The organism is Rhizobium sp. WSM409 (assembly GCF_057653825.1).
Genome location: NZ_CM172794.1, coordinates 736,119 through 845,480, shown reverse-complemented (window position 1 = coordinate 845,480; position 109,362 = coordinate 736,119). Strand labels below are relative to the sequence as shown.

The following is a 109,362-nucleotide window of genomic DNA, read 5'->3' as shown; positions in this document are numbered from 1 at the left end:
GCGCCGGTAACGAGAATGGTCATGGTCTTTCTCCGTGTTGGGTTGCTTGACACGTCGAATATGTGTGGTTCACTGGTAGTCCGATAGACAGAAATTTTAGACGCAGCGTCTCGCTGGTGGAACACTCATGGATCTTCTTGCGCTTGCCGATTTCAATCTCGTTGCCCGCCATGGTGGCTTCGGCAAAGCGGCAAGGGCCACCGGCCGGCCGAAGGCAACCCTGTCGCGGCGTGTCGCCGAGCTGGAAAGCGGACTTGATCTACGGCTGTTTGAACGGGGTGCGCGGAACCTGAAGCTCACCGAAGAAGGACGGGCGCTGTTCGAGCGGACGGGGGCACTGCTTGCCGAGCTGGACGAGACGGCGTCAGCGATTGCCTCCGGCGGCCAGAAACCCAAGGGTAGATTGCGGATCAGCGCGCCTTTGCATTTTTCCCAGACCGCCATGGGGAGGATCGCCGCGGGCTTTACCCTTAAATATCCGGAGGTGAGGCTCGAGGTGACGAGTGAGGACCGGCCTGTCGATATGATCGAGGAAGGCTACGATCTGGTCATCCGCGTCAATCCGGATCCCGACGAAAGCCTGGTCGGACGGGTGTTTCTGCGCGACCGGCTGGTGGTGGTGGCGAGCCCCGATCTTCCCCGCCCGACCGGCGGACGTGCCGCTCCCGGCGTCGCGCGCGGCGCAGGCGAAGCGCAAACATGGCAGGTGAAGACACCAGGCGGCCGGTCGACGATCAGGATCGAACCTGTGCTCACCTTGGCGACGCTCATCATGGTCCGCGATGCGGTGCGCGCCGGCGTCGGTGCAGGACGTCTTCCGATTTCGCTGGTGAGCCATGACCTGGCGGACGGCACACTGGTCAATTGGGGGGATATAGACGGCCCCGAAATCGCTCTCTGGACGCTCTATCCATCACGGCGGCTGCTCAGCGCGCGCGTGTCGGCGTTCCTGGACTTTCTCAAACAGGCCTTCCCCAATGGGACGGCTGACGAACTGGCCGCCTATATTGGCAGGTGATGACTGAACCCGCTTTCGGGCGTAGAGAGTCTGGCCCATAACCGACGAGATCGACATCCGAAGGAGAGCAGTGTGTTTCGTTATCTCTTTGGCGCAATATTAGCGTCCGTGCCGCTCGCTGCCGCCAATGCACAACCGCCAAATTTTTGCAGAACCAGTTTCAAGCCTAACGAACCGTTCGAGTCGCGTTTCGTAGGAATTGACTACGCGCTGACCATGCATGTGCTTGCGGAGAGATATTGTGAGGCGGAGCCGAAGCCGATGGGCCCGCGATTTTTACAATACGTCGAGAAACAAGGTTGTGGTCCTGGAACAGAGATCTATTCCGATGTCGAGGCGGCGATTGCAAAGCTTGAGGGGGCGAGCCTGAAGCTTCTCGCTCAGAATGGAGACCCCGGTCTGGCGATCTCCGAACCGCAGGTGCAGGAGTGGGCGTTGGCCACGACGAAAGAGCTTGGAGGATGCGACGCATTGAAAGCTGCGCATGATGCCGAGCTTCAGCAGTAGGTGGCAAATAAGAGAACTTATTCCTGCAAAGATCCCAATTCATGTCAAAGGCCAGCGGCGTTGGTATCTATGGCAACGGTGCGCCATGAGCGGGCGTTGCAGCTGCCGTAAAAGCCACTAGTCTCTGTGCAGAGGGATGGGCAAAGGGAGTGCCGGTTTTGGATGAAGAAGTTTCAGATCGCATCGTTGAACAACGGTGGCGAAATCGGATCATCGACGCCATCGAAGTTCTCGCTCAGGGAAACGAAGGTCTCATTGAAGTGAATTACAATGAGTTCTTCGAAGGTTTTTACGACTATTGGCGTGACGGGCAATTGGTTGTGAGGCCAAATAGCGCGATCACGACCGATGAAGAGCGGACCGTCGATGCGCTGGGGCGGATGCTGGAGGATATCAGCATGGAAACCCGGCACTTCCAAAGCGAGGCAGAATACATTCAGTCGGGGTGCGCTGAACGGATCAAGCCGGTGGCGCAGGAGGCTCTGAAGTTGTTTCTGTCGCGCGGTCGATTTCGTGAGGATTGCGAAGAACTATCTCCAACTCTGGACACATACCAAACGTAGACCGAAACGTCCGGCGTGGCGCAAATCGGCCAGCGCATAAGGAACAGGCGCATTGGTCAGCACCGCAGTAGAGTTGGGCAGCAGCGGATCAACGAGCGCTCCTAGCTATGATCTCAATCACGCTTTCTCTGTACCCGTCCGTCCGGTAGATTCCCTGCACCCGGCAGCCACGCATGACTTCATAGCCTTCGCCATTATCCGGATCCGATCGCTTGAGAGCAACAATTACGTCGTTCAGCCCCGTCCACTGGTCCGCAAGCCCGCTTCGTGTCCAACTGAATGACAATGGGCCTTGTTGAACGCTCCCCTTCAGGGCCTCCAGTACTTCGAGGGTCACCCTCGCCTCACCAGGCTTTAAAACTTCGTAGTCCCGGAAAGTCCCCCGGACAATGACGTCAGCGTCGAACAAATCCGACAAAAATCCTCGAGGTGCTGCGCATGCGTGGGCGCTCGCCGCAGCGGTGAGAACGAATATCAGCGCGTAGATTGTCCGAAGCAATAAATTCATCCCAAACCATTCGGGCTAGCTGGTCAGTGACACTAGCATGATAAAGCTGAGCGAAATTCAGTCGCGCGCACCTTTTCTCAAACAGGCCTTCCCCGATGGTACGGCTGACGAATTAGCCGCCTATATCGGCAGGTGATGACCGCGCTTTGCCGGCCTCATGGATGAGCCCTGCGTTGCATGATTCATGGAGCGCGCAGCGGCTCATATGAGATGATGGAAGGCGGTCGCGTGCTTTCGCGGGAACCCGCCGTCGACGAAAAGCTTTCCTGCATAATTCCTCGAATCAAAGTCGATTTTAGGATAAAATTAACCAGCGCATTTAAAGGGCCGAAACGTCCTTGCGCGCCTTATGCGTCGCGCAGCGCTTACGAAGGAAAGATGAGCCAATGAAAAGGTTAGCAATCGTAATCCTGTCGCTGGTGACGGCGCTGACGAGCGCCCCGCCGGCCATGGCGTTTCCCACCGTTGCCGTGCCGAAGATCGAAGTCGCAGAGGCGCAGCTGGTCCAGTACAGACATCACCGCGGCGGCTACCGAGGCGGCTATCGAGGCTACCGCGGGGGTGGATACCACAACGACAATTGGGCTTGGGGACTCGGCGGGCTCGCGACCGGCGCAATCATCGGCGGAATGCTGGCGCAGCCGTATTATGGCCGAAGCTATTACGGTCAGGGCTACTACGATCAAGGCTACTACGACCGGGGCTATTACGGATCGCCCTATTACGGTCCGCCGCGCTACTACGGCTCGACCATTTACCGTCCGCGCTACTACCGCCAGGTCTATAGTGGCGGCAACGGACATACGAGCTGGTGTTATGCGCGCTACCGGTCTTACAGGGCTTACGACAACACGTTCCAGCCCTATTACGGTCGGCGACGGGCGTGCGTCTCGCCCTACTAGGATCAGGACCTATTAATTTGGTTTGAGATGTGATTCTGGCTTCCAACAGGAGGTCAGTGATGGGTGATTTGTTTCCGCTGAGCAAGCGCCAGATGGCGCGGATATCGCCGTTCTTCCCGCTGTCGCGCGGGGTTCCACGGGTCGAGTGGGATCGTCTACGTGATCCGCAATGACCTGCAGTGGAAGGACGCGCCGGCAGGTTATGGGCCGCACAAAACGCTCTACAATCGCTTCATCCGCTGGAGCCGGCTCGGCGTCTTCGACTGGATCTTCGCCGGGCTCACCGGCGGACGGCCCAGGCCTGAGCGCATCATGATCGACGCGACTCATCTGAAAGCCCACCGGACGGCTGCGAGCCTGCTTAAAAAGGGGATGTTCCCAATTGGGCGCGTTGTGCTGATCGCGGAGACAATAATCTCCGCGTCCAGCCCCATTGTTCGCAAGCCGGCGTCTCAGCCGGCAGTGAACTTCTGGACGGCTGTAACGTCGAAATAGTCCCGCCACTCGACAATCTTGCCACCTTCGATCTCGAAAATGCCCATGATCATCACGCGTCCGATTTCGCTGCCGTCGGCACGCTCGAACCGGTCGAGCCTTTCGGTGAGAACGCGAGATCCGTCGGCGGCAATCGCGAGCATGTCGATATGGACCGTCGAGATGCCCATCGACGTCTCCAGTCCGTCGATCATGGCGATAGCCTCTTCGACGCCGTTCGTGACTGAAACGCCTTCGTTGACCCAGCGCGTGTTGGGTGTGAACCAGCGACGGACGGCTGGCCTTCCGCCGTCTTCAACGAACGTGGCGCAAAAAGCCGAAACAGTTTCGATTGGGTTGGGCATGGCAGTTCCTCATAGGTGATTTAGAAGCCTCATGGCCTCGGTGTTGAGCCTGAAGATAGGCTTTGAACCGCGACGTCACGATGCCAGATCTTCCGCTATCATTGCCTGATTTTCCGGAAAGTTTGATAATTCTGGGCAATCGAATTAAGATGCCATGATGAGCGAACTCGACAAAATCCGCGCCATGGCGATGCGCCACGCTGGCCGTCAGAGTCCTCAACTGCCGAGACTGTTCGCTTACACCCTCGACCATACAACCGAGATCGACCCGCTGATCTACGATCCTGCGGCGTCCCTGGTGATCCAGGGAACTCAGCGCATGTTTATCGGCGACAAGATGTTTGAGTACGGTCCTGGCCAAAGCATGATTGTCGCGGCTGAGATCGCTGCATTGGGTCAGATCTGTGAGGCGTCAGAGGATCAACCGTTTCTCGCAATCGGTCTATTTTTGGACCCCGCCCTGCTGTCGGATCTCGTACTTGAAATGGCAGCGATACCAGAGTTGCCGATTCAATCGGGATACGGGGTAAGCACCGCGAGCGCGTCGCTTCTGGGCGCTTGGGGAAGACTACTGGAGCTACTCGATCGCCCAACCGAAATACCCGTCATGGCTCAGTCCCTGGAACACGAGCTCATGTTTCGGCTGCTGATGGGACCGCACGGCGGCCTGCTCCGTCAGATTGCCGGATCTGACTCGCGCCTGATGCACATCCGAAAGGCCATGGCTTGGATCCGCGACCATTACACCGAGCGCCTCAATTTCAAGGCGGTCGCTGCGCTCGCGGGTATGAGCGTATCCGTGTTTTACGATCGCTTTAAAGCCGTTGCCGCCGTCAGCCCGCTTCAGTATCAGAAATATATCCGGCTCCACGAGGCCCGCCGTCGCATGATCGCGAACCAGGTGAGTGCAGCCGAGGTGGGGTTTGCGGTCGGCTATGAAAGCGCCTCGCAGTTCAGCCGTGAGTACAAGCGTCTCTTCGGAGCGCCGCCGGGTCAAGACACCGAGAGAGCGAAAGCGGGCTTGGGGGGAATCAATCGGCCAAGATCGCTTGTTGCTCGGCCAGATGTTGCTTGAAGCGGCGACCGTAGTTCCGCCCCACGGCCGCGACGACGCTCTCTCGTAATGCCAAAGCCTCACGCCATATGGATACGCGTGGGAGCCCCTGAAATATCATCTGCGTCACGGTCGGGTTGATGAGGTCGAAATACCGGAACAGAGGCGCGAACACCGCATCGACCATGCTGAACGTCGATCCAGAGAAGTAGGGCCCCCGGTCACGCACATCTTCGAGCCTCTCTAGCCGGTTTCGGAACGCTGCCCGCTTGGCGTCTGCGGTCGCACGATCCTTGGCGTTAAGGAATTGCCAGGCTTCGGCGAGGGTCGCCGTGCCATATTCGATCCACGCGCGCTGTTGAGCGCGCGACAGCGCGTCCTCAGAGTAGAGCCTTGCGCCGCCCTGCGTCTCTTCGAGATATTCGCAGATCACCATGCTTTCGAACAGAGTTGCGTCCCTGTCATCCGCCCGCTCCACCTTCAGCAAGGGCACCTTGCCTGTCGGAGAAAGCGCCAGGAACCAGTCCGGTTTGTCAGCGAGATCGACGTCGATCCTGTCGAACGACACGCCCTTCTCCAAAAGGACGATCGCCGCACGCTGAACGAACGGGCATAGCGGATGGCTGATGAGCGTGAGCTTGCTGGTTGTCATGATGGCCTCTCGATAACCGACAATCTGGGGAGCACTTGCCTGGTCTAAAGCAATTGTCCTCCCGAGATGTCGAACGTGGTGCCATTGGCCCAAGCCATGTCGTTGGACAGGATCGCGGCGACGGCGCCGCCCACATCGTCCGGCAGGCCGACGCGGCCCAGCGCGATGCCCTGCGCCACGTATGCGTTCACGCCCTCATTGTCGCGCACTGCGCCGCCACCAAAATCGGTTGCGATGGCGCCCGGCGCGATGGCGTTGACGCGAATCCTGCGTTCACCCAACTCCACAGCCAGATAACGTGAAAGCACCTCGACCGCCGCCTTCATGGCTGCGTAGAGGCTGTACCCCGGCAAGGTGAAGCGCACGAAGCCGGACGAGACGTTCAGTATGCGCCCGCCGTCCGCGATCAGCGGCAGAAGCTTCTGGGTCAGGAAAATCGGCCCCTGGAGATGGGTAGAAACCAGGGAAGCAAACTGCTCCTCGGTCGCATCGACAAAATTCGAGAACAGGCCGTTGCCGGCGTTATTGACGAGATAGTCGAAACGATCTCGGTGGAAGTCCGACCTGAGCGTCTCGGTGACGGCGCCAACGAATGCCGGGAAGCTCGCCGTGTCGGTTACATCAAGCGCCAGCATCGACGCCTTGCCGCCCAGCGCTTCTATTTCCTGACGCAAGGCGTTGGCCTCGGTCATGCCATTACGGTAGGTGCCGATGATATGGACCCCCCGCTTGGCCAGGTGAAGCGCCATGTTGCGGCCAAGGCCGCGGCTTGCGCCGGTGATAAGTGCGATAGGGTGGGTCATGGCTGCCTTTCTCGGATGTCGCGCCCTCAGGCGCTTTTGTTGGATCCAAGATAGGCAAACGCCGGGTTGGGAACACGCCCGATCGGCTCAACCTCTTGCCTGATTGTCTCAAAACCTTTGCTTTTTCGCGGGGCCGTGGCACACTGGAGAAATGACAGACGATCTCGCGCCGCATCTGGACATTGTGTTGCGTCATGCCGCGACGGGCTCGACGGACACACTGATCCCCCGCCTCGACATGTTCGTAGGACAAGACACCATGGGCAAGGTGCCTTGCCTTTATCGCTCGATGATCTGCTTCATTCTGCAAGGGTCTAAGCGCGTTGCAATCGGCGACACCCTTCTGAGTTACGACAGCGCGCAGTATTTCATCAGTGCTCTCGACCTACCGCTGACTGGGCAAATTCTGGATGCCGGCAAGGGTCGCCCCTATGTCGCGGTCTCACTCGTCCTGGAGCCGGGGCTGTTGGCAGAGCTGGCTGCGACCATGCCCTCCGTACGAGAGAGCGATCAGAAAGGCATGGGCGTCGCGGTCAATCCAATGTTCGCTCCGCTTCGCGATACATTGCTCCGGTTGCTGTCGTTGCTCGATAACCCGGCGGATATTCCCATTCTCAGCCCGATGATCGAGCGCGAGCTACTCTACCGGTTGCTGCAGGGCCCACAGGGGCGATTGCTGCGTCAGATCGCACGGCCTGAAGGTGCCTTGGCCCGCGTCCGGCGCGCCATCGCGTGGATCAGGGACCACCCCGACGCGCAGCTTCGCATCGAGGCCCTTTGCGATGCCAGCGGGATGAGCCGCGCAAGCTTGCATCGCCATTTCCTGGCGATCACTGGCTTCAGTCCTCTTCAGTATCAAAAGCAGCTGAGATTGCAGGAAGCCCGCCAACTGTTGCTAGCGGGCGGCCATAGCGCGTCGGATGCGGCGTTCGCGGTCGGATACGAGAGCGCCTCGCAATTCAGCCGCGAGTATCTTCGGCAATTTGGCGCGCCGCCGGCGCGGCATGTCCAGGAGATGCGTCAAGCGATTGAACACCCGACGGTGGCGTAGACGTCTGCGGCGGGCCAATCTCCAAGACGCCGAGCTGCCAGCCCGCATTGCGGCTTGGCGCAGGCACACCATCGCCACAGCTAGAGCATGTCGCGCAAAAGTGTGCAGCGGTTTTGCGCGACATGCGCAAAACCAAAGACCTGAAGCGCGGGCCAAGCGAATCTGAAAGATCGCGACGCGCTTTAGCGGAAACCGCCGCTGGCGGCCAATCGTTCGCCGCTCAGCCAGCGGGCATCGTCGGAAGCGAGGAAGACGGCGACACCGGCGATATCGTCCGGCTGGCCGATGCGGCCGAGCGGCGTCTGGGCGACGATGGTCTGTTCAAAATCCGAGCCGATAACGCCGGCCGTGTGCGTGCCCTCGGTTTCGACCATCCCTGGCAGGATGGCGTTGACGCGGATCTTGCGCGGGCCGAGTTCCTTGGCAAGCACGCTGTTGATGCCCTCGACGGCTCCCTTCGTGCCGGTATAGACGGCGGAGTCTGGCGGCGCCAGGCTGGTGACCACCGAGGAGATGTTGATGATGCTGCCGCCCTCGCCGAGATGCTTGACCGCTGCCTGGGTGGTCAGGAGAACACCGAGAACATTCACGTCGAAGATGCGGCGATATTGCTCCTCGGTCACCTCACCGATCGGCGCGAATTCATACACGCCTGAGTTGTTGACCAGCACGTCGAGCTTGCCGAACTCCTTGACCGCAGCATCGACCAGCCCCTGTGCCTCACCGGCCTTCGAAACATCGCCCTGCACCGCGATGGCTTTGCCACCGGCCGCGCTGATCGCCTCAACCACGGCGTCCGCTCCCGCCTTGCTCGAAGCGTAGTTGACCACCACTTTTGCACCTTCAGCTGCGAACGCCTTGGCAATCGCAGCGCCAATGCCTTTGGAGGCGCCCGTTACGACAGCGACCTTTCCTGTGAGCTTAGCCATTTCTCGTTCCTTCAGATCTGGATAGCCGCCGGGATTGGCAGGCTTGTTCCATAGTTCAGAAATTCGGAACTGTTGATCTCGATGTCAAGGGACGCTATATAAAATTCATGAGACCGCTCTTTCACCCAGCCCTGGAGGACATCAAGCCCGAGGCGATCCTCTATGCGCTGTCCGATCCGGAGCGCGTTGCCATTTATGCAAAGCTTGCCGGCGCCGGCGGTGGCGGGACGTGCTCTGCGCTTGCCGATCTCGGCGACCGTGTCATTCCAAAGTCGTCGCTGTCCAACCATTTCAAGGTGCTGCGCGAGTCCGGGCTGATCATGAGCGAGCGCCAGGGTGTGGAGATGCGCAATCAAACGCGCTGCACCGAGTTGGACGAACGTTTCCCAGGCCTGATCAGGGCCATCCTGACGGCTTACGGCCAGCTTCCCGGGCAGCCGAAGGCGGACTGATAGCCACTAGAGCATAATCCCCAATTGTGAATGACGGCGCAGGTCGAAGCTGATTCAAGATCCACTTTGGAGAGGTGGATGATGGCACGAGTCTTGACCGATGATCTTCGATTGCGGGTGTTGAAACATGGGCTTCAGTGGTAGCGATGGCGAAGCTGGACTCAACAAGACTTCAATTTTAGCGGGGAATGCATTGCGATATACGATCATTATTCTGAGCGTTGTAACGGCTCTAGCGTCGTGTGCTACTTCACCCTATGACACCCCAGAGATACGCCGCGTCGGGTCAGCCGGGAGTGCATTGGGCAAGTGCTTGGAGCGGACCACAAAATCGTATCTTGTTTCAAACAAAGATCCGCAAAAAGTCGCTTCAATGCTTGATAACTCATGCATGGCGGAACGAAAGGCAATGTCGGATGCTAAGCTCGCGGCTGGTCTGCCGGTGGATTATTTCGACTACGGAAAAGGTCGACACGAAGTTTCATTATGGTGGGTGCACTTTTTACAGTAGACCCAGAATAAGCGCTCCCCACCGGCCTCGAAGGCGAAGCGCGCGTGCCGACACCGGTTGAATGCAAGGAGCACCGCTGCGGCGGTTGCGCTTGTTCGGTTTACGGGCTCAGACTTTCCGCAAAGAGGCCCAGGCTGGTGCCTCGGCCGGTGACGACAGCAGGCTTACCCGGCAACAGGCTCATCCTGACATCGTCTCGGACACGGCAATTGTGTCGAAGAGAAAGGGTAGGCCTTCGAGCTCAACTGGTGTTGGGCATTTGGAGTCGCCCCATCGATCGGGGTGTGCCACGGTAAAAGGGAGCTCGACCTGATGGCCCGCGACCATGGCGAGCGTCATCGGCAAGGCAACAGCGAAAAGGTTCTTTCCCAATAAGTAAGCAAAGATGGGGGCTGAAAACATGGCAATAGCCGCCTTCCCATCGCCGACCGGAGTAACGTCCATGGCTTTCCAGGCGACCCATGACAGAAACGCCGCCGGGAGCAGACCGGCCGCAATCGAAAGATTATTCGTTTTGGATGTCCATTCGATGGACGGCAGGAAGTTAAAGCCAGCCATCCTCACGAAAACGGCAAGCATTCCCGGCAACAGCCACACCAGCAGCAAAATGATGACTAGTTTCCTGTTGAGACGCTTCACCCTAGTTCTTGATCACATTGATGTTGACGGTGACGTCCTTGATGGTCCCCTCCCCGTAGGACACCCTCACCTTGTACATGTCACCTCCAGAATAGCCGCTGTTGGAAGTATAGTATTCCGACACGCCGAGAGATTTCTTGGAATTGCATTTAATGCGGATGCCATCCTTGTAATTTGAATAAATATTCTCTTTGACGAATTCAACCGAGCCATGCGCCGGGGCTTCTACCAATTTTATATTGGCGATTGTTGCAGCCGTGCAATCTTCATTCAAATTGTAGGACTGGCCCATCTTTGTCCGCTCTCCACTCAGAGCCCGACTGTGATCCGCTGAAATAGCAACACCGTTTTGCGTAGTGATACATCCCGACAGAGCTAAAATGATGGAAAGCACAGAAATCGAAATAGAGTTTTCTTTCAAAAATCGCGAGGCCAGCATTTTGTTTTTCATCTCTTGGTTTTATTAATAGCGCCATTCAGCTTATCCAATCAGCAGCCTATTGCAATCGCACGTGCCTGCGGCCGCTTCTTGGTCTTTTCACCGCGGAAGCAGCCTGCCAGCAAAGCCCGATGGTACAGCGCCCATGCTCGACTTCAATCCGCTCTATTCGACCCCGCAGGTTGCGGCCATCGAACAGTTCATCGATCGGCATTATCCGCTTGCCGGGCCGGTTTCCTGCCGGTTGCTTCAACGCGGCCTGAATGATGTGTATCTTGCCGTCGCAAGCAACGGCGAGCGGTATGTATTCCGGCTTTCTCATCGCCGCGCCCGTGGCCCGGCCGACGTCAGGACCGAAACGGCGTTCTTGGCGCACCTTGCGCAATCGGACGTCCCCGTCGCTGCAGCCATCCCGACACGCGAGGGCAGCTTGTTCGTTGAGGGACAGGCGCCGGAGGGCGTGCGCCAGGCCGTGCTCTTCCGGGCGATCGAGGGCCGCAAGCCGGATACGACGGATGCCGGCGATGCGCGGGCCAACGGCAAGACCCTTGCTTTGATGCACGACGCTGCCGAGACATTCCAGCCGGACGGAGCGCTCTATCGGCTCGACCTCGAACACCTGCTGCATCGGCCCCTCGCCCGCATATGCGATAGCGGCGTCGTGGAAGACGCCGACGTCCGCGGCGATCTTGAAGCCATCGTTGCGCGGACCGCAAAGGCGATCGAGGCCGTCGGCGATTTGACGTGGACTTATTGCCATGGTGACTGTCACGGCTTCAATGCGCGGATCAACGACGCCGGCGAAGCCGTCTTTTTCGACTTCGATGACGGCGGTCCGGGATACCTGGCCTACGACCTGTCGGTATTCTTGTGGGCGCAAACATCCTTCGGCCGGAGCTCAACCGAAATGTGGGACGCCTTCGTCGATGGCTATCGGGCCATCCGGCCGATCACGCCTGCCGACTTCGAAGCCGCCCATCGGTTTGTGATCGTCCGCCACATCTGGCTGATGGGAGAATATGCAAGCCGGGCCCAGGAATGGGGAAGCGAGACGGTCGGCTGGATTGCCCGGGAAGCGAATTTCCTCAGGCGGTGGGAGACCGAGCGATGTGTCGAGCGTCTGTTTTGAACTCCGCGCCGGCCAGCATCGCGGAGGAAGAAGCACACGGATAAATCTCAGAGCTGCCACTCATCCGAAGTCAAAGAGTGGCAATAGGGGACGCCGCTGTGCAGACTTCTTGAAATGGGTTTCAGCGGCCATCTGCTTCTTGCGAAGTGAGAGAGACTCTAACAATTCTGGCAACACTCTTTTGGGATGTTTCTGCTTGAATCTGACGAAACCATAAATTGTAGCTATGGGTGTGGATTTGAAAGCAATTCATTCGAGGCTCTCGCGATGAGCGGCAAATCGTTTGGGCAACGCCAAGCTAGTCCGGTGCTCGGCTGGTGGTCTGTTCGCGAAGCAGAGGAACGTCTCGTTCGCAGCGATGGAGCATTCGTCCGCTTTCTCGGTTTCGTCAGTCGGGATGATGAACGCGGCAGAGAGAGTTCTAACGACAGGCGCTGGATGCGGTTCGAAGCGTCAGGTGCCAATCGTTCAATAGAACTGTTCGTGCAGCAGCGTGATGTTTTTAACCCTTCCGGTTCCCGCCTCTTAATCTGGCGTTTTGATTACGCCTTTTCCTTGCAGCAATTCGGCATTGGCGCATTGGACTATGAAGAATGGATCGAGATTGATCGATTGATTTGCGATGCCTTGGTGTGCTGGCCAAAATGGGAGGCCACGGGTCTCCGGCCCGCCTTGATCGCAGTCAACGGTGGTTGGCACAAAGGACAATGGCGCAAGGAATGCTACCGAACTTTTAGCATGGCCTATCTCGATGCTTTGGGCCGCAACGCTGTTCTACGACCGCCGGTCTTTTCGGAAGAGCCGACCCGCCAGTGGTGTTTTCTCCCGCCAGCTCGGCAGGCGACGGTTGATGAGGAGATAACGACGCGCGAAAGGTTCGCTGCGGCAAAGCCAGAAGAGGTTGAAAATCTGGTTTTCGGTCTCCTGCCGCATCGCCCGCATCTACAGTCCGGTGATCGCGTTTTCGTTCCTCTGTCGCAGATCCGCGGACGGACAGTTTGGCTTTACATGGATGACGACATCATCACCGACCGAATTTCTGTCTATGCTCAAGAAGACGGTTGGACGTTCCGGATCGACAACGAAGTGCTTGTCGGAACTATCGATCGAAGAAGTGGAACAGCATTGAAATTCGAACGTCCTTGGGAAGGCGTAAAAGGCAGTCTGAAGAGGGAATTCGGAAACTTTCCACTGGTCTTTCTGGACCGATTCCGCGACCTCTGCGACAACGCCGTCTGGCAATGGAAGGAAGCTCGATTTTACCTTTGTGATCGCAGTTCCATAAAGGACCCCGCCAAAGAAATCTGCATTCAACCTCCGAAGCGGGTTCGGGCTGACAAGATGGTTTCCGCTGCCGGGACTGCTGTCAGAGTCGATCTCGTTACCGCAGAAGAAGCGCAGAAAGGGAGGAGCTACTTTCGTGATGAGATATCGTATATTTTCAACGACGATCCGCCTTTTCTAAACCGGTCGATTTGGGAGCAATTCGAATATCAGACCGAGGCGTCTTCTCTGACGGATCGAACCACCGGCCAGAAAATTGAGTTGCGCGAGATCGTTTCAGGAAGCGGAAAAGTTACCGACGAGTGCCAGGGTGTTTTTTGCTATCGCGATGGCGATGGCGAATATCTTCTTGTGGTCACGAGGGAAAGCCGGAAAACAAGCTCTGCAGCTGGCCAGTGGGTGCTGGATCACGAGGCCTCGCGATCCAAAAACCGACAATCTAGTCGTCAGTCGATACCGGACGTCCGCTGGCATGAGATAGCGAATTTTTCGAGGGACGCTTTGCTCGCATGGCCGGAGACGGAGATTTTCGGTGCGTCCCCGTCAACGCTCTTAGAAACTGGAGGTTGCTTTCAGGGACGATGGGAGCCCCAATTGCGCCGGCGGCAATACGCCCACTTGAGAACTGTGCAGAGCGACCCGTCCGCCGGCAGAGATCGTGTCGAGGCTATCGCGCTTCAGCCATGGCATGCAATCGACCCTGACGTGGATACCGAATCTAGCAGTAGCAGGGTTCAGGCTGCACTTAGGAAACTGTCGGCCCGACGCGCCGAGACCGCGAAGATCAATCAAACCAGACGGGCTGGTTGGGTAAGGGCTGATGGAAGAGCAATCTTCTATCTTCAGGATTGGCAGACCTTGCGTGCGCCGCCAGACGGTGATCCCTATCAGGCCCCGATTTTCGAATATCTTGACGACGATATAACGCTACGGCTCTATCCCAAGCGATTTGATGAGTACGAAATGGAATCTCTCGCGCTGATGGAGGTGAATCCAGCGTCAGTCTTCTATGGTGAGGTCGAACCCCTTCCGGCGTTTTCACCTATTTGGCACTCACAACCACGATGGCGGCCAACCCGGGAAATATGGTGCCGCCTTGTCACTGCCATGGAGGCGCAGATCGAACGAACTTCTGAACAGGTGCGAATCAAAGGGCTCTACACAGCTCACGGTTACGACAGCGCCGCAGCAAGAACTGTCTGGCTTGAGCGATCCTAAAGCGCGTCGCGATCTTTCAGAGCGCGCTTCGGCGGCGGAATTTTCCGACAGTCGAATGACCGGTTTGGGCTGGTCTAAAAGTCAAATGGTTCCGCTTGATGAAGGGGTATCTTAGGAGCAGGCCGTCAGCTCTGCACCTGTAACCGCAGCCAGTCCTGAAGCTTTTCGACCGCTTCGGACTTCCGATATCGCGGCTTCACCAGATAGAAGTGCGACCGTGCTCTGAGGGCGCCGTCGAAGACTTGTCTCAGCCTGCCCGCCTCGATGTCGGTCGAGACGAAAGCGCGGGTTGCCACAGCGATGCCCTGTCCGGCGATTGCAGCTTCGATTGCGTGCGATGTCTGTGAGAAGCTGATGCCCCGAAACAGCGTGGGATCGCCGCCGCCGAGGAAGCGATCGATATATTCGGGCCAGGAATTATGGGCATCGTGAAGCAGCGTGTAGTTCGAGAGTTCTTCCGCGTTGTTGGGCTCGGCTCCCACGGCGACGAGGCTTGGATTGCAGATGGCGATGATCTCCTGCTCGAACAGCAGCTCGGCGGCGAGGCCGGGACCGAAGGGAGGGCTGCCATATCGGACGGCGAGATCGACGCCGTCGACCTGGAAGCTGGAAATGCGGTCCGTCGCCAGGATGTGGAGATCGAGATCGGGATGTCTCGCGGTGAAGTCCGGAAGACGCGGGATCAACCATCTCGAGGCGAAGGTCGGCGTCGTGCTGACCACCAGTTTGACCGGCTGAGGCTTCAGGTTCGCCGTTGCATTTGAAAGCAGTTCGAAGGCGCGCCTGACGTCGGCGACGTAGCTTCGCCCCTCGCCCGTCAGCGCCAATGACTTCGGCAGGCGTTCGAACAATGTCACCCCGAGCTCTGCCTCAAGCCCTCGCACGTGCTGGGCAACCGCCCCTTGGGTGACGCCGAGCTCTTCGGCCGCGAGCCGGAAGTTCAGATGACGGGCTGCCACGTCGAAGGCCTTGAGGCCGTTGAGAGAGGGAAGATTGCCGATGGACATGGACATTCGATAGTTTTTCTACTGGGACATTTCAGGAAAACTGGTTCGTTCCCGCTTGTGACCCATGGTATTCCAGGGATCAACGCCCGGCAATGGGTGCAAACCGAGTAGGGGTAACGGCGATGGCAGTAGAAAAGGTAGCGATCATTACGGCTGGTGGCAGCGGCATGGGTGCGGAAGCCGCGAGGCGGCTGGCGGCCGATGGCTTCAAGGTCGCCATCCTGTCCTCGTCAGGCAAGGGCGAGGCGCTTGCCAACGAACTGGGCGGCATCGGCGTCACCGGCTCGAACCAGTCCAACGACGACCTGAAGCGCCTGGTCGACGCATGCATGGAAAAGTGGGGTCGGATCGACGCTCTCGTCAACAGCGCAGGTCACGGTCCGCGTGCGCCGATCACCGAGGTCACCGATGAACAGTGGCATACCGGCCTCGACGTCTATCTGATGAACGTCATCCGTTCGGTTCGGCTGGTCACGCCGATCATGCAGGCGCAGACGTCGGGCGCAATCGTCAATATCTCCACCGCCTGGGTGGCTGAACCGTCGGCGATGTTCCCGACCTCGGCCGTCTTCCGCGCCGGGCTCGCCGCCTACACCAAGATTTACGCCGATACCTATGCGGGCGACGGCATCCGCATCAACAACGTGTTGCCGGGCTGGATCGACAGCCTGCCGCCGACGGAGGAGCGCCGCGACAGCGTGCCGATGAAGCGCTACGGCACGAGCGCCGAAGTGGCCGCAACGATTTCCTTCCTGGTTTCCGAAGGGGCGGGTTATATCACCGGCCAGAGCCTCAAGATCGACGGCGGCCTTACCCGGTCCGTCTGACAGGATCGCTTTCAACGCCAAGGAGAACAGCGATGTGCTTCAACTGGAACGTCAAGGCCGGCGAGATGAAGAAGGCTGAGGCGGAGGCGACACGGTGAACCTCGCCGAGGTCGATGCATCGGCCTGGGCCGAGTTGGAAGCTGCTGCCGCCGATCCGCAGTCGGCCTTCCGCTATCTGAACCTTTGTTCGGTCGACGCCGGCGGCCGGCCGCAGGCCCGCATGGTGGTGGTGCGGCGCGTGGATGTGGCGCGACGCGTCCTGGAAATCCATACGGATGTCAGAAGCCCGAAATGGCAGGAAATATCTGCCAATCCTTTGGTCACCCTCCTCGGCTTTGGCCCGCAGCCGAAAGTGCAGCTTCGCCTGCAGGGATCGGCCGAACTCCATGGACCGGCCAGCGAAAGCGCGACTGAAGCCTGGAGCCTGCTCCCGCGATCGACGCGCAGCACCTATATGGGCGGGCCGCCGGGCGACGACATCGGCGAGCCGCCGGCAAGCGAGGATAGGGCCGCAGACGCTGATGGACGAGCCTTCTTCGGGGTACTGCTCTTCCGGGCCGAGACGCTGGATTGGTTCCAGCTGCGCCACGCCGACAACCGACGCGCAGTCCTTGCCTACGACAAACTGGGCGCGCTGACCTCCTCCCGCTGGGTCAATCCCTGAACACCGGACGACGTCGAAGCCGCCCATCACTTTGTGATCGTCCGCCACATCTGGCTGATGGGCGAATACGCACGTCGGACGAAAGAGGCTAAGCCTTGCCCAGATGCTTCGGCCAGAATTGCTGATGGACTTCGGCGGCTTCGTCTTCGAGCTTCGGGTCGGGGCCGACCACCGTGACGATGCGTGCGCCGGTTTGCAGCACCGCCCGGCTCGGCACGTTCAATCCGATCCCGGCGATCTCGCCAAGCCGCGTTTCGGAGCAGGCAAACACCATGCGCCCAATGCCCGACCAGTAAATCGCCCCGGCGCACATCGCGCAGGGTTCCGTGCTGGTGTAGAGCGTGCAGCCGGCGAGAAAAGCAGTGTCGTAGTGCTGCGCTGCCAGTTTGACCAGGTTCATCTCGGCGTGGTTGGTCATATCGTGGCCGGTGAAGACGCTGTTTTCGGCGCGCAGGATGACTTCGCCGTCCTTCACCAGCACCGAGCCAAACGGTTCGTCGCCGTTTTCCACCGCGGATTTCGAGAGCGCAATCGCCTCGCGTAAAAACGGCTCGTGGTTTTCCATCAGGATTTCCCCCAAACGCTAGAGCATGTCGCGCAAAAGTGTGCAGCGGTTTGGCGACAACGACATGCGTAAACAAAGACCAAAAGCGCGACAAGCGAATCTGAAAGATCACGACGCGGTTTAGAGCGGGACGATCTTGTCAACGGCGGGTCCATCGCCGCCCCAGTCCAGATAATTGAAGTCGATTCCATTAAGGTGCGCGAAACCCGACTTATGAGGCGAAGCATCCGTGTAGTTTACATTGGGATATCTCGCCGCCTCGTTTGTCTGCGCGTTCGCCAGGCAGAAACTCAGCGCGAGAGCAAGGGACGCGAGCTTCATGACGTTACAGCGCTGCATCGCTTTTCGCCCTCAGTTGATCGGCTGCGGTTCCGGGAATTTCCATTCGCGGCTCAGAATTTCTGGGCGTGGGCGGTACATCCGTATGGCAGCGTTCCAACCCTTCATGATGGGAATGCAGTTAGGAATTTTGCCATCGCAGCCGCCGAATTGAACGGCGATTGATCCATCGGCCTCCTTCTTGGCAGTGATGTTGTTGAGAGAATAGGCGTTCTGGGGGTTTTTTACGAAGTAGCCCTCCTCATTGTAGACGCTGATCGACCAGAAGCCCTCAACGGGTACGTCTTTGACGTTGAGCTTGTAGACGGTGGTTCCGTCGTTCTTCGCTGGTGTTACCATAGCGTAGGTTGCATCCTTGTCCGGATTGCCGCCCCAGCCCGAAGCGGTGCCGATCAGATGCATGATCGGGTCGACCTCACCTTTGACCCCGAATCCGTTGTTAAAATCTGAGATGGTGGTGTTGAGCACGAGAAGTGCGTCTCGCACTTTCTTCTGGCTGGCGGGATCCCAGTTCGGCACCTCGAATTTGCCGACGTCCTTCTGACTCGCCTTGAGCCCGTCTTGAAGTGCGTGGACTTCTTCGAGGTCTTTCGGGTCCTCGGGATCGACCAGCGTGCGCACCGCTGCCACGACGTAGCGCGTACCGATGCTCCCCTTGGTGAGGGTATGCGTGCCCGCACCGTAGAAAACTGCAGGCACGTAGTGGTCCTCATCGATGATCATCATGGACATGAACCGCTTTCCGGCGTCCGGCATGGTGATTGTGACCGGTCCCGCATCGAGATCGAACACCCCGTGCGAATAGAGCGTGTCGCGGTTCATCCGGATAACGTCTTGCTTGTCGACGTTTGCCGGTTCGCGGCGATGAGTGAACTTCCCCAAAGCGCCACCCTTGGCCATGCCGCCAAAGTACATGTCGGTCTCGGCGCGAGGGAAATTGGTCACCGTCACTGGCACAGGGCTGGTGTCGGACTGTTGAGCAAACACAGTCGTTGCCGTGGACATCAGCGCAACGGCTAAAAATAGCGTGATATGAACTTTCATGGCTCTACTCCCACTATTTAAGATAGCGACAGCGTACAACTTTAACGTATTCGGTCAATGTGGCCGAGCGATGTGTTGACCACCTGCTTTGAATTCAGCTGTGCTCAGCGGCCGGGTGAAGCACAGAGGCAGATTTCAGAACCGCCAGAAGCGCACGTGTCACCACCGCCCGCCAGCGGCATTTTGGTCGAAAGAGGTTATGCCTTGCCCAGATGCTTCGGCCAGAATTGCTGATGGACTTCGGCGGCTTCGTCTTCGAGCTTCGGGTCCGGGCCGACCACCGTGACGATGCGTGCGCCGGTTTGCAGCACCGCCCGGCTCGGCACGTTCAATCCGATCCCGGCGATCTCGCCAAGCCGCGTTTCGGAGCAGGCAAACACCATGCGCCCGATGCCCGACCAGTAAATCGCCCCGGAGCACATCGCGCAGGGTTCCGTGCTGGTGTAGAGCGTGCAGCCGGCGAGAAAAGCAGTGTCGTAATGCTGCGCTGCCAATTTGACCAGGTTCATCTCAGCGTGGTTGGTCATATCGTGGCGGGTGAAGACGCTGTTTTCGGCGCGCAGGATGACTTCGCCGTCCTTCACCAGCACCGAGCCAAACGGTTCGTCGCCGTTTTCCACCGCGGATTTCGAGAGCGCAATCGCCTCGCGCAAAAACGGCTCGTGGTTTTCCATCAGGATTTCCCCTAGACACCAAAGCGCGTCGCGATCTTTCAGATTCGCTCCTCGCGCTTTAGGTCCTTGTTTTTACGCATGTCGTTCTCGCAAAACCGCTGCACAGTTTTGCGCGACATGCTTTAGGTCGGGATGATCTTGCCTTGAATCGAAGGGCTTTCCAAGGGCTGCAGATCGGATTCAAGATGCTGGCTGGGAAGGAGCCCCATGAGAGCGATATACAGAGGAGGAACTGTGACGAAGACAATATTCCGATACAGTCCCGAGGGTGAGCATCATGGCAAACTTACCGCCGTCGCCCGCAGCGATGAACTGCCTTAGGAGTACCGCAACGTGTCATCATCTGACAGGGACAACGACGAAAATCTCTTTGCCTCTCTCGCTGGCGGACAAGCCGTCATAGACTGGTTCGGCTTCTGCCCGCGATTCCATGATGCATCCCTGGAGCGCCTGGAAATTGTAAATGGCAATGTCTTCCTGGCCATCCGGGCGTTCAGGATGACGGACAAACTTGATGCGCAACGCCGATTCATTTGCGACCGCCATGCCCTTGTCACACTACGGATGAGCGCAGTATCCGGCATGAGGCTGCATAGAAGTGCCGTCTCAATCATCTTCGATCTTAGAATCCGCCGACTTACTGCCGACGAGGCAGCATCAGATTGGGAAACCTGTGACGCGCCTGTTAAAGGCGACATCGAGGTTACATTTGATACGTCGATTGGGCTCTATGGTTCGATATACTCGAAGGACTTGGCGTTTGAACTCCAGCCAATGCCTATATAGAGCCCCACCGAAATGTTGGCGTGTCTTCCATTGATCGAGCGCACACAAGGTGTGAGCGGAAATCGGGCGACTTCAGACGGTCCACTGTTTGCGGCATTCGACTTCAAGTAATGGATAATTCTGGCAAGGTGGGAGCGGAACACCGGTACCCTTAGCAGATCAGAAACGCTCCACAAGCAGACCTGCCGCCAAGGCCTGAAAAGCCTAGACCGCCTTCAGCCCGCGCCGGGCAGCTAGTAAAGTGTCTTTCGGTAGGCTTGTTCCAGGTCTTCGTCCATCTTCCGCATTTCATCCCCGTCCTTCGGCGCCCCTGTCGTCTCGTCCAGAATGATCTTTATCAGCGAGGGCATCTCGGTGCGGTCCTGGAAATGTTCCGGGCTCCACAGGTGGGACCGTCTGAACGCCTTGGCGCAATGCATGAAAACTTCGCTGACGTTGACGATGATCGCGAGTTTCGGGAGACGATCGGCAACGCTCATGCTCGTCAACAGGTGAGGATCATTGGTCAGACTTGCCCGGCCGTTGACGCGCAATGTGTCGTCGAAACCGGGGACAAGAAACAAGAGCCCGACATTCGGATTGGCGATGATGTTGCTTAGGGTATCAAGACGATTGTTGCCGGGTCGATCCGGGATCGCCAGGGTGCGCTCGTCAAGAACCTTGACGAACCCCGGAGGGTCACCGCGAGGACTGACGTCGGCCTTTCCCTCCGAACTCTGCGTGCCGATGCAGAAGAATGGCGAGCGCCTGATGAATTCCTGCGCGTGCTCGCCAAGGAAATTCTGACACTTCACGATTGCCAGAGCGTGGGTCGGCTCGAACAGCGCCCGAAGCGACTGTTCATCCGCAATGGCAAAATCTGGATTGAGTTGCAAACCCGTCATAATCCCCTCCCGAAATCCCATTCATTCCATGGCCGAACGTAGGCCCGGAACCCTGGCCTCGCAACGCTCGTCTCCGCCCGTCAGGCCCGTGAATGATGTACGTACATCAAAAGCTATACATCGGTTGATATCCGAGATCAATCAGGGATCGAACCATGCGCGGCAGGCGTGATCGGGCTGGAGACCGAGCTGCGGTCCGAGACGAAGACGCCGGCGATAAATCGTGACAAGAAGCCGAAGCTGAGGCTGGTCCATTTCGGTGCCAGTCGCCGACCCATCCGATCCGCCGTGAAGCAGAGTTGCCACGCGCTTCTGACTGACGATTGCTGTCTCTGATTCCGGATCGCGATCCGCCCCTCCAAGCTTTGCGGTGGCGCCGATCGAGCGAGTGTACGGTTGACCGAAACTTCTGAAGCAGATCCGCGTTAATCAGCACCTGTGAAGGAGGTGTACCTTGCTGACGCTGTATTTTCATATCACGCACATGGATGGCTCAGTATTGGAAACCGAGGGCCAGGAGTACCCGGATCTTTATGTCGCAACTGCAGAAGCTATGGAGAGCCTTCAAGAACTGGTCGCAACGGCTCTTTTGTCCAGAAGGCAAAGAATTCCGCTCGGCATCGCAATCTGCAGCGAGGAGGGAACGATCCTCCGCGAGGTTTCCCTCCTTGCTGCAGATCACGATGCGGCCACCCCCGAGATGGCCCAAAGCCACCAAGCGAGTGTTTCCACTTTACAAGGTATATGCGTCAGCTCGGGAACCAATGCGGTCGGCGAGAGTAACGGGCCGGGCCGGCCGGGGGCAAGTTTGACACCGCGACCCTTCGACGCCCTCGTGCGGCCCACTCCTTCGGTCGAAAATTAACTTCCCCGCCACTCCCGATGGGGCTTTCTTTTTGGAGGTTGATTGGACGCATGTTAGAACACCCGAAGAAAAGGGGCGGTCGCGGTGGCAAGTTCATCCGGAACGCCCACTGCGGCCACCATATCTTCCCTTCCTTCCGCGCGAGGGCAGTTGCATTGGACGAAAGTTCATTTCGGGTCGCCCGAAGTTGGAATAGTGCCTGGCTGAATCGCCAATCATCAGAACGAAGAGAATTATTGCTGGCCGAATGAGGGATCTGGAATGCTTTTCTCTTCAGACACGGATCGGAGGGACGTTCGTCATTTCAACGGGCCGCTGGTTTCGGTGGTCATCCCGGCCTTCAATGCTTCCCGTTATATCGAACGCACGCTTCGATCCGCCGGGCGCCAGACCTACCGGAACCTGGAGATCATCGTCGTCAATGACGGCTCTACCGATGATACGGCAAGGGTGGTCGAGCAAGTGGCGCTGGCAGATTCGCGGATCCGCCTGCTGTCCACGCCAAACCGCGGCGTTGCCGCAGCAAGGAACACCGGCATCCGGGAAGCAGCAGGTCGGTTTGTGGCATTTCTTGACGCGGACGATCTCTGGCATCACACGAAAATCGAAAAGCAGGTGAATGCGCTCAATCGCTTAACCCCACAGTGGGCTGCGGTTTATGTGCTGCATTACATCATCAATAGTGACGACGAGATCCTTCGCTCCTGCCGGCCCGATGTCGCCAGAGGATATATCTTCGCCCGGCATCTGACTTTCAAATATGTCGGCAACGGAAGCGCGCTTCTTGTCCGTCGGGATGTCGCGCTCGAGATTGGCGGATTTGACAGCTCATATGCAGCTGCAGGAATTGGCGGCTGCGAAGATCTCGACTTCGAACTCAAGCTGGCCGCGCGCTATCAAATCGAAGTCATCCCCGAACGGCTGGTTGGATACCGGCAGTATCCCGGCAACATGTCGTCCAATCACCTGCCAATGGGCCGAGGCGCACTGGAAGTTATCAGGCGTTCGCTGGCGGCAAACCCTCAACTCCCCCAATACGCAACGCGGAGCGCAATCAACGCCACCCAGAAATACGCATTTTGGGAGTTCCGCCAAGCCAGGAACACGTATCTGTCACTTGTGACGATCTGGTCGATCTTAAAAAGCGAACCATCTTTCGTGGTTCGGCTTGCACTCGAGAAGTGCCTGCGCCTGAGACAACATTGTCTTCGCCTCGTGACCGCAACGGCGAACGGTCGAGATCCACCGCGAGTGAACAGGTCGAAATTCGACCAGCAAATCGTCCCTTCGTCTGTCGAACGCCCGGACGAGACCGCGCAATCTCGACGTCACCTGATGCAACTGACGGAGGTGGATGCCGAGCTGCATTCAACCCTTGAGCCCGTGGCGGACCGGCTCGGCCAGGTGGCAAAATCACAAACCCGGTCTTCGTAGCCGGAGGCGAAATCAGACATTTGGGTCGACATCAGGATGGCGCCAGAGCGCCCAGCCTTTGCCGCTTGTCACAAGCATCAGAGGAGCAAAGTCCTCGCTTTCGCGCGCTTCCCTATGACCGACCGCCTGCATTCCTATTCATCGCCTCCTTGCCGAGCTCGGACGCTCGACACTGGTCGATAAATTCAAGCGTCATCAGGGAGGTTCTGACTGGAGTTCGGCAACATTGCTAGAACCTCCCTGACGTCCTTTCAGCAAGGATCAGGAGAATTTAATGCGGATCGTGCCGAGGGAAAGCCGGACTTAAGTCCGGCTGGTGATGTCAGGGCACGCCGCTCATATCTAATGCGAGGTAATGTGTACGTCCGTGGAGGGGCGGAACAGGAGGAGAATATGAAGTTCGGCCCCGATAACTACAATCACGAAGAGCGCTGCTCGCAAGGCCACAGTTCGGCATCCACGATCGCCACAATCGAAGCAGCCCTTTCCGCCGATCCGGATATCGACAGCAGTGCCATCGAGATCAGGATGCTCGGCCCTGTCGTCCTGCTCGAAGGCTTTATAACCAACGCCGCAGACCGCGACAAAGCCATCTCGCTTGCCGCGATGATCGTCGGCTGGGAGAACGTCCAAGACCGAATGCTCAGCCGTTTTCCCACGCAGTAGGCGGGCGAATCCTACGCTAGGACCAAGGTCGGACCGGCCCCGGCATGAAGTCCGACGTCTGGAACACTTCCTCGATCTTGCGGTTTGTCTCCGCAGCGGAATCAACCGCATCCAAGGAGGAAAACAGATGAATATCAAAGTAATAGGAATCGCCGCAGGCATCTTGTTGGCATCGACCTCTGCCTTTGCGCAGTCTTCGACGGTGACAGGAGCAGTAGGCGGTGCTGCAACGGGTGCGATTGTCGGCGGCCCGGTCGGTGCTGCTGTCGGCGGTATCGTCGGCGGCGTGGCAGGTAGCGTCATCGATCCACCGCCGCAGCAGGTGGTGACCTATGTTCAGCAGGCTCCCGCCCCGACCACGCGCGTCGTGGTGAAGGAGAAGGTCGTCGTCGGACAGCCCCTGCCGGAGACCGTGGTCGTCACACCAATTCCCGACGACCCGAAATATGCATACGCGATCGTCAACGATCAGCGTGTGATCGTCGAACCTTCCTCCCGGAAGGTCATCCAGGTCATTCAGTGACCACGTGCGGCTGACGCCGCCCCCTATCAACAATCAGGGCACGCATGCGGCGCATGAGAATGCGGGGCGGCATCGCGTGCCCGAAACCTCGGAGATCGATCATGAAAAGCAAGCATCTCACCATGCTCGTAGCAGCGTTGTCACTCAGCGTATCGCCGCTTGCCACACTGCCCGCGGCGGCACAGCAGGACACCAAGAGCGGCGGCCAGGCCCAATCCGGTTCCCAGACGGGCACGGACGCCGGTTCGCAGCCCGGCTCCAGCGCCACCGGCACCGGCGCCGACTGCACCCCCGACGCTTCGGGAGCCTGCCCGCAAGGCAAGGGCCAGTCATCGCAGCAAAAATCGGGTCAGGGTTCGGACATGAAAAAGAGAGCCGAACAGCCTTCGAACGATAATTCTTCGACAAAGGGAAGTGCCTCCGGCAAGGCTTCGACAGAAACCAAACCCGGATCCCAAGACGCCGGCGGCGCCACCACGACCGAACAGAAGCCCGCCGCCAAATCCGGCAGCACCGATACAAGCGGCTCGGCCACCTCAGGCACGAAGAGCAGCACGCAAAATGCCAAGCCTGCAGAGGGCTCGGGCAACGCCGCCACCACGCAAAGCGGCGATGCGTCGAAACAGTCGACCGATCAGAACTCTTCGACGACGAGCAAAAGCTCTTCCGAAACCAAGGTCAACAACAACACAACGACGAACAATCAGACGTCCAACACCAAGACCAACGTCAACATTTCCGTCGAGCAGCAGACCGAAATTCGCACAGTGGTGAAGGAGGTCCATGTTGCGCCGGTGAAGGAAGTGAATTTCACGGTCTCCGTCGGAACGACGATCCCGAAGAAGGTTCGTCTCGAACCGCTGCCGCCACGCATCGTGAAGATCGTTCCGCAGTATGAAAGCTACCGCTTCTTCATCCTTGCTGATGGTCGGATCGTCATCGTCGATCCCGATGCGCTGACGATCGTCTACATCATCGAGGTCTGACAGGCATGTCCCGGCGGCGTTTTGCGCCGCCGGAATCCCGGGAGCAATCAAGCGGGGTAACCCGAAAACGTGATGAAGGCGGCCGGTTTGCGGGGCCGCCTTCTGTTTGATCAGGCCGTCCGCCTGACCATTCTCGCAATGGCGATCAGGATGCAGGCTCCGATGAAGCCCGCGATCAAATAACCCAGCCATCCGCCAAGCACGACACCGAAGAGCGAGAGGATGAAGTTGGCGACGATGGCGCCGACAATACCGAGAATGATATTCATCAGCACGCCCATGTTGCTCTTCATCAGCATTTCGGCGAGCCAGCCGGCAATGCCGCCGATGATGATTGCGGCGATCCAGCCGATACCTGCACTTTCCATAGCAATTCCCCCTTGTGAATGATGAGCGGCCGGCGCGGGCTGTCACGTCTCGCAGATCAAGCTAAACCGATCGCCAAAGCTATAACCTTCCGCGGCGCCAGTTGGTTCCATAAGCCCCGCCCCAACAGGCCGCGCGCCCCTCCCCGATCGGCTTCACGTCACTTGTCGGCCGCCGGCCAATCGTTCGCAGGCTCTTCTATCACAGCAGCGTCGTCCTCCGCAGGGTCAGGATCGCGCTCAAGGGCCGCGCGCAGATTGCCGATCTCCCTGATGATCGTATCGAAAACGTCCTGCTGCCTGGCCCCGGCCACAACGCAGTCGTCGACGAGATCCTCCAGCTTCGCGCGAAGCCCGACCTTCCAACTATTCTCGCTCATGCCCTCTCCTCCTCTGATCGATCCACACGGAGCATGGTCGCTCGCCCGTTCGATCGCCTTTGATGGCGGGCGGCGGTTTCCGCGCTCAGGCGACAGTGAGCGATGTGTGGCCCTGGTTGACGGTTTCGATCCTCGCGAAATCCTGTTGTCCGGGATGAGATCGCGGCGAACAGGTAAGGTGCTCGCCTGGCATTTCGTTGCCCGCACCGAGAAATCGGAAAAACCGGTGCGTTCACCATCTCCGTCACGTCCGATTGGCACGCCGCGACCTCAGCGGATTAACCGATAGCCGCAGCAACGGTTCCGCCCCATCTGGACTCTTTGCGTCCATGAAACTGTCTATAGGCTGGCCGTGTCTTCCCGAACCGTTAGAATACGGTCGATAAGACCCCATTCCAATGCTTCTTCCGCCGTCATGAAGCGGTCGCGATCCATCCCGCGCTCAAAGTCTTCATAGGAGCGTCCGCAATGCTCCGCGTAGAGCCGCGTCATGCGCTGCTTGGTCTTCAGAATTTCTTCGGCATGAATCATCATGTCGGAAGCCTGCCCCTGGAAGCCACCGGATGGCTGGTGAATGAGGATACTGGCATTGGGCAAAGCAGCTCTTCCGCCGGCCTCGCCTGCCATCAGCAGGAACGATCCCATGGAACGGGCTGTCCCCATGCAAAGCGTATGAACCGGCGCGCGGATAAAGCGCATGGTGTCGTACATGGCGAGGCCGCTGGTCACGACACCGCCCGGAGAATTGATGTAAAGATTGATCGGCTTCTTTGGATTCTCGGCCTCGAGGAACAGTAACTGCGCGCAGACCAGAGCGGAAACGGTATCGTTGACCTCGCCGTTGAGGAAGATGATGCGTTCGCGCAGAAGGCGGGAGTAAATGTCAAAAGACCGCTCCCCTCTGCTGGATTGTTCTATGACCATAGGGACGAGTTGCATCGCTTCGCGCATCGGCGAACTCCAATCTTGCAGACATCAAAGGGGAGAGCTTACCGCGTCAGGCGGCGAGCATGAGGGGCGGACCGTTGCTGTTCGCGGGCGTTTTCGCCATCCGGTCAAGCCTCGCGTCGGTCAGCTCGTGGATAATGCGCAGGCGGGTGCCGCCGGTCGCGTTCGGGACGATCGTGAACGTCACCGTGCTTTCAAGGAAAGGCGGAGCGTCGTCGCGCAGGCTGTAACGGACCTCCTCGCCAGGTGTGATCGTGGCCGGGGTGGGATCGGCTAAAGCGTCTTTCGGCAACCAGTTTTCCCGAAATTCCGGAATGCTGATTGCACGCCAGACCTTTTGCGGCGGTTCATCCAGATCGAATTCCAGGTCGATGCCGTCTTTCTGCTCCTTGGCCTTTCCATCGTTCATTGGTCCATATCCTTCAGCAAGACCTTGAGAGCTTCGATGCGGGCAGGCCAGTAGGCGCGATATTTCGCCAACCATTGTGCGATGAGAGCCAGCCCGTCCGGATCGACTTCGTAATTCACGAAACGCCCCTGCCGTTCTTCCCTCACGAGCTTTGCGCTCCGCAAAACCGAGAGGTGTTGCGACATTGCCGGCTGGCTGATCTCCATGCCCTCACGCAGGGCACTGGCGTTCATGCCGCCCGCCGCCAGCTTCTCGAAGATCGCGCGGCGGGTGGGGTCAGCCAAGGCTCGGAAGATGTCACTCTCGATCATGCGAACACATAAGCACACACTTATGCGATTCGCAAGTCTATTTCGCGGCCGCAAAACTCTTCGAGCCCGAGACTATGCCAAGGCAATTCCCTAAAGTCCGCGATCGGCATATTTCCCGCTGTGCGCGCGGCGGATTTGCGCCAACAGCAGACATTGCCGGCATCGCAAAACCGTCTGTTCTGCGACGTTGCAAAAGTCAGGAAAACAAGTGTCGCTTTAATCGGGATTTTCGCGACAGGCACCCGATTGACAATTTTTGAAAATTTGCCCTTCTTGTCGTGTCTCAATCCTCGATCGGAGAGAGACGACAATGCGCAAAACCTTCTATGCCTCCCAAAGTATTTATTCGGAACCCGGCCCGTATCGTGAAGCCTTGATGCTCGGGGGCGACGCGCCAGAGTTGATTGCCCGGTGGATTGGCTCGTTCATGCAGCATCCTCGCGGTGCCGAGTCGAAGGAACGAGGCTTTACCACTAAACAGGTCATCGATCTGGAGCTTCGTTCCGTAACCGAGATTCTGGCTGTCGCCGCCGAGCGCAACTTGCTTGAAGGCGATCCTACGCAGATCAAGGTTGGTGGCCTCTGCCGGGATTTCGCAATTCTGGCAGCGAGCGCTTTTCGCGCCAGGGGTATTCCGGCACGTCTTCGCGTCGGTTTTGCCGACTACATCGTTCCCGACTTTTGGGAAGATCACTGGCTTTGTGAATGGCATGATGGCCAGCACTGGAAACGGCTCGATGTGGAATTTGCGGCGGCCGGTGGAGCTTCCTTCAACACATTGGACGTACCGCGCGAGCGGTTTCTAACCGCAAACGAGGCATGGTTTCGGATTAAAGACGAACCGGGCATCGCGTCGCGATTTGGCGTGTCGAGCCTCAACCTCGGGGGCGAGTGGTTCGTCGCGGGAAGCCTGCTTCGAGAAATCGCAGCCCTGCGTAAGCTGGAACTGAAGCCGTGGGATTACTGGGGTCTATCAAAGGACCTTTCCCCCGTTTCAACCGAGTTGTCGCAACAGGCGAGGACAACACTAGACCAGCTCGCTTCGCGACTCAGGAGCGCCAATGTTGACGGGGACGGCGAGCCGGAAACTACAGCGGACTGGCCTTTACCAAAGGAGGTTATCAGCTTCCCACAAGGCGAGCCTGTGGTTGTCGCGGTGCAAAACTACTGACTTTTGCGGCACTCCGGTCTTTCCTGAAAGCGTTCGAGGATCCTCGCAGCAAAACTCTGTCGCAAAAGTTGGAGTTTCGCGGCGGATTTTTGCGATGGCCACCGATCGAGCCCGTGCCGCTTCCCTTCTCTCGCTTCGAAGAGCGAGTAAGGAGAAGGAGCCACTTTCGCCGTTACTGCGGTGAACGTCCCTTCACTCGACATTGGCTCCTGGGAGATCACAAACGCTGCACCAGCAGACCTGCCGCCAAGGCGTGAAAAGCCTCGACCGCCTTTGGCATCACGCTTTGCGGATCTTCGCTGGCAGCGATCCACAGAGCCGCATTGAGAGCCGCGCCGCTCAGCAATCGGGCGGCCGCCTCTGGGTCAAGCGGCTTGAGGATGCCTTGGGCGATCAGGCGCTCCACCGTGCTCTTGGTCACCTGCAGGCAATTGTTCTGGCTCGGCCACTGCGAGGGATCACCCAACACCGCAGGTCCGTCGAGCAGGACGATGCGCTGGACTTCCGGATTGAGCGCCATCTCGATATAGGCCGCACCCTCGGCAAGCAGGCCCTGCCAATCACTGCCTGCGCGCGCCCCGATCTCTTGAGCGCGCACCGCCATCTCCGTGTCGATCTGATCGACCACCGCAGCCAGCAGCCCGCGCTTGTCTTGGAAATTGTGGTAGAGCGCCCCGCGTGTCAGACCGACGTCCGCCGTCAACTCGTCCATCGATGCTGCCGAATAGCCCTTTTCCGCAAAGGTCTTTCGCGCCGCCGCGATCAGCTTGACGCGGTTTTCCTGCATCGTTTCGCTGCGTTTCCTTGCCATTCAATCCCTCAATTTCAGATACGAAGCGTATATGGACTTGACATACGATGCGTATCTCATACATTTCACATACGAACCGTATATAAAATTGGGCGCAAGATGTGAAGCGATACGTCGCGCTCAACGGTCGTTGTCAACAATGAAGAGAGACCAGAATGACAAAACGCGAAGCAATCCTTCCTGCAGACAGGCACGCTCTTTACGAGAAGCACGGCTATTCCGCCGCGATCCGCTCCGGTGACCTGCTGTTTGTATCAGGACAGGTCGGCAGCCGTCCGGACGGAACGCCGGAACCGGATTTCGAAAGCCAGGTGCGGCTCGCCTTTCAAAACCTGAAGGCGACGCTGAGTGCCGCCGGCGCCACGCTGGATGATATTGTCGACGTCACCAGCTTCCACACCGATCCTGAAAACCAGTTCGGCACGATCATGGCGGTCAAGCAGGAGATTTTCAGCACGCCGCCCTACCCGAACTGGACCGCCATCGGCGTCAACTGGCTCGCCGGCTTCGACTTCGAGATCAAGGTCATCGCCCGCATTCCCTGAAGTCACAGACATTGCCGGGGCCGCACGGCAAACCATCCTTCCCTGTCGCACGAGCGCGCTCCGGAAGAGCCTCCTGCGATCGAAATTGCGACCTCACTCCTGCCGGACTGCCGGCAGGAGAGCGGCCCGGCATTCACCCCGGTTGCGGCCGCATGGGCGGATGGCTGCGCTGCCTTGGCTCGCGACCACCCCTCTGCACATTTGACAGTATCACAACCTTAGGAGTTAGCGGGCATGGCGGACTCTGAGCGGCTTTCTTGAGGCGACCGTTCGATCGCCGGCTACGCTCTCCCCTGTCGCCTGGTTGCATTGCCCAGGCCCTATGGAGAATGATCCGGCTGGATGCCTGGGTTGCCTTATATTTAGAAAAATCAATTGCATAATCTTCGGGAACAAAGAACTCCCTTGCGTGTTTTCAGCGCATGGATCGTCATCTGATCCGCAAAATGAGAGGAAACACATATGAAGAAGATCGTCTTTGCGGCGACAATTCTCTGCGCGTCTGCCGTTGCAGCCCTTGCCCAGACAACGCCGGCTCCATCTGTGGATGGAAATACACCTGCGGTTGCAACCCCGGACACCAAAAATCCGACTGCACCGGTTGAGGGCGCCAACAGCTTCACCGAAGCCCAGGCTAAGGATCGCATTACGGAAGCGGGTTACACCGACGTCAAGGATCTCAAGCTCGATGACAAGGGGATCTGGATGGCCGCCGGCATGAAGGACGGGAAAGCCGTCGCCATTGCCCTCGATTATCAAGGCAACATCGTCGCCAAGTAACCCCAGGGAGAAACATCATGAGAACTGTAACCGGACTTTTCGACGACTACTCGGACGCTCGCTCCGCCGTCAGCAAATTGGAAGCGGCAGGCATTCCCTCAAATGACATCAGCATCGTCTCCAACAAGGCTGGCCGCATCGATCGCGACTCTGATGTTGGCGAGGATGCCGCGACGGGTGCGGGCATTGGCGCTGCCGTCGGCGGCGCCGGCGGCCTGCTGACCGGACTGGGCCTGATGGCCATTCCGGGTGTCGGACCGGTGGTTGCCGCAGGCTGGCTTGCCGCAACTGCGGCTGGCGCCGTTGCCGGCGCCGTCGCGGGCGGTGCCGCGGGTGGCCTGATCGGCGCCCTCACCGACTCCGGCGTCCCGGAAGATGATGCTCACCTCTATGCCGAAGGTGTCCGCCGCGGCGGCAGCCTGGTAACCGCCAAGGTCGACGACGCCCGCGCCTCCGAGGCGCAGGCTATTCTCCAGGGTTCAAACTGGGTCGACCCGATCGAACGCCGGCGTGCCTATAACGACCAGGGCTGGACCCGGTTCGATGACACGCTCGACCCATACGCCCCCGAGCAGATCGCGCAGGAGCGTGACCGCTATCGGCGGACGATCTAACCGGCCTTGAGACCAACCCTCCTTGCACATCGCAAGGAGGGTTGAAGCGTTGGTCTCACGCATCAGTCGGTGGCCTGGATCCCTTGCTTCACCATCGAGTTGGAGGCGGGTGGAGCAAAAGCCACGAATGGCCGCCCTTCGCCCCAAAGCCTCCCACTTCGCTCGATCCGTCTCCGCCAAAGACGCCGCACCTGATTTTCCTCCTCCTAATTGAACAATCATGGCGCAGTCGCATTAGAGTGTGCGGAGGAGGAGGACAAGAAATGGTTGAAATAACAACGCTGTCGGAGGTCACTATCGACGGCAAACTGTCGCTGGGGGCGACGGCTTCCAGCAAGGGTCTGTTCGATTTCTATGGCGACGATCTTCGCGCGTGGTTCCATGCCCAGAGAGCGGCACACGATGCCATCATGGTCGGTGCCGGCACCGTCCTTTCGGATGATCCAGAACTCACGGTGCGTCACGCACCAGGGCCAAATCCGTTGCGAATCGTACCCTCGTCCATGGGCAGGCTGCCCCTCGACGCAAAGCTTTTGAACGACGGCCATCCGACGGTCCTCGTCGTCTCCCGCGCCGCGAAGGAAGCCGATATCGAAGCGCTCAAAAGCAAGCCCAATGTCGAAGTGGTGCGATGTGGCGAACGCCGAGTCGACCTCCCCGGCTTGATGAACATTCTAGATGATCGCGGGATCAAAAGCATGATCGTCGAAGGCGGAAGTCGCCTGCTGCACAGCCTGCACGAGGCGCGGTTGGTCCACCGGATAGTCATAAAACATATACCCGTTATCACTGGATCGGCGGACGCCCCGAGCTATATGCGCCCTGACGAATATAGTCGGGCATTCGAATTATCGAAATGGCGATTGGTCGAGTGCTTCACAAAGAGTGGGATAGCCGTGACGATCTACGAGCCTGGAACGGCGCGCACATGACCTTCATCGGAAAGCAAGATCTGCTGGATATTGGACAACGCCTCGCGGCGCGAGCAGGCGGAAATCCACCTTCGGTATATGATATTCGCATCGACGCTGAAGCTCTCCGCGACGATGAAGATCCCAGCCTTCGGCGATTTGTCCAACATCAAGCGCTGATGCGCAGTTATCAGGGTCGTTATGTCTTGCTGCCGAGCGCAGCGCCTGTCGGATCGATCCTGTCGCGGCTACAGCAGCACTACGATCCCCGCGAGATGCTGCGTCTCGACGAAATGCGCGCAAACCTTGAAGACGAACTGGTTGGCCCGCTGGTTGCCGAGGCACGCAGCCTTAGCCATCGACAAGATTGCGCCGGGTATGTGGCAAACCTAATACCCAATCTCAAAGCGAACAGGCCGAGCGGCTTCCTTGAGTTTTTGGATAGCTCGAGCAACCGGGATCATTATTACCGGAACTTTCTGCTTCAGTCCTCTGTCGATTTGCTGGCTGAAGCCTCCGCCTCCGCGCTCGGCGTCATCGGCGAATATGGTGAGCCTCAGTCCGCCCTATTCCGCATTCTCATTGATGAATTCGGATACGGGGTCCACAACAAAAAACACAGCGTGCTCTACCGATCAACATTGAGGGGGTTCGGACTCAGCGAAGAATACAATGCCTATTGGTCGTTGTTCGATACTCCGACTCTGGAGTTGCACAATGTCATCCACTTCATGTTCCAGAGCCCTCGCAATTTGTTTCTTCAGATTGGCTTCCTTCTCTTCGCCGAAGCAAGCTACCAGCGATCCACGGAGGAGCACTTCCGGTATCTCCAGCGCTTCCATCCCGGCGTAGACGCGCATTACTTTGGCGAACATGCGCACATCGACATCCACCATTCCGCAATGGTTGCCGACGAAGTGGTCGCGCCCTTGGTGTCCAAGTACGGTCCCGAGGTCGGCTCCGAGATCGTCGCCGGCGCCGAACTGACGAGACTGGCCTTCGAGCGGTCGGGAGATCATCTGCTGGCCGTGACCTTGGCATTCGAGGCCGCGGTGAAGGCAGGACACGCCGAGTTTGGCATGCCGACAAATTTGGCCCCGCCTGGTCGCTGCGCGGTGCCCGCGACGAACTGGAATACGGGTTCGGCTCTGCAGATCGGCGGCATTGGTTATTTGACCGACCCGTCCGCCTTCAAGGTTTTTCCACCGCTGTCGGTCGGACGCGAGGTTGTGCCATGAGTGAGGCGGCAAGCTGGATCGGTCAGGACCTTCCCCCGATTGTCAGGGACGGAATAGAGTATTTTCTACTTTCCTACCAAAGCGAGCTTTACCTGATCCCGAATAGGTGCCCTCACCGTGGAGGGCCGCTCAAATTTGGTTTCATCAATGAGCGTAATCAGATTGTCTGCCCGATGCATCACAACGCCTATTCTATTGAGAAGCTGATTGCACGCGATACGACCCTCAAACTGACCGCGGAGCCAGTATGAGCGTCGTCCATGGTTTGGTTTGGGAAGATGGTCCAATCAAGCTCGCCAACGTGGTGACGCTCAGTCGCGGCCTGTTGATAGCCCCTATATTGCTGCTCCTGGGCTATGGATATGCTGGGCCGGCGCTTGTCCTCTACTTGATTGCATCCATGACCGACCTCGTCGATGGATGGCTCGCCCGACGGACGAAGCGAGCTTCCGAATACGGTGCCCGCCTTGACGCCATCGTCGACAACATCTTCTCCGTCGCCATTCTGTTTTTTCTACTCTCGTCATACCCCGGGCTCGCGTCCCGCCACGGAGTTGCGTTGACAGTCCTGTTCGGCGGCCCGGTGATCTATCTGCTCGTTTCGTGGCTGCTGACTCGACGCCTGCTGATGTTCCATTTTTGTTCCGCGAAGGCCGGCGCGCTTTTGCTATTCGCGTTGTGGCCGTTGCTTTATATCACGGGATGGGAGGCCTTCATTCCACTGGCTGCGACCGTCGTCGGGCTCAGTAGACTCGAACAGGTGATTTTCATTCTGCGCGGAGGTGTCGATCAGGATGCGCCACACATGTTCGCCGCGGTGGAACGGTCCCATAAGTAGCGTCTTACCCGCTCCTGCTGACGTTATCGAGCGTAGCGGAGGCTGGAGAGCGGCCCAGCGCTGCCACCCCGACATTTAACAGCAGCACAACTTTAGGAGTTAAAGGACCGGCCTCACTCCGAGAGGCTTCCTCAAGGCGCGTATGGATCGTCGCTTACCTTCCCCCGTTATTGTCTGTCGGCCGACCGCCATCTAACCGGTCCCCCTCACACGGCGAACAGTGGGCGGACGCGCTTACAGGTGCATCTGCCAATAACAGAAGAGACCGCCTGATGACGGTCTCTTTATATGCAATTTCCACGATATATCAGCGACGCTGGACGGCCGCCGCTGCCTTGCGGATGACATCGATGACCACGTCGGGTTGAGAGAGCATCGGCACGTGGCTGCTTTCCACCTCCGTCACCGTCGCATTCATACGCTTGGAAACCCAGCGCTGGAGATCGGGGTGCACCGTGTGGTCCTGCGTCGCCAAGACGTACCAGCTTGGCTTGGACTTCCACGCGATCTCGTCGGCACTGAGCTTTTGCTGGTTGAACAGATCGGCAACCGGCGCATAGTGCGTGGCCCATACAAGCTTCTGCTCTTCCTCCGAGAGGTCTCCGGCGAAGAACTTGGTTCCGCTCGGCAGCATCCAGGCCCGGCCGTCCGCTGCCTCGACATGGTTGAAGATGTCCGACGGATACTTGGCGAGCTGATCCTGCACGGTCTCGCCGACATCCGGGGCGACTGCGGCGATGTAAACCAGACCAACGACACGCTCGTCGATGCCGGCGGCCGTGATCGTTGCGCCGCCGTAGGAATGCCCAACGAGGATGACGGGGCTGCCGACACGATTGAGCGTCCGCTTAACCGTCGCCACGTCCTCCTCGTAGGAGTCCAGGCCGTACTGGACGGCGATGACTTCGTGCCCGTCCGCCTGCAGTGCAGGGATTACTTTGCTGAAGCATGAGCCGTCGGCCCAAATGCCGTGGCAAAAAACGATGGTGGGTTTCGGTGATGTAGACATGATCCTGTTCCTTCTTGGGTTCGGTAAATAATTCCGTTGGGGGGCAAGCGAGCCAACGGCTTCTTTCGAAGCTTTTGTGACCAGGCGATGTGCGCCAGGTCGAATTTGGTCGAACAGACACAGTCCGCTCAGGAATGGGCCGCTCAGGAATGGGTCGTCGTTTCGCCGTTGTGGCGAGGTCGTTCCGGAATGTTTTGTTTCGAATGATGCTTCGGCTTGGGACCGAATTATCAGTCAAAAGACGCGGCGGCGTTGGCGATGAAATCGGCAACGGCTTTCGGCTGTGAAAGCATAGGCAAGTGGCTTGCCTGAACAACCATGATCTCGGCACCCATACGTTCGGCGGAGTCCTGCTGTACCGCGGGCGGCATCGTGTGGTCGAGCGTTGTGACCATGTACCAGGAAGGCTTGGTGTGCCACGCGCTTTTTGAGATCTTCTCTAACTTACTGCGTGTTCCAAGCGGTCCCTGAGTGGCGTAGACGATATCGGCTTCTGCGGTCGGAAGATCCTGGCCCAGGTATTTGCGCACCCCGTCGCGGGTGAGCGTAACATGCGCATCGCCCCAGGGCCTCAGTTCGTTCACAACAGCCGCAGTCGCATAACCGCTCCACCAGTCGTCGACGGACTGGCCACTGTCTGGCGCAGCGCCGGCGATGTAGACGAGGCCCGCAACCCGGGTATGGTTGCCCGCCTCGGTAATGACCGCGCCACCATAGGACTGTCCGACGAGGATGACCGGACCGTCCTGCATTTCAATGGCGCGATGAACAATCGCCACGTCCTCAGAGAACGAGGTCAATGAAATCTGAACGGCAATTGCATCAATGCTTCGCCCTGACAGTAACGGTATAACTTTATTCCAAGCATTACCGTCGAGGAAATATCCGTGCACAAGAATAACGTTTCTAATATTCACGTTTATATCTCCTGCCTTGATGTCGTCCGTTGGCAATACATATGAACCACTTCGGAGATCAGGTCATGGCATTTTATTGCTACATATGGGATTTTATTGCTTAAATTTGGTCAATCAGACGAAAAATCTGTTTTCTGGCTTGAGATGTATCGAAGCTATCTCGCGTATGTGGTAATTTATTGCTTTCTTTGTATATTATTGTTAGATCTCTGACAAATGCAGGCGGCCCTGTGCGCGTGCGTATGCAGCAGGGGTACTACCTACGACCTTTTTGAAACGTCGGGTCAGGTGGCTTTGATCGACAAACCCAAGCTTATCGGCAATATCGGCCAACGATATCTCGGCTGTCTCGATCAATGACTTCGCTTGCCCAATTCTGCATTGCTCCACGTATCGCGCAGGCGTCATGCCAATCTCAGCTTTAAAAACCCGGATGAAGTGAAAGCGGCTGAGACCGGTGCGCTTGGCGAGCGAGGCGAGGTCAGGAAAGTCGTGTGTTGTCCGCCCAAGATGCTCGATTACCCGTCGGATGGCTTCCCTGTCGCTGATTTCGCCGGTGTGATCGGAGACGGTGTAAACGCCATACATTGTCACGAAATGCACGGTTAGCGCTTCGGCAAGGTGACGCAACAGAGGCATCCGCCATTCAAAATCCGGCTTGCGCATCTCCTCGAGGATCGCGCCGCCGATGTACAGTGCAAACAAATCGTTGGCGTGAAGGATAGAACCCGTCTGATCATCCCTGCCGCGGAGGGGCTCACGCAAGCGGGAGCCATCACTGAGTTGCTCCGGGTCGATGCCGATCCGAAGCATCGGCGGGATAGCGCCTCCAAGGCGTGCTGGGCTACCGGCCGGGACGACAATCAGATCCCCTGCTCTGCAAGATACCTCGCGGGACGCTATGTGCGTTTGAAAGCGGAATTGCCTTGATGATCCCAGCGCCACCAACACTGCATGATGATCACACCCAGGCAGAACCAGTTCGACGCCGTGGCTCCCGTCTCTCACATCAAAGTGCAGGCCGCGAGAGGTAGACGACATGCCGGCCGTCGATATGGGCCAGCCGCCGAGCTGGGCTCGGATTTCACCGATACCAGACAGCTCACTCTGCCCCTGAATCTTCATCTCTTTAGCTCCGTATTTAGGTCGGAATTTCCTTGGCGTGATACCGCCGCAGGAATCATGCACCGTTACGAACCTGCTGGGCAACATTCAACTTTGGACCGCGCGTTCCGGAAAGGCTTCGGCTTCCTGCTCGATGGCCTCTCTCCGAGACGATGGATATTCGTCATCGTCGGCTTATCGCGTCGACACGGCAGCCGCGATATTTAGTATGAAGGGATCACCTCTCAGGCGTGTTACGGTCTCTCTGTCGGGCTGAGCCTTCTGGCCGGTTGGCATTGTTGCCGAGTGATGACTTGCTTCGCGAGTCTCCGGCCCTTGAGGGCCTCTCCATGCAAAAGACCCCCACTGCGCATTTCGAAGCGGCGAGCACTCTTGCCGTGGTGGTATCGTCCAATGAACCGCTGCTTTTCCTCTCCGACGACCAGAAGGTCATCGCAGCGAGCGCATCCTTCTGCCGGGTCTTCGACATCGACCCCAAGACAGTTTGCGGCCGACGCCTCAGCGAAATTGGAAACGGCGAATGGGCAATGCCCCAGCTTGCGTCACTGCTGACGGCGACCGCCTTGGGCAGCGCCAACATCGAAGCCTACGAAATCGACTTTCGACGGCCAAACCAGAAAACACGGCACCTGGTCGTCAACGCGCGGACGCTCGATGATGGCGACATCGATCATATTCGCCTGCTTCTGGCCATCACCGATGTGACCGATGTGCGCGCCGAAGCTCGGCTGAAAGATGATCTCGTTCGCGACAATGCGATCCTGCTGCAGGAAGTCCAGCACAGGGTCGCAAACAGCCTTCAGATCATTGCCAGCGTTCTCATGCAGAGCGCCCGGCGGGTCCAGTCGGAGGAAGCGCGCGGGCATCTCCACAACGCCCATCACCGGGTCATGTCAATTGCGGCCCTGCAACGCCAACTCTCCATGTCCAACAGCGGCAAGGTTGAACTCCGTACCTATTTCACTCAGCTTTGCCAAAGCCTCGGCGCGTCGATGATTGCTGACCCCGACAGGCTTTCGATTCAGGTGATGGTCGATGACAGCGCCGTGGAGGCGGACGTTTCCGTACGCCTGGGGCTTGTCGTGACCGAGCTTGCCATCAACGCCCTCAAGCACGCCTTTCCCGTGGAACGACCAGGCGCAATCGTCATCGCCTATCGATCATCCGGCAAGGATTGGACTCTCTCCGTTACCGACAACGGCATCGGCATGCCTGCAGGTCGCGATGCACCAAAGGCGGGACTGGGGACCGGCATTGTGGAGGCGCTGGCAAAGAGCCTGCATGGTGACATTCAGTTAAGCGATGCGGGTCCCGGCACGGCCGTCACAATCCGCCACCGGGAAAGCGCCGTTTTGCGAACCGACCTTTCTACGGCGGCTTCGGAACCGAATGGCTTGCGAAACGCTATCCCTGCGGAGCCCATGCGGCTCGCACCTCCAATCTGACCGAGTGAGCAATGAATTATGGCAAAGCGGTCGTCCTGGTCGTCGAAGACAGCACGATTATTCGGATGAGTGCCGTCGATCTGGTCTTCTCTGCGGGTTACGAAGCGCTTGAGGCGTGCGATGCGGACGAGGCAATTCGTATCCTTGTGTCGCGAAACGACATCGATCTGGTTTTCACCGATGTTCAGATGCCCGGCACGATGGACGGCATCAAGCTATCCCATTACATCCGAAATCGGTGGCCGCCTGTCAGGCTGATCGTTGCCTCCGGCGCGGTGATCCTCGAAGAGAGCGATCTCCCCATGGGAAGCAGGGCCTTCTCGAAACCCTACGACAACCACGCAATTGCCGATGCAATGGCTCATCTGCTGTCGATCGGGAACACGCCTGAGCTGGCCTCGGGTCGAGCTGCGGGTGAGACGATCCGCCATCCGCTGCGCCGAAGGGGAGTTTGGCGGAAAGCGCCTCCCCACCCTCCGTCCTCCCAGGCCTCGAGCCTGGGATCCAGGTCCACTGCTGATGGAAGACCGGCGTGGGTCCTCGGGTCAGCCCGAGGACGACGGAGGGTGGGTAAAAATATGCAGATGAAGCGAACCATCTTTATCTCCAGCCGGCTTGATGCGAAGCTGATCCGGGCGTAGTTCAGGATAAATAGCCACCCTCTCCTTCGACACCGATCCGAAACGAACCCATGGCGCACTCCCTCAATACAGCCCCCTCGCCCGCCGGCGGCCCCAACCAGCCGAAACTCGATACGGACGACATCTGGCAGGCCCGCGTCGATCTTGCCGCCTGCTTCCGGATGGCGGCAAGGCTCGGCATGGAGGAAGGGATCTGCAACCACTTCTCGGCCGTCGTCCCTGGATATGACGACCTGTTCCTCGTCAACCCTTATGGCTACGCTTTTGCCGAACTGACGGCCTCGATGCTGTTGATCTGCGATTTTCACGGCAACGTGGTGTCGGGCAGCGGGCAGCCCGAGGCCACCGCCTTTTACATCCACGCCAGGATTCACAAGAACATTCCCCGCGCCAAGGCGGCGTTCCACACCCATATGCCTTATGCCACCGCCCTTTCGATGACGGAGGGCGATCCCCTGATCTTTGCCGGGCAGACCGCCTTGAAATTCTATGGCCGCACGGCCGTCGACCAGAACTATAACGGCCTGGCGCTCGATGCGCGCGAGGGCGATCGGATCGCCGCCGCGATCGGCGATGCCGACATCGTCTTCATGAAGCACCACGGCGTGATGGTCTGCGCCCCTAACATCGCCGAGGCCTGGGACGACCTCTACTACCTTGAGCGTGCCTGCGAAGTGCAGACGCTCGCCCTGTCGACCGGGCGTGAAGTCCTTGCCGTCGCGCCTGAGATCGCCGAAGCGGCATACCGGCAAATGCGCGAAGGCGACCCGGAGTCGGCCCGGCTCCATCTGGAGTCCGTCAAACGCGCGCTCGATCGCAGCGAGCCCGAATACAAGCGCTGAGCCACAAACCGCGGTCTAGGGCGTGAACTCATAAAAACGCAGCCATAATCGGATGGAGGCGACGGGGGTCCGCTCGTCAATGGTTGCATCTTCTGATAAGATCAGCATCACAAGCCCCGATCTGGAGGCCTCGCATGCCCTGCAGCAGCGCGCTCGCTCCGTTCGTCATTGCCGCTCTCGTGGCTCTCGGTCCGCTGCCGGCTGGAGCGCAGAACAATGCTGCGCCACCGCTGGCGGCAATCTCCCACAAGGCCAAGCTTTGCCAGATGTGTCACGGTAGGAAAGGTCTGCCGACTGTTAAGAACACGCCGATCATTGCCGGCCAGCACGAGTCCTCTTTGCTGATAGCTTTGCAGGAATATCGCAATGGAGCGCGCACCGACGACCTCATGGGCCGGATCGCGAAGAATCTTTCCGACGACGACATGAAGGCGCTTGCGGCCTACTTCTCCGCACTGCCTTGGCCCGCCTACCGCGAGCCGGCCGACGCAGCGAGCATGACCCGCTTCCGGGCGCTCGACGTCGAGAAGAAGTGCACCTCGTGCCACCGGGAGGGTTTCGTCGGATACGCCAACACTCCGCGCGTCGCAAATCAGAAGCTGGACTACCTGATCAAAACCCTCTCCGACTTTCACGATAACAAGCGCCCGAACATGCCCCGCATGACGGCCTTGGTGCGCAATTTTTCGGCCGACGACATCGCTGCCATGGCTCACTATCTTGCCGGCCTCTGACGATCAGTTCGAGGGTCGGCAATCGACCGAATAGGGCCGCCGCACGGCGCTCTAGGCGTGTGCCGGCCGCCAATGCGGATAGGTGACATAGGCGGTGAGCGCGCCCTCCTCGTGCGAGCGGATCGTCACCGTTTCACCTTTGGGCATATAGACGATCTCGCCAGGCCCGGCGGTGACCGTTCCCCCGTCGGTCGAGACCGAAAGCCGGCCTTCCAGAACGATCATCACGTCATCAACCGCCATCGTCTCGGTCAGGCTCTGGCCGGGCGCGTAACGTCCATAACCGATGGTGATCGGCCCTCCGTGCCGCTCGTCGACCAGATTGCCGACGGAGATGTCTGCCTCCTGCCCGGGGGAACGCTCCAATGACGCATCGGCGATCGTGAACTTACGCATCTTCATCGTCTTCCTCCTTTGCCGTGTGCAGAGGTAGCGCGAAAATTTCACCCGCCAAGACGGATGACGCACGAGGAGGAGGTTGCCGGTCTTGTGGTCTCCTCGCCAGCGAGAAAGGCGGGGTGAAGCATGGCGACACGCTTCACTCACACGAGGCTTTGGCCCTTTTCGTTCGGGATTAGGCTGGCTAATGCCTATAGCTTCAGGCTAGTCGCCGTGAGTTGGTCTACTCAATCAATTCGCAAATCATCTCAGAAATTACACTGAACGGCCGAACAGTTCACAATCACCTCTTGCCATTCGTAGTACCACAACAGACCTTGCGCGATGACAGTCGAGACCGCGACAACCAATATCATCTGTCGGAGCGTGAGGGATTTCCAAAACATAGACCGAGCTAGAAGTAGGCAGCTCGTCATTCCTGCCGGAAACATCAAAACTGGCACCCATGAAACAATTTCTGCTTCAAATCGGTCTTTCGACGAACAGCACAAGAAGTATTTGTGGTCTTCCGAAAGCCCAAAAATGACCTCGGTCACCGCTATATACCCACTCCAAACCACCGACACCGGGCCAAGAAGAAACCCCACGACAGCGACGACGAGGAATGCCCCGAACAAAAACAGGAACAGCTTCAGGCCATCCATAAAAGCGAGTGTTTTCAGAACAAGGAAGAGTGGCGATGCCAGAATACAAAGCAACACCGCCGATGGCCAAGCCCGCTTTTGTCTCTGAGCTGGAAGGTCGACTTCGGCTTGCACATCCATGCGTGGCCCCTCAAATGTGAAAAAGCGAAACGACCATGTGGTGATAGTGCGTGGCCAAAAGCGCTAACTGTATGCTGATCCCACTGTCAAGCCATCTATCGCGCGATCAGTTTGACTCCACGCCCAATGGCCTATGAAAGCAGAACTCCGATGCCGCTATCTCGACAGCGACTTCGTTGAGGTTATCTGGAAAAACGCCGGCAGCGAGCCGGAGGCCGGTCCGCCATATCTATGGTCCCTGCTGACAAGGGCAGATTCCGATGCAATTGCGCAAATCTCGGTGAACACATTGCTTGTTATCGATGATGAGGCTTTTGGAGGTCTTGACGTCGAACTCCGCTCGACGGACAGCATGATCTATTGCGGCTGCTATCAGCCTTTGCGATGATTCGAGCCGAAAGGCCGGCATCAAATCACTGAGGAAATGGCGGAGGCGGGCGTTGCCTACCTCGCAAACGAATATCGATAATCAGGCCGCCTTCTTGCGGACGCTTCGGCCTTTGACGTGGCGCGGCTCGTCGCCGTCGTCCTTAGGGCCGGAGATAAGCTCGTTGAAGTGCAGCAAGTCCCTTTGGAGGACCAGGCATCCTTCAAAGAACTCCTCTATCTCGGAAAGAGTAACTGATTCAGGCGTTGAACCGCCTAGGTTCCCGGCGGTGAAGTAAGATGGGAGCAGTCTTGGTTTCATGGCCTTCATTTCGCGGACGGTGCCCACGGGAATATTCTTGTGCCAGTATCCGACCTGCCAATGCGCGAGCTTATTACGGAGATCAGCTTTGCGCTTTATGCGACCCATGAGTGCATTGAACTGCTTAAGTTCGTTGCCTTTCAGCCTGTACGGTGCAACCGAATTTATGATCCTGCATTTTGTTTCTACGTGTGTAGCAGCATCGATGGAGAGAAGGCTTAGCAGCCGGGGCGCTGGCTCCATGAAAGTGCAATAAATCATTGCCATAAAGCCCTCGACTGTGATGAACGCGTTGAGGCCCTTGGAGACCGCTATGTGAAGCGGCTCAAGTGAAGGCAGTTGAATTACTTCAGGTTCGGCCATGATGGACACCCAGAACAAAGAAGACGAGAAGTTCAATGAGACCATCAAGCGCATGCTGAAAGCGCCGCCTGATCACAAGTAAAGGACGACAGCCGAAACCGTCGTCCTCGTTCTTCACATGAAGAGTCTCAGGATAGCGGCGATACCAAATAGGCAGGCAGCTACGTCGACTCTTATTGTGATTACGACCGTGGGGTTCTTCCGCATGGGATTAGCCTCCGGTCCGTGGCCACGGAACCAAAAGGTTTCGTGATTCGCGGCGATCAAACGGTACCGCCGTTTATCGCTAGCATCGGTGCATCATCTGCGTTGTACTTCCGCGTCCAATGCCCCCCCTATGAGATCCCAGGTGGCCGCTTCGATTGTCGTGGTATGAGCACGATTCGAACTGGTCCCGGCATAGGATGCGGTTGACCGCTTCTGGGGTCGCCTGACGATCTGATCAGGGGCCTTCCACGGGCCGCAAACAAGATGATGCACCAAACTCTACCTGGAGTGGAATCTCTGCTTCTTGCGCTTCCAAAGCACTTCTCGCGCCTTCTGCTTAGGCGTGACCGGCTTCGTTAATCCGCCGATAGGTAAGGCGCTTGCCAGCGATCATGCCAAGCAACTGGTCGTGGCGCTCGGTGTCGGTGATCTTTAGTGCTGTGCAATTGTACAGATCGGGGCGATGTGCCTTTCCAAGGAACGGGAAACTCCTGGCGACACGGTTGCGTCTGAAGCCACTCCCCCACCCGTCACCTTACGAATCCGTAAGTTGTCGCCAAGCCGTCCTCTCGGCTAAATCTCGCCATCCAGGCATCCGGGAATGATCGGGCTGATGCGAATCCTGCTTATCGAGGACGACAGGAAAACGTCCGATTATATCGCCAAGGGTTTTTCCGAGGCCGGGCATGTCTGTGACGTGGTTGGCGACGGCCGCGATGGGCTGTTTCAGGCGCAGCGCGAGGCCTATGACGTCATCGTCGTCGATCGCATGCTGCCGGGTCTCGATGGTCTGGCGATCGTGCGTTCACTGAGGGCTGCCAAGGTCGGCACGTCGGCGCTGTTCTTGACGTCGATCGGCGGCGTCGACGATCGGGTCGAGGGGCTGGAGGCGGGCGGCGACGATTATCTCGTCAAGCCCTTTGCCTTTTCCGAACTGATGGCGCGGGTGAATGCGCTTGGCCGGCGGCCGCCGGTGCAGGAGCAGCGGACGGTGCTGAAGGTTGCCGATCTCGAGCTCGATCTGATCCGGCGGGAGGCCCGCCGCGCCGGCCAGGTGATCGAGCTGCAGCCGCGCGAATTTACCCTGCTCGAGGTGCTGATGCGCGGCGAAGGCCGGGTCATCACCAAGACGATGCTGCTGGAGCGGGTCTGGGATTTCCACTTCGATCCGAAGACCAGCGTCGTCGAGACCCATATCAGCCGGCTGAGAGCCAAGGTCGACAAGCCGTTCCAGGTCCAGCTTCTGCATACGGTCCGCAACACCGGATACAGCCTGCATGCGCCTCGCTAGAACAGGATGATTTCAGGGCCTATCGGCCTGAAAATCTCAAAACCTGTTCGCAATTTAAAGAGTAAGAGCATGATCTCGTCCGAAAACCGCGCACACTTTTCGGCATCATGCTCGAGCCTGCGCAGGAGCACGCCGTTCCGGCTTGCCGTCACCTTCGGCGTGCTCTTCGTCGTCACCTTCATCCTCAGCGGCGCGATCATCTACCACATGCTGCGCCTCGGCCTTGAGCGTGATCTCGAACAGTCGCTCCACGAGATGAATTCGCTGATCGTCTCGACCTACAATCCCGGTGACACCGAGGATCTGATCAACACGCTGAACAATTATGCAAGCTTCCAGTCGACCTCCGACGGGCTCTATTCGCTGACGGATGCAGGCGGGCGCAAACTCGCCGGCAATTTCGCCGCACCCCGCATCCCGAACGGCGTCTATACCGTCACCTCCAGGGATGTCGGGCTGAAGGCGCATGAACGCTACCGGATGCAGGTCTCGACCATCGGTCCCTACAGCCTGGTGGTGGCGGAAAACTTCAACGATGTCGACGAGATGCTGCGGATCGTGCTGGTCAGCTTCGAATGGGCCGCCGCGATCGTCGTCGCGACCGCGATCGGCGGCGGCGTCTTTCTCGCCGTTCGCGCCCAGGCGCGGCTGGACAGGGTCGCCCTTACCATGAACGAGGTCTCCCACGGCGCGCTCGACGCTCGCATTGCCATCACCGGCAACGGCGACGATCTCGATACGGTGGCGATCCAGATCAACGCGGCGCTGGAGCGGCTGCAGAGATTGGTCGAGAGCATGCGGCAGGTGAGCGCCGATATCGCCCACGATCTGAAGACGCCTCTGAACAGGCTGCGCCTGACGCTGGATGCCGCGGTGGCCGGCAACGACCAGCAGGCGGATGTTTCGGCTCTGCTTGACGAAGCCAGACACGAGAGCGACCGGATCAACGCCACCTTCGAGGCGCTGCTGCGCATTTCCCAGATCGAGGCCGGCGCCCGCAAGGAGCGTTTCCAGGCAACCGATATCGACGCCGTGCTTGCGGTGATTTCCGAAGTCTATGTCGATGTCGCGGAAGACGCGCTGATGGCGCTTGATATCACGGAGCGCTGTCCCGCTCTCATCCGGGGCGACCGTGATCTCTTGACGCAGATGATCGCCAACCTGGTGGAGAACGCCATCAACCACTGCCCTGATGGAACCGGTATCACCGTTTCGCTCCGCTGCCAGGGCGGCCGCGCCATCGTCTCGGTCGCCGATAGCGGCCCCGGCATTCCCGCCGGCGAAAGGGACAAGGTCTTCCGGCGTCTCTACCGGCTCGACAAGAGCCGCGCGACGCCGGGAAGCGGGCTCGGGCTCAGCCTCGTCAAGGCGATCGCCGACCTGCATTCGGCTAAGATCACCATGGCGGACAATCATCCCGGCCTCATCGTTTCGATCGGCTTCCCGCTGATGCCGGCGGCAGGTTCTAATTTCGCATCCGCCATGCCGCGAGCCGGCTGAAGCGGGCTGCAAAGCGGCGCAGCTCGGCGGCAGCGCGATACGGCAGCACGCTCCACGGCCGGCGGCGGCCCAGCCGATAGGTCGAAAGCCCTGCCTGGATCTGCGAACAGGGATCGGCCCTTTGGCTGACCGGCAGCGGATCGACGAAGCAAGCGCTCAGCCCATCATCGAACTCCAGATCGAAGGCGAGATCATAGGGCAGGCGCATAGGGACAAGCACATCGGCAATCCAGCCCGCCGCCTTGCGGTTGATCAGATAGGCGCCGGAGCCCTTCTCGCGGGTGAGCGCGATGGCGAGCGAGCGCGACGCGGTCAGCGGCTCCACCTTGTGCTTTCGCCCGGTATTGACGGTCGACAGCCGCAGAATGTCCCAGCGCGCCTGGTGCTTAAGGGCGGCGTCGAGCAGCTCGGCCAGATCGTCATCGAAATCGAGATCGTCCTCCAGAATGAGCGCGAACTCGGCATGGCTGCCGAGGAACCGCTTGGCGCATTCGACGTGGCTCAGATAACAGCCGATCTCGAAAGGGTTCGGCCGGCGGCCGTGCTGGCGGAGATAGGATGCTTCGTCAAAGCCCGGATGCGGCAGGCTCAGCCCTGCGCCATCGACCGCCGCCACACGCTCGAAGGCAAGGCCAAAGCTTGCCAGCAGGCGCTCCATTCGAAACCTGCGCAATGGCGCACGGTCGAGATTGATCAGGTAGGTGTTCACCCGCAGGCTGACCGGATGAAGGGCCGGCATAAGGGTGGCAGGAGCGGCGCGCATGTTCATGAAAGAGCTGACCTCGACTTGGCATTGATGGCGCCAAGCTGCGCTCCAAACCTCACGGGGACCTCGCTGGAACTATACATTTTGGTAAAGTGCAGCGGTCGAACGGCCGGGGCGGCATTTCTTACGGATTGGTATGATCCCGGCAAAGTGCGCGCAACAATGCCGCGCTACCAGCTCTCCTGCGGCACGCACTGGGCGCCTCCCTTCCCGCGATCGAACGACAACCCACCGCGCCTTCGATGACGACAGCGACCCCTGCGTGCCGCGCCGGATGACCCTTGGCTTGAGCAATCGGCTCAGCACCCCCACCCACTCAGAGATCGCCGCCTGCCCCTCATCCGGCTGCCGCCACCTTCTCCCCGTAAACGGGGCGAAGGGACCATGCCGCAACGTCTCCGTCCCCCGCCAACCTCTCGCGGGGCACGTCCCCTCTCCCCGTCAGAACGGGGAGAGGGTTAGGGTCATATGCGCTAGGTTTAGCCCTGGACATAAGGAATCTGGTTGTGATTCAAGCTTTGGATGAAGATTCGTCCTGAGGTTTTGGATCATTGGCCGGAAGTGCGCGAGCGGCTTCCGGCGGGTTTTGACTTGGAAGCAACGGCGCGGTTGCGCGGTGCTTTTACGCGGGTGCGGGAAATCAAGAATGCCGAGACGCTGTTGCGGCTGGCACTTGCCTATGGCGGCCTTGGCATGTCGCTACGCGAGACCTGTGCATGGGCCGAAGCGGGCGGGATCGCCCGTTTGTCAGACCCATCGCTGCTTGAGCGGCTGTGCAAAGCGGCGCCTTGGCTTGGCGACATCGTGGCCGCGCTGATTGCCGAACAGGCCAAAGTGCCGACGGGGCGCTTTGCGGGATATCGCTTGCGTGTGCTCGATGGAACGTCGATTTGCCATCCAGGCGCTGACCGCACGACATGGCGGTTACATGTCGGCTACAACTTGGCAACGGCTCAGGTCGATCAGCTTGAGTTGACCGACATCCATGGTGCCGAGAACCTTCAGCGCCTTACCTACGCACCCGGCGATATCGTGCTGGCCGATCGCTACTATGCAAGACCGCGCGACCTGCGGCCGGTGATCGACGCCGGTGCAGACTTCATCGTGCGGACCGGCTGGAACTCGTTGCGCCTGTTGCAGACGAATGGCGAGCCCTTTGATCTGTTTGCCGCACTCGCCGCTCAGCAAGAGCAGGAAGGCGAGGTGCAGGTTCGTGTCCACGAAGGCATGACGGGGACGCCGCCACCACCGCCGCTGGCCCTGCGCCTCATTGTCCGACGCAAGGATCCGCAACAGGCCCAAGCCGAGCAGGAGCGTCTGCTCAAAGCCGCCCGCAAGCACGGCAAAAAACCCGATCCGCGCAGTCTCGAGGCGGCGAAGTACATTCTGCTGCTGACCTCGCTGCCGGCCACCACCTTCCCGCCGGCCGATATCCTCACCCTCTATCGCTTCCGCTGGCAAATCGAGCTGGCGTTCAAACGGTTCAAGAGCCTGGCCGGCCTCGACAGCTTGCCGGCCAAGAAGCCGGAACTGGCCCGGGCATGGCTCTACGCCAGACTGATCGTCGCCATCATCGCCGAACAGATTGCCGGGCAAGTCCCGGACTCTCCCCCCTCTGGATGTGGCAACCCCACTGGCTAGCCCCCCATTGGCAAGCCCATCGCGCTGGCGTCTCATGAAGATCGCCCTGGCCACCATTTGCGCCGCCATCCGCGGACCACTTCTGTGGCAGGCCGTCTGTAATCTCGTCACGCGAAGTCGTCGCCACCTCTGTGAGCCGCCGCGACGACGCCGAAAACAATGCGACGATCTACACGCTCGCTTAACCTAGCGCATATGAGGGTTAGGGTGAGGGGCAGTCCTCGGCGTGAACCAGATAGCGCGGGAGTCCGGGCTTTCGCGGCACCAACCAGGCGGCGATCCGGCTCTACCAATCGGTGGGCTTCGAGGCGTGGGCTGTCGAGGTCGATGCATTGAAGGTGCGACATCTACCATGATGAGCTGTTAATGCGGTTGAAAATTGATCAGAGGTAGGCACTGTCGGTCGCATCAGAAGCTGACACACAGGCGTCTTCGAACAATCTTCGCAAAGGGAAAAATCTTGGCCGAGAATGATTATGATGCCTTCGCGGCGGCTTATGACGCCGATAACGAGGTCAACGCCTGGAATGCCTATTGCGAGCGTCCGGCCATTCTTGCCCTGGTCGGCGACGTCGCTGGGCTTTCCGTACTCGATGCGGGATGCGGCGGCGGGGCGCATGCGGCAGCGCTGCTTGAGCGCGGGGCTGTCGTGACCGGAATCGACGCCAGTGCCGGCATGCTTGATATCGCGCAACGTCGTCTGCAAGGGCGCGCGCGGCTGCTATCGGCGGATCTCAACGAAGCATTGCCGTTTACGGACAAAGCTTTCGATCTGATCCTTGCCTCGCTGGTCATGCATTACCTGCCCGACTGGTCGAGGCCGCTTGCGGAATTCAACCGGCTGCTGACTGACGGCGGTCGCCTCGTTTTTTCCACCCACCATCCCTTCATGGATCACGCCTCGACCGGCCGCGACAATTATTTCGAGACCTACAGCTTCGATGAGATCTGGCAGCGCGGCGGAAGGGATATCGCCATGCGCTTCTGGCATCGGCCACTGCACGCCATGTTCGCAGCACTCAAGTCGGCCGGATTTCAGATCGATATCGTCAGCGAGCCCCAGCCCGACCCTCAAGCCCGGACGCTTTTTCCGCAGGCCTATCAGAGCCTGACGACCAAGCCGCGCTTCCTGTTCTTTTCAGTGGTGAAAGCCTGAGGACGGGCGTTGGTGCTGGGGTCTCCTGACTCTATCGGGCGTGGTGTTCCGAGGTGCCGGAGCATGAGACGGTCGTGGAGCTGTTCCTGCCGTTGAAATAGCACCGCCGGACGGCGGCTTGCCCCTTCCGATCGCTGGAAGCGGAGCCGTTGCACCCCTGAGCGGACTTTTTCGTTATCGAAGGATAAGGCAGCTTTACGAAAGCAAGTCTGCAATGACCGCTTCTGGCGCCTTGTTGCGGTGACGTTTCGACCGCAAACCCGGCGGCGGGGATGCTTCTGGGGTTCATCTTCGAAAGTGGACGAAATGTTCCAATCCATTGTCACCCATTGACGTGAACAGGTTTCACCCCAATACGGTCAGGCCAGCCAGACGACAACAGGAGTGTAATCGTGAGCGAACCGACCGTAGCAGATGCAACAAACCGCATTTATGAGTCGCTCCAGGCGGACAACGCCGACATCGACGTGCATATCGCGGCCCTGAAGGCAGCGTTGACGCGGGCGGGTGTGAAAGAGGCCGTATTCGACCCGGCCAGGCTCGTGCAGAATAACCGTTCTGGCAGGAAGCGGATGGAGGCCTACTTTCGCCAGCGCGGTGTCACGGTGAAATTCTCAGCCTCGTGAAGCCTTGCTATGAAGGCAGGCGGCTGTAGTCACCCTCAGTGGGGCCTGACACCACGGTTGCTGGTCTTGCGGGCGCGGTCGGCGAAGGTTTCGGTGACCTCGCCTTCATGGCCTTTGACTGAGAACAGCGATTGCGCCCTCGGGCTCGGGGCCGGGACTGCAGCCCTCGGGATGGCGGAGGCTAAGCGACGGGCACCACCCCGTCACTCCTCTTCCTCCCAATATCTTTGCCAAAGGTCGAGCCTTGGCTTCAGCGGATCTGCTCCGAACGTCACGCCGTGATTGGTGAAGTCGATGACCCTGTGGACGAAGGGGTCGTGGTGAGGCCATTTTGGCCGTGAGCCTCCATTGGGGTCACCGCTCGTTGCAAAATCGACCCAGTAAGCACTCGCCAATGTGGCCATGGCCCAGTCGGCAGGCGTAACCTTGTCTTTCACCAGTGCGTCTGGAACGTTGAGCGTATACGGAATTTCGAAGCCGTGCGGAGTGCCTTTCCATGCCGGATCGTTGCGGAGAGCCTCGGCGACATAGGAGAAACGATACCACCACGTCGGTTGACCAGCGCGGATCATCTCGTCAGCGAGGTGGCGAGACGGTTCAACAAGTGTTTTGTCGGCCAGAACCTGCTGCTTCAGCTCATCGAGGGTCTCTTGGCCGGTCGGATCGTAGACAGTGCGGGCCTCAGTTGCATGCTTCCCGAACAGCGCGAAGAGATCGTCTTTCGTCGCGGCCTGACCAAGACCGAGATCTCGATTATTTGCCCCGACGATGACGGGAACCGGCGCCTGCCGGCCTGCCGCAAAAGCCGCTTCCGGCGTTTCGAGCAAAAACCGTCCGTCAATCATCGCGCCTGAGATGCCGATGACGGGCTTGCCTGTCGACATTCCCGCCAGCACCTCTTCTGCCGATGCACCTTCGGTCAGCTTTTCCGCAGGCAGCGCCCGAAGCGCCGTGAGAGCCTCGGCATCGCTCCCGTTGATCCCCAGAGATGCCGCATAGTCCAAGGCGGTTTTCTCTGCTGCTTTCAAAGGTGACAATGGCGTACTCTCAGCACGCGCGGTAGGCAGAGCCGGTGACTGTAGAATGGCGCCGCGGAAAAGCCCCCGCGACAACGGCGATATCATGTGCGCCATCACCGAGCCGCCACCGGCCGACTCTCCGAATATCGTCACTTTCTTCGGATCACCGCCGAAGGCTTCAATATTTTGCTGGACCCATTTCAAGGCTGCAAGCTGGTCCATGTAACCATAATTGCCGACGGGCTCGTCAGGGGATTCCTTCATCAGTGCAGGATGGGCAAAATAACCCAGCCGGCCCATGCGGTAGTTCATGCTGACGAACACGACTCTGCGGGCGGCCAGCTGGCCACCGGGATATTGAGGGGTGTTTCCCTGGGCAAGAGCGCCGCCATAAATCCAAACCATCACCGGCAGCGGTGTCCTGGAACGCTTGGCGGGTGTCCAGACATTGAGAGTCAAACAATCCTCTGACTTCGGCAGGTCATCGGTCTGCATGCAGGACGGGCCGAAATTGCGGGCATCCCTGATACCGCTCCATCTCTCCGCTGGCCTGGGATTACGCCATCTCAGATCACCGACCGGCGGCGCCGCGTAGGGTATGCCTTTGAAGCTGACGACCGTGCCTGACCTCTCACCCTTCAGCATTCCGCTGTCGATCGTAACGGTGTCGTCTGCCGCGCCCAATCGCGGCGCGAACGTCACCTGACACGATGCGACGGCCAAGAAGAGCAGGAACTTGCGACTGCCGTCCACAAACACTGCACTCTCCAACGCCAAGTTGAGACAGTTTGAGAGCAAAATACTCCCATAGAGCGGCACCGAAAAGGGTTCATCAGACGTCGACCAAAGTCGCTATGTCGGCATCGGCCTCTTGCTCGCGCTCATTTATCTGGGCGCCAGGACAAAGTTCTTTGAACGGCGGTGGACCGAGTAGCTCGGGGGCGGTCAACCGGTCTTAGACCCGCGGCGTTTTGGACGCGAGCAGCGGATCCCATGTCATGCGGCAATCCCGCACATAGATCGCAGCCTGCCCCTCATCCGGCTGCCGCCACCGACCGGGGTCGAGCCACGGGTCTCGCCCCGTCCTTCGGACCCCCGCGCGCGGGGAGAAGGGACATGCCGCACCGGCTTCCTCAATCTTGACGCTGCGTTTGGCACGTCCCCTCGCCCCGTTTTTACGGGGAGAGGGTTAGGGTCATATGCGCTAGGTTAAGCGAGCGTGTAGATCGTCGCATTGTTTTCGGCGTCGTCGCGGCGGCTCACAGAGGTGGCGACGACTTCGCGTGACGAGATTACAGACGGCCTGCCACAGAAGTGGTCCGCGGATGGCGGCGCAAATGGTGGCCAGGGCGATCTTCATGAGACGCCAGCGCGATGGGCTTGCCAATGGGGGGCTAGCCAGTGGGGTTGCCACATCCAGAGGGGGGAGAGTCCGGGACTTGCCCGGCAATCTGTTCGGCGATGATGGCGACGATCAGTCTGGCGTAGAGCCATGCCCGGGCCAGTTCCGGCTTCTTGGCCGGCAAGCTGTCGAGGCCGGCCAGGCTCTTGAACCGTTTGAACGCCAGCTCGATTTGCCAGCGGAAGCGATAGAGGGTGAGGATATCGGCCGGCGGGAAGGTGGTGGCCGGCAGCGAGGTCAGCAGCAGAATGTACTTCGCCGCCTCGAGACTGCGCGGATCGGGTTTTTTGCCGTGCTTGCGGGCGGCTTTGAGCAGACGCTCCTGCTCGGCTTGGGCCTGTTGCGGATCCTTGCGTCGGACAATGAGGCGCAGGGCCAGCGGCGGTGGTGGCGGCGTCCCCGTCATGCCTTCGTGGACACGAACCTGCACCTCGCCTTCCTGCTCTTGCTGAGCGGCGAGTGCGGCAAACAGATCAAAGGGCTCGCCATTCGTCTGCAACAGGCGCAACGAGTTCCAGCCGGTCCGCACGATGAAGTCTGCACCGGCGTCGATCACCGGCCGCAGGTCGCGCGGTCTTGCATAGTAGCGATCGGCCAGCACGATATCGCCGGGTGCGTAGGTAAGGCGCTGAAGGTTCTCGGCACCATGGATGTCGGTCAACTCAAGCTGATCGACCTGAGCCGTTGCCAAGTTGTAGCCGACATGTAACCGCCATGTCGTGCGGTCAGCGCCTGGATGGCAAATCGACGTTCCATCGAGCACACGCAAGCGATATCCCGCAAAGCGCCCCGTCGGCACTTTGGCCTGTTCGGCAATCAGCGCGGCCACGATGTCGCCAAGCCAAGGCGCCGCTTTGCACAGCCGCTCAAGCAGCGATGGGTCTGACAAACGGGCGATCCCGCCCGCTTCGGCCCATGCACAGGTCTCGCGTAGCGACATGCCAAGGCCGCCATAGGCAAGTGCCAGCCGCAACAGCGTCTCGGCATTCTTGATTTCCCGCACCCGCGTAAAAGCACCGCGCAACCGCGCCGTTGCTTCCAAGTCAAAACCCGCCGGAAGCCGCTCGCGCACTTCCGGCCAATGATCCAAAACCTCAGGACGAATCTTCATCCAAAGCTTGAATCACAACCAGATTCCTTATGTCCAGGGCTAAACCTAGCGCATATGAGGGTTAGGGTGAGGGGCAGTTCCCGGCGTGAACCGGATAGAGCGCGGGAGTCCGGGCTTTCGCGGCTATTGCTTGCTGCGATCGTCGATGACGTCGGCTCGACGCTCCGTTCCCTTCGCCTTTGCAGGCACCTTCTCCGTTGACCCGTCAGTTCGCCCTCGCCTAAGCTATGGACGAGCTAGAAATTCCCCTTATCGGCGGCAAGGATTCGAATGTCGTGCGCATCGGCGAAACGGTGCGGCGCGGCGGACGTGCGTGGTCTCCCGCCGTTCTCGACCTGCTGCGGCACGTCGAGCGCCAGGGATATGATGGCTGCCCGCGTGCGCTGGGCCTCGATGACCAAGGCCGGGAAGTCCTCACCTATATCGAAGGTGACGTCGGCAACGGCGAAGGCTTCCTTCCCGATAAAGGCGGTCGCTTCGATCTCCGTCTCCCGGATTATGTCTGGCGCGATAACGTCCTCGAGCGCCTGGGACAATTGCTGCGATCCTACCACGATGCTGCAGCCAGCTTCTCATGGCGGGATCGCGAATGGCGTCTTGACGCCCGCCACCCTGTTGAAACGGTCTGCCACAATGACCTGACGCCGTGGAATACGGTGTTTCAAGCAGGGCTCCCCGTGGCTTTCATCGATTGGGACGCGGCAGCGCCGGGACCGCGCGCCTGGGACCTCGGCTTTGTTGCCTGGCGCTGGGTGCCGTTCTGGCGTGACGAGAAATGCGAGGCGCATGGCTTGCAAACGGGCGTCCGCGAGAAAGCCCGGCGCTTTCAATTGTTGCTCGACGCCTACGGGATAGAGCCGGAGATCGGCATCATGCAGGCCGGAATCGAACGGGTTCGGCAAATGCAGCAACATATGCGCAACCTTGCCGCAGCGGGCTCCGCATGGGAGATGGAATTGGCCAGCCGCGGCGTGCTTGACGAGGGGATGCTTGAGGTCGCCTGGATGGAAGACCATGCGATGGACCTGATCCAGCGCCGCCCACGCGGGTGAGCGTCGGGCCGAGCAGCTCCGGCGTCACCCGGCCCTCGTCCCGCCGCAAGCCCCCTGCTCGCCCACGAAAACAGCGGCGGCGGCATCTGGTGCAGGCGCGCTTTCGCTCTCCGAAGCCACTGAGATCTGACCGAAGCGATTTTGCCGACGGTGATGAAGAGCCGTCGGTGAAGCGCCCCATTCCGGCCGTTCGGGCAGCGTTGGCGATATCCTAGAGCATGATGCCGAAAAGTGTGGTCGGTTTTCGGACGACATCATGCTCCAACTATTTAATTTAGAACAGGATTCAGATTTTAGGCCGACCGGGCCTAAAATCATCCTGTTCTAGGAGCTGCCGTTCTTCATCGCTTCCGCGGATGACCAGCTCGGGTGGAATTCCGACTGGCGGCCAGCGGGAATCGGTGGTGTCTTACTTTACTGCCGAAAAGGCGGTCGGTGACAACAGCTGGCTAGAGATATTGGAGAGGATTTGCCCGTCGCGCTCTGACTCGTCGCGGGCCTTAAGCCATGCAGGATCAGTGGTGAAAGCATTCCATTTCACCTCGCGATCAGCTAGCGATTCCCAGGCGATGAGATAGGTGAGACGCTGGCTGCTTTCGCCCACGATTGTGGTGAAGAAACCCGCCTGCTTGATGCCGTGCTTGTCCCATATTGCCAGCGTATGTTCAGCAAAGCGGTTGAGCAGCGCGGGCAATCGGCCGGGCAGGCAGTCGTAAATTCTGAGCTCGTAGATCACAGTCTTGCTTCCTTATGTCCCTTGAGAACGACATGTGTTTGGCAATTGCTCCCCCGCGCCCACAATGTCCTCAAAACTTGCAGCAACGTCAATTTCACGGTGGATCCGTCAATATCCCTATTAGGACGGGCCCTGCAGGTATGTGCGAACAGCTAAACTTCTGTCAATCCGATCGCCTGTGTTTAGGCGTGGCAATTTTGACCCCCTGGTGATGTAGATCAACGCTTGGCCTGCCCGGCGCTGGCCGGGGTTGCAGTGGGCGCAGCGGCACGGCGCACCGACCAGCCCTCATCCTGAGGTGCGCAGGCCAAAGGCCGGAGCCTCGAAGGACGAGGGCGGGTGGCTGGACGCCAATGGCAGCATTGGTATATCGAGGCAGGCGGGAGGCCAGCCCCGTCCTTCGAGGCCCCTGCGGGGCGCCTCAGGATGAGGCTGGAGAGAGGTCGCAGCCCCGGACTCCCGAGAGGAGCCTTACCCCCCATCAACCACCCCTCACCCCCCGCAACGCCGTCAACCCCCTCCGCAGCCACAGCAATTGCTGCGGCGGCATCTGGCGCAAGTGTTCATAGTCCATCACCGTGACGTTATAGACCGTGCTGCGCACCTGCGGTCCGTCAGGGCAGCGGAGCAGGATGCCCTGCAGCGCCATCATGCGGTTGCTGGCCTTGCGGGCGCGGTCAGCGAAGGTTTCGGTCTGCTCGCCTTCGTGGCCTTTGACTGAGAACAGCGATTGCGCCCTTGGGCTCGGGGCCGGGATGCCTGTGGTCTTGTGGTAGCGGGCGATCGCCTCGGCATAGTCGTCGCCGGCCTGGCGCTGCTCGGCGGTGATCAGGCCGTCGAGGAACATGCGGCCGAGGGTGTAGCCGGCAAAGGGGCTCTTGACCGTCTCATCATCAACCGTCCGGCCGAAGCCGTGGATGCGGCGGCGGGCTGATATCGCCACGCTGATATTCTCCTTCTCGGTTTCGAAGGGCTTGATCTTGCCGCAGGGAAAACGCTCGACATTCTCCTTGCGCGGACGGCCGGCGCCCTTGTTTGCCCGTTGTGTCTTCACCTTGGTGGCTTTGCCGCCCATGCTGATCGTCCCTCTATCGAATGATGCCGTTTCTGAGTGCCGCGGCGACCAGCGCCGTATCCTTGAAGACGCCGAGCCTCGCCTTAGCGTTGGCAATGTGCGTGTTCACGGTGATGTGGGAGATGCCGAGAATGGTGCCGATCTCGGCGGCCGTCTTGCCCGCCGCCATCCAGCGGATGATTTCGGTTTCGCGTGGGGTGACGTTGCTCATGGCTCTGCATACCCATCGATGCAGGGCACGCGCGGCATCGTCACATGCGCGCCTGAGATCGTCACACGCGTGACGCGGTCGGGGTGGCGGATCGGCTGGACCGGAAGGCCCGCCTTCGGCTGCGGATGCCAGGTGTCCTGCCTCGAGGGGAACCTGTCGCGGTTGCGATGCGCCATGTTGATGACGGTGTTCTTCTTCGAGCCGAACAGGTTGGCGATTTCTCTCGCCGACAGCCCTTCCTTCCAAAGCTTTTCCGCCTTGACGATCTTGTCTTCCGTCCAAAAGGTGATGGTCATCTCAGTGCCTCCTCGTATCGTGCGGCCCTTGCAATGATCGGGTTGTCGGGGAACATTTTTGCCAGCTCCCGCTTGGCGCTGCGGCTGCCATTGGCGGCGTCCCGCAGCAGCTGCATCTTGTAGGCCGGGACTTTCGGCTGCGGCGTCTCGGGCTCCGCCTCCATGCGCGGCCGGCTCTCCGCCTCGATCGCCGCCTTCTGAATGCGGCATTGCTCGGCAAAACTGGCTGAGCTCGGGGCAAAGGCGCGGTTATGATCCCTGACCTTTCCGGAGATGAAGAGTTTGGCGGCCTGCCAGACCGCCTCCAGCGGGATGCCTTCGATCGCGACGAGATAGGCGCGGATCTGCATGTCGGGATCAGTGCCTGCGGACGCCGGGAAACCCGAAAGCATCCCAGCTATGATCTTCACCGGAGAGGAAATCTCTTGCGGCATCCACTGTCGTCCTTCTCGTGCTGCTGTTGATCGACCCGGCCTCCCTCGCTTTCTCCTTGAGGTACCAGTCGCATTTGATCGCCTGCCAGCCGCGGAAGATCTGCATCTCGGCGGCGCCGACCGGGTCACCGGTCATGAGATATTCCCTCGCCTGCATCCGCGCGGCATAAGCCGTCAGCGGCTTCTTCAGCGTGCGCTTGCGATGCTCGATAATCGCTGCCGCCAGCTCCTCCCCCAGCACCGGGCGGAGGATGTCCATGATCTCCTGGCTCACTGTGTCCTTGCCCATGCGATGTCCCTTTCCCGCTTGAGATGGCCTCTTCAAATCCGCAGCCGCCGTCGCCCGCCGGCAAAATTGACCGGGGCACCGGGCCTGGCGGTGCGGCGGGGAAACCGCCTGATCTCCGAGCCGGCATGATCCTCGTGGGCGGTGTCGCCCTTCTCGGCGCTTCGAAGCCTGTGGATCTCGATTTCCACAGACGGCACCGACGTGCCGAGGATGGCTGCGATTTCGATATAATCCCGGCCTGAGCGGAAGAGCTCGAGCGCGTTCCTATCAGTGCCTTGCTGCGCCGGGGCGGACTTGAGCGGGATACTCATCGCTTGATCCTTCTTTCCAATTTCGAACGCGGTCCGCCGTTGCCGCCGAAGCGGGTGCCAACAACGTCTTTGATTTTTCACGGATGACGACCGGAGCGCCGGCTCTGGGAGCACAGGCTCCGGTCGTCTGCCAGGCCGCCGCCTGGGTCGGGCACGACATCGTCGCGCCCGGGAGCTGGCGTCGCCGAGGGAGGGCGACGACGCCAGCGGCCGATAGCCGTCAGGGAGGGGCTGGGCTATCGGGGTTGGTGATCGGCAGAGCGCCGGGCGGGATCATGGTCTCGCTGATCTCTTCCGGGCGCGTCGGCCGATCGCAATTTTCGCAGTGGCGCTCGATCACCTCGGCGATCGACAGCGCCTTGCCGCAGTTCGGGCAGCCGGTGTAGCGGGCGCCGCGGCGCTGGAACTCGCCGGCGGGTGTTGCGGTGGCGATGGTCATAGCGATTCCACCTCCCGGTTGGCGTTCAGCACCTGCTGCAAGGCCTTGGCGAGGAAGGGGATATCCTCATTGCGAACTGATATCGCAGACATCCGCCCTCCCCTTGGCCCTTGCGGCCGGTGAATGACGACGCCGGTCGGCATGACGTCCATGGCGAGCCGCTCTTCGCTTGAGATGGTGAACCTCATGCCATGGTCTCCCCAGTCCGGAAGGCTGGACCGTTGTTGATGATGTCGGTGTGTGTCATGGCGATTAGGGTACAATTAATACCCGCAATGTCAAGCGCATTAGGGCATGACATGTACCTTAATTTAGGGTATTTTTTATATCATGTTGAAAGATCAGGAACAATTTGAACGCGAAGAACGCGCAAAGCGCCTCGTCATGGCCAGGAAGAATGCTGGCTTTGCCGGGCCGAAGGCGATCGTCGATCGGTTCGGCTGGAATGCCAATGTCTACAAGGCGCATGAATCCGGCCGCAACGGCTTCGGCATTGCCGATGCGAAGAAGTATGCCCGCGCTTTCAAGGTCAATCTCAACTGGTTGCAGTTCGGCACCGGCAACGCGCTCGATCCGGATGAGCTGCCGGCCTCCGTCGCCGATGTGCCAAAAATCTCCTGGGTCAGCGCCGGCCAGCTGAGCGAGCAGGCGCCGATCACCGATTTTTCGGAATTCCCGACGGTCGCCGCCCTCGACCTGCCCGATGGCGAATGGATCGCGCTCGAGGTCGAAGGCAATTCGATGAACAAGATCTCGCCGCCCGGCTCGATCATTTTCGTCAATCTGCGCGACAAGCGCCTGGCGCCGAACGCGCTCTATGTCGTTGCCGACGAGACGGGTGCCGCAACCTACAAGCGCTATCGCCCGAACGACGACCCGCCCTTCCAGCCGGCGTCCTACGAGGACGTGCCGCCGCCGGAATTCCAGGGCGCCGTCACCATCGTCGGCCGCGTCCGCCGATCGATCATCGAGATGTGAGGCTGACAGCCAAAGCTCGGAAATAACGCCGCGAATCAATCATATTTCAATAGGAAAAACAGGATGATACGCCCTTCCTCACGCTCCGGCCGAATCTGGTTCTATATCGTCACGATAGCGGTGTTGCTCCTGGCGTACAGTGCCGCGCGCGAGATGTACGGCCTGTAGGATTTCGCTCCGAAGCTCGCCGACCCTCCAGCTGGGATCACGAGGGATATCGGGACGATTCGTCCTCTGAAGCCACAAATTGCGGAAGCTCCGGATGCCGTTCGCGCACCACTCTCGACACCGCCACCAGGATGGAACGGATGGCCGGGGAACATGTCCTTCGGCAGCCTCTCCTCCCATGGATCGTAGAATTCGGTGATCCCAGGCCCGCCTCGATCACCTCGTCGGTGATTTCGATTTCGTTGCGCATGGCCGGCCTCTTTTTTCTAGTAGCTTCATACTCCAACTTCAGTTCTCACTCCTCTCTCTTCAGCTTAGGAGGAGAAGGTTCCTGAAGGCTGGTGAGGGAGGGTTCCGGCCAAAGCTTCCCCCTACCCCATGAGCAAAGCCCATGAAGCCGGGAGAGCATTGGCCAAGTCCTGAAGGCCGGAGCCGGGATGGGACACGTGGCAGAGGGGCCATTCGCTTCGCCCTCGTCCTGATTTTCTGACAGCGCACTTAAGGACTTTCGCTTCCCGCGCCGCTGGGCTTCGTCAGCTCGGGAGTTGCACCCGGTCGCCCAATCACTGGCGACAGACATAAACCTATGATTCGTACCCCGTCAATCGCTGAGGTATTTTTTATACCTTTTGCGATTGACGTAATCGGGTATGATATATACCTTTCCCTCACAGGCCGACCAGAGGCGCGAGAGGACAGGCGATGCAGCACATCCGCAATATCGAGACCGAGGAAAGCAGGCGGGACGCCCGCTGGTATGCGGCGCGCACGATGGGCGACTGCCGCGCCTATATGGCGAACGAAGCCCAGCGCATGGGCGCCCTCGGCTTTGCGTTCCTCCGCCGTCCCGAACATTCGATCCGCGGCCCGTCCTGGCTGCGGGGTGCGAGCGCCAGCGTCGAGGGGCATTACCGCTATGCCCGCGAGATCATGGGCATCACCGATATCGATCAGCTTTACGCCTGAGGAGAAGGGAGATGTCTGCCGCCAATCCCGCATCAGAGCCATCGACCGAGAGCCCTTCCCTTCCTGCCGCCCGACGGGCCGGAGCAAACGAAAAGACCCGCGCCCGCTTCACCGCCGGGGCACCCGATCTCCTGAAGGCGTTGGTGGAGGCCGAACGTTTCTTCGATGGCAGCGACGATCACGGCTGCCCCCTTCACCAGAAGATCCTCGCCGCCATCGACACGGTGAAAGGCGGTGCGGCATGAGCGATTGCCTGATCAAGGCCTTTTCCGGCTGCGCCTGCCCGCCCGGTGAATGCGCGAAAAAGCCGGTCGTCCCGGCACCGGTCACCTTCGTCTCGTGGCGGACCCAGGCCATCGCCTGCCTCACCTTCGGCTTCCTCGCGGCGATCGTCTCGGCCGCCTGGATGGAGACGCAGTTCAAAACCCGGGATCTGCGATACCAGGAGCATGTGTCATGGAAGTGAGCCAGGGCTTTCGCCGACACCGCCGCTCAGGAGCTGAACTTGATGTCGCTCGCCTTCGCCGCGGTAATGAATGCCCGCCGCACCTGCTCGGGCCCGGCGGCATCGTTGAACACGTCGAGCACAAGCCGCTCGGCCACCTTGGCTGCCGGCGTCTGCTCGGGCCAGTCGTTCAGCAAAGTGTTGCCGGCCTGAACGACATTATAGACCGTCCTCACCTTGCCATTGATGGTGATCTTCACCGGCTTGAACCTTCGTCGCCTGCTCATGATGCATCCCCCTCACGCTGGAAATACGCGACTCAACGAATCACCGCGGGACTCGTTCCGGTTGAGATGATTCTTTGTTCGCCAGCCGGGCGCCGAGCCCGGTGTCCTCCGCCTGCATGACAGAGCGGGGCTCGGATGCGTGCGAGAATGCGGCAGATGAAGCCCGAACCGGGAGGCAACACAATGGACCTTCAGAGTCTCGTCGCCGCGCATATGCCAAACCGCCGCCGCCCGACGCCGATGGGCGCCGCGGCCGAGGACCGATACTACCGAAATCAGATCACCCTGCCGCGCCTGAAGCTTCGGCTACTCGGGCTGACTGCCGCGACCGCCGGCCTGACGCTGTTTCTGGCCGGCGTCGTCAACACATGAGGTGCCGCCATGCACCGACAGACCGATCATGTTATGCTGCGATCCGTTGTGGGGGACCGCGCGATGGACGACAGCGAGGCTGACCGGGCGGCGATCATGGCCGTGATCCGCGCCGAAACCGAGGCCTGGCTGCAGCGCGACTTCGAGGCGCTGGCAAGCCACTGGGTGCAGTCGCCGCAGACCCGGCGGATGGAATACTTCGCCTCGCTCGGCGTCCGGGTGGACGAAGGCTGGGACCCGATCGCCGCGCGGATCAAGAAGATCGTCGAGCGATTCCCGGAGAAACACGCCTTTTCGGAGCGTGTCCGCTGGGAAAAAGTCAACATCGTCGTCGACGGCAACATGGCCTGGATGACCTTCGATCAGATCGGCAGCGACACCGGCGAGGATCGCAAGCGCCAGCTCCGGATCCTCCACCGGATCGACGGCGCCTGGAAGATCGGCTGCATGGTGATGATGGAGAGCAGCGTCGAGGAGGCGAACTGCCCGCTGATCGAGGTCGACGCGGATGCAAGGATCCTCTGGACGAACCGGCTGGCGCGGGAGCGGATGCATGACCATCCCGGGCTCGTCGCCGCTGCCGGCCGCCTGCGTGCCCGGCAGCGCGAACGCGACGAGGCACTCCGCGAGGCGGTGCGCCTGGCGTTCCGCGAGCTGCAGAGCCAGAGGCCGCTGAACATCGCGCCGAAGCAGGCCTGGGCGGTGGCGCTCGGCGAGGACGCGGCGGGGATTCCGCTCCACTGCTGGGTTCTGCTCGAGGACGGCAAGACGCTGGTCTCCTTCGACGACGCCGAGACGCTGGTGCGCCGGATCGCCAGTGCGCGGGAGGTCTTCGGCCTCTCGCCGGCGCAGACCCGGCTTGCTCGCCTGATCATCGATGGCCACGACCTCGCCGCCGCCGCCGATCTGCTCGGGGTCAGTGTCAACACGTTGCGCACCCAGCTACAGCGCATTTTCGACAAAACCGGCGTCCGCAGCCAGGCGGCATTGGTGCGGGCGCTGTTGAGCGCCGGGGCTCCGAGTCAATAGCCTCGACCGCCGGCGTCTGGCCGGGCCAATCCCGCCGCACCTGCTCGGGCTCGGCGGCATCGTTGAAGACAGCAGCTTGGCAGCTTTGACCGCGGCCCCTGCTCCCGGCACAGCACCTCACGCACCGATCTGAACCTGATCTAAACCCGACCTTCCAAAGAGATCGTGATATGGTTGGCGTCCAATTTGGAGAAGGGGCTATGCTGAAAAATCCCATCGTTGGACTGGCGGTTGGCGCGCTTATGGTTTTTGTGCCCCACGCAGCAGCGACTGCCGATCCGCTCCCCAAAGGTTTTGAGCGCCACAAGTTCAACGGATCGGTCAGACCGGAGGTCAAGGACGGCGTGACCCGGTTTGAGATATTCGACCGTCAGTGTTCCCATGTCGACTATGGAGATGGACGCGGCGAAAATGATTGTCGCAATGGCAACGTCCGCTCAACGATTCGCTATACGCGAGACATGAAGGTTGGCGAAAGCGTCGAATACAAGTTCGATTTCCGGCTCGATCCGACTTTTGCCTACAAAGGCTGGCAGAACAACTCCGCAAACGGCTTTTATCCCGATGGCTGGGACAGCCATTTGCGCCTCGCGTCCTGGGAAGGACCGGCAATCCACAATTTCATCTACATGCTGAAAGCCGACACGCGCAACGGCGTGAACTTTCTCGCCCGCCAGTGCCAAAAACCGGAGGACTTCGGCAAATGGGCGACATTCTCGCTGAAAATCCGATGGGCAAACGATGAGAGCGGATGGGTTACGGCAAGCTGCGACAACAAGGTGATCTACGCCGCCGAAGGCGAAGCAACCAACCAAGCTCCGCATTGCTGGGAATCGAACGAGTGCGAGCCGCAATCAAACCGCGACCCAAAATCATTCAACTTCATTCTCGGCCCGGTGATGATGGGTTGGGGCAATGAATGGAAGACCTATGACCATCATACGTCCCAGTTTGACGTGGTGCAGCCGGATGGTATCGGCATCGATGTCCGCAATGTCAGTGTGACCCGCGGTGTCAGCGACTATTCTGCCAAACAAGCAGTTTTGCTCAAGACGTTGCAGCAGCAACTGGCTCATTTGGGCTGCAAGCCAGGGAATGTCGAGGGCAAGCCTGACAAGGCAACACGGCAAGCCGCGCTCTCCTGCCGCACGTTCGAGAGCGGTTCGCTTCCCCAAGCGCTCAACCTCACGACACTGCAAGCCTTCGCTGACGCCTATGCCAAGCCGGAGACCGCCAGTCTGCCTTCGGGCAAGGCCGCGGCTGGCACCAAAAACGTTTCGTCGAAACCGAGGACTTATATCAAGCTGGGCGAAATGCTTGCGATGAAGACGGGCAAAGACACCAAGGTGAATTCCAACTTCTTTGGCACGATCAAAGGTGCCAGGAAGGGGCAGAACGAGCTGGACTTCATCATACTCGGTCAGTTCGACTACACCGACAACAGTTTCAGCCAGCTGTCATTTGTTCTGCAAGACAATCTCTCCAAGGCCGAAGTGAATGCCGCGGCCAAGTGCGGCTATGGGACGATCAGATTTCCAGACGGCACAGATCATGTGGAGATCCGCATGGAAGGTTCAGGAAACACGTTCTCGTCGCCGCCAAGAACTGACTGCCTGATTCAAGCGCTCGGCAAACGACCGGCATCGCAGGTTCCCTACCTCACCACAGGGTTTGCCGATCTGGCTAAATCAATGGTTTCCGATGGCGGTTGGAAGAAACTGAGGCATGACGGTTTGAAGATATTTGTCAAACGTGTTGCGGATGGTGAAATCACCGTCGGCGGCTGAGATCGCAGCATTGCGCCGCAGGTTCCATCGGCCGCGAGCGCCTTTTCGCGCTCTAGGGTCAAGCCGGGAGAAGACCGATTCACTAGTGATGAGACGTGGACGTCGGCGCGTTGACATCAAGTGAGTGAAGGCAATCAAACTTCGTGATCAGCAGCGTGACCAGTTCCTCGCGCGTCCTGTGTCCTTGATTATAGAAGTCGAACGCCGCGCTGCAAAGCAGCTGTGTCGATTGTTCCGTTGGCGTGGCGCGATTATGCCGGTACCAAGTCCGAACAGCATCCGAAAGCATGCTCACGTCTGCTAGCTGGAGTGAGGGATCGAAGTCCGTCATATCTTCCTCATTGAGCGTCGCAACAGCTCACCCGGATCGCGATAAGACAACCGTAGTGCATCAAGCTCTGAAGGCCAACCATCAGTGCGGTTGCGCACAATTGCCGGCGATGACATGGGACAGTGGCGAATGCGTTATCGATGCCGTTGCCTTGAGCGCGACGGAGAGAGGCAAAACGAACCAGGCGATATCCTGCTCGCGTTGCCTTTTTCGGAAGCGGTTAAGCGAGTGGACTAATCTACCTGGCGCGGAGCGGAAGACCCAGCACCTTTTCGTATTCGCGCTCCGGCACTCCATAGCAGCCACCGGCAATTTCGATCAATTTCTCCCTGTCCACTATTCTAACGTTTCCGCGGGTCGACCGGATGGCCTGGACGCCCTCAAGCACGTGTAGTTCATTGGTGACACCCGAACGCCGGACACCAAGCATCAATGCCAGAAATTCATGGGTAATTGCCAGGTTGTTGCCTTCAAGGCGATCGTGACACATCAGGATCCATCGAGCCAACCGTTCATGCATATTGAAGCGGGCGCTCGCAAGCGCCGAATGTGCGAGCTGCAGCACGGTTGTGTGAACATAGCGAAGGAAGAAATCCTTCATCTCGGGATCATCGGCCAGCGCGCGCTGAAACGTCTCCATCGGCACCATAATTCCCGAGCCTGCGACTTGCATGAACGTGCGCGTGGGGGTGGTCTCTACCGCCAGGACGACGTGCATGCCGGATGCGCCTTCGGGCCCGATGTGGCCGATCTCCACCGCTTCTTCGTCGGTGCTGCCGACAACCATAGATCCCAAGCCCCTTTCCAAGAAGCAGACATGCGTGGATGGGACGTCGCTAGCAACAAGAACATGCCGCAATGGAAGGTCGACGCGCTCCATCTCTCCCGAGAGGCGTGCGAAGCCGTCTACGCTCAACAATTTCAGCAGAGTGTTCTCGACCGTCGATTGGTCGAAGTGGGGCATAGTAGCTCCGCGTGGGGAGCTTGGATGTCAAACCAAACGCCTGTGGGTGTCGTGAAAGCTACGGGACGGCCAAAGATTTGGCTATCGATCCCGCGAAAGTGTGCGTTTATGACAAAACAGCACATAAGCCACTGACATTGTCGATGATCAGCGACGATAGACCGGCAACGATGTTCGTTGCCGACCAAAAGAGCTTAGCACATTTTACCTCTGCATGCGCGCTGATTGCGAAAGGGACGAGCGATTGACAATATAAATATCTGCCGTTTGTGGATCGTTGATGGATGTCGCAATCAATCTCGCCAGCCAAGTCGGCGGCAATGCGCTTCGGCGGTAGGGACGGCCCCCTTCGGTCAGCATAGGACCTGGCAGATAGACCGTGGCTCCGCGGAAACTGACGATCACCGCCTTTGTCACGCTATCGAAGACGATAGCCATATCAGGCTCATAGGCCATTTGTTTTCCTGACGGCGCTTACTCCATCGAGATGTGCTCTTATTGGAACATCAATCCCTCAGGCGCGGGGCGCTTGGTGCGGAACCGCACAGGAACTTTTCAGACTATCAATGGGTTAGGTCGCAAGGATCGCGCAGGTGCCCCCTCGTGACGGGGCCGTACGCCACCCCTTGCAGTGCGATCCGCCCCTACCCAATTGCCCCGTTTCGGCGGGGCTCCTTTTTGATCCACAGCGCGCAAGGCGCGAGGGCGGTCAGGACGCGGCAGGGTTTGGCGATGATGTCACACGCACGTTCTGCGCCACAGGGAGCCGATGCACCGCTCCCGTTCAGCCGCGCCTCAGTTATAATTTTCCTGCAGAAACATTATAGCCAGAGGAAGGATGGGCTTTCGGCCGGTCGAATGCGGTGTTATAATCTTTTTATAGGAAAGTTATAACAAGAGAAAATCCGTGCCCATCCGCGAGATCGATTTGATGTACCAGACCATGCTGGCGGAGCTCGGCCAGCGTTCGCTGGACGGAAGTTTTGTCGCCGAGTTCCCGCTGGAGGGTCGGTTCGTCTCCGTCCCCGTGAAGGGCAAGGAATACTGGTATTTCGATCATCCGGGCCAAGACGGAGTCAAACGGTCTTATGTCGGGCCAAAGAATGACGAGGAGCTTACGAAAAGAGTGACCGACTTCGGCGCGATCAAGGATGATCTCCGAAACCGCCGGCGAATGGTGGCCACTCTTACGAGAGAAGGCGGCATGAACGCACCGCCCAGGTTTACGGGCGACATCATCGAGGCGCTTGCCAATGCAGGGCTCTTCCGTCTGTGCGCGGTTCTCGTCGGAACCGTGGCATTCCAGACCTATTCCGGCATTCTCGGCGTTCGACTGCCGGCGTCGCTTATGCAGACGAGCGATGCCGACTTCGCCCAGTTCCATTCGATCTCGACGGCGGTCAACGACAGCATCCCTCCCATAGGCGAGGTTCTTGAAAAGCTGGACCCGACATTCCGGGAGGTCCCACATCTCAACCATCCCACGCGCTCGACCCAGTTCGTAAACGCGAAGAACTACAAGGTCGAATTCCTGACGCCGAATACGGGCAGCGACGACAATCAGCAGAAGCCCGCTGATATGCCCGCCCTTGGGGGAATTTCTGCCGAACCGCTCAGATTCCTCGATTACCTCATCTACAACCCGATCAGGACCGTGATCCTTCACAAGAGCGGCATTACGGTCAATGTTCCCGCTGCGGAGCGCTACGCAGTTCACAAGCTGATCGTCGCCTCGCGGCGGCAGAACGACGACAATGGCGTGCTCAAGCGCGAAAAGGACGTGCAGCAGGCTTCCCATCTTTTCGAAGCGATGGGCGCGACACGCCGCCATTCCGATCTTGCGCTGGCCTATTGCGAGGCGTGGGAACGCGGTCAGTCATGGCGTGACGCAATTGCACGCGGATTGTCGTTCATGCGACCGGACCGCCGTCTACAGCTCATGTCCGTTCTCGCCGAAGGCATGGCGGAAATTGGCGAAGATCCCGCCCGTTACGGAGTTGAAACTGGCCCTGACGGAGCCGGGGGAACTTCGACACCTGCGCCAAAGTCCCGCCGTTAGGAAACTTGATCGGTGGGGAGGAGACGAAGGCTGAGATCAGCACAAACGAAAAACCCCGCCGGAGCGGGGTTTCTAGCTGGTCGGAGTGGAGTGATTCGAACACTCGACCCCCACGTCCCGAACGTGGTGCGCTACCAGACTGCGCTACACTCCGTGACCAGCGGCGCTTCTATAGAACAGCCTATCTGGTTGCACAAGCACCAAATTCCAAAAAGCCGGCGGAATTTTTGACGGGGTTGTGACAGGTTCGGACGGCTGCGGCTGCAGCAAAAAGCCACACCTCTCGCAAATCGAACGGAAGTCTCAAAGGAGCAATTTTCTTTTGCCAGGTTCCGCGCTAAAGGGCAGACAGGACAGGCGAAACCGCTGCGACGGCGGCTTCGCAGCCAATGCGCTTGAGATCAGGGACGACACGATGAATTTCCGCACCATGACCGCGGCCGGGCTTGCAATTGCGCTTGCCGGATGCACGACCATTCCTTCCGCCGGCAACCCAATCGAGGCCCGCTGGGTCGGCAAATCGGCCGGCATCTTCTTTGCCGCCTACGGCCCGCCGATCAGCGACAGCGAGCAAGGCTCGACCACCGTCTATACCTGGCGCGGCGGCTACAAGACCGTGCGCATTCCGGCGAAATATGCCGAAGGCGCCGACGGCAAGCGCGGCAAGCAGATTTCCGCCGCCCGCACCGCCTATCTGCGCTGCCAGGCCGAAATCGCCACCAGCTCCGACTACACGATCCGCGACATCCGCACCGTCGCCGATATCCCCGGCGTCGACGGTCCGTCCTATTGCGCAGAGTTTTTGGCGCCGGAACAGAAGTAACGGACGGTTTGTTTGAATTGCATAACAGGCGGCCCGAGTGCCGCCTGTTATGCTGCTGACGACGTCTCGGCGCGCCGCTGCTTTCTGGTTTGTGCCGGGGGCAGCCCCTCATCCGGCTGCCGCCACCTTCTCCCCGCCTGCGGGGCGAAGGGACCATGCCGCGACCTCTCCGTTCCCCTCCAACCTCTCGCAGGGCACGTCCCCTCTCCCCGTCAGAACGGGGAGAGGGTTAGGGTCATATGCGCTAGGTTAAGCGAGCGTGTAGATCGTCGCATTGTTTTCGGCGTCGTCGCGGCGGCTCACAGAGGTGGCGACGACTTCGCGTGACGAGATTACAGACGGCCTGCCACAGAAGTGGTCCGCGGATGGCGGCGCAAATGGTGGCCAGGGCGATCTTCATGAGACGCCAGCGCGATGGGCTTGCCAATGGGGGGCTAGCCAGTGGGGTTGCCACATCCAGAGGGGGGAGAGTCCGGGACTTGCCCGGCAATCTGTTCGGCAATGATGGCGACGATCAGTCTGGCGTAGAGCCATGCCCGGGCCAGTTCCGGCTTCTTGGCCGGCAAGCTGTCGAGGCCGGCCAGGCTCTTGAACCGTTTGAACGCCAGCTCGATTTGCCAGCGGAAGCGATAGAGGGTGAGGATATCGGCCGGCGGGAAGGTGGCGGTCGGCAGCGAGGTCAGCAGCAGAATGTACTTCGCCGCCTCGAGACTGCGCGGATCGGGTTTTTTGCCGCGCTTGCGGGCATCCTTGAGCAGGCGCTCTTGCTCGGCTTGGGCCTGTTGCGGATCCTTGCGCCGGACAATGAGGCGCAGGACCAGCGGCGGTGGTGGCGGCGTCCCCGTCATGCCTTCGTGGACACGAACCTGCACCTCGCCTTCCTGCTCTTGCTGAGCGGCGAGTGCGGCAAACAGATCAAAGGGCTCGCCATTCGTCTGCAACAGGCGCAACGAGTTCCAGCCGGTCCGCACGATGAAGTCTGCACCGGCATCGATCACCGGCCGCAGGTCGCGCGGTCTTGCATAGTAGCGATCGGCCAGCACGATATCGCCGGGTGCGTAGGTAAGGCGCTGAAGGTTCTCGGCACCATGGATGTCGGTCAACTCAAGCTGATCGACCTGAGCCGTTGCCAGATCGTAGCCGACATGCAACCGCCATGTCGTGCGGTCAGCGCCTGGATGGCAAATCGACGTTCCATCGAGCACACGCAAGCGATATCCCGCAAAGCGCCCCGTCGGCACTTTGGCCTGTTCGGCAATCAGCGCGGCCACGATGTCGCCAAGCCAAGGCGCCGCTTTGCACAGCCGCTCGAGCAGCGATGGGTCTGACAAACGGGCGATCCCGCCCGCTTCGGCCCATGCACAGGTCTCGCGTAGCGACATGCCAAGGCCGCCATAGGCAAGTGCCAGCCGCAACAGCGTCTCGGCATTCTTGATTTCCCGCACCCGCGTAAAAGCACCGCGCAACCGCGCCGTTGCTTCCAAGTCAAAACCCGCCGGAAGCCGCTCGCGCACTTCCGGCCAATGATCCAAAACCTCAGGACGAATCTTCATCCAAAGCTTGAATCACAACCAGATTCCTTATGTCCAGGGCTAAACCTAGCGCATATGAGGGTTAGGGTGAGGGGCAACCCTGCAAGGAAGTGACCCCGCTCACGCCGCCTGTTCCCCCTGCGCCACACTCTCCGCCAGCTTGCGCGCCGCGACGAAATCGACCTTGCCGGAACCCAGCACCGGCACCTTGCCGATAGTGACCTCGGCCGGCACCATCATGTCCATGGCGCCCTTGGATTTGGCGAAGGCGAGGAATTCGGCGCGGGTGGCGGTGGGGGCGTCGGTCAGGAGCACCAGGCGCTCGCCCTTCTTGGCGTCGGGCAGCGAGGAGACGACCGAGAGGGCGCCCGGCCAGAGCTCGGCGGCGAGCGTCTCGACGGCGGCGAGCGAGATCATTTCGCCGCCGATCTTGGCGAAGCGTTTGGCCCGGCCGCGGATCTTGACGAAGCCGTCCTCGTCGATGGTGACGATGTCGCCGGTGTCGTGCCAGCCGTCGACGAGCGGCTCGAGCACGCCGGGCTTTTCGGCACGCAGGTAGCCGGCCATGACATTGGCGCCGCGCACATGCAGCCGGCCGCCCTCTTCGATGCCGGGCACCGGTTCGAGCTTCCATTCCATGCCCGGCAGGATTTTGCCGACCGTGCCCGACTTGTTGTACATCGGCGTGTTGATCGAAATGACCGGCGCCGTCTCGGTGACGCCGTAACCTTCGAGGATGCGCAGGCCGAATTTTTCCATATAGGTCTGGCGGGTTGCGGCCTTCACCGGCTCGGCGCCGGAGAAGATATAGCGGATCGAGCGGAAATCGTAGGGATGCGCCGTCCTGGAATAACCGTTGAGGAAGGTATCGGTGCCGAAGATGATCGTGGCGTTGGAGGCATAGATCAGCTCCGGCACGATGCGATAATGCAGCGGCGACGGATAGAAATAAACCGGCACGCCCGAGATCAGCGGCAGCACGGTGCCCGCCGTCAGCCCGAAGGAGTGGAACACCGGCAGGATGTTGAATACCTTGTCACCGCTGTGGAAATCGATGCGGGCAGCCGCCTGGGCGGCGTTCGACAGGATGTTGCGGTGGGTCAGCACCACGCCCTTCGGCGTGCCTTCGGAGCCCGAGGTGAAGAGGATGACGGCCGGATCATCCGGCTGGCGTTTGACCAGCGGCCGCGCCTTCCTGAGATAACCTAGGATCTTGTCCTTGAGTGAGATCTCGGCCCTGAGATCATCGAGCCAGACGATCGTCACCTGCTTTTCCATCTCGGCGATCACGGCACCGAGCTTGGCCTGGGTGACGAAGGCGCGTGAGGTCAGCACATGTTTGACCTCGGCGGCCTTGCAGGCGGAGAGGATATTGGCGGCACCAGCGGTGAAGTTCAGCATCGCCGGCACCTTGCCCGCCGTCATCACGCCGAGAAGGGTGGCGGCCGCACCATTGGCATTCGGCAGCATGACGCCGAGGTTGTTCTCCGGAAACATCGTGCGGAATTTGGCGCCGAGCACGGCAGCCCCGGTGAGCAGCTTGCCATAGGTCAGCCGGCCGGTGACCGGATCTTCGACGGCAAGTTTCTTCATGCCGAATTCGTGGCCGGCCTGGATGACGCGATCGAGCACGGTGGACGAGGTATCGGCGGTCTGGAACAGCAGGTTCGACATCACCTGATAGAGGGCAGCACCTGCCGCCGTGCGGCGCTTGCGGCCTTTCAGCTCTGGCGGCACTTCCAGCTTCACCGGCTCGAGAATGGTGACCTTGACCTTGGGGAACAGCCGACGGCGGATCTTGCCGTTGTCGAGATAGGAGAGATAGCTCTTCTCCAGCCCATCGATCTTCACAGGCACGACCATCGAGCCGGTCTTGTCGGCGACCATGGCGGCGCCGTCATAAACCTTCATCAGCGTGCCGGTCACCGTCAGGCGGCCCTCGGGGAAGATGCCGATCGGGTTGCCGTCCTGCACCACCTTGATCAGCGAACGCGTCGCCATCGGCTTTGTCGGGTCGAGCGGCAGGAATTTGCACATCTTCAGGAACGGCCGCACCCACCAGGCCTGGGCGATCTTGTAATCGACGGCAAAGGTGGGCTCTTCCTCGGTGATGGCAAGTGCCAGGGCGCCGTCGAGCAGGCTGACATGGTTCAACGCAATGATCGGCGCGCGGCCGGCTTTCTTGATATTCTCCAGACCTTCGACCTCGAGGCGCATAAAGGCGCGGAACATGATCGAGATGAAATCGCGGAAGGGATTGGTCGGCAGCGTCTTCAGCATCAGCCAGGCGACAGCGAAATTGATGATGCCGAGGCCGATGAGGATCTGCGGGATGGAAGCGCCGAGCGCCTGGACGGCGGCAACGAGGCCGAGGCCGACGGTGATGAACAGGGCAGAGAGCACATTGGCGGCGCCGATGACGCGGGCGCGGCGGTCCTCATGCGCCCAGGTCTGCAGCGCGGCGAAGGTCGGCACGGCGATGAAGGCGCCTGCTATCGCCATGCCGGCGAGATCGATGGCGACGCGGATGGTATTCTGGCCAGCGAAAAAACCGGCGATCGTCGTCGCATGGCTGGTGGAAGCCAGGCCCCAGAGGTTCCAGGCGAGATCGAGGCTGAAGAGGCCAAGCAGCGCCGTGCCGACAGGGGCCGGCAGCAGCACGATGCGGCCGGAAGACATCCAGGCGGCAATGGCGGAGCCGACGGCGACGGCGATGGCAAAGACGGTGAGATAGGCCGGCACGACGAGCTCGGAGCCGCCGAGCAGCTCGGTGACCATGGTCGGCAGGATGGAAAGAACGAAGGCGCCGACCAGCCAGAACCAGCAGTTCATCAGCGCCGAACGCCACAGGCGCTTATCGGCGCGGATTTCCTTGACGAGGGTGTAGCTGGAGCGGATGACATTGCGGTCGATCTGAAGATCCGGCGCCTTGGAGCCGGTGGGCGGGATCATCCGGCTGGCGAGCCAGCAGAGCACCGAAAGCCCCATCATCATCGTGCCGAAGATCAGCACATTGTCGCCGCCTGAGAAGGCGAAGGCGGCGATGATTGTGCCGGCGAGGATGGCGATGAAGGTGCCGCCCTCGATCCAGGCATTGGCCTTCGGCAGGTCGCGGCGTTCGAGATGATCGGGCAGGATGCCGTATTTGATCGGCCCGAACAGCGCCGAGACGACGCCGAAGCCGAATAGTGCTGCCATCAGCACAAAGATCGAGGAGAAGGCCAGACCAACGACGGCAAGGGCGGCGACCGCGATCTCGCAGCGTTTCAGCAGCTCGGCGATCTTCGCCTTGTCGTGTTTGTCGGCAAGTTCGCCGCCGAGTGCGGAGAGCAGCAGGAAGGGCACGATGAGGATGACGCCGGCGAGCGTCACCAGGGCGGCACCTTCACTCGCCGACATCTTGAAGAGAATGAGGAACACCAGGGTGTTCTTGAGGAAATTGTCGTTGAAGGCGGTCAGGAACTGGGTCCAGAACAGCGGCGCGAATTTCCTGGAGGTCATCAGATTGTGTTGCACGGCGGGTCCCTCTTTCGACTGGCAGAGAAGGCCACAGAGTTGTTACGCAAAAGTTGAATGCGGTAACAACTCTGCGCTGTGGTTAACCAAGATCAATCTTCATCGTTACGATTGAACTTGACCAGGAGTTTCTCGGTGCGGGCATCCTCGACCTTGCGGATCAGCTTCTCGGATTCGGCGTTGTCACGCAGCGTCTTGGTGATATTCACCGTGGTCTGCACCAGCATCAGAATGCCCATAGCGAGATAGCCTTTCCCCCAGAGATCGAGCGGCATCATGTAGAGGCCAAGCGCCAGCATGAAGGCGGCCGAGCCGAAGGAGATGTAGGAGAAGCTGACCCAGCTTGCGGAATGTTTCTGGAAACTGTCGTTCATTGTCTTAGTCCCTATGGTTCGATGGATGGATGGTTGGATGGATGCAATTTCAGGCAGCAGGCGTGATGCGGCTCTTCAGCCGCGCCAGCACATCATCGGCGGATGAGCGCAGCGGCGCGCCGAAGCCGGCATTGGCAAGCTTCTCTATAATGCCGGCCGGGCGGATGGCGCCTTCCATGTCCTTCAGGGCGGCGGCCGTCAGCTCATTCTGGCTCTGGCGCAGGCGAAGACGCGCCAGCGTCTCTTCGGCATCGTCAAGCGTCGCAAAGCCCGGACCGGCGACGACGACATCGAGCTTCTGCGCCTCTTGCGTTGCGCGGGCCAGCCGCTCGCCGCGCTGCAGCTCCTGCAGCCTTGCCTCCGAAGCCCGCACGATCGCCTTCAGCTTGTCGATCGCGCTGGTGAACTGGCTCTGCGCCTTCTCGGACGCATCGCGCTCGGCTTCGAGATAGGCGATCGCTTCGGCCGCCTCGCGGGCCAGGCCCTCATTGCCCTTCGCCAAAGCGGCTGAGGCGCGGATTTCGAGATCGGCGATGCGGGCAACGATCGTTGCATGCTGCCCTTTCTCCTGTTCGTTCTGGGCGATGGCGACCGCCACACTGCGCCGCGCCGACTGGATCGATTGGGCGGCATCGCGGATCTGCTGGGAAAGCAGCGGCACGGCGTGGCAGTCGGCAAAAGCCTGTTCGGCATCATGCGCCCTGCCCCGCAACAAAATGGAAATCAGTTTGAACATTTCCTTCCTCCGGTTTATGAACGTTGTTCACGAGATGACTTATGCCAGAATCCTGAACGTCGTTCAAGATAAATTTTGAACGACGTTCAAAAAATCGAAGTGGAATGGTGAATGGCCGGTAGGCGAGAAGAAAAACGCGAAGACCTGAAGGCCCGACTGATCGAGGCGGCGCGCGAGCGGATCGCCAAAGACGGGCTGGCAAACCTCCGGGCCCGCGACATCACCCAGGATGCCGGCTGCGCGCTGGGCGGCCTCTACACGGTCTTTTCAGACCTCGCCGAGCTCGTCATCCACGTCAATTCCGCCACGCTGAAGGCGCTGGAGGCGAGGCTCACCCTGCCCGAGGCCAAAGACCGGCCGCCGACCGACCGGCTGCGCAACCTAGCGCAGGGTTACTTAAGCTTCGCCGTCGAGCACCGGAACCTCTGGAAGGCGCTGTTCGAGCACTTCCCGCCGGAATCGAGCCCGACGCCGCAATGGCATCTTAACGAGCACCTCTTCCTGATGGACGTGATCGCCGAACCGCTGGCCGAACTGCAACCGGACATGCCCCCCGAAGACCGCGCCATCCGAGCCCGCACCCTCTTCGGCGCCGTGCACGGCGTCGTCAGCATCAGCCTCGAAGGCCGCTTCGTCGGCCTGCCGCTGGAGCGGCTGGCGCGGGAGGTGGATGAGCTGGTGCAGACGATTGCCGCGGGGGCGGAGCGGCGGCGGGGGTGATGGGGTGATTTCGTAGGTTTAGTGGTGGGACGCCACCCCACCCTCCGTCATCCTCGGCCTTGAGCCGAGGATCCATGCCCGCTGCTGATGGATGCGACGTGGATCCTCGCGCCAAGCCTCTGAAATCGCGACCCAAATGCCCCTCATCCGGCTGCCGCCACCTCTGCCTGGGTCGAGCCACGTGTCTCGCCAACCTCTCGCATGGCACGTCCCCTCGCCCCGTTTTTACGGGGAGAGGGTTAGGGTGAGGGGCAGGCATCCGCACAAACGAGACAGCCGTGGATCACAGTCCTGAGATAGCGGAGCGCGGGAACCCACACCCCAACTCCCGCATTGAGCAACCAACCAAAAGCTGCTTGACTGCCCTACCCCACCGCCGCGAAGGGAAACCCCATGAGCCGCATTTTCATCACCGGTTCCACCGATGGCCTCGGCCTTGCCGCCGCCCGCACCCTCATGAAGGAGGGCCATGACGTCGTGCTGCATGCCCGCTCCCGGGAGCGCGCCTCCGCCCTCGCCGAGATTTCGGCTGCCGCGCTGGGCATCGTCATCGGCGATCTCGCCAGCGCCACCGAGACGCGATCGATTGCCGAACAGGTCAACGCCATCGGCCGCATGGACGCCGTCATCCACAATGCCGGCATCTACCTCGAGCGGAGCCGGGGCGAAACGCCTGATGGTCACGCAAAGACGCTGGCGGTGAATGTGCTTGCCCCCTATCTGCTCACCGCGTGGATCACGCGCCCCGATCGCCTCATCTATCTCAGCAGTGGCATGCACCGCAGCGGCAGCAGCGCCCTTGACGATATCGACTGGAAGAAGCGGCCGTGGAACGCCAGCCAGGCCTATTCGGAAAGCAAGCTCTACATCGCCACCCTCGCCGCCGCCATCGCCCGCCATTGGCTGGATGTTTTCAGCAATGCGGTGGATCCCGGCTGGGTGCCGACAAAGATGGGCGGCGGCGGCGCGCCCGATGACCTGGAGATGGGGCATCTTACGCAGACGTGGCTTGCGACGAGCAATGCGGGAGCTGCAAAAGTCAGCGGTGGGTATTGGTATCATCGGCAGCAGCGGGAGGCAGCGGCGGAGGTTGGTGACGCTGGATTTCAGGATACGCTGGTGGAGAAGCTTGCGGAGTTGACGGGCGTCCGGCTGTTCGCAGATGGCCGGTGAGGCGCAAGAACGGGGTCCGCAGGCATGGCACGGCGCCATGCCAGGAGCGCACTATCTAATCGGCACATTCCTTTTCCTTGCAGCAGTAACCAGCCGCTCATGGATGCCGTTTACTGCCGGGGCGATCATGTAGCCGTTGTCCAGATCACCAATCATGACAGATTGATCGCGTGGTGCCACCAGCCAATGCAAGCCGATGAGGCCACAGATCATTGCGTCAACCTTGTCCTGATCGGCTTTCCTCGGCATCAGGTTAGTCGATACACTCGAACACCAGAGTTCTAGCTGCTCCAAAGCCCTGAGCGATCCGAATGTCCGGATCGTCTCCGCCACGGAATGCCAGTGATCTAAGTTAAACATTTTCCGATTGGCGGGATTGTATTTTGGCGCCCCATGACGTTGGCAGTAAGCGCTCTCCATAACAACCAGTGCTAGAGCGGGGAATACTTCAATTAGAAAGAGCCCTGACGATGCGGTCCGTGCGGCCTCTGGATCCTCGATGGCGCCGATTGCCTGTTTGAACCGCCAGATGGGTGCGGCATCATCAAACATGCCAAGCTTCGATCGGTTGGCTGGCTGAACACCGCCACCTACCCAGGAGATGAGCGCCCCCGCGACTTTGTCGACCGGACGCGAGCCACTGAGGTTCGGAACGATTGTTGGCTGATCGAGCGCGACGAGACATTTGCCGACCTCAGACCTTTCGGTCCTTATAATCGCTGCCGCTTCGCTGAATGACGCCAACCTCGGCGCAACGTGCAACCGCGCACCTTGCGAATCGAGTCGAACGACACAGATTGCACCTGGCGCCTTAGGATTGTCGGTCCACGCTGAGTCAAAACCGACGACAGATGTAGTTGTGGCGCTCCCCTGATCACCCACCCTCGTAAGCCCGAACCAGTAAAGGCTGTGCTTTCTCAAAATCCGCCATCGACTTTAGCGTTACCTGCAGATCACCCGTACCAAAGTGCCCAACATCGCTTACGTCGCGCGTAAAGCCCTTTTCAATTGCCAAGGTAGTTGGATCGAGCTTTAGGAAAAGCGTCACAGTCCGCGCCTGGGGATAGATCTCCATGCAGACGAAGTTCTTCAGCCGCTTAAATGCTGTGTAGAGCTTCAATTCCTTTACCTGCACATCATCCCCGAGCGCGATCAGAAACTGGTGAACTGCGTCATAGATATCTCGAAGGTCTGCTGACGATTGCGATAGCCGGTAGCTCATCCTTTGACTGAGATAGGGGTCGCTTTCCTGACCGGCCTCAGCTGTGGGCTGCAGGGAGCCTAGGCTTTTGACCTCAGTTATCACCTTAGGGCCAGTGAGTTTACTGGTCTTCGGCACATGCACCAGTTCCAACATCAACAGATCTTCGCCGAACCGCCGGTAACGAATAAGCTCGATGTTTCTGGCGATCTGCTTAACGGCGTGCTCGTCATAGCGGGTGAAATCGCCGGCGATGCAGAGCAGTCGCGGAGCTGACCAGTCAACGGCATTCGCCACGTCCTGGCCGAGGCGTTCCATAACCAGCCATTGGAATTCCTTGCGGTGATCAAGCAGCCAGTCGAGGTAGAACAGGCCCTGGTTGATAACGTTCTCGTTCACCGATCGCTTGTATTCGATGATGACCGGCGAGTTGTCCTCGTCCAGGCCGAGCGTATCGATCCTTCCGCCGTGCACGTGCCCGGTCGAATGCTCGGTCGCCAGGAAGCGGATGCCGAGCAACGCCTCAAGATTGGCCTCGAACAGAACCTGCAGAGATTTCTCGACCTGCATGGCGCTGCCGGGCAGTTCGCTCACCTGCGCGCCGCCGAAATGAAAGAGTTTGATATCGCTCAAAATTTGCCCCGGGCGTGACCACAGATTGTACTGAAATCTCTATTCGCTTTATCGCCCTTGTCCAGACAATTTGCCGGCGAGCGCCGATTTGCTGGGATTGGCCGTCGACCCCGGCTGGGCGCCGACGAAGACGGGCGGCGGCGCGCCCGATATGGGCATCTCATCCAGGCATGGCTCACGAGCGATGCGGCGTCGCCTAAGGTCAATCGGGCCTTTTCGGATGCGCTCGCGGGGAAGCTTGCGGGTTAGACTGGCGTTCGGCTGTTTGCGGAGCGCGCGTAAGACGCGAGATCGCATTTTCTCGTATTTCTTTAGGTTCTCTGCTCTCAAAACGTCTTTAATGCATCGGAAATAAATTCCGCTCATCAATTTGTAGGAGATGTTTGCCCGCACTCAAAACGTGTGGCATGTCTATGCCAGGCGGGGATCGGGGCATTGGGTAGAGTAGTTGTCGGCTAATTTTGATCATCTGCGGGAGATTAGCAACGAGCTCCACCGTCTCGGTGTACTGGCAGAGCGCTTCTTTTCGGAAGACGCAAACACCTCGCTGATCAAGAGCCGTCAGTTCGGCGAATACATGGTCAAGGAAATTGCGGCGCTGTCCGGCGTTTATAATGCCGCCGGCCGCGAAACGACACATGACCTTCTTCGTCGCCTCGCAACTCAGCAAGTACTGCCTCGCGAGGTGGCCGATATCTTTCATGCGGTGCGCAAGGCAGGCAACAAAGCCAACCACGACTTTGGCGGCTCATCCGCTGAGGCGCTCTCTGCTCTGAAATTCTGCCGCGCGCTCGGTGTCTGGTATCGGCGGACCTATGGCCGCGACCCGAATTTCAAGCCAGGCCCGTTCGTGCCGCCCAGATCGCCGCAAGGCGTGGATCAGGCCACGCAGTCTGAACTCGATGTCCTCCGGCGCCAGGTACAGGAAGCCGAGACAAAGCTCGCCGCAGCGCACGCCTCAGCCGACGAACTGGCCAAGGCACGAGCCGCCGCCGACGAGCTCGCCCGTCAGAGGGCCGAGGAAAGTGCTGTCTCGGCGAAAACGGCCCTCGAGCTCGAAACTAACCAGGCCGATATCGCTCGGAATCTAGGGGAACTACAGAAACAGGCGGAGGCGCAGCCGCAACAGCTGCAAATGGAATTCAAATACGCCGGCCTGCAGGCCGCCAGCCGCCTAGAACTCGATGAAAGACAAACCCGGCGCCTCATCGACGTGCAGCTTGTCGATGCCGGTTGGGAGGCCGACAGCGGCACACTCGTCCATCAGAAGGGCGCGCGGCCGGAGGAAGGGCGGAGCCTCGCAATTGCCGAATGGCCGTCAGAGGGTGGACGAGCCGATTATGCCCTTTTCATCGGGCTTACCTGCGTCGGTGTCATTGAGGCAAAGCGCGAGAGCGTGGATGTGCCGTCAACGCTGCACCAGGCGGAACGTTATGCCCGGACTATCGAACTGCCACCGGAGCATCGCCATCCTGATGGACCGTGGAAGCATGGGCTGGCGGATCCTTTCCGCCTACCCTTCGTCTTCGCCACCAATGGCCGCCCTTTCGTCCGCCAGTGGCAGACCAAGTCCGGCATTTGGTTCTGCGACCTGCGCCGTGACACAAATCATCCGAGGCCGCTCACGGCTTGGTTTTCGCCAAAAGATCTGCTCGACATTCTGGAGACCGATCTCGACGCAGCCGCCCAAGGCTTGGCCGAGGAAAGCTTCGGCAAGGGCAAGATGCGCCCCTATCAGGAAGAGGCGATCGCTGCGGTCGAGGATGCGATCGTCGCGGGCCAGCGCGAGATACTCGTCTCGATGGCGACCGGTACGGGCAAGACGCGTACTAGTATCGCGCTAATGTACCGCCTGCTGAAGCACAAGCGGTTCCGCCGCATCCTCTTCCTTGTCGACCGCAAAGCCCTTGGCAAACAGACGAACGACGCTCTGGAAACGACCGAGATCGAGGGCATGCTGAACTTCGCCCAGATCTACAAGGTCGCGGGGCTGGAGAAGAAGGTCCCAGAAGACGAAGATCAGGTGCAGGTCGCGACCGTCCAGTCGCTGATCGCCCGCATCCTCAACGAGCCGGACCCAGCCAAGCGCCCGACGCCCGGCACCTTTGACTGCATCATCGTCGACGAGGCCCATCGCGGCTACACGCTGGATGCGGAACTGCGCGAAAGTGAGATCGGCTTCCGGAATCTTGATGACTACCAGTCGGCCTATCGCCAGATCCTCGACTATTTCGACGCTGTGAGGGTGGCGCTCACCGCGACGCCCGCGCTCCACACCCGCGAGATTTTCGGCCATCCGGTCTTCCATTATGGCTATCGCCAGGCGGTCGTTGAAGGCTATCTCAACGATCACCTTCCGCCGAAACGCATCACCACGGCCCTCTCAGAGGCCGGCATTCATTTCGAGGGTGGCGAGGAGGTCGAGATTGTCGACCGGAAGACGGGCCAGATCGATCTCTTTGAACTGCCGGATGACGTTCCGCTCGACTACGATGTCGCCGATTTCAACAAGCGGGTCTATTCGGAGTCCTTCAACCGCATCGTCTGCCGGGCGATCGCAACCGAGATCCCATCTGGCAAGCCGGGCAAGACGCTGATCTTCGCCGCCCGCGATGCCCATGCCGATGATATCGTCCGCCTGCTGATTGAGGAACTGCAGGAGGAACACGGCAAGGGTGCTGTTCCGCACAACATGGTGACGAAGATCACCGGCAATGTCGACAAGCCCGACGACCTGATCCTGAAGTTCAAGAATGATCCCTATCCGAAATACGTCGTCACCGTCGATCTGTTGACGACGGGTATCGACGTGCCCTCAATCTGCAATCTCGTCTTTGTTCGAAGGGTCAAGAGCCGTATCCTTTACGACCAGATGATCGGCCGCGCCACGCGGCTCTGCCCGGAGATCGGCAAGGAGCATTTCCGCATCTTCGATGCCGTCGATCTTTATGCCGAGCTGCAGGAGATGACGGATATGCGCCCAGTAGTGATCAAGCCGGACGTCTCGCTCGGCCAGCTCGTCACCGATCTCGACACGGCGGAAACGGACGAGGACAAGAGCTGGGTCGCCGGCCAGGTGATTGTCCGCATGCGCGCAATGGCAAAACGTATGGATGCCGAAACCCGCGAAAGTTTTGAGCGTCATACGGGCGAGACGCCGGAAATGGCGGTGCAGCGACTTGCCACCCGCTCCGGTCCCGAGTTGCAGTACTGGCTGAAAGCCCATCCGCGCGTGCTCGAACTTCTGGAGCGCCGTCCGGCGAACACTGGCGACGGTAGTGACGGCGTGGTGATCTCCACCCATGAGGATGAGCTGCTGCGCATCGAGGAAATCTTCGGCAAAAACACCACGCCGGAGGATTACATCACCGGCTTCGAACGTTTCGTGCGCGAGAACATGAACCAGGTCCCAGCGTTGATTGCCGTTACGCAACGCCCGCGCGATCTGACCCGCAAGGAGCTGTCGGAACTGGCCGGCCTGCTGGATGAGAGGAACTACTCCGAAGCCATGCTGCGCGCGGCTTATGGCAGAGCCCGCAATGCCGATATAGCCGCCCATATCATCGGCTTCGTCCGTCAGGCTGCACTCGGTGATCCGCTGATTCCCTATGCGACCCGGGTGGACAATGCGATCCTGAAGATCGAGGCCTCACGTCCTTGGACCCTGAAGCAAAAGGAATGGCTGCGCCGCATTGGTCGCGCGCTGAAGGACAAGCCGGTGGCCGATCCGACCTTGCTCGATCAAGGCGTCTTTGCCGACAAGGGCGGCTTCGAGCGCATTTCCCTGGAATTCGATGGCGATCTGGACGATGTCCTGCACGCCTTCAACGAAGCGATCTGGGGACCGTCCGCCGCCTGAGTTGACCCCATCCTTATGCCCGCTACAAACGCATCACCGATCCCTGATCAGAAAAGAATGCCGCGATGAATGCCAATGCCATCGTCCAGAAACTCTGGCGCCTCTGCACCGTCCTGCGGAAAGACGGTATAACTTACCAGCAATATGTCACCGAACTGACCTATCTGTTGTTCCTGAAGATGATGGCCGAGCGCAACCGGGAGACGGGCAGCCTGCCGAAAACCATGCGCTGGGCGGATCTCGTCCAGGCGAATGGCCTCGCCAAGCTCGAACTTTACCGCAAGACACTCGTCACTCTCGGCACCGTCAGCACCCGCCTCGGCAAGGATGACGCCCTCATCCTGCCACCGGGCGACAATGCGACGCCGGAAGAGCGTAAGCGCTATGCCGATGCCCGCCCGCTGCCGGAGATGGTGCAGGAAATCTTCGACAACGCCTCCACCTTCATCCGCGAGCCGCAGAATCTCACGACGCTGGTCACCGCCATCGATGAGCTCGACTGGTTCTCCGAGGAGCGCGACCAGTTCGGCGATCTTTACGAAGGCCTGCTGCAGAAGAACGCGGAGGAAACCAAGCGTGGCGCCGGGCAGTATTTCACCCCGCGCGTGCTTATCGAGCTTTTGGTACGCCTCATGCAGCCCAAGCCCGGCGAGGTGATCCAGGACCCCGCCGCCGGCACCGGCGGCTTCCTCATCGCCGCCGACCGTTTCATGCGCGCCCGTAACGGCGATTATTTTGATCTCGGAGAAAGGGAGCAGGAGTTCCAGAAGCGCCAAGCCTTCCACGGCATGGAAAACGTGCCGGGCACGTTGCGCCTGCTCCTGATGAACCTCTATCTGCACGATATCGACAGCGATCATGTTCATCTCGGCGATACGCTTTCCGACAAGGGCACCGCGCTTGGCCGTGCAAACCTAATCCTCACCAATCCGCCCTTCGGTCCTGCGGGCGGCGCGCCAACCCGACAGGATCTGTCAGTCACCGCCACGGTTTCCTCCTACCAGCTTCCCTTTGTCGAACATTGCATCCGCGCGCTGCGGCCCGGCGGCCGGGCGGCCATCGTCGTACCGGATAACGTGCTGTTTGAAGATGGACGCGGCAAGGCGCTCAGGCAGATGATGATGGACTGGTGCGACCTGCACACGATTTTGCGCCTGCCCACCGGCATCTTCTATGCGCAAGGGGTCAAGACCAATGTCATCTTCCTTACACGCGGCAAGACCGAAACGGGTAACACCAAGGCCGTCTGGATCTATGATCAGCGCGCCCAGATGCCGAAGTTCGGCAAGACGACTCCGCTGACGGAGGCCCATTTCGAAGGTTTTGAAAGAGCCTTTGGCAAAAGCCCCTGTGGCGCGGAGCGCGGGAAGCACGAGGGCGAGACTGGGCGCTGGCGCAAATTCACCCGCGAGGAAATTACTGCCCGCGGCGACAATCTCGATATTTCATGGCTGAGCGAGGCGGAGGACGAGGCGGAAGAGGGCCTCATTGAGCCAGACGACATTGCCGCCGCCATTTTCGGCCATCTGCAGGCCGCCATGCAGGAGATCGGAGCGGTGATCGCCGAGCTAGACCTGCCGGAGGCAGCGGAATGAGTGCGGTTATGGGTCCTTCCCCCGGGGGCGAACGGGCATGAGTGCCGAGACATCAAGCATGCACATTAGAGGAAAGGCAGCGCTAGCCATCAACAAGCCTGCCGAGGTCGCGCCTTCCGGCTGGGAGTGGGTTCCCCTGAGCCTAGTAGCTCAGCAGGAAACTGGGCACACTCCTAGCCGGTCACATCCAGAATGGTGGGGAGGAGAAATTCCCTGGATCGGCATAAGAGACGCAAGACTGCATCACGGGGGCAAAATCTACGACACTTTACAGACGACGAACCCTCTGGGGCTCACGAACTCGTCTGCACGCCTTCTTCCAGAGGGAACCGTATGTTTGTCGCGAACAGCTTCCGTTGGTTATGTAACCATCATGGGGCGGGCGATGGCGACAAGCCAAGACTTCGCCACTTGGACGTGCTACGAAGCGCTTCTTCCAGAATTTCTTATGCAAGCACTCGTGGCCGAAGGAGATGGTCTTCGTAAGTTCGGCAAGGGCACAACGCATACCACAATCTACTTTCCCGAGATACGTGCTCTGCACATTTGCCTCCCACCCCTGCCCGAGCAAAAGCGCATCGTGGCCAAGGTGGATACGCTGCACGCGAAATCCGCCCGCGCTCGCACTGAACTCGCCCGCATCAAAACCCTCGTCTCCCGCTATAAGCAGGCCACGCTCAACAAGGCATTCAGTGGAGAGTTGACGCGGGGTTGGAGAGCTCACCAGAGGTTCGTCGCATTGACCGAGGATGCTATTTTGGCAGCTCGCAAGGCTTGGTTTCATTCCCAAGGACTTGCGCCAAGCGACCCACACGCGATCTATGTTCCTGAGAACATGCACCCATTTGCAATTCCAGCAAGTTGGTCATGGCTCCGCGCCGAAGCTCTGACGGCACCGATAACGAAGGGAACGACCCCACAGAAGGAAAAGATGAATGGGCAGACGGCTGAGATCCCCTTTATCAAAGTCTATAACCTGACCTTCGATGGAACGTTGGACTTCTCGCGCGATCCGACGTTCATAGACCGTGACACCCATTTGGGAGAGCTTAGAAGATCAATCACCAAGCCTGGAGATGTTCTGATGAATATCGTTGGTCCTCCGTTGGGGAAAGTATCTATCGTCCCCGATGACTGGACCGAGTGGAACATAAACCAAGCAATCGCCGTATTCCGCCCTCTCCCATATTTGGACAGGAGATACCTAACTTACTGGTTGCTATCTGAATCGATGTTGGATTGGGCGAAACGAGACTCTAAGGCCACCGCGGGCCAAAGCAACTTAACATTGGAGCTGTGCAGAGGGCTGCCTGTTCCCACTTGCGACGCCCGCGAACAACATGAAATCGTCCGCCGCATAGACTCCGCCTTCGCCAAAATCGACCGGCTTGCGACGGAGGCAACGCGCGCGCTGGAACTGGTGGACAGGCTGGACGAGGCGATCTTGGCCAAAGCCTTCCGCGGCGAACTCGTGCCCCAGGACGAAAACGACGAGCCGGCGAGTGTCCTGCTGGAGCGCATCCGAGCCGAGCGAGTTGCCGCGCCGAAGGCGAAGCGCGTGCGCGGGAACCGCTAGGGGCTAAGCGATGAGTTTTTTGAGAGAGGGGCCGGTCAGCCTGATCGCACGACTGGTTCGGTCAGAGGCTATCACCAACGACGATTTGGTCCTGCCGAAAGCCAATCGAGTCGCTTTCGAGTTCGATTCTATTGACGCGAGGATGAGTGCCGACGAGGCGCTGGCAACCATAGCAGATAGAGCCGATCGGTCTCGTCTCGCTGTGTTGAAGATTTTGACAACCGCTGAGAACTTTCGACATCTTGCTGATGTTAGAGAAGCTAGCGATGGCCAGTGGTATCGGATCGACCTATTGCCGCGAGAAAAAAGGTCGGGACCTTTTGCTTGGGCTTCCTCATTGGGCGGCGCTGGCTATGAAGAAATTGTACCTCTGGTTCTGGACGAAATCCGTTATCTGTTCTCGGAGGGCGACAGCCCCCTGAGCCCAGTCGGAGCAGCAGTCGGAAATGAGCGGGCTCTAGCACAGGCGATTGCGGAGGCCTGCAAGTTTCCGGAAAGTGCAATCGGAAAGAGCCGTATTGCGAGCAATCTCCTCAGCGGCACGAACCCGCCCCACAAAATTGTCGTCCGAGATGTCGGGCAGGCGAGTTTCTGCAGCGCGATCGACGAGCACGGAAATGAACTCTTTCACTTGGATGCTGGCTGGCCGATCTCCTACAATAAAAAGACGACGTTCATTAAGCCGGAGCTGAAAGTTCCCGATGCCCCAGTGATCCTTTCTCACTGGGATTGGGATCATTTGCATGGTTATCACGCAATTGCGGGCCTTGCGGATGGCACTTGGCTTGTGCCGGTGCAGCGGCTTGGACCGGGCGCCAAGTTGGTCGCCGAGAAGCTTGCCACTAATAATCGACTTCTGGGCGTGAGCTCTGCGAATGTGTCGGCTGGGCCCCTACAGCTGGGGCGCTGCAAGGGTAAGGCGGGCAATCTCAATCAAACTGGCCTATGCGTTCAAACAGCCTTGCAATCGGGCAAGACGGTTCTTTTTATGGGTGACGCCGACTACGATCTAGTTCGCCCGAGGTTGACGGCCCTGCCGGACTTTATCGTCGCCACCCACCACGGCGCTAAATTCACTGGAAGCGTGGTGTTGCCAAACGGTGGCAGCGGACAGTGCGTGGTTTCGGTCGGAAAGGGGAATGGCTACGGTCACCCCTCAAATCTTGCGATCGCAAACCACTCAAGCGCTGGTTGGTTAATTGAATATACTTGCGATTGGGGCTGGGTGCCGCGTGGTAACCGGTACCTTGGGCCATAACCAATACTCAGAACAAAAATGGCTGGGGCGCCTGGATTCGAACCAGGGATGACGGTACCAAAAACCGTTGCCTTACCGCTTGGCGACGCCCCACCAGAGCTTGAGCGGAAACCGCTTGCTCAAATCGACGCCTGATTAGCAAAGCTCTTCGCCTGTCACAATGACTAAGTTTAACCCGGCGCAGATTTATGCGCTGCGCAGCACCCGCCGTCGTGCTAGGAATTGGCGACGTCATCGGCCCGAGATCATTCCTTCATGGACAGTCCCGCATTCGACCTCGCTTTCGAGCCGGCCTATGGGCAAGCCGTGCCGGTGGTTTCAGGGGTCGAGCGGGTTACAGTGAACAATCCCGGCCCTTTCACCTTTTTCGGCACCAACAGCTATATCGTCGGCTCTTCCTCCGTCGCCGTCATCGATCCCGGGCCGGAGGACGAGGCGCATTTTCAGGCGCTGATGGCAGCGCTTGCCGGCCGCGCGGTGACGCATATCTTCGTCAGCCACACGCATCGCGACCACTCACCGCTGGCCCGCCGGCTGCAGGCGGCAACGGGGGCGGTGACGGTGGGCCAGGGGCCGCACCGGCCGGCGCGGCCGCTGCGCGACGGCGAGATCAACCCCTTTTCCGAAAGCTCGGATCTATCCTTCGTGCCCGACATCACGCTCGGTGACGGTCAGACCCTGTCGGGCGATGGCTGGGCGCTGAGAGCGGTGCTGACGCCGGGGCACACGGCCAATCACGCCGCCTTCGCGCTTGCGGGTCGTGACATCCTCTTCTCCGGCGATCATGTCATGGCCTGGTCGACCTCGATCGTCGCGCCACCGGATGGGTCGATGGCGGATTACATGGCCTCGCTCGAGCGGCTGATTTCGCGCGACGACCGGCTGCTGCTGCCCGGCCATGGCGGGCCGGTGACGGAGCCGGCCGGATTCCTCAGGGCGCTGAAGGCGCATCGCCTCAGGCGCGAGCAGGCGGTGCTGGCTCGTGTGCGGGCCGGCGACACTGAGATTGCCGAGATGGTGAAGGTGATCTATCGCGACACCGATCCGAAGCTGCATGGGGCGGCCGCCCTTTCGGTGCTCGCCCATATCGAGGATCTTCTGGAGCGCGGCGAGATTGCGGCGGATGGGCCGCCTTCGCTTGCCGCCCTTTACCGGCCGGCGGCAAGGATATGACAATGAAGCCGCAAGCCGATTACAGCTATCGCGACGACCCTGATGTGCCCGCCTTTGCCGATGACCGGCCGCTGATCGTCTTCGATGGCGAATGCGTGTTCTGCTCCGGCTGGGTGAAGTTCGCGCTGAAACATGACAAGCAGCAGCGATACCGCTTCCTCGCCGCACAGACGCCGCTCGGCGCCGCGCTCTACCGGCATTATGGGCTCCACGCGCGCGACTACGAGACCAATATCTTGATCGAAAACGGCCGCGCCTTCTTCAAGTCCGACGGCTCGATCCGCATGGTGGCGGGCCTCGGCTTTCCCTATTCGCTGGTCAAGATTTTCCGGCTGGTGCCGCGGCGGGTGGCCAATGCGCTCTATGAATTCATCGCCCGCAACAGGCTGAAGATTGCCGGGCGGCAAAGCTGCATGGTGCCGACGCCGCAGCAGCGCAGCCGCTTCATCACATGAGCGAGGACCGGTTTTCGCTGCTCATCATCGGCGGTTACGGCACGTTTGGCGGGCGGCTTGCCCGGCTGCTTGGCGATCAACCCAGGCTCAGGCTGCTGGTTGGGGGGCGGTCGCTGGAAAAGGCTGACGATTTCGTCGCAGATCTCCGGACGCCGAAAGATGGTGCCGAGGGCCTGGGAAGCAATAATCTCGGCGCGTTGGTGCAGGCCGTCAGCTTCGATCGAGACGGCGATCTCACCGAACAGCTGACGCGGATGAGGCCCAATCTGGTCGTCGATGCCTCGGGGCCGTTCCAGACCTTCGGCAAGGATGCCTATAAGGTGGTCGAGGCCTGCATAAATCTCGGCATCGATTATGCCGATATCGCCGACAGCACCGGTTTCGTCGCCGGCATCGGTGGGCTCGATGCGGCGGCCAAGGCCAAGGGCACCTTCGCTCTGTCGGGGCTGAGCAGCCTGCCTGCGCTTTCCTTCGCCGCACTGGATGCGATGGCGCCGCATTTCTCCCGGGTCGACACTGTCGCAGCCGGCATTGCCCCGTCGGCGCATGTCAAGATCGGGCTCAATGTCGTGAGGGCGATATCAAGCTATGCCGGCAGACAAGTTCCGGTGCTGCGCCATGGGCAGCCGGCCTCCGGGCGCGGGCTGATCGATGCGATGCGGGTGACGGTGGCGCCGCCGGGGGTTAAGCCGCTGCGCAGCCGGAAATTCCTGCTGGTGGATGCGCCGGATCTCAAGCTGCTGCCGGCCCGCTTTGCCGATCTCAAATCCAGCTTCACCGGGGTCGGAACGGAGCCGCAGCCGCTGCAGCACTTGCTCAGCCTTGCGGCAAGACTCGTCCGCCTCAGGCTCCTGCCGTCGCTGCTGCCGTTTGCGCCGGTGCTGCAACGCGCCAGCCACGCTTTCGCGATCGGCGAACATCGCGGCGGCATGTTCGTCCGCGTCGGCGGCGTCGATCACGCGGGAAAGCGGCTGTCCTGCGGTTGGCATCTGATTGCCGAAGGTGATGACGGGCCGTTCATTCCTGTTATCGGCGTGGAGGCGCTGGTGCGCCGGCTGCTGACCGGCATCCGGCCGGAGAATGGTGCGCGGCCGGCGGCCGGCGAATTGCAGCTTGCGGATTTCGAAGCGGCCTTCCAGCGGTTTTCGATCACATCCGGCATCAGCATGGAAAACGAGGAGGCACGCCAGCCGCTCTACCAGAGGATACTCGGCAGCGCCTGGGAGCGGCTGCCGCCCGCCCTCGCCGCCCTGCATGCCGGCGGCGCGCGCGTCGCCTCCGGCCGGGCGCGGATCGAGCGTGGCGGTGGAGTGCTGGCGAGGATCGTTGCTGGGGTGATCGGCTTTCCCAAGGCGGGCGAGGATGTGCCGGTGACGGTGCGTTTCGTGCCCGAGGGTGACAAGGAGATCTGGACACGCGATTTCGGCGGCAAAATCTTCCACAGCTTCCAGGTCGAGGGAAAAGGCCGCGACCGGCATCTGCTCACCGAGGTCTTCGGTCCGTTCCGGGTGCTGATGGCGCCGGTGCCGGATGGGGAAAAGCTGCGGCTGGTGGTGCGCGGCTGGCGGTTTTTAGGGGTTCCGCTGCCGATGTTTCTGGCGCCGGGTGGCGATACTTATGAGGAGGAGCGGGATGGGCGGTTCCACTTCCATGTGGAGATCGGCGGGCGACTGACGGGGTTGGTGGTGCGGTATACGGGGTGGTTGGTGGTGGAGGAGTGAGTGGGTCTCTGCCTTCGCGCGGATGGCTGCCCCTCACCCTAACCTTACCGGGCTCGAGCCACTCGTCTCGACCCGTCCTCCGGACCCCCGCTCGCGGGGCGAGGGGACGTGCCCTGCGAGAGGTAGCGAGGGACGGAGAGGTTGCGGCATGTGTCCTCTTCTCCCCGCCGGGGAGAAGGTGGCCCGAAGGGTCGGATGAGGGGGCCACACGGCACACCCTCTCATCTTAACTATCCCACTATGCCGACGCGAGCGCGCTCGAATCCCGCATAGGCGTTGTAAGGAAAGACCGGCTTCGCCGGCCCCTTCCTTACGGTCTTGCGGGACCGACCAGCCCACCAGCCACATGGCACACCGATCAGCCCTCATCCTGAGGCGCGCAGGCCAGAGGCCGGAGCCTCGAAGGACGGGGGCGGGTGATGCGCGCTGCGGCCGCATCCATTGCCGGAGGAGATACCAGTGGCCGGCCTCGTCCTTCGAGGCCCCTGCGGGGCCGCCTCAGGATGAGGTCGGAGAGAGGCTGCGGCCCGCAGGTTGTCGAGTTTGCCGCACCCCATCCCGGCCCTTCGCTTGGGCTCAGGGCGTTCGCCGCTGCAATCCATTCACTGGATCGATTGCTGCCGCCTTCGGCGGCACCGCGGCTCACCCACCCGCAATTCCCAAGAGTTCGGCATCCAGCGCCTTCAGATAGTCGCCGGCGATTTCGGCGCTGAAGCCGAGGTCGTGTTGGCCGTAGCGGGAGGCGACGCGGATGTCGACGAAGGTGGTTTCGGCCTCTTCGCGGAGCCGAATGATGATATCGAAGCGCAGGCCGAGGATCAGCGTGCGGGTGGTGCCCTGCAGCGTCACGCCGTTGACGCCGCGGATCAGCTTGGCGACGTCATCGTCATAGGGGCGCGGCGTCGGCACGGGGATGGTATCGGGCGCATCGGCCACGGCATCGTCGCCCGGCGCCGGCGGCTTCACCGGCTTGTCCTCGGCATCACGGTCGGGCTCAGTGTCGCCACTGCTTTTCGTGATGGTAATGCCGCTCATCTTGGCGACCTTGCGCACCGCTTCGAGCACGCGGTCGAGCGCGCCTTCATAACGCCGGCCGGTGAGTTCGGGATAGGCGGCGAGCTGCTTTTCGCGATCCTCCGGCGTCACATCAACGTTTCGCTTCAGCCAGATCTGGTCGGAGTGCGGCGGCGAAAGCCAGTCGGGTGCGGAGACCGGATCGGTGGAAACGTCGTAGATATCGGGCCGCGTCATGTAACGCTCGGTGGCATAGGCGCCGAGGCCGAGCGGAAAGGCGGCAAAGATCAGCGCCGCCAGCGCCGCCAGCCCGCCCTCGGCCCCCGTCATCCAGAGGCTGCGCAGCCCGACTGCGGCGAGCATGACGGCAAGCAGCGCGCCGCCGGCGGCGGCAATCAGCAGCAGTACCAGATAGGGTGTGGCGAGGCCGCCGAAGCGATGGGCGATCATCACCGCCAGCGCCAGCACCAGGGAAAACGCCGCGAGCAGCCGCGAAAAGCGGGCGGCGTTGGAAACGGGGCGGTCGAAGCGGATGGCCATCAAACTTACCGGTTGCTCGTCAGCGCCCGCGCGTTCGACCACGCAAATCGCCATGCACCTGTTTAGAGCATGATGCCGAAAAGTGTGAAGCGGTTTTCGGACGACATCATGTTCTATTCATTGAATTAGATCCGGATTCAGATTTAGAGCCTTTCCGGGTTAGATTGCAGCATTCTGTTGGCTCAAACGGAGTCGGATGGTCGACCGGCCGGCGCGTGTCGTAGCCCGGCTCTACGGCCAAGCCGGCCGGTCGATCAGCCGGCCCGTTTCAGCCAACCCGAAGGGCCGGGCATCTTTCCGCCAGGGCAAAGGCGATCGGCTCGGACGTACCTTGGGGTATGCCCTTCGCCAATCGCCTTTGCCCTGACGAAAACCTGCTCCGGCAGAATGCTGCAATCTAACCCGGAAAGGCTCTAGGCCGGCCCGGCCTAACATCATCCGGATCTGGGGCAAGATTCGGCTAAATTGAAACTATTGTCTGAGGCATTGCGTTGGATTCCTCGGCGAAGGCCATGACGAACCGGCGGCGGCTTCATAAGCCCTTGCTGATATGTCAAAAAAAGGTCATTCTGCCGGGGTTTTATCTCCAGATGTAGAGGAGAGACGGGATGATTTCACCCGAGATTGCAGCAAGGCCGCAGGCGTCTGCGCTTGGCGGGATCGACCATCAGTCCGAGCCGATGCTGCCGATGGAGCTGCTTGAGCTCGAACTTTCGCTCGAAGGTTATGCCGGCGGCGATGCCGGCTTCTGCGAGGCGGTGCGCCAGGCGGCGGCCCGCTCCGGCGGCGAACTGCTGTTCGACCTGCCGGCCGGCGGCCTCATCGACGATTGCCGGCGCATCGCCGTGCTGCGCATTCCAGGCGACGGCCAGGAGATGCGCGTCGTGCTGGCGCTGCTCGACGGCAACGGCACCGAGATCCGCATGCAGGCGCCCGACGAAGAGACCGCGCCGCTGGTGCGTTTCGCCGATGCCTTCATCGAACTGCTGGAGCGGATCTGAATTCTAGATCAAGATGTTAGCGCCGCTCGGCCGCTGCTTCCGCAACGCTGCGGAAGGGAAACTTGCGCCCGCATTCGCACTTGATGACGAAATTTTCCTGGTGGTTGGAAGGCCGCTGCACGCCAAAACCGCGCGGCAGCTGATCGACCCTGAAATCCGGGTGCTTGCGCTTGGGATCATCAACTTCCGAGGCCTCGGCAAAGCCCTCATTGCCGCATTGCGGACAGTTCAGTTTTTTCGAAAATCGATCGCGAAGGGCCATGCTCGTTCCAAGGTTTGCAAGCTTTCCTCATACATAGGAATGGCCCTCATGCATAGAAAGGTTGGCAAGCGAAAGTGGAACCAAGTGCCAAGCCTGCCGTTCCTTTTTCGAAAAGGAGGCACTCATGCCCAACAAAGACCCGATCCCGACACCCAATGCCGACACACCGCGCGGCCCGACGCCGACCCCCGGCATTCCCGACCCCATCCAGCAAAAACCGCCGCTGACACCGGCGCAGGATCCGGCTGATACGAAGAATCCTCAGGATCCGCCGCTTAATCCGGCGCTGCTGCCGATCGGGGATCCGGCTGGGGCGGCGTGAAGTCAGGTGAGAGCGTCACCCCAATCTCCCTCATTCCTGTGCTCGTCACAGGAATCCAGTGCGCCCAAGTCCTTGGGCGCAGGAGACCGGCTTCGCCTATGAGCGTCATTCACCGCGCCGACGCGCGGTGGCTGGATTCCTGTGACGAGCACAGGAATGAGGGAGGAGAGGTCGAGTGAGACGCAACGGCAGACGGTTCGCGTCATCATCTAAGCCTCAGCGATCTCCTGGACCAAGAGCAACTTGACGCCCTCGCCCGAATGGCCTTTCCTCTGAGAAAGCATTCAAGGAACAGACCCATGCGCATTCGTCTTCTCATCACAGTCCTAGCCACCATCGTCGCCGGGCTTTCCGCCTGCCAGACGATGACGCCGGAGGAGCGGCGGGCGGCGGATGAGCAGCGGTGCCTGAGCTATGGCTTCCGCCGCGGCACGGATGGTTTTGCCACCTGCCTGCAGCGCATCGATCTCGACCGGCGCGCCGAATCGCGGGCGCAGAGTGCGGAGATGATGAACAACATGGCCTGGGAGCTGAACGGGCCTTATATCTACCGCGATCGCTGGCGGCATCGTCACTGACTGCCACGGGCGCCCTGCCCCAACTCCAGCGACTATCCTACACGGTTGCCCGCAGGTCTTTCGGACCGCGCCTGATCTCCAGATTGCCTGCAATCACCGCCTGCGCCGCAGCCAATCTGGCGATCGGCACGCGGAACGGCGAGCAGGAGACGTAATCGAGGCCGATCGTCTCGCAGAAGCGGATCGAGGCCGGGTCGCCGCCATGTTCGCCGCAGATGCCGAGCTTCATGTCGTTGCGGGTGCGCCTGCCGCGTTCGGCAGCGATGCTGATCAATTCGCCGACACCGTCGAAATCGAGCGAGATGAAGGGATCGTGTTCGATGATGCCCTTGCGCTGATAGGTGGGGATGAAGGCCGAGGCGTCGTCGCGCGAGATGCCGAAGGTGGTCTGCGTCAGGTCGTTGGTGCCGAAGGAGAAGAATTCGGCGGCTTCGGCAATGACATGGGCGCGAAGCGCCGCGCGCGGCAGCTCGATCATCGTGCCGACGAGATAATCGATCTTCATGCCGGCCTCGTTCATCACGTCGCCGGCCACAGCATCGATGTGCGCCTTGACGTAATCGAGCTCGGTGCGGAGGCCAACGAGCGGCACCATGATCTCCGGTACGACGGCAGCGCCTGTCTCCTTCGCTGCGGCGACCGCCGCCTCGAAGATGGCGCGGGCCTGCATCTCGACGATTTCGGGATAAGAAATCGCCAGCCGGCAACCGCGATGGCCGAGCATCGGGTTGAACTCGTGCAGCGCATCGACGCGCTGGCGAAGCACGGATGCCTCCATGCCCATGGCGAAGGCGACCTCGGCGACCTCGTCATCGGTCTTCGGCAGGAATTCGTGCAGCGGCGGATCGAGCAGGCGGATCGTTACCGGCAGGCCGTGCATGACGGTGAAGAGGCCGGTGAAATCCAGCCGCTGCATCGGCAGCAGCTTGTCGAGCGCCAGCCGCCTGCCCTTCTCATCGACGGCCAGGATCATCTCGCGCATCACGTGGATGCGCTCGCCCTCGAAGAACATGTGTTCGGTGCGGCAAAGGCCGATGCCTTCGGCGCCGAAGGAGCGGGCGGCGAGCGCATCGGCCGGCGTATCGGCATTGGTGCGCACCGTCATGCGCCGGGCGCGGTCGGCCCAGCCCATGATGCGGCCGAAATCGCCCGACAGCGCCGGCTGGATCATCGGCACCTCGCCTTTCAGCACCTGGCCGGCCGAGCCGTCGATGGTGATGATATCGCCCTTCTTCAGCGTCACGCCGACGCCGAGCAGCCGCTCGTTGCGCACGTCGATGCGCATGGTGCCGGCGCCGACGACACAGGGGATGCCCATGCCGCGGGCAACGACCGCCGCATGGCTGGTCATGCCGCCGCGGGTCGTCAGGATGCCTTCGGCGGCATGCATGCCGTGAATATCCTCGGGGCTGGTCTCGACCCTGAGCAGAATAACCTTGCGGCCTTCGGCTTCCGCCTCGACCGCCTCTTCGGCGGTGAAGACGATGGCTCCGGTGGCAGCCCCCGGCGAGGCCGGCAGCCCGGTGCCGATCACCTGGCGGGTGACGCGCGGATCGATTGTCGGATGCAGCAGCTGGTCGAGGCTGGAAGGCTCGATGCGCAGCACCGCCTCGTCCTCGGTAATCACCCCCTCGTCGACCATGTCGACGGCGATCTTCATGGCCGCCCGGGTCGAGCGCTTGCCCGAACGGGTCTGCAGCATCCACAGCTTGCCGCGCTCGATGGTGAATTCGATATCCTGCATGTCGCGGTAATGGATCTCGAGCTCGGTGCAGATGCGGCAGAGCTCGCGAAACGCCTCCGGCATCAGCTTTTCCATCGAGGGTTTTTCGGAGCCGGAGGAAATCCGCCCCTCCTCGGTGATGCTTTGCGGCGTGCGGATGCCGGCCACGACATCCTCGCCCTGGGCATTGACCAGGAATTCGCCGTAAAGCGCGCTCTCGCCGGTCGAGGGGTTGCGGGTGAAGGCAACGCCGGTGGCCGACGCATTGCCGAGATTGCCGAAGACCATCGCCTGGATGTTGATCGCCGTGCCCCAGCCTTCCGGAATATTGTGGAGCTGGCGGTAGGTGACGGCGCGCGCGCTCATCCAGCTGGAAAAGACGGCGCCGACCGCGCCCCAGAGCTGAACTTCGGGATCCTGCGGGAATTCCTGCTCCAGTTCCTCCTCGATCAGCTTCTTGTAGAGCGAGACGATATGCTGCCATTCCGAGGCGCTGAGCTCGGTATCGAACTCATGGCCGAGCTTGGCCTTCTCGTCTTCCAGGATCTCCTCGAAGGCGTCGTTGCCGAGGCCCATGACGACATCGGCATACATCTGGATGAAACGGCGGTAGCTGTCCCAGGCAAAACGCGCGTCGCCGGCATCATGGCCGAGCGCCTGTACGGTCTCGTCGTTGAGGCCGAGATTGAGCACGGTGTCCATCATGCCCGGCATGGAAACGCGGGCGCCGGAGCGCACCGAGAGCAGCAGCGGCTGGCTGACGGAGCCGAAGTGACGGCCGGTGACCGCCTCGATCGCCGATATGCCGGCGCGGACCTCCGCCTTCACCGCATCCTCGATATGGCGGCCGTTCTTGTAATAGGTGTTGCAGGCGTCGCTGACGATCGTCAGCCCCGGCGGCACCGGCAGTCCGAGCGCGCACATTTCCGCCAGATTGGCGCCCTTGCCGCCCAGAATCTCGTGATCGCGCGCCCGGCCCTCAGCCTGCCCGTCGCCGAACCTATAGACCCACTTGGTCATCTTCCCCCCAACACCAAATCGAGATTAGCTTAATCCGTTGGTGTTGAAATGAAAATCGACAAATGCGGCAGAATGTTGCGCTGCACAATAAATCTTGGCTGTGGCCGACGTCGAAACGGTTGAAAGGTGCTCAAACAGAAAAAAGGGCACAAAAAAAGCTTTGCGGGACTGCAACAATGTCCCGCAAAGCCTTGTTTCCGTCCGGCCAGGAAAACCGGACGGGGGGTCCCTCAACCCGAAAACGATTCAGCTTTTTCTCAAAACAGAACCGTCCTGATCTCGTTTTACGCAATTCCTGGGAAAATAGATCACCACTTCCCAAGATTTGCTCTCGGTTTCCGGTTCTTGCCCTCGCCCGGAAAACCGCACGCAAATTCGACAATGCGCAACCTCTGGTCGCCCGCTTTCCAGCAGAGTAATTAGGTTGCGTTGAAACAACTTCTAATGCAAGTCAGCGAAAAGAGCATCACCCAAATGGGGTACAAGCGACAAGAGAGCCGACCTTTTTTGGTGTTTATTGCTCAGTCCTTGATTTTACGCAATTTCTGGGCGCAAAACCGCGCCGCACCTTTACGGAAATTGCGTCTGCGCTCGGCGGCTCCGTGGATGCTCGGGTCAAGCCCCAGCATGACGGAGACGGAGGGCGCGATGGCAAGAGGGGAAACGCCCGGAGCATTGTCTTGGTCAGCAGGTTCCCCACCCTCCGTCATCCTCGGGCTTGACCCGAGGATCCACACCGCGAACGCCAAGAGAGACCGCAAAGGCTCTCCTCACGAAAACCTCAGGCAATCTCGCGCAGGCGCTCGGCCATTTGCAGGTCGACGGAGACGAGTTGGGAGACGCCCTGCTCGGCCATGGTGACGCCAAAGAGGCGGTTCATGCGGGCCATGGTGATCGGATTGTGGGTGATGATGACGAAGCGGGTTTCGGTGGAGGCCGCCATTTCGTCCATCAGATTGCAGTAGCGCTCGACATTGTGGTCGTCGAGCGGCGCGTCCACTTCGTCGAGCACGCAGATCGGCGCCGGATTGGTGAGGAAGACGGCAAAGATCAGTGCCATCGCCGTCAGCGCCTGTTCGCCGCCCGATAGCAGCGTCATGGTCTGCGGCTTCTTGCCGGGCGGGCGGGCGAGGATTTCGAGGCCGGCTTCCAGCGGATCATCGGATTCGATCAGCTGCAACTCGGCGGTGCCGCCGCCGAAAAGATGGGTGAACAGCCGCTGGAACTGGGCGTTGACGATGTCGAAGGCGGCGATCAGCCGCTCGCGGCCCTCGCGGTTGAGGCTCTGGATGGCGCCGCGCAGCTTGCGGATCGCATCGATGACGTCGTCGCGTTCCTTGATCAGCGCTTCGAGCTTCTCGCTCAGCTCCTTCTGCTCCTCGTCGGCGCGCAGGTTGACAGCACCCAGCCGCTCTCGCTCGATCCTCAGGCGTTCCAGCTCGCGTTCGACTTCGCGCGGATCGGGAAGCGCCTGCATGGTCGGGCGGCCGGTCAGTTGCAGCGCCTCGTGCGGGGCGACGTTCAGGACCTCGCGGATGCGGCCTTCGCTTTCCTGCCGCTTCTCGCGGGCGGAAACCAGGCGCTCCTCGGCGCGGCCGCGGCGTTCACGGCATTCGGCAAGTTCCGACAGTGCCGTCGTCGCCTTTTGGTCGGCCTCGCGCTGGATGCGTTCGGCCTCGGCCAAGAGATCGCTGGCCTGGCGGCGCGCCTCCTCGGCCTTTTGCAATTCGCTGAGCAGAGCGCGGCGCTTGTCGTCGAATTCATCCGGCGCCAGTTCGAGCTCGGCTGCCTCGTCCCGCGCCTCTTCCTCGCGCTCGCGCAGCGTCGCGACATGATCTTCAGCACTTGCCGCCCGCTGGCGCCAGGTGTCACGCTCCTGGCCGATCGCCATGATGCGGCGCTGGCGGGCTTCGTTTTCCCTCGCCAGGCTTTCATGGCGGGCGCGGCTTTCGGCCAGCGCGCCGCGATCGGTCGCCACTTCCGCCTGCTGGAAGCGCAGCCGCTCGTCGATATCAGTCAGATCGGGCGCGTCCTCCAGCTCGATGCGGGCATTCTCTTCCTGGATGGCGATCTCTTCCAGCTGCGTGCGCAACTGGCTGGCGGCCTCGCTGACGACATCGCGGCGGCGGATCAGATCGCCGGAGGCACGCTCTGCGGCAACAAGCGCATCGCGCGCTTCCGCGAGATGACGTGCCGAAAGACGGCTCATGTCGCGCGCCTCGGCAAGCCGGCGCTCCTCCGCGCGGATCGCTTCGGCGGCGGCCGCCTGCCGCTCTTCAGCTTCGGCAAGCACGTCGCGGGCAAGGGCTGCTTCGCTTTCCAGTTCGGCCAGGCGGTTCTTCTGGGCAAGGCGGAGCGCCGCAGCACTCGGGGCGTCGGCACCGGTGACGTGGCCGTCCCAGCGATAGACCGCGCCCTCTTTCGTCACCAGCCGCTGGCCGGGCTTCAGCGCCGCCATCAGCAGCCCGGCATCTCCTTCCGCCACCAGGCCGATCTGGCGCAGGCGGCGGGTGAGCGCTGCCGGCGCGCGGACATGGGCCAGCAGCGGCGCAACAGCGGATGGAAGTGCCGGATCGCCGGCGCCATCACCGTTGTCCGACCAATGGGCCGGCGCCTCGGCATCGAGCGGCGATTCCAGATCGTCGCCGAGGGCGGCACCGAGTGCCGTTTCGAAGCCGCGATCGACCTTCAGCTCGTCGGCAACCGGCGGAGATTTGCCAGCGGCGGCACCGGCGGCGAGCATGCGGGAAATGGTGCGCGCCTCGGTTTCCAGCGCATTCAGGCTCGAGCGGGCCTGATCGACCGGCGGGCGTGACAGCGCCTCGGTCTGGCGGGCGCTAGCAAGCGCCTGGTCGACCGCCTGGACGGCGGCTTCGGCGTCGGCGACGGCAATCTCGCCGGCCTCGACGATGGCGCGTTTTTCGTCGGGATCGGGCAGGCCTGATATCTTCTCGCCGACGGCTGACAGTTCCTGGTTTGCCTCGTCCATCTGGCGTTCGAGGCGCATCCGGCGGTCCGTCAGATCGCGGATGGCGCGCTCCAGCTGGTTGCGGCCGGCGGCAGCCTCGGCGCGCTCGGCGGTCAGCTGGGTAAAGATGCGCTCGCTATCGGCCAGTTTTGCCGCAGCACCCTCGAAGGCCTCGCGGGTTTCCTCGGCATAACGGCCGGAATCGGCGAGGATTTCTGAAATCTCAGCCTCTTCGGCATCGAGCCTCGCCAGGATGACGGCATTGTCGGCCACCAACCGCTGCTCGCGACTTATATCCTCGGCAAGCTGGGCGAGACGACGGGTCAGCTCGTCGCGGCGGCGCAGGATGCGGCCGGCATCTTCCTCCAGCTGGCTTCTGGCGATCTGCAGGCGCTGCAGGGCGGCGGCGGCACGCGCCTCGCCCTCGCGCAGTTCCGGCAGCTTCAGGCTGGCGATAGCCTGGTTCTTTACCGCCTCCATTTGCATCTGCGCCTTTTCGGCGACGACGGAGGTCGCCTGGTTCAGCGCGCTGTCGGCCTCGGCCTCGGCTTCCTTCGCCTGCACCCAGCGGATATGTAAAAGCATCGCCTCGCGGGCGCGGATATCGGCAGACAGCGTCTTGAAGCGGTTTGCCTGGCGGGCCTGGCGCTTCAGGCTCTCGATCTGGCTTTCGAGCTGCGAGGTGACGTCGTCGAGACGCTCGAGATTGCCTTCGGCGGCGCGCAGCCGCAGCTCGGCCTCGTGGCGGCGGGAATGCAGGCCGGATATGCCGGCCGCCTCTTCCAGCAGCTGGCGGCGGGCCTGCGGCTTGGCCTGGATCAGCTCGCCGATACGGCCCTGCCCGACCATCGAGGGCGAACGCGCGCCGGTGGAGGCGTCGGCAAACAGCAGCTGCACGTCCTTGGCGCGGCTTTCCTTGCCGTTGATGCGATAGAGCGAGCCTTGTTCACGCTCGATGCGGCGGGTGACCTGGATCTCGTCGCTGTCGTTGAAAGCGGCAGGCGCGGTGCGATCGGCGTTGTCGAGATAGAGCGCCACTTCGGCGGTGTTGCGCGCGGGGCGGTTGCCGGAACCCGAAAAGATCACGTCGTCCATGCCGGAGGCGCGCATGTTCTTGTAGGAATTCTCGCCCATCACCCAGCGAAGCGCCTCGACGAGGTTCGACTTGCCGCAGCCGTTCGGGCCGACGACGCCGGTCAGTCCCCGCTCGATGATGAATTCCGTCGGCTCGACGAAGGATTTGAAGCCGACCAGGCGCAGCTTGTTGAACTTCATGCAGCCGCTCCGCAGCGCTCTGCGGGTGTGGAGCCCCCCTCTGCCCTGCCGGGCATCTCCCCCACAGGTGGGGAGATCGGCAAGTGGCGAGGGCTTCCCCAAACAACTGAGCGTTCATGCAGCGCAGCCGTAGAAGCGACGGTCATGAAAGATGAAACATCACCCCCAGCCGATCTCCCCACTTGTGGGGGTCCGAAGGACGGGTCGAGACCCGTGGCTCGACCCCGGGTCCGGCAGGACAGAGGGGGGTACGCCTTGCTCCCACGCAGCCACAAAAAAACGGGCGCACGGCTTTCGCCGTCGCCCGTTCTATCGAAACGATCCGGTTCAGAGCAGGCTGTCGATGAGCTTCGACAAAGTGTCAACCGGCATGTCTCCAGAGTAGCGCTTGCCATTGATCAGGAAAGTCGGGGTGGCGTTGACGCCGAAATCCTTGGAACCTCTTTCCCGCGTGGCGTTCACTTCATCCAGAAGCTTCTGGTTCGTCAAGCATTTCGTGAAGCTATCCTCAGTAAATCCGGCAAGCTTCGACATCTGCAGCAGTGCGGCGCGGCCATCATCGGCGGCAGCCCAGATCTGCTGCTGCTTGAAGAGCATCGAAACCATCGGGAAATACTGTTCCGGCGTGCTCAACTGTTCCGGATTGGAAGAGCTGCAGCGGGCGAGCATGAAGGCTGCGGCGGCGCGCGGGTCGAAGGGGAATTCGCGGATAATGAACTGCACCTTGCCGCTGTCGACATATTTCTGCTTGATCGTGTCGAAGGTGGTGTTGTGGAAATGGGCGCAATGTGGGCAGGTCATCGACATATATTCGACGATCTTGACCGGGGCATCGGCCTTGCCGAGCGCCATCTCCGGCAGCACGCCGGGCTTCAGCACCTCAGCCATGTCGACATCGCCATCGGACTCCGGCATTTCGGTCGCCGAGGTAGCTGCCGTCTGCATGGTGTCGACATTGGTGCCATCAGCCATGGTCTTGCCGGAGGACGAAGCATCGGCAGCGTCCATGCTGTCGTTGCAGGCGACAAGCGCTACGGCAGCTGCGGCGATGGCGATACCGCTGAGCAGGCGGCGTTTCGTCAGTTGCATTTCGGACATCTGCATGGATTCCCCATAACTAATGAGATTGACGGCATGACTGTGCGATATAACGGCTGGCGGCCACTCACAAGGCACGCTTCGCCAACTTCCTTCAAAGAATTGTGACCGCGGGAAGACGACTAGACCAAAAATTGCAGGATTGGAGGTTTTGCCGATTTCATCGGCAGACATCGCGGCGGCTGGGGCGCGGGGGAAAAGCCCATCAGGCAGACCAGGTGGCCTTGGGGTTCGGGCGGTCGGGGAACGGTCAACGGCCTGATCTTTGTATCTCGAACCAAAGTCCGGCGCTTCTGTTGTCGCGCCGGACTTCGAAGTCTATCGGATTACTTGCATTCAGGGTCGTCGCCGAAGCCCTTGCAGAAGAACTCGGCAGCGTTCTCCTTGGTGATCATCTTCGACGCAATCTCGATTTCCATCGAGCCGTCGTCCTTCTTGGTCAAGGTTCCGAGCTTTTCCAGCGCTGCGGTGTCATTGGTGGCAAGCGCATGCGCGGCAATAACGCCTTCAGGCGCGACGGTGGAATATGTGAAGGTCGCGGTCAGATCGCCCTTGGCAACGGCGCGGATGGCGGCGTTCTCGCCGTCGATGCCGATGATGAGGATGCCTTCCTTGTCGCGGCCGGCGGCCTGGATCGCCCGCAGCGCCCCAAACGCCATGTTGTCGTTATGGGCGTAAACGGCTTGAATCTGCCCGGCCGGGAAACGCTGAAGCGCGTCTTCCATGAACTTCAACGCCTTTTCCTGGTCCCAGTCGGCGTGGGTTTCGGCGATCACCTTGATCTCGGTACCAGCGATGGCTTCGGCAAAACCCTCATGGCGCTCCACCGCGGGAGCGACAGCCGGATCGCCCTTGATCTCGACGACATTGCCCTTGCCTTTCAGCGCCTCGGCTACGTACTTGCCGGCAAGCGTGCCGATCGGTTTGTTGTGCGGGCCGACATGCAGCGTAACGGGAATATCGAGGCCGCGCTCGAGCGTGATGACCGGAATGCCGGCCGCCAGGACCTGCTTGATGGTCGGAGCGATGGCGGCGCTATCCTGCGCCGAAATCATCAGAACCTTCATGCCCTGGACCATCAGGCTTTCGACATCCGAAATCTGCTTTGCCGACTTGCCTTCCGCGTTGGTGACGATCAGATCGACATCCTTGAAGTGTTCCGCTGCATAGGCCTGGTTGCGCTTGGTCATCGTGTTGCGGTGGGCGGAGTTCGAGCTCGCCTGCGAGAAGCCGATGACGATCTTGTCCGCGCTGAAGGCGGGTGCGGCGGTCAAGACGGTGGCGAGGCCGGCGGAGATAATGAGCATGCGTCTGGTGATGTTGAGCATTTTAAGTCCTCCCTCTGGTTAACACGCTACTTGCGTGGTTTTCTTCCGGCTTCGAGCAGCACGGCAAGAACGATGATCGCGCCCTTCACCACCTGTTGTGAGAATGGTGAAACGCCTGCGAGATTGAGAATGTTTGCGATGATGGCCAGCACCATGGCGCCGCCGATCGTGCCGAGAACAGTGCCTTCGCCGCCGAACAGCGACGTGCCGCCGATCACCGCGATCGTGATCGCTTCCAGTTCGAGGCCGAGGCCGGAATTCGGGTCGCCGACGGAAAGACGGGACAGGAAAATCAGGCCGGAAAGTGCCGCCAGCACACCACATATGATGTAGACGCTGAAGATGACGAGCGGCACGTTGATGCCGGAGAGCCTCGCCGCCTCCTCATTGCTGCCGACCGCATAGATGGCCCGGCCGAACTGCGTGAAGCTGAGCACGACGGCGGCTATGATGCAGACTGCCGCAAAGACGTAGATCGGTGTCGGCACGCCCAGCATGTAGCCGCCGCCGAGCACGAAGAAACTGTCGGCGAGCTTTCCCGGATTGACGGTCCCGCCATCGGCGATCATCAGCGCGAAGCCGCGCACCATGACCATGCAGCCGAGCGTCATGATAAATGCCGGAATGCGGAAATAGGAAATGCCGAGGCCGTTGACGCAACCGACGAGGGCGCCGATGGCGAGACAGATCAGCACCATCAGCGGGATGGGCACCCCCTGCTCCATCAGCACCGCGCCGGTAACGCCGACCAGCGCGACGATCGACCCCACCGAAAGATCGATCCCCTTGGTGAGGATCACGAATGTCATGCCGATGCCGAGGATCCCGTAGAGCGCAACCTGCCTCAGGACATTCAGGATGTTGATGGGGTTGAGAAAATGAGGAGAGATCAGCGAGGCGGCGATGATCAGTACGATCAGTGCACCGGCAAGACCCGTTCCGCGCGGAAGATATTTCATGGTAGTCCCCTCATTAATGTAGTGCCGCGAAGTGCATGACGTCTTCTTCAGTCGCGGTGCGCGCGTCGAGTTCAGCCGTCACCTCGCCCTCTCTCAGGACATACAGCCGGTCGCACAAACCAAGGATTTCAGGCAGTTCGGAAGAAGCGATGACGATTGCCAGCCCGCGGGCCTCCGCCAGTTCGACCAGCAGGTCGTAGATCTCGCGCTTGGCCCCGACGTCGACGCCACGTGTGGGCTCGTCGGCCAGCAGGATCTCGCATCCGGCGCTGACCAGCCTCGCCAGCACGCATTTCTGCTGATTGCCGCCCGAAAGGTTCTGCGTCGCTGCCGCGGCATTCGGCGTCCTGATCCGCAGCCGTTCGATCAGACCGTTCACGATTTTGCGCTCGCGGCGCAGAGAAAGAAGCCCGAAACGGACGATCTGCGCCAAGCTCGCCGACATGATGTTGAAGCCGACGCTCTGTATCAGGAAGAGGCCCTCCGTCTTGCGGTCCTCCGGCACGAGACCGAGCCCCTTGCTGATGCCGGCGCGCGGCGAACCGATGCTGGCCATCGCGCCGTTGATCCTGACTTCGCCGGCACCACGCGGATCCGCGCCGTAGATGGCGCGCAAAAGCTCGGTGCGGCCTGCGCCCGCCAGCCCGAAAAGACCGACGATCTCGCCCTTTCGAACATGGATGCTGACATTTTTGAGCAGCGCTGGCGTCGAAATGCCCTGAGCGGACAACGCCTCCTCGCCGATCCGGGGCGTGCGGGTGGGGAAGACGTCGCCCACTTCCCGGCCCACCATGCTGCGAATGAGATCGTCCGTCGTCAGACCATTGGAAGGTCCGTTGTGGATGACTGTGCCGTCGCGCAAAACGGTGACCGTGTCGCTCAGTTCGAAAACCTCGCGCAGGCGATGCGAAATATAAACGAAGGCAACGCCGCTCTCACGAGCCAGCTGCCGGACGACGCGAAACAGCTGGTCGATCTCTGCCTGCGCCAACACTGCCGACGGTTCGTCGAGAACGATGATCCTGGCATTGCGCGCCAGGGCCTTGGCGATCTCCACCATCTGTCGCTTGGCAACGGAGAGCGTCCCGATCCGAGCGGTCGGATCGACATCGAAACCGAGCCGGTCAATGACCTCGATGGTCCGGCGCTTTGCCTCGCCCCAGTCGATCAGGGCGCCCTTGCATGGCAGCCGCCCCATCAGAACGTTTTCGGCGACGGTCAGATGCGGCGCCTGAGCCAGTTCCTGATAGATAACCGCAACGCCGCGCGCGATCATCCCGGCTGGGGTCGGGTCGAGCACCGCTTCGCCAAAAAGCTCGATGCGCCCCTCGTCGGCCGAATAGGCGCCGGAAAGGATCTTCATCAGCGTCGATTTTCCGGCCCCGTTCTCCCCCACCAGCGCCCTGATTTCTCCGGGCTGCAAAGAAAACGACACGCCTTTCAGGGCCCGCACGCCCGGAAAGGATTTGGTGATCCCAGCAAGAGCCAGTGCCGACGTCATTTCAATGCCCTCCGCAGCCGCAGGAGCGGCGAATTACCAGTTTTGCCGGCAGGCGAACCTGCCGCACGTCTTCCGTGCTCGATTTGATCCGCCTGGACAGCATTTCCGCAGCCTGCATGCCGATCATCTCGCTCGGCTGCGCCATGACGGTCAGCCGCGGCTCGAAGCAGTCGGCCCAATCGAAATCGTCAAAGCCGATCAGCGCCAGATCCTCGGAGATGCGCAAGCCAAGATCCCGCACAGCGCGCATGACGCCGATCGTGGCCAGATTGTTGCCCGAGGCGATCGCCGTCGGTCGGTCCGCCCGGCTTAAGATCTCAAGCGCCGATTGGCGGGCATCCGCGCTGTTGGCATTGCCTTCGCTCATCAGGCTGCGATCGATCTCCAGCCCGTGTTTGCGCATGGCGCCGACATATCCACGCACGCGTTCGATCGTGGAAAGCAGCCCGGGCTCGCCGGCGATGAGGCCGATGCGACGGTGGCCGTGGCCCACCAGGTGGTCGATCAGCGTCTCCATCGCCGCCTCGTTGTCCAGGCAAACCCCGTCCGCATCGGCAACCGTCAGACGGTCGACAAGCACGAAGGGCATGCGAGACGATTTGAGATAGTCGATGGCGCGGTTTTCCGGATCGCCGGACGGAGCCAGAATCACCCCATCCACCCGCCGCTGGACGAGTTCGCGGACCAGCCGCAGCTCGGTCTCCGGATCGTTCTGCGTGTCGCACAGAAAGACGAGCTGGCCAATGGCCGCGCAGGCTCGTTCGATAGAAGACACGATATCGTTGAAATAGTAGTTGGTGCTGATCGAGATCGCGATACCCACGGCATCCGTCGATGATCGCACCAGTGACCGGGCCACGGCGTTCGGCACGAATCCGAGGGTTTCGATCGCCTGCCTGACGAGCGCCGCCGTCGCTTCGTTCACATGCCGCGTGCCGTTGACGACGTGCGACACGGTCGAGACCGAGACGCCCGCGGCGCGTGCAACGTCAGTGATTGTCGCCATGATTGCAGACCTCCCCCATCACGCCTGACGCGCAGCTTCAGACCGCCGCCGCGTCACCTCCAGAACAAAAAGTCGGAAATATTGCCGCCCGCGAACAAGCCTCCCAGCTCGGCGGTCACCCGGTCTATTTCATCCTCCAATGAAATGCTGGAAATCGATATATGGCCATCGAAACGTTTGCGCAAGCGTTTTCGTTAGCTATTATGGTGATATTGGAGTTTATTGGGAGGAGCAAACATGGCACTGAAAAACATTCCGGCGATTCTTTGCCCGGATCTTTTGTGGATACTGAGCGCGATGGGCCACGGGGATGAGCTCGCCATCGTCGACAAGAATTTTTCGGCGTGTCGCGTGTCGAAGAAGACCGTGACCGGCAAACTCGTGTCGATGAACGCGGCGAGCGCCACAGACGCCATAGCGGCGATCCTGGCAGTCATGCCGCTCGATCACTTCGTCGAACAGCCGCTCATGCATATGGAGGATCCGGATCAGGCCGGCACGATGCTACCGGTTCATGCGGATGTGGAATTGCTCTGCTCGACGGTCGAAAAGCGCAGCATCAAGAGCAGATCGATCGAGCGCTTCACCTATTATCCGTTGGCTGAATCCTGCTTTGCGGTGGTTCACACAGGTGAAACACGGCCCTATGGCAACTTCATCCTGAAGAAGGGTGTGGTTTAGCGATGGTCTGAAACGTCTCCAGGTCGCGGGAACGCTTGAAGGCGTGGCCTGTATGCGATTGGTCCGCCTGTGGATTTCATTGGCTCCGATCGAGCACGCGCCACATTTATCGTCCCTTCTTCCCCATCACCGCGGTGCCTAAGCGCTGGATTGCCTGGCGCAGCTTGTCGTTCTCGATGCCCTCCATCATGCCTTCGAGCTTGCGGGCGGCTTCGCCCTTCAGCGACGGCGGGGTGCGGGAGCGGCGGATGGTTTGTGAGACCGGCTTCTGGACGATGCGGATCTGGTGGACGGCGGCAAAGCCGAAGAAGCTGTTGATGCGCTGGATGAGTTCGCCCTGCGCATGGGTGAGGAACAGCGCACGCGCGCCTTCGCAGGCAATCGTCAGCACACCGGGGCGGAAGCCGCCGGTCTCATTGCCGCCGCGCGCCCAGGCGATCTTTTCCGGCCGGGTGCAATCTGCGAAATCCTCGCCGGCGATTTCGCTCCACGAGCCAAGCAGCGCCGTGTTGATGCCGGCGCGCCGGGCAAGGACGGGATCGATCAGCCCGTTGGCCAGTTCGGAGATCTGCTTTGCACCTTTGCGTGGATAACTCATCGAAACCCTTCAGCGACGCCGCCAATTCGCATGCCAATTCGTATTGGCGACTTGATCGCGCGGCATTGCTTCGTCAAGTATAGGCACTTCCCCCCATCGCGGCAAATCATGACGATCACCACACTCGACACGCCCTCAGCAAAGCCCCTGCTCGACTGGTACGATCGCCACCACCGCGACCTGCC

The 109,362-nt window shown here is 60.3% G+C and carries 115 protein-coding genes, 2 tRNA genes and 4 pseudogenes (2 of these 121 running past the window's edge); 60 read left to right on the top strand and 61 right to left on the bottom strand.

Features of this window, described 5'->3' with window-relative positions:
- Positions 1-23 carry the 5' end (the start) of an SDR family oxidoreductase gene (locus tag AC25BC_RS04140; RefSeq protein WP_128440306.1) on the bottom strand. It extends 847 nt beyond the left edge of the window, so only the first 23 of its 870 coding nucleotides appear in the window; its start codon is at positions 21-23; its stop codon lies off the left edge, out of view.
- A 104-nt stretch (positions 24-127) separates the two neighbouring features.
- On the opposite strand from AC25BC_RS04140, the gene AC25BC_RS04135 reads away from it, so the two are divergent.
- The 5 genes and pseudogenes from AC25BC_RS04135 to AC25BC_RS04115 form a co-directional block, all read left to right on the top strand.
- Positions 128-1,018 carry a LysR family transcriptional regulator gene (locus AC25BC_RS04135; RefSeq protein ID WP_128440307.1) on the top strand — a complete coding sequence of 297 codons (891 nt, stop codon included), beginning with the start codon at positions 128-130 and terminating at the stop codon, positions 1,016-1,018.
- Positions 1,019-1,090: 72 nt separating this feature from the next.
- Positions 1,091-1,525, top strand: a complete 435-nt coding sequence (locus AC25BC_RS04130) for a hypothetical protein (protein ID WP_012756476.1) — start codon at positions 1,091-1,093, stop codon at positions 1,523-1,525.
- A gap of 158 nt (positions 1,526-1,683) precedes the next feature.
- Positions 1,684-2,088 carry a hypothetical protein gene (locus AC25BC_RS04125; protein WP_012756475.1) on the top strand — a complete coding sequence of 135 codons (405 nt, stop codon included), beginning with the start codon at positions 1,684-1,686 and terminating at the stop codon, positions 2,086-2,088.
- A gap of 894 nt (positions 2,089-2,982) precedes the next feature.
- Positions 2,983-3,498: a BA14K family protein gene (locus AC25BC_RS04120; protein WP_128440308.1), complete on the top strand. Its 516-nt coding sequence runs from the start codon at positions 2,983-2,985 to the stop codon at positions 3,496-3,498.
- Positions 3,499-3,557: 59 nt separating this feature from the next.
- A pseudogene (locus tag AC25BC_RS04115) lies at positions 3,558-3,888 on the top strand (transposase); the annotation flags it as partial.
- Between the two features lie 62 nt (positions 3,889-3,950).
- On the opposite strand, the gene AC25BC_RS04110 reads toward AC25BC_RS04115, so the two are convergent.
- A complete protein-coding gene (locus AC25BC_RS04110; protein WP_128440309.1) occupies positions 3,951-4,337 on the bottom strand; it encodes a limonene-1,2-epoxide hydrolase in 387 nt (128 codons plus the stop codon).
- Positions 4,338-4,494: 157 nt separating this feature from the next.
- Between AC25BC_RS04110 and AC25BC_RS04105 the strand changes: the two genes are divergently transcribed.
- Entirely contained in the window at positions 4,495-5,412 is a 918-nt protein-coding gene (locus AC25BC_RS04105; RefSeq protein ID WP_128440310.1) for an AraC family transcriptional regulator, read from the top strand.
- Here the strand turns inward: AC25BC_RS04105 and AC25BC_RS04100 are convergent.
- The gene (locus tag AC25BC_RS04100) at positions 5,369-6,043 is read right to left on the bottom strand and encodes a glutathione S-transferase family protein (RefSeq protein ID WP_128440311.1); all 675 of its coding nucleotides are present in this window, start codon (positions 6,041-6,043) and stop codon (positions 5,369-5,371) included. The genes AC25BC_RS04105 and AC25BC_RS04100 overlap by 44 nt on opposite strands.
- Positions 6,044-6,087: 44 nt before the next feature.
- A complete protein-coding gene (locus tag AC25BC_RS04095) occupies positions 6,088-6,846 on the bottom strand; it encodes an SDR family NAD(P)-dependent oxidoreductase (RefSeq protein ID WP_012756469.1) in 759 nt (252 codons plus the stop codon).
- Positions 6,847-6,997: 151 nt separating this feature from the next.
- Between AC25BC_RS04095 and AC25BC_RS04090 the strand changes: the two genes are divergently transcribed.
- The gene (locus AC25BC_RS04090) at positions 6,998-7,897 is read left to right on the top strand and encodes an AraC family transcriptional regulator (protein ID WP_128440312.1); all 900 of its coding nucleotides are present in this window, start codon (positions 6,998-7,000) and stop codon (positions 7,895-7,897) included.
- 182 nt (positions 7,898-8,079) lie between these two features.
- Here the strand turns inward: AC25BC_RS04090 and AC25BC_RS04085 are convergent, their stop codons facing one another.
- Positions 8,080-8,826, bottom strand: a complete 747-nt coding sequence (locus AC25BC_RS04085) for a glucose 1-dehydrogenase (RefSeq protein ID WP_012756467.1) — start codon at positions 8,824-8,826, stop codon at positions 8,080-8,082.
- A gap of 107 nt (positions 8,827-8,933) precedes the next feature.
- Here AC25BC_RS04085 and AC25BC_RS04080 point away from each other — a divergent pair, with 107 nt between their 5' ends.
- Entirely contained in the window at positions 8,934-9,278 is a 345-nt protein-coding gene (locus AC25BC_RS04080) for an ArsR/SmtB family transcription factor (RefSeq protein WP_012756466.1), read from the top strand.
- A gap of 691 nt (positions 9,279-9,969) precedes the next feature.
- On the opposite strand, the gene AC25BC_RS04075 is transcribed toward AC25BC_RS04080, so the two are convergent.
- Positions 9,970-10,428, bottom strand: coding sequence for a hypothetical protein (locus AC25BC_RS04075; RefSeq protein WP_012756465.1), 459 nt, complete (start codon positions 10,426-10,428; stop codon positions 9,970-9,972).
- 1 nt (position 10,429) lies between these two features.
- Positions 10,430-10,867 (bottom strand): hypothetical protein, encoded by a 438-nt coding sequence (locus AC25BC_RS04070; RefSeq protein ID WP_244432262.1) that lies wholly within the window; start codon positions 10,865-10,867, stop codon positions 10,430-10,432.
- 145 nt (positions 10,868-11,012) lie between these two features.
- Here AC25BC_RS04070 and AC25BC_RS04065 point away from each other — a divergent pair, with 145 nt between their 5' ends.
- Entirely contained in the window at positions 11,013-11,996 is a 984-nt protein-coding gene (locus tag AC25BC_RS04065; protein ID WP_128440313.1) for a phosphotransferase enzyme family protein, read from the top strand.
- 267 nt (positions 11,997-12,263) lie between these two features.
- Positions 12,264-14,498: a hypothetical protein gene (locus tag AC25BC_RS04060; RefSeq protein WP_128440314.1), complete on the top strand. Its 2,235-nt coding sequence runs from the start codon at positions 12,264-12,266 to the stop codon at positions 14,496-14,498.
- A 125-nt stretch (positions 14,499-14,623) separates the two neighbouring features.
- On the opposite strand, the gene AC25BC_RS04055 is transcribed toward AC25BC_RS04060, so the two are convergent.
- A complete protein-coding gene (locus AC25BC_RS04055) occupies positions 14,624-15,511 on the bottom strand; it encodes a LysR substrate-binding domain-containing protein (RefSeq protein ID WP_128440315.1) in 888 nt (295 codons plus the stop codon).
- A gap of 116 nt (positions 15,512-15,627) precedes the next feature.
- On the opposite strand from AC25BC_RS04055, the gene AC25BC_RS04050 reads away from it, so the two are divergent.
- The gene (locus AC25BC_RS04050) at positions 15,628-16,332 is read left to right on the top strand and encodes an SDR family oxidoreductase (protein ID WP_128440316.1); all 705 of its coding nucleotides are present in this window, start codon (positions 15,628-15,630) and stop codon (positions 16,330-16,332) included.
- Between the two features lie 94 nt (positions 16,333-16,426).
- On the top strand, positions 16,427-16,996 hold the full coding sequence (locus AC25BC_RS04045; protein ID WP_128440317.1) for a pyridoxamine 5'-phosphate oxidase family protein: 570 nt from the start codon (positions 16,427-16,429) through the stop codon (positions 16,994-16,996).
- A gap of 88 nt (positions 16,997-17,084) precedes the next feature.
- On the opposite strand, the gene AC25BC_RS04040 is transcribed toward AC25BC_RS04045, so the two are convergent.
- The 3 genes from AC25BC_RS04040 to AC25BC_RS04030 all read right to left on the bottom strand — a co-directional run bounded on the left by AC25BC_RS04040 (position 17,085) and on the right by AC25BC_RS04030 (position 19,618).
- Positions 17,085-17,561 carry a nucleoside deaminase gene (locus AC25BC_RS04040; RefSeq protein WP_128440318.1) on the bottom strand — a complete coding sequence of 159 codons (477 nt, stop codon included), beginning with the start codon at positions 17,559-17,561 and terminating at the stop codon, positions 17,085-17,087.
- Positions 17,562-17,912: 351 nt separating this feature from the next.
- Entirely contained in the window at positions 17,913-18,905 is a 993-nt protein-coding gene (locus tag AC25BC_RS04035) for a DUF1254 domain-containing protein (protein ID WP_245459915.1), read from the bottom strand.
- Between the two features lie 236 nt (positions 18,906-19,141).
- Positions 19,142-19,618, bottom strand: coding sequence for a nucleoside deaminase (locus AC25BC_RS04030; protein ID WP_128440325.1), 477 nt, complete (start codon positions 19,616-19,618; stop codon positions 19,142-19,144).
- Between the two features lie 333 nt (positions 19,619-19,951).
- Here AC25BC_RS04030 and AC25BC_RS04025 point away from each other — a divergent pair, with 333 nt between their 5' ends.
- Positions 19,952-20,404: a hypothetical protein gene (locus AC25BC_RS04025; RefSeq protein WP_128440320.1), complete on the top strand. Its 453-nt coding sequence runs from the start codon at positions 19,952-19,954 to the stop codon at positions 20,402-20,404.
- 233 nt (positions 20,405-20,637) lie between these two features.
- Here the strand turns inward: AC25BC_RS04025 and AC25BC_RS04020 are convergent, their stop codons facing one another.
- Both AC25BC_RS04020 and AC25BC_RS04015 read right to left on the bottom strand, forming a co-directional pair.
- On the bottom strand, positions 20,638-21,288 hold the full coding sequence (locus tag AC25BC_RS04020) for a pyridoxamine 5'-phosphate oxidase family protein (RefSeq protein WP_128440321.1): 651 nt from the start codon (positions 21,286-21,288) through the stop codon (positions 20,638-20,640).
- A gap of 137 nt (positions 21,289-21,425) precedes the next feature.
- Positions 21,426-21,566, bottom strand: a complete 141-nt coding sequence (locus AC25BC_RS04015; RefSeq protein WP_017993275.1) for a hypothetical protein — start codon at positions 21,564-21,566, stop codon at positions 21,426-21,428.
- Between the two features lie 176 nt (positions 21,567-21,742).
- Between AC25BC_RS04015 and AC25BC_RS04010 the strand changes: the two genes are divergently transcribed.
- The 5 genes from AC25BC_RS04010 (at position 21,743) to AC25BC_RS03990 (ending at position 25,762) form a co-directional block, all read left to right on the top strand.
- Complete coding sequence (locus AC25BC_RS04010) at positions 21,743-22,153, top strand: DUF6894 family protein (protein WP_128440322.1); 411 nt, start codon at positions 21,743-21,745, stop codon at positions 22,151-22,153.
- Between the two features lie 261 nt (positions 22,154-22,414).
- The gene (locus AC25BC_RS04005) at positions 22,415-23,587 is read left to right on the top strand and encodes a glycosyltransferase family 2 protein (RefSeq protein ID WP_487778543.1); all 1,173 of its coding nucleotides are present in this window, start codon (positions 22,415-22,417) and stop codon (positions 23,585-23,587) included.
- 393 nt (positions 23,588-23,980) lie between these two features.
- On the top strand, positions 23,981-24,253 hold the full coding sequence (locus tag AC25BC_RS04000; RefSeq protein WP_017993271.1) for a BON domain-containing protein: 273 nt from the start codon (positions 23,981-23,983) through the stop codon (positions 24,251-24,253).
- 127 nt (positions 24,254-24,380) lie between these two features.
- A complete protein-coding gene (locus tag AC25BC_RS03995) occupies positions 24,381-24,776 on the top strand; it encodes a DUF1236 domain-containing protein (protein ID WP_128440393.1) in 396 nt (131 codons plus the stop codon).
- A 101-nt stretch (positions 24,777-24,877) separates the two neighbouring features.
- Positions 24,878-25,762, top strand: coding sequence for a DUF1236 domain-containing protein (locus AC25BC_RS03990; RefSeq protein WP_128440392.1), 885 nt, complete (start codon positions 24,878-24,880; stop codon positions 25,760-25,762).
- A gap of 110 nt (positions 25,763-25,872) precedes the next feature.
- On the opposite strand, the gene AC25BC_RS03985 is transcribed toward AC25BC_RS03990, so the two are convergent.
- The 5 genes from AC25BC_RS03985 to AC25BC_RS03965 all read right to left on the bottom strand — a co-directional run bounded on the left by AC25BC_RS03985 (position 25,873) and on the right by AC25BC_RS03965 (position 28,175).
- Positions 25,873-26,130 (bottom strand): GlsB/YeaQ/YmgE family stress response membrane protein, encoded by a 258-nt coding sequence (locus tag AC25BC_RS03985; RefSeq protein ID WP_017993268.1) that lies wholly within the window; start codon positions 26,128-26,130, stop codon positions 25,873-25,875.
- Positions 26,131-26,288: 158 nt separating this feature from the next.
- Positions 26,289-26,507, bottom strand: coding sequence for a hypothetical protein (locus tag AC25BC_RS03980; RefSeq protein WP_128440391.1), 219 nt, complete (start codon positions 26,505-26,507; stop codon positions 26,289-26,291).
- A 339-nt stretch (positions 26,508-26,846) separates the two neighbouring features.
- Entirely contained in the window at positions 26,847-27,458 is a 612-nt protein-coding gene (locus AC25BC_RS03975) for an ATP-dependent Clp protease proteolytic subunit (protein WP_012756448.1), read from the bottom strand.
- A 46-nt stretch (positions 27,459-27,504) separates the two neighbouring features.
- Positions 27,505-27,864, bottom strand: a complete 360-nt coding sequence (locus AC25BC_RS03970; protein WP_128440390.1) for an SRPBCC family protein — start codon at positions 27,862-27,864, stop codon at positions 27,505-27,507.
- On the bottom strand, positions 27,861-28,175 hold the full coding sequence (locus AC25BC_RS03965; RefSeq protein WP_012756446.1) for an ArsR/SmtB family transcription factor: 315 nt from the start codon (positions 28,173-28,175) through the stop codon (positions 27,861-27,863). The genes AC25BC_RS03970 and AC25BC_RS03965 overlap by 4 nt, the downstream gene beginning before the upstream one ends.
- A gap of 310 nt (positions 28,176-28,485) precedes the next feature.
- Between AC25BC_RS03965 and AC25BC_RS03960 the strand changes: the two genes are divergently transcribed.
- Positions 28,486-29,346 carry a transglutaminase-like domain-containing protein gene (locus AC25BC_RS03960; protein WP_128440389.1) on the top strand — a complete coding sequence of 287 codons (861 nt, stop codon included), beginning with the start codon at positions 28,486-28,488 and terminating at the stop codon, positions 29,344-29,346.
- A gap of 217 nt (positions 29,347-29,563) precedes the next feature.
- Here AC25BC_RS03960 and AC25BC_RS03955 read toward each other — a convergent pair whose 3' ends face one another.
- The gene (locus tag AC25BC_RS03955; RefSeq protein ID WP_128440388.1) at positions 29,564-30,157 is read right to left on the bottom strand and encodes a TetR/AcrR family transcriptional regulator; all 594 of its coding nucleotides are present in this window, start codon (positions 30,155-30,157) and stop codon (positions 29,564-29,566) included.
- Positions 30,158-30,312: 155 nt separating this feature from the next.
- Here AC25BC_RS03955 and AC25BC_RS03950 point away from each other — a divergent pair, with 155 nt between their 5' ends.
- The 7 genes from AC25BC_RS03950 (at position 30,313) to AC25BC_RS03920 (ending at position 35,083) form a co-directional block, all read left to right on the top strand.
- Positions 30,313-30,702 (top strand): RidA family protein, encoded by a 390-nt coding sequence (locus AC25BC_RS03950; protein ID WP_128440387.1) that lies wholly within the window; start codon positions 30,313-30,315, stop codon positions 30,700-30,702.
- Between the two features lie 462 nt (positions 30,703-31,164).
- Positions 31,165-31,482 (top strand): PepSY domain-containing protein, encoded by a 318-nt coding sequence (locus AC25BC_RS03945; protein ID WP_128440386.1) that lies wholly within the window; start codon positions 31,165-31,167, stop codon positions 31,480-31,482.
- 17 nt (positions 31,483-31,499) lie between these two features.
- Positions 31,500-32,096 (top strand): general stress protein, encoded by a 597-nt coding sequence (locus AC25BC_RS03940; protein ID WP_012756440.1) that lies wholly within the window; start codon positions 31,500-31,502, stop codon positions 32,094-32,096.
- Between the two features lie 263 nt (positions 32,097-32,359).
- A complete protein-coding gene (locus AC25BC_RS03935; protein ID WP_128440385.1) occupies positions 32,360-33,028 on the top strand; it encodes a RibD family protein in 669 nt (222 codons plus the stop codon).
- Positions 33,025-34,245: an iron-containing redox enzyme family protein gene (locus AC25BC_RS03930; RefSeq protein ID WP_245459925.1), complete on the top strand. Its 1,221-nt coding sequence runs from the start codon at positions 33,025-33,027 to the stop codon at positions 34,243-34,245. The genes AC25BC_RS03935 and AC25BC_RS03930 overlap by 4 nt, the downstream gene beginning before the upstream one ends.
- The gene (locus AC25BC_RS03925; RefSeq protein WP_113546288.1) at positions 34,242-34,496 is read left to right on the top strand and encodes a Rieske (2Fe-2S) protein; all 255 of its coding nucleotides are present in this window, start codon (positions 34,242-34,244) and stop codon (positions 34,494-34,496) included. The genes AC25BC_RS03930 and AC25BC_RS03925 overlap by 4 nt, the downstream gene beginning before the upstream one ends.
- Positions 34,493-35,083 (top strand): CDP-alcohol phosphatidyltransferase family protein, encoded by a 591-nt coding sequence (locus tag AC25BC_RS03920; RefSeq protein ID WP_128440384.1) that lies wholly within the window; start codon positions 34,493-34,495, stop codon positions 35,081-35,083. The genes AC25BC_RS03925 and AC25BC_RS03920 overlap by 4 nt, the downstream gene beginning before the upstream one ends.
- A gap of 307 nt (positions 35,084-35,390) precedes the next feature.
- Here AC25BC_RS03920 and AC25BC_RS03915 read toward each other — a convergent pair whose 3' ends face one another.
- From AC25BC_RS03915 to AC25BC_RS03905, 3 genes are all read right to left on the bottom strand, one after another.
- Positions 35,391-36,092 carry an alpha/beta fold hydrolase gene (locus AC25BC_RS03915; protein WP_128440383.1) on the bottom strand — a complete coding sequence of 234 codons (702 nt, stop codon included), beginning with the start codon at positions 36,090-36,092 and terminating at the stop codon, positions 35,391-35,393.
- A 230-nt stretch (positions 36,093-36,322) separates the two neighbouring features.
- Positions 36,323-37,009, bottom strand: coding sequence for an alpha/beta fold hydrolase (locus AC25BC_RS03910; RefSeq protein ID WP_128440382.1), 687 nt, complete (start codon positions 37,007-37,009; stop codon positions 36,323-36,325).
- 201 nt (positions 37,010-37,210) lie between these two features.
- Positions 37,211-38,134, bottom strand: coding sequence for a helix-turn-helix transcriptional regulator (locus tag AC25BC_RS03905; RefSeq protein ID WP_206642416.1), 924 nt, complete (start codon positions 38,132-38,134; stop codon positions 37,211-37,213).
- A 329-nt stretch (positions 38,135-38,463) separates the two neighbouring features.
- Here AC25BC_RS03905 and AC25BC_RS03900 point away from each other — a divergent pair, with 329 nt between their 5' ends.
- The 4 genes and pseudogenes from AC25BC_RS03900 to AC25BC_RS03885 all read left to right on the top strand — a co-directional run bounded on the left by AC25BC_RS03900 (position 38,464) and on the right by AC25BC_RS03885 (position 41,796).
- Positions 38,464-39,579 (top strand): sensor histidine kinase, encoded by a 1,116-nt coding sequence (locus AC25BC_RS03900; RefSeq protein WP_128440394.1) that lies wholly within the window; start codon positions 38,464-38,466, stop codon positions 39,577-39,579.
- Between the two features lie 11 nt (positions 39,580-39,590).
- Positions 39,591-39,962 (top strand): annotated as a pseudogene (locus tag AC25BC_RS03895) (response regulator); the annotation flags it as partial.
- Positions 39,963-40,270: 308 nt separating this feature from the next.
- Positions 40,271-41,062 carry an aldolase gene (locus AC25BC_RS03890; RefSeq protein ID WP_012756432.1) on the top strand — a complete coding sequence of 264 codons (792 nt, stop codon included), beginning with the start codon at positions 40,271-40,273 and terminating at the stop codon, positions 41,060-41,062.
- Between the two features lie 134 nt (positions 41,063-41,196).
- On the top strand, positions 41,197-41,796 hold the full coding sequence (locus AC25BC_RS03885) for a c-type cytochrome (protein WP_128440381.1): 600 nt from the start codon (positions 41,197-41,199) through the stop codon (positions 41,794-41,796).
- 51 nt (positions 41,797-41,847) lie between these two features.
- Here AC25BC_RS03885 and AC25BC_RS03880 read toward each other — a convergent pair whose 3' ends face one another.
- Together AC25BC_RS03880 and AC25BC_RS03875 are read right to left on the bottom strand one after the other, a co-directional pair.
- Positions 41,848-42,198: a cupin domain-containing protein gene (locus tag AC25BC_RS03880; protein WP_026160141.1), complete on the bottom strand. Its 351-nt coding sequence runs from the start codon at positions 42,196-42,198 to the stop codon at positions 41,848-41,850.
- A gap of 245 nt (positions 42,199-42,443) precedes the next feature.
- Positions 42,444-42,959 carry a hypothetical protein gene (locus AC25BC_RS03875; protein ID WP_128440380.1) on the bottom strand — a complete coding sequence of 172 codons (516 nt, stop codon included), beginning with the start codon at positions 42,957-42,959 and terminating at the stop codon, positions 42,444-42,446.
- Positions 42,960-43,092: 133 nt separating this feature from the next.
- Here AC25BC_RS03875 and AC25BC_RS03870 point away from each other — a divergent pair, with 133 nt between their 5' ends.
- Positions 43,093-43,347 carry a hypothetical protein gene (locus tag AC25BC_RS03870; protein WP_128440379.1) on the top strand — a complete coding sequence of 85 codons (255 nt, stop codon included), beginning with the start codon at positions 43,093-43,095 and terminating at the stop codon, positions 43,345-43,347.
- An 81-nt stretch (positions 43,348-43,428) separates the two neighbouring features.
- On the opposite strand, the gene AC25BC_RS03865 is transcribed toward AC25BC_RS03870, so the two are convergent.
- Both AC25BC_RS03865 and AC25BC_RS03860 read right to left on the bottom strand, forming a co-directional pair.
- Positions 43,429-44,010: a hypothetical protein gene (locus tag AC25BC_RS03865; protein ID WP_128440378.1), complete on the bottom strand. Its 582-nt coding sequence runs from the start codon at positions 44,008-44,010 to the stop codon at positions 43,429-43,431.
- 544 nt (positions 44,011-44,554) lie between these two features.
- Positions 44,555-44,659: pseudogene (locus tag AC25BC_RS03860) on the bottom strand (IS1595 family transposase); the annotation flags it as partial.
- A 171-nt stretch (positions 44,660-44,830) separates the two neighbouring features.
- Between AC25BC_RS03860 and AC25BC_RS03855 the strand changes: the two are divergent.
- Together AC25BC_RS03855 and AC25BC_RS03850 are read left to right on the top strand one after the other, a co-directional pair.
- Positions 44,831-45,508 carry a winged helix-turn-helix domain-containing protein gene (locus AC25BC_RS03855; protein WP_026157276.1) on the top strand — a complete coding sequence of 226 codons (678 nt, stop codon included), beginning with the start codon at positions 44,831-44,833 and terminating at the stop codon, positions 45,506-45,508.
- A 69-nt stretch (positions 45,509-45,577) separates the two neighbouring features.
- On the top strand, positions 45,578-47,008 hold the full coding sequence (locus AC25BC_RS03850; RefSeq protein ID WP_128440377.1) for a sensor histidine kinase: 1,431 nt from the start codon (positions 45,578-45,580) through the stop codon (positions 47,006-47,008).
- Here AC25BC_RS03850 and AC25BC_RS03845 read toward each other — a convergent pair.
- Positions 46,974-47,777, bottom strand: coding sequence for a glycosyltransferase family 25 protein (locus tag AC25BC_RS03845; protein ID WP_128440376.1), 804 nt, complete (start codon positions 47,775-47,777; stop codon positions 46,974-46,976). The two genes, AC25BC_RS03850 and AC25BC_RS03845, sit on opposite strands and share 35 nt — an antisense overlap.
- 519 nt (positions 47,778-48,296) lie before the next feature.
- On the opposite strand from AC25BC_RS03845, the gene AC25BC_RS03840 reads away from it, so the two are divergent.
- The 3 genes from AC25BC_RS03840 to AC25BC_RS03830 all read left to right on the top strand — a co-directional run bounded on the left by AC25BC_RS03840 (position 48,297) and on the right by AC25BC_RS03830 (position 51,197).
- On the top strand, positions 48,297-49,415 hold the full coding sequence (locus AC25BC_RS03840) for an IS4 family transposase (RefSeq protein ID WP_017993194.1): 1,119 nt from the start codon (positions 48,297-48,299) through the stop codon (positions 49,413-49,415).
- Between the two features lie 460 nt (positions 49,416-49,875).
- The gene (locus tag AC25BC_RS03835; protein WP_487778542.1) at positions 49,876-50,571 is read left to right on the top strand and encodes a class I SAM-dependent methyltransferase; all 696 of its coding nucleotides are present in this window, start codon (positions 49,876-49,878) and stop codon (positions 50,569-50,571) included.
- 389 nt (positions 50,572-50,960) lie between these two features.
- Positions 50,961-51,197 carry a hypothetical protein gene (locus tag AC25BC_RS03830; RefSeq protein WP_026158563.1) on the top strand — a complete coding sequence of 79 codons (237 nt, stop codon included), beginning with the start codon at positions 50,961-50,963 and terminating at the stop codon, positions 51,195-51,197.
- Positions 51,198-51,400: 203 nt separating this feature from the next.
- Here the strand turns inward: AC25BC_RS03830 and AC25BC_RS03825 are convergent, their stop codons facing one another.
- Both AC25BC_RS03825 and AC25BC_RS03820 read right to left on the bottom strand, forming a co-directional pair.
- Positions 51,401-52,975: a carboxylesterase/lipase family protein gene (locus AC25BC_RS03825; RefSeq protein ID WP_487778559.1), complete on the bottom strand. Its 1,575-nt coding sequence runs from the start codon at positions 52,973-52,975 to the stop codon at positions 51,401-51,403.
- 635 nt (positions 52,976-53,610) lie between these two features.
- Positions 53,611-54,729: an IS4 family transposase gene (locus tag AC25BC_RS03820; RefSeq protein ID WP_017993194.1), complete on the bottom strand. Its 1,119-nt coding sequence runs from the start codon at positions 54,727-54,729 to the stop codon at positions 53,611-53,613.
- A 227-nt stretch (positions 54,730-54,956) separates the two neighbouring features.
- Between AC25BC_RS03820 and AC25BC_RS03815 the strand changes: the two genes are divergently transcribed.
- Positions 54,957-55,781, top strand: coding sequence for a phosphotransferase (locus AC25BC_RS03815; RefSeq protein ID WP_487778541.1), 825 nt, complete (start codon positions 54,957-54,959; stop codon positions 55,779-55,781).
- A 409-nt stretch (positions 55,782-56,190) separates the two neighbouring features.
- On the opposite strand, the gene AC25BC_RS03810 is transcribed toward AC25BC_RS03815, so the two are convergent.
- The 9 genes from AC25BC_RS03810 to AC25BC_RS03770 form a co-directional block, all read right to left on the bottom strand.
- A complete protein-coding gene (locus AC25BC_RS03810; protein ID WP_017990605.1) occupies positions 56,191-56,517 on the bottom strand; it encodes an NIPSNAP family protein in 327 nt (108 codons plus the stop codon).
- A gap of 481 nt (positions 56,518-56,998) precedes the next feature.
- Positions 56,999-57,592 (bottom strand): hypothetical protein, encoded by a 594-nt coding sequence (locus AC25BC_RS03805; protein WP_442161001.1) that lies wholly within the window; start codon positions 57,590-57,592, stop codon positions 56,999-57,001.
- A 13-nt stretch (positions 57,593-57,605) separates the two neighbouring features.
- Positions 57,606-57,803 carry a response regulator transcription factor gene (locus AC25BC_RS03800; protein ID WP_018241004.1) on the bottom strand — a complete coding sequence of 66 codons (198 nt, stop codon included), beginning with the start codon at positions 57,801-57,803 and terminating at the stop codon, positions 57,606-57,608.
- Entirely contained in the window at positions 57,800-58,099 is a 300-nt protein-coding gene (locus tag AC25BC_RS03795) for a GcrA family cell cycle regulator (RefSeq protein WP_442161002.1), read from the bottom strand. The genes AC25BC_RS03800 and AC25BC_RS03795 overlap by 4 nt, the downstream gene beginning before the upstream one ends.
- Positions 58,096-58,491, bottom strand: coding sequence for a hypothetical protein (locus AC25BC_RS03790; RefSeq protein ID WP_442161041.1), 396 nt, complete (start codon positions 58,489-58,491; stop codon positions 58,096-58,098). Before AC25BC_RS03790 ends, AC25BC_RS03795 begins: the two co-directional genes overlap by 4 nt.
- On the bottom strand, positions 58,457-58,822 hold the full coding sequence (locus tag AC25BC_RS03785) for a hypothetical protein (protein WP_487778540.1): 366 nt from the start codon (positions 58,820-58,822) through the stop codon (positions 58,457-58,459). Before AC25BC_RS03785 ends, AC25BC_RS03790 begins: the two co-directional genes overlap by 35 nt.
- Positions 58,823-58,854: 32 nt before the next feature.
- On the bottom strand, positions 58,855-59,133 hold the full coding sequence (locus AC25BC_RS03780) for a sigma-70 family RNA polymerase sigma factor (protein ID WP_221971830.1): 279 nt from the start codon (positions 59,131-59,133) through the stop codon (positions 58,855-58,857).
- Positions 59,134-59,353: 220 nt separating this feature from the next.
- Positions 59,354-59,572, bottom strand: a complete 219-nt coding sequence (locus AC25BC_RS03775) for a hypothetical protein (RefSeq protein ID WP_017993245.1) — start codon at positions 59,570-59,572, stop codon at positions 59,354-59,356.
- Complete coding sequence (locus AC25BC_RS03770) at positions 59,569-59,760, bottom strand: hypothetical protein (RefSeq protein ID WP_017993244.1); 192 nt, start codon at positions 59,758-59,760, stop codon at positions 59,569-59,571. Before AC25BC_RS03770 ends, AC25BC_RS03775 begins: the two co-directional genes overlap by 4 nt.
- Before the next feature lie 142 nt (positions 59,761-59,902).
- Here AC25BC_RS03770 and AC25BC_RS03765 point away from each other — a divergent pair, with 142 nt between their 5' ends.
- The 4 genes from AC25BC_RS03765 (at position 59,903) to AC25BC_RS03750 (ending at position 62,150) form a co-directional block, all read left to right on the top strand.
- Positions 59,903-60,550: a S24 family peptidase gene (locus AC25BC_RS03765; protein ID WP_011650846.1), complete on the top strand. Its 648-nt coding sequence runs from the start codon at positions 59,903-59,905 to the stop codon at positions 60,548-60,550.
- 870 nt (positions 60,551-61,420) lie between these two features.
- A complete protein-coding gene (locus AC25BC_RS03760) occupies positions 61,421-61,684 on the top strand; it encodes a hypothetical protein (RefSeq protein WP_487778539.1) in 264 nt (87 codons plus the stop codon).
- 11 nt (positions 61,685-61,695) lie between these two features.
- On the top strand, positions 61,696-61,929 hold the full coding sequence (locus tag AC25BC_RS03755; protein ID WP_487778538.1) for a hypothetical protein: 234 nt from the start codon (positions 61,696-61,698) through the stop codon (positions 61,927-61,929).
- Entirely contained in the window at positions 61,926-62,150 is a 225-nt protein-coding gene (locus tag AC25BC_RS03750) for a hypothetical protein (RefSeq protein WP_017993240.1), read from the top strand. The genes AC25BC_RS03755 and AC25BC_RS03750 overlap by 4 nt, the downstream gene beginning before the upstream one ends.
- 26 nt (positions 62,151-62,176) lie before the next feature.
- Here AC25BC_RS03750 and AC25BC_RS03745 read toward each other — a convergent pair whose 3' ends face one another.
- Positions 62,177-62,416: a DUF982 domain-containing protein gene (locus AC25BC_RS03745; protein WP_012756410.1), complete on the bottom strand. Its 240-nt coding sequence runs from the start codon at positions 62,414-62,416 to the stop codon at positions 62,177-62,179.
- A 183-nt stretch (positions 62,417-62,599) separates the two neighbouring features.
- On the opposite strand from AC25BC_RS03745, the gene AC25BC_RS03740 reads away from it, so the two are divergent.
- From AC25BC_RS03740 to AC25BC_RS03730, 3 genes are all read left to right on the top strand, one after another.
- The gene (locus AC25BC_RS03740; RefSeq protein WP_442167575.1) at positions 62,600-62,788 is read left to right on the top strand and encodes a hypothetical protein; all 189 of its coding nucleotides are present in this window, start codon (positions 62,600-62,602) and stop codon (positions 62,786-62,788) included.
- Positions 62,789-62,797: 9 nt separating this feature from the next.
- Positions 62,798-63,817, top strand: coding sequence for a LuxR family transcriptional regulator (locus tag AC25BC_RS03735; RefSeq protein ID WP_487778537.1), 1,020 nt, complete (start codon positions 62,798-62,800; stop codon positions 63,815-63,817).
- A gap of 200 nt (positions 63,818-64,017) precedes the next feature.
- Positions 64,018-65,604, top strand: coding sequence for a hypothetical protein (locus tag AC25BC_RS03730; protein WP_487778536.1), 1,587 nt, complete (start codon positions 64,018-64,020; stop codon positions 65,602-65,604).
- Positions 65,605-65,686: 82 nt separating this feature from the next.
- Here the strand turns inward: AC25BC_RS03730 and AC25BC_RS03725 are convergent, their stop codons facing one another.
- From AC25BC_RS03725 to AC25BC_RS03715, 3 genes are all read right to left on the bottom strand, one after another.
- Complete coding sequence (locus tag AC25BC_RS03725; protein ID WP_017993236.1) at positions 65,687-65,935, bottom strand: hypothetical protein; 249 nt, start codon at positions 65,933-65,935, stop codon at positions 65,687-65,689.
- Positions 65,936-66,173: 238 nt separating this feature from the next.
- Positions 66,174-66,899, bottom strand: coding sequence for a Crp/Fnr family transcriptional regulator (locus AC25BC_RS03720; protein WP_113548536.1), 726 nt, complete (start codon positions 66,897-66,899; stop codon positions 66,174-66,176).
- 204 nt (positions 66,900-67,103) lie between these two features.
- Entirely contained in the window at positions 67,104-67,355 is a 252-nt protein-coding gene (locus AC25BC_RS03715; protein ID WP_221975281.1) for a hypothetical protein, read from the bottom strand.
- Positions 67,356-67,812: 457 nt separating this feature from the next.
- Here AC25BC_RS03715 and AC25BC_RS03710 point away from each other — a divergent pair, with 457 nt between their 5' ends.
- Positions 67,813-68,958 (top strand): nucleotidyltransferase family protein, encoded by a 1,146-nt coding sequence (locus tag AC25BC_RS03710; protein WP_487778558.1) that lies wholly within the window; start codon positions 67,813-67,815, stop codon positions 68,956-68,958.
- A 77-nt stretch (positions 68,959-69,035) separates the two neighbouring features.
- Here AC25BC_RS03710 and AC25BC_RS03705 read toward each other — a convergent pair.
- A tRNA-Pro gene (locus AC25BC_RS03705) sits at positions 69,036-69,112 on the bottom strand.
- Positions 69,113-69,373: 261 nt separating this feature from the next.
- Here AC25BC_RS03705 and AC25BC_RS03700 point away from each other — a divergent pair.
- Entirely contained in the window at positions 69,374-69,781 is a 408-nt protein-coding gene (locus tag AC25BC_RS03700; RefSeq protein WP_487778557.1) for a hypothetical protein, read from the top strand.
- A gap of 434 nt (positions 69,782-70,215) precedes the next feature.
- Here the strand turns inward: AC25BC_RS03700 and AC25BC_RS03695 are convergent, their stop codons facing one another.
- The 4 genes from AC25BC_RS03695 to AC25BC_RS03680 form a co-directional block, all read right to left on the bottom strand.
- Positions 70,216-71,334, bottom strand: a complete 1,119-nt coding sequence (locus AC25BC_RS03695; protein ID WP_012755893.1) for an IS4 family transposase — start codon at positions 71,332-71,334, stop codon at positions 70,216-70,218.
- 99 nt (positions 71,335-71,433) lie between these two features.
- Positions 71,434-74,829 (bottom strand): acyl-[ACP]--phospholipid O-acyltransferase, encoded by a 3,396-nt coding sequence (locus AC25BC_RS03690; RefSeq protein WP_128440118.1) that lies wholly within the window; start codon positions 74,827-74,829, stop codon positions 71,434-71,436.
- A 92-nt stretch (positions 74,830-74,921) separates the two neighbouring features.
- Positions 74,922-75,203 (bottom strand): YiaA/YiaB family inner membrane protein, encoded by a 282-nt coding sequence (locus AC25BC_RS03685; protein ID WP_003546080.1) that lies wholly within the window; start codon positions 75,201-75,203, stop codon positions 74,922-74,924.
- 49 nt (positions 75,204-75,252) lie between these two features.
- On the bottom strand, positions 75,253-75,939 hold the full coding sequence (locus AC25BC_RS03680; RefSeq protein ID WP_128440117.1) for a PspA/IM30 family protein: 687 nt from the start codon (positions 75,937-75,939) through the stop codon (positions 75,253-75,255).
- A 111-nt stretch (positions 75,940-76,050) separates the two neighbouring features.
- Between AC25BC_RS03680 and AC25BC_RS03675 the strand changes: the two genes are divergently transcribed.
- Together AC25BC_RS03675 and AC25BC_RS03670 are read left to right on the top strand one after the other, a co-directional pair.
- A complete protein-coding gene (locus AC25BC_RS03675; protein ID WP_012756399.1) occupies positions 76,051-76,659 on the top strand; it encodes a TetR/AcrR family transcriptional regulator in 609 nt (202 codons plus the stop codon).
- Positions 76,660-77,052: 393 nt separating this feature from the next.
- Positions 77,053-77,832 carry an SDR family NAD(P)-dependent oxidoreductase gene (locus tag AC25BC_RS03670; RefSeq protein ID WP_128440116.1) on the top strand — a complete coding sequence of 260 codons (780 nt, stop codon included), beginning with the start codon at positions 77,053-77,055 and terminating at the stop codon, positions 77,830-77,832.
- Positions 77,833-77,883: 51 nt separating this feature from the next.
- Here AC25BC_RS03670 and AC25BC_RS03665 read toward each other — a convergent pair whose 3' ends face one another.
- Positions 77,884-78,714 (bottom strand): DUF429 domain-containing protein, encoded by an 831-nt coding sequence (locus AC25BC_RS03665; RefSeq protein ID WP_128440115.1) that lies wholly within the window; start codon positions 78,712-78,714, stop codon positions 77,884-77,886.
- Entirely contained in the window at positions 78,707-79,666 is a 960-nt protein-coding gene (locus AC25BC_RS03660) for a DUF5655 domain-containing protein (RefSeq protein ID WP_128440114.1), read from the bottom strand. The genes AC25BC_RS03665 and AC25BC_RS03660 overlap by 8 nt, the downstream gene beginning before the upstream one ends.
- Before the next feature lie 448 nt (positions 79,667-80,114).
- Here AC25BC_RS03660 and hsdR point away from each other — a divergent pair, with 448 nt between their 5' ends.
- The 4 genes from hsdR to AC25BC_RS03640 all read left to right on the top strand — a co-directional run bounded on the left by hsdR (position 80,115) and on the right by AC25BC_RS03640 (position 87,954).
- On the top strand, positions 80,115-83,525 hold the full coding sequence (gene hsdR, locus AC25BC_RS03655) for a type I restriction-modification system endonuclease (RefSeq protein ID WP_128440113.1): 3,411 nt from the start codon (positions 80,115-80,117) through the stop codon (positions 83,523-83,525).
- A 65-nt stretch (positions 83,526-83,590) separates the two neighbouring features.
- Positions 83,591-85,120 (top strand): class I SAM-dependent DNA methyltransferase, encoded by a 1,530-nt coding sequence (locus AC25BC_RS03650; RefSeq protein ID WP_128440112.1) that lies wholly within the window; start codon positions 83,591-83,593, stop codon positions 85,118-85,120.
- A 37-nt stretch (positions 85,121-85,157) separates the two neighbouring features.
- Positions 85,158-86,696 carry a restriction endonuclease subunit S gene (locus AC25BC_RS03645; RefSeq protein ID WP_128440111.1) on the top strand — a complete coding sequence of 513 codons (1,539 nt, stop codon included), beginning with the start codon at positions 85,158-85,160 and terminating at the stop codon, positions 86,694-86,696.
- A 10-nt stretch (positions 86,697-86,706) separates the two neighbouring features.
- Entirely contained in the window at positions 86,707-87,954 is a 1,248-nt protein-coding gene (locus AC25BC_RS03640) for a ComEC/Rec2 family competence protein (RefSeq protein ID WP_128440110.1), read from the top strand.
- A 19-nt stretch (positions 87,955-87,973) separates the two neighbouring features.
- Here AC25BC_RS03640 and AC25BC_RS03635 read toward each other — a convergent pair.
- Positions 87,974-88,047 (bottom strand) — tRNA-Gln (locus tag AC25BC_RS03635).
- 162 nt (positions 88,048-88,209) lie between these two features.
- Between AC25BC_RS03635 and AC25BC_RS03630 the strand changes: the two genes are divergently transcribed.
- The 3 genes from AC25BC_RS03630 to AC25BC_RS03620 are packed head-to-tail and all read left to right on the top strand — an operon-like array spanning position 88,210 to position 91,303.
- Positions 88,210-89,127 carry an MBL fold metallo-hydrolase gene (locus tag AC25BC_RS03630; RefSeq protein WP_128440109.1) on the top strand — a complete coding sequence of 306 codons (918 nt, stop codon included), beginning with the start codon at positions 88,210-88,212 and terminating at the stop codon, positions 89,125-89,127.
- A complete protein-coding gene (locus tag AC25BC_RS03625; protein ID WP_128440108.1) occupies positions 89,124-89,582 on the top strand; it encodes a thiol-disulfide oxidoreductase DCC family protein in 459 nt (152 codons plus the stop codon). The genes AC25BC_RS03630 and AC25BC_RS03625 overlap by 4 nt, the downstream gene beginning before the upstream one ends.
- Positions 89,579-91,303: a saccharopine dehydrogenase family protein gene (locus AC25BC_RS03620; protein WP_128440107.1), complete on the top strand. Its 1,725-nt coding sequence runs from the start codon at positions 89,579-89,581 to the stop codon at positions 91,301-91,303. The genes AC25BC_RS03625 and AC25BC_RS03620 overlap by 4 nt, the downstream gene beginning before the upstream one ends.
- A gap of 642 nt (positions 91,304-91,945) precedes the next feature.
- On the opposite strand, the gene AC25BC_RS03615 is transcribed toward AC25BC_RS03620, so the two are convergent.
- The gene (locus AC25BC_RS03615) at positions 91,946-92,857 is read right to left on the bottom strand and encodes a DUF1499 domain-containing protein (RefSeq protein WP_128440106.1); all 912 of its coding nucleotides are present in this window, start codon (positions 92,855-92,857) and stop codon (positions 91,946-91,948) included.
- Positions 92,858-93,465: 608 nt separating this feature from the next.
- Here AC25BC_RS03615 and AC25BC_RS03610 point away from each other — a divergent pair.
- Positions 93,466-93,858, top strand: a complete 393-nt coding sequence (locus tag AC25BC_RS03610; RefSeq protein ID WP_017993220.1) for a hypothetical protein — start codon at positions 93,466-93,468, stop codon at positions 93,856-93,858.
- Positions 93,859-93,874: 16 nt separating this feature from the next.
- Here the strand turns inward: AC25BC_RS03610 and AC25BC_RS03605 are convergent, their stop codons facing one another.
- Entirely contained in the window at positions 93,875-94,120 is a 246-nt protein-coding gene (locus tag AC25BC_RS03605) for a hypothetical protein (RefSeq protein WP_017993219.1), read from the bottom strand.
- A 124-nt stretch (positions 94,121-94,244) separates the two neighbouring features.
- Here AC25BC_RS03605 and AC25BC_RS03600 point away from each other — a divergent pair, with 124 nt between their 5' ends.
- Entirely contained in the window at positions 94,245-94,442 is a 198-nt protein-coding gene (locus AC25BC_RS03600) for a hypothetical protein (RefSeq protein ID WP_012756389.1), read from the top strand.
- Between the two features lie 8 nt (positions 94,443-94,450).
- On the opposite strand, the pseudogene AC25BC_RS03595 reads toward AC25BC_RS03600, so the two are convergent.
- Positions 94,451-94,606: pseudogene (locus tag AC25BC_RS03595) on the bottom strand (tRNA lysidine(34) synthetase TilS); the annotation flags it as partial.
- Positions 94,607-94,741: 135 nt separating this feature from the next.
- Between AC25BC_RS03595 and AC25BC_RS03590 the strand changes: the two are divergent.
- Positions 94,742-95,020, top strand: a complete 279-nt coding sequence (locus AC25BC_RS03590) for a hypothetical protein (protein WP_128440104.1) — start codon at positions 94,742-94,744, stop codon at positions 95,018-95,020.
- Between the two features lie 37 nt (positions 95,021-95,057).
- On the opposite strand, the gene ppdK is transcribed toward AC25BC_RS03590, so the two are convergent.
- From ppdK to AC25BC_RS03555, 7 genes are all read right to left on the bottom strand, one after another.
- Positions 95,058-97,763, bottom strand: coding sequence for a pyruvate, phosphate dikinase (gene ppdK, locus AC25BC_RS03585; RefSeq protein WP_128440103.1), 2,706 nt, complete (start codon positions 97,761-97,763; stop codon positions 95,058-95,060).
- A 781-nt stretch (positions 97,764-98,544) separates the two neighbouring features.
- A complete protein-coding gene (locus AC25BC_RS03580) occupies positions 98,545-102,006 on the bottom strand; it encodes a chromosome segregation SMC family protein (RefSeq protein ID WP_128440102.1) in 3,462 nt (1,153 codons plus the stop codon).
- A 327-nt stretch (positions 102,007-102,333) separates the two neighbouring features.
- Positions 102,334-103,104: a DsbA family protein gene (locus AC25BC_RS03575; protein WP_432431589.1), complete on the bottom strand. Its 771-nt coding sequence runs from the start codon at positions 103,102-103,104 to the stop codon at positions 102,334-102,336.
- A gap of 326 nt (positions 103,105-103,430) precedes the next feature.
- Positions 103,431-104,432, bottom strand: coding sequence for a substrate-binding domain-containing protein (locus AC25BC_RS03570; RefSeq protein ID WP_128440100.1), 1,002 nt, complete (start codon positions 104,430-104,432; stop codon positions 103,431-103,433).
- A gap of 26 nt (positions 104,433-104,458) precedes the next feature.
- Positions 104,459-105,391 (bottom strand): ABC transporter permease, encoded by a 933-nt coding sequence (locus AC25BC_RS03565; protein WP_128440099.1) that lies wholly within the window; start codon positions 105,389-105,391, stop codon positions 104,459-104,461.
- A 13-nt stretch (positions 105,392-105,404) separates the two neighbouring features.
- A complete protein-coding gene (locus AC25BC_RS03560) occupies positions 105,405-106,892 on the bottom strand; it encodes a sugar ABC transporter ATP-binding protein (RefSeq protein ID WP_128407835.1) in 1,488 nt (495 codons plus the stop codon).
- 1 nt (position 106,893) lies between these two features.
- On the bottom strand, positions 106,894-107,898 hold the full coding sequence (locus tag AC25BC_RS03555) for a LacI family DNA-binding transcriptional regulator (protein ID WP_128407836.1): 1,005 nt from the start codon (positions 107,896-107,898) through the stop codon (positions 106,894-106,896).
- Positions 107,899-108,135: 237 nt separating this feature from the next.
- Between AC25BC_RS03555 and AC25BC_RS03550 the strand changes: the two genes are divergently transcribed.
- Positions 108,136-108,579 carry an RbsD/FucU family protein gene (locus AC25BC_RS03550; RefSeq protein WP_128407837.1) on the top strand — a complete coding sequence of 148 codons (444 nt, stop codon included), beginning with the start codon at positions 108,136-108,138 and terminating at the stop codon, positions 108,577-108,579.
- A 106-nt stretch (positions 108,580-108,685) separates the two neighbouring features.
- Here the strand turns inward: AC25BC_RS03550 and AC25BC_RS03545 are convergent, their stop codons facing one another.
- Positions 108,686-109,177, bottom strand: a complete 492-nt coding sequence (locus AC25BC_RS03545) for a DUF721 domain-containing protein (protein WP_128407838.1) — start codon at positions 109,175-109,177, stop codon at positions 108,686-108,688.
- Between the two features lie 108 nt (positions 109,178-109,285).
- Here AC25BC_RS03545 and mutY point away from each other — a divergent pair, with 108 nt between their 5' ends.
- Positions 109,286-109,362: the beginning of an A/G-specific adenine glycosylase gene (gene mutY / locus AC25BC_RS03540; protein ID WP_128407839.1), read on the top strand. 1,015 nt of this gene lie beyond the right edge of the window; the window shows 77 of its 1,092 coding nt (coding positions 1-77); it begins with the start codon at positions 109,286-109,288; its stop codon lies off the right edge, out of view.

What these genes read in the sequence shown, in the direction of transcription:
- AC25BC_RS03930 (WP_245459925.1), top strand. Translation starts at nt 33,025, where the DNA reads ATGACCTTCATCGGAAAGCAAGATCTGCTGGATATTGGACAACGCCTC.
- AC25BC_RS03770 (WP_017993244.1), bottom strand. Translation starts at nt 59,760, where the DNA reads ATGAGGTTCACCATCTCAAGCGAAGAGCGGCTCGCCATGGACGTCATG.
- AC25BC_RS03600 (WP_012756389.1), top strand. Translation starts at nt 94,245, where the DNA reads ATGCCCAACAAAGACCCGATCCCGACACCCAATGCCGACACACCGCGC.
- AC25BC_RS03960 (WP_128440389.1), top strand. Translation starts at nt 28,486, where the DNA reads ATGCGCAAAACCTTCTATGCCTCCCAAAGTATTTATTCGGAACCCGGC.
- AC25BC_RS03915 (WP_128440383.1), bottom strand. Translation starts at nt 36,092, where the DNA reads ATGTCTACATCACCGAAACCCACCATCGTTTTTTGCCACGGCATTTGG.
- AC25BC_RS03560 (WP_128407835.1), bottom strand. Translation starts at nt 106,892, where the DNA reads ATGACGTCGGCACTGGCTCTTGCTGGGATCACCAAATCCTTTCCGGGC.
- AC25BC_RS03820 (WP_017993194.1), bottom strand. Translation starts at nt 54,729, where the DNA reads ATGAAGATTCGTCCTGAGGTTTTGGATCATTGGCCGGAAGTGCGCGAG.
- AC25BC_RS04135 (WP_128440307.1), top strand. Translation starts at nt 128, where the DNA reads ATGGATCTTCTTGCGCTTGCCGATTTCAATCTCGTTGCCCGCCATGGT.
- AC25BC_RS03590 (WP_128440104.1), top strand. Translation starts at nt 94,742, where the DNA reads ATGCGCATTCGTCTTCTCATCACAGTCCTAGCCACCATCGTCGCCGGG.
- AC25BC_RS03920 (WP_128440384.1), top strand. Translation starts at nt 34,493, where the DNA reads ATGAGCGTCGTCCATGGTTTGGTTTGGGAAGATGGTCCAATCAAGCTC.
- AC25BC_RS03700 (WP_487778557.1), top strand. Translation starts at nt 69,374, where the DNA reads ATGAATTTCCGCACCATGACCGCGGCCGGGCTTGCAATTGCGCTTGCC.
- AC25BC_RS04085 (WP_012756467.1), bottom strand. Translation starts at nt 8,826, where the DNA reads ATGGCTAAGCTCACAGGAAAGGTCGCTGTCGTAACGGGCGCCTCCAAA.
- AC25BC_RS03730 (WP_487778536.1), top strand. Translation starts at nt 64,018, where the DNA reads ATGCTGAAAAATCCCATCGTTGGACTGGCGGTTGGCGCGCTTATGGTT.
- AC25BC_RS03940 (WP_012756440.1), top strand. Translation starts at nt 31,500, where the DNA reads ATGAGAACTGTAACCGGACTTTTCGACGACTACTCGGACGCTCGCTCC.
- AC25BC_RS03610 (WP_017993220.1), top strand. Translation starts at nt 93,466, where the DNA reads ATGATTTCACCCGAGATTGCAGCAAGGCCGCAGGCGTCTGCGCTTGGC.
- AC25BC_RS04105 (WP_128440310.1), top strand. Translation starts at nt 4,495, where the DNA reads ATGAGCGAACTCGACAAAATCCGCGCCATGGCGATGCGCCACGCTGGC.
- AC25BC_RS03760 (WP_487778539.1), top strand. Translation starts at nt 61,421, where the DNA reads ATGCAGCACATCCGCAATATCGAGACCGAGGAAAGCAGGCGGGACGCC.
- AC25BC_RS04040 (WP_128440318.1), bottom strand. Translation starts at nt 17,561, where the DNA reads ATGGAAAACCACGAGCCGTTTTTACGCGAGGCGATTGCGCTCTCGAAA.
- AC25BC_RS04050 (WP_128440316.1), top strand. Translation starts at nt 15,628, where the DNA reads ATGGCAGTAGAAAAGGTAGCGATCATTACGGCTGGTGGCAGCGGCATG.
- AC25BC_RS03935 (WP_128440385.1), top strand. Translation starts at nt 32,360, where the DNA reads ATGGTTGAAATAACAACGCTGTCGGAGGTCACTATCGACGGCAAACTG.
- AC25BC_RS03745 (WP_012756410.1), bottom strand. Translation starts at nt 62,416, where the DNA reads ATGAGCAGGCGACGAAGGTTCAAGCCGGTGAAGATCACCATCAATGGC.
- AC25BC_RS03750 (WP_017993240.1), top strand. Translation starts at nt 61,926, where the DNA reads ATGAGCGATTGCCTGATCAAGGCCTTTTCCGGCTGCGCCTGCCCGCCC.
- AC25BC_RS04110 (WP_128440309.1), bottom strand. Translation starts at nt 4,337, where the DNA reads ATGCCCAACCCAATCGAAACTGTTTCGGCTTTTTGCGCCACGTTCGTT.
- AC25BC_RS03685 (WP_003546080.1), bottom strand. Translation starts at nt 75,203, where the DNA reads ATGAACGACAGTTTCCAGAAACATTCCGCAAGCTGGGTCAGCTTCTCC.
- AC25BC_RS04020 (WP_128440321.1), bottom strand. Translation starts at nt 21,288, where the DNA reads ATGACGGGTTTGCAACTCAATCCAGATTTTGCCATTGCGGATGAACAG.
- AC25BC_RS04120 (WP_128440308.1), top strand. Translation starts at nt 2,983, where the DNA reads ATGAAAAGGTTAGCAATCGTAATCCTGTCGCTGGTGACGGCGCTGACG.
- AC25BC_RS03805 (WP_442161001.1), bottom strand. Translation starts at nt 57,592, where the DNA reads ATGGGCGGCAAAGCCACCAAGGTGAAGACACAACGGGCAAACAAGGGC.
- AC25BC_RS04100 (WP_128440311.1), bottom strand. Translation starts at nt 6,043, where the DNA reads ATGACAACCAGCAAGCTCACGCTCATCAGCCATCCGCTATGCCCGTTC.
- AC25BC_RS03575 (WP_432431589.1), bottom strand. Translation starts at nt 103,104, where the DNA reads ATGTCCGAAATGCAACTGACGAAACGCCGCCTGCTCAGCGGTATCGCC.
- AC25BC_RS03900 (WP_128440394.1), top strand. Translation starts at nt 38,464, where the DNA reads ATGCAAAAGACCCCCACTGCGCATTTCGAAGCGGCGAGCACTCTTGCC.
- AC25BC_RS04000 (WP_017993271.1), top strand. Translation starts at nt 23,981, where the DNA reads ATGAAGTTCGGCCCCGATAACTACAATCACGAAGAGCGCTGCTCGCAA.
- AC25BC_RS03855 (WP_026157276.1), top strand. Translation starts at nt 44,831, where the DNA reads ATGCGAATCCTGCTTATCGAGGACGACAGGAAAACGTCCGATTATATC.
- AC25BC_RS03725 (WP_017993236.1), bottom strand. Translation starts at nt 65,935, where the DNA reads ATGACGGACTTCGATCCCTCACTCCAGCTAGCAGACGTGAGCATGCTT.
- AC25BC_RS03905 (WP_206642416.1), bottom strand. Translation starts at nt 38,134, where the DNA reads ATGAAGATTCAGGGGCAGAGTGAGCTGTCTGGTATCGGTGAAATCCGA.
- AC25BC_RS03630 (WP_128440109.1), top strand. Translation starts at nt 88,210, where the DNA reads ATGGACAGTCCCGCATTCGACCTCGCTTTCGAGCCGGCCTATGGGCAA.
- ppdK (WP_128440103.1), bottom strand. Translation starts at nt 97,763, where the DNA reads ATGACCAAGTGGGTCTATAGGTTCGGCGACGGGCAGGCTGAGGGCCGG.
- AC25BC_RS03795 (WP_442161002.1), bottom strand. Translation starts at nt 58,099, where the DNA reads ATGACCATCACCTTTTGGACGGAAGACAAGATCGTCAAGGCGGAAAAG.
- AC25BC_RS03865 (WP_128440378.1), bottom strand. Translation starts at nt 44,010, where the DNA reads ATGGCCGAACCTGAAGTAATTCAACTGCCTTCACTTGAGCCGCTTCAC.
- AC25BC_RS04005 (WP_487778543.1), top strand. Translation starts at nt 22,415, where the DNA reads ATGCTTTTCTCTTCAGACACGGATCGGAGGGACGTTCGTCATTTCAAC.
- AC25BC_RS03735 (WP_487778537.1), top strand. Translation starts at nt 62,798, where the DNA reads ATGCACCGACAGACCGATCATGTTATGCTGCGATCCGTTGTGGGGGAC.
- AC25BC_RS03605 (WP_017993219.1), bottom strand. Translation starts at nt 94,120, where the DNA reads ATGGCCCTTCGCGATCGATTTTCGAAAAAACTGAACTGTCCGCAATGC.
- AC25BC_RS03955 (WP_128440388.1), bottom strand. Translation starts at nt 30,157, where the DNA reads ATGGCAAGGAAACGCAGCGAAACGATGCAGGAAAACCGCGTCAAGCTG.
- AC25BC_RS04015 (WP_017993275.1), bottom strand. Translation starts at nt 21,566, where the DNA reads ATGGGTCGGCGACTGGCACCGAAATGGACCAGCCTCAGCTTCGGCTTC.
- AC25BC_RS03990 (WP_128440392.1), top strand. Translation starts at nt 24,878, where the DNA reads ATGAAAAGCAAGCATCTCACCATGCTCGTAGCAGCGTTGTCACTCAGC.
- AC25BC_RS03945 (WP_128440386.1), top strand. Translation starts at nt 31,165, where the DNA reads ATGAAGAAGATCGTCTTTGCGGCGACAATTCTCTGCGCGTCTGCCGTT.
- AC25BC_RS04080 (WP_012756466.1), top strand. Translation starts at nt 8,934, where the DNA reads ATGAGACCGCTCTTTCACCCAGCCCTGGAGGACATCAAGCCCGAGGCG.
- AC25BC_RS04055 (WP_128440315.1), bottom strand. Translation starts at nt 15,511, where the DNA reads ATGTCCATGTCCATCGGCAATCTTCCCTCTCTCAACGGCCTCAAGGCC.
- AC25BC_RS03870 (WP_128440379.1), top strand. Translation starts at nt 43,093, where the DNA reads ATGAAAGCAGAACTCCGATGCCGCTATCTCGACAGCGACTTCGTTGAG.
- AC25BC_RS03715 (WP_221975281.1), bottom strand. Translation starts at nt 67,355, where the DNA reads ATGGCCTATGAGCCTGATATGGCTATCGTCTTCGATAGCGTGACAAAG.
- AC25BC_RS03615 (WP_128440106.1), bottom strand. Translation starts at nt 92,857, where the DNA reads ATGGCCATCCGCTTCGACCGCCCCGTTTCCAACGCCGCCCGCTTTTCG.
- AC25BC_RS03785 (WP_487778540.1), bottom strand. Translation starts at nt 58,822, where the DNA reads ATGGGCAAGGACACAGTGAGCCAGGAGATCATGGACATCCTCCGCCCG.
- AC25BC_RS03985 (WP_017993268.1), bottom strand. Translation starts at nt 26,130, where the DNA reads ATGGAAAGTGCAGGTATCGGCTGGATCGCCGCAATCATCATCGGCGGC.
- AC25BC_RS04060 (WP_128440314.1), top strand. Translation starts at nt 12,264, where the DNA reads ATGAGCGGCAAATCGTTTGGGCAACGCCAAGCTAGTCCGGTGCTCGGC.
- AC25BC_RS03875 (WP_128440380.1), bottom strand. Translation starts at nt 42,959, where the DNA reads ATGGATGTGCAAGCCGAAGTCGACCTTCCAGCTCAGAGACAAAAGCGG.
- AC25BC_RS03965 (WP_012756446.1), bottom strand. Translation starts at nt 28,175, where the DNA reads ATGATCGAGAGTGACATCTTCCGAGCCTTGGCTGACCCCACCCGCCGC.
- AC25BC_RS03790 (WP_442161041.1), bottom strand. Translation starts at nt 58,491, where the DNA reads ATGCTTTCGGGTTTCCCGGCGTCCGCAGGCACTGATCCCGACATGCAG.
- AC25BC_RS03580 (WP_128440102.1), bottom strand. Translation starts at nt 102,006, where the DNA reads ATGAAGTTCAACAAGCTGCGCCTGGTCGGCTTCAAATCCTTCGTCGAG.
- AC25BC_RS03765 (WP_011650846.1), top strand. Translation starts at nt 59,903, where the DNA reads ATGTTGAAAGATCAGGAACAATTTGAACGCGAAGAACGCGCAAAGCGC.
- AC25BC_RS03650 (WP_128440112.1), top strand. Translation starts at nt 83,591, where the DNA reads ATGAATGCCAATGCCATCGTCCAGAAACTCTGGCGCCTCTGCACCGTC.
- AC25BC_RS03980 (WP_128440391.1), bottom strand. Translation starts at nt 26,507, where the DNA reads ATGAGCGAGAATAGTTGGAAGGTCGGGCTTCGCGCGAAGCTGGAGGAT.
- AC25BC_RS03755 (WP_487778538.1), top strand. Translation starts at nt 61,696, where the DNA reads ATGTCTGCCGCCAATCCCGCATCAGAGCCATCGACCGAGAGCCCTTCC.
- AC25BC_RS03550 (WP_128407837.1), top strand. Translation starts at nt 108,136, where the DNA reads ATGGCACTGAAAAACATTCCGGCGATTCTTTGCCCGGATCTTTTGTGG.
- AC25BC_RS03640 (WP_128440110.1), top strand. Translation starts at nt 86,707, where the DNA reads ATGAGTTTTTTGAGAGAGGGGCCGGTCAGCCTGATCGCACGACTGGTT.
- AC25BC_RS03670 (WP_128440116.1), top strand. Translation starts at nt 77,053, where the DNA reads ATGAGCCGCATTTTCATCACCGGTTCCACCGATGGCCTCGGCCTTGCC.
- AC25BC_RS03975 (WP_012756448.1), bottom strand. Translation starts at nt 27,458, where the DNA reads ATGCGCGAAGCGATGCAACTCGTCCCTATGGTCATAGAACAATCCAGC.
- AC25BC_RS03620 (WP_128440107.1), top strand. Translation starts at nt 89,579, where the DNA reads ATGAGCGAGGACCGGTTTTCGCTGCTCATCATCGGCGGTTACGGCACG.
- AC25BC_RS03850 (WP_128440377.1), top strand. Translation starts at nt 45,578, where the DNA reads ATGATCTCGTCCGAAAACCGCGCACACTTTTCGGCATCATGCTCGAGC.
- AC25BC_RS03555 (WP_128407836.1), bottom strand. Translation starts at nt 107,898, where the DNA reads ATGGCGACAATCACTGACGTTGCACGCGCCGCGGGCGTCTCGGTCTCG.
- AC25BC_RS03885 (WP_128440381.1), top strand. Translation starts at nt 41,197, where the DNA reads ATGCCCTGCAGCAGCGCGCTCGCTCCGTTCGTCATTGCCGCTCTCGTG.
- AC25BC_RS04090 (WP_128440312.1), top strand. Translation starts at nt 6,998, where the DNA reads ATGACAGACGATCTCGCGCCGCATCTGGACATTGTGTTGCGTCATGCC.
- AC25BC_RS03995 (WP_128440393.1), top strand. Translation starts at nt 24,381, where the DNA reads ATGAATATCAAAGTAATAGGAATCGCCGCAGGCATCTTGTTGGCATCG.
- AC25BC_RS03675 (WP_012756399.1), top strand. Translation starts at nt 76,051, where the DNA reads ATGGCCGGTAGGCGAGAAGAAAAACGCGAAGACCTGAAGGCCCGACTG.
- AC25BC_RS04030 (WP_128440325.1), bottom strand. Translation starts at nt 19,618, where the DNA reads ATGGAAAACCACGAGCCGTTTTTGCGCGAGGCGATTGCGCTCTCGAAA.
- AC25BC_RS04095 (WP_012756469.1), bottom strand. Translation starts at nt 6,846, where the DNA reads ATGACCCACCCTATCGCACTTATCACCGGCGCAAGCCGCGGCCTTGGC.
- AC25BC_RS03565 (WP_128440099.1), bottom strand. Translation starts at nt 105,391, where the DNA reads ATGAAATATCTTCCGCGCGGAACGGGTCTTGCCGGTGCACTGATCGTA.
- AC25BC_RS03680 (WP_128440117.1), bottom strand. Translation starts at nt 75,939, where the DNA reads ATGTTCAAACTGATTTCCATTTTGTTGCGGGGCAGGGCGCATGATGCC.
- AC25BC_RS04065 (WP_128440313.1), top strand. Translation starts at nt 11,013, where the DNA reads ATGCTCGACTTCAATCCGCTCTATTCGACCCCGCAGGTTGCGGCCATC.
- AC25BC_RS03845 (WP_128440376.1), bottom strand. Translation starts at nt 47,777, where the DNA reads ATGAACATGCGCGCCGCTCCTGCCACCCTTATGCCGGCCCTTCATCCG.
- AC25BC_RS03775 (WP_017993245.1), bottom strand. Translation starts at nt 59,572, where the DNA reads ATGACCATCGCCACCGCAACACCCGCCGGCGAGTTCCAGCGCCGCGGC.
- AC25BC_RS03970 (WP_128440390.1), bottom strand. Translation starts at nt 27,864, where the DNA reads ATGAACGATGGAAAGGCCAAGGAGCAGAAAGACGGCATCGACCTGGAA.
- AC25BC_RS03570 (WP_128440100.1), bottom strand. Translation starts at nt 104,432, where the DNA reads ATGCTCAACATCACCAGACGCATGCTCATTATCTCCGCCGGCCTCGCC.
- AC25BC_RS03890 (WP_012756432.1), top strand. Translation starts at nt 40,271, where the DNA reads ATGGCGCACTCCCTCAATACAGCCCCCTCGCCCGCCGGCGGCCCCAAC.
- AC25BC_RS03840 (WP_017993194.1), top strand. Translation starts at nt 48,297, where the DNA reads ATGAAGATTCGTCCTGAGGTTTTGGATCATTGGCCGGAAGTGCGCGAG.
- AC25BC_RS03815 (WP_487778541.1), top strand. Translation starts at nt 54,957, where the DNA reads ATGGACGAGCTAGAAATTCCCCTTATCGGCGGCAAGGATTCGAATGTC.
- AC25BC_RS03695 (WP_012755893.1), bottom strand. Translation starts at nt 71,334, where the DNA reads ATGAAGATTCGTCCTGAGGTTTTGGATCATTGGCCGGAAGTGCGCGAG.
- AC25BC_RS03645 (WP_128440111.1), top strand. Translation starts at nt 85,158, where the DNA reads ATGAGTGCCGAGACATCAAGCATGCACATTAGAGGAAAGGCAGCGCTA.
- AC25BC_RS03625 (WP_128440108.1), top strand. Translation starts at nt 89,124, where the DNA reads ATGACAATGAAGCCGCAAGCCGATTACAGCTATCGCGACGACCCTGAT.
- AC25BC_RS03880 (WP_026160141.1), bottom strand. Translation starts at nt 42,198, where the DNA reads ATGAAGATGCGTAAGTTCACGATCGCCGATGCGTCATTGGAGCGTTCC.
- AC25BC_RS03800 (WP_018241004.1), bottom strand. Translation starts at nt 57,803, where the DNA reads ATGAGCAACGTCACCCCACGCGAAACCGAAATCATCCGCTGGATGGCG.
- AC25BC_RS03925 (WP_113546288.1), top strand. Translation starts at nt 34,242, where the DNA reads ATGAGTGAGGCGGCAAGCTGGATCGGTCAGGACCTTCCCCCGATTGTC.
- AC25BC_RS03545 (WP_128407838.1), bottom strand. Translation starts at nt 109,177, where the DNA reads ATGAGTTATCCACGCAAAGGTGCAAAGCAGATCTCCGAACTGGCCAAC.
- AC25BC_RS04070 (WP_244432262.1), bottom strand. Translation starts at nt 10,867, where the DNA reads ATGCTGGCCTCGCGATTTTTGAAAGAAAACTCTATTTCGATTTCTGTG.
- AC25BC_RS03950 (WP_128440387.1), top strand. Translation starts at nt 30,313, where the DNA reads ATGACAAAACGCGAAGCAATCCTTCCTGCAGACAGGCACGCTCTTTAC.
- AC25BC_RS03740 (WP_442167575.1), top strand. Translation starts at nt 62,600, where the DNA reads ATGGACCTTCAGAGTCTCGTCGCCGCGCATATGCCAAACCGCCGCCGC.
- AC25BC_RS03780 (WP_221971830.1), bottom strand. Translation starts at nt 59,133, where the DNA reads ATGAGTATCCCGCTCAAGTCCGCCCCGGCGCAGCAAGGCACTGATAGG.
- AC25BC_RS04035 (WP_245459915.1), bottom strand. Translation starts at nt 18,905, where the DNA reads ATGTCCACGGCAACGACTGTGTTTGCTCAACAGTCCGACACCAGCCCT.
- AC25BC_RS03720 (WP_113548536.1), bottom strand. Translation starts at nt 66,899, where the DNA reads ATGCCCCACTTCGACCAATCGACGGTCGAGAACACTCTGCTGAAATTG.